Annotated in this window: 107 protein-coding genes and 2 tRNA genes (2 of these 109 running past the window's edge); 47 read left to right on the top strand and 62 right to left on the bottom strand. The window is 64.7% G+C overall.

Annotation, left to right across the window (positions count from 1 at the left end; all coding sequences use genetic code 11):
- From dnaK to IVA98_RS09915, 8 genes are all read left to right on the top strand, one after another.
- Window positions 1–1176: the 3' portion of a molecular chaperone DnaK gene (dnaK, locus tag IVA98_RS09880; RefSeq protein WP_247276571.1), read on the top strand. Its footprint begins 726 nt before the window's first position; only the last 1176 of its 1902 coding nucleotides appear in the window; its start codon lies off the left edge, out of view; it ends in the stop codon at window positions 1174–1176.
- 245 nt (window positions 1177–1421) lie between these two features.
- Complete coding sequence (dnaJ, locus tag IVA98_RS09885) at window positions 1422–2561, top strand: molecular chaperone DnaJ (RefSeq protein WP_247354806.1); 1140 nt, start codon at window positions 1422–1424, stop codon at window positions 2559–2561.
- Between the two features lie 87 nt (window positions 2562–2648).
- Window positions 2649–3248, top strand: coding sequence for a class I SAM-dependent methyltransferase (locus IVA98_RS09890; protein ID WP_247294981.1), 600 nt, complete (start codon window positions 2649–2651; stop codon window positions 3246–3248).
- A gap of 57 nt (window positions 3249–3305) precedes the next feature.
- A complete protein-coding gene (locus IVA98_RS09895) occupies window positions 3306–3884 on the top strand; it encodes an NADPH-dependent FMN reductase (RefSeq protein WP_247294984.1) in 579 nt (192 codons plus the stop codon).
- 6 nt (window positions 3885–3890) lie between these two features.
- Window positions 3891–4601 carry an orotidine-5'-phosphate decarboxylase gene (gene pyrF / locus IVA98_RS09900; RefSeq protein WP_247354808.1) on the top strand — a complete coding sequence of 237 codons (711 nt, stop codon included), beginning with the start codon at window positions 3891–3893 and terminating at the stop codon, window positions 4599–4601.
- A 21-nt stretch (window positions 4602–4622) separates the two neighbouring features.
- Window positions 4623–4934: a DUF1330 domain-containing protein gene (locus tag IVA98_RS09905; RefSeq protein WP_247294991.1), complete on the top strand. Its 312-nt coding sequence runs from the start codon at window positions 4623–4625 to the stop codon at window positions 4932–4934.
- Window positions 4935–5115: 181 nt separating this feature from the next.
- A complete protein-coding gene (gene dapB / locus IVA98_RS09910; protein WP_247294994.1) occupies window positions 5116–5931 on the top strand; it encodes a 4-hydroxy-tetrahydrodipicolinate reductase in 816 nt (271 codons plus the stop codon).
- Window positions 5932–5950: 19 nt separating this feature from the next.
- The gene (locus IVA98_RS09915) at window positions 5951–6574 is read left to right on the top strand and encodes a 2,3-bisphosphoglycerate-dependent phosphoglycerate mutase (protein ID WP_247354809.1); all 624 of its coding nucleotides are present in this window, start codon (window positions 5951–5953) and stop codon (window positions 6572–6574) included.
- 94 nt (window positions 6575–6668) lie between these two features.
- Here the strand turns inward: IVA98_RS09915 and IVA98_RS09920 are convergent, their stop codons facing one another.
- Window positions 6669–7565 (bottom strand): methylated-DNA--[protein]-cysteine S-methyltransferase, encoded by an 897-nt coding sequence (locus tag IVA98_RS09920; RefSeq protein WP_247332717.1) that lies wholly within the window; start codon window positions 7563–7565, stop codon window positions 6669–6671.
- A 54-nt stretch (window positions 7566–7619) separates the two neighbouring features.
- Window positions 7620–8153, bottom strand: a complete 534-nt coding sequence (locus tag IVA98_RS09925) for a DUF2244 domain-containing protein (protein ID WP_247295000.1) — start codon at window positions 8151–8153, stop codon at window positions 7620–7622.
- A 22-nt stretch (window positions 8154–8175) separates the two neighbouring features.
- Here IVA98_RS09925 and nth point away from each other — a divergent pair, with 22 nt between their 5' ends.
- Window positions 8176–8928 (top strand): endonuclease III, encoded by a 753-nt coding sequence (nth, locus tag IVA98_RS09930; RefSeq protein WP_247295003.1) that lies wholly within the window; start codon window positions 8176–8178, stop codon window positions 8926–8928.
- Between the two features lie 17 nt (window positions 8929–8945).
- On the opposite strand, the gene IVA98_RS09935 is transcribed toward nth, so the two are convergent.
- The 3 genes from IVA98_RS09935 to IVA98_RS09945 all read right to left on the bottom strand — a co-directional run bounded on the left by IVA98_RS09935 (window position 8946) and on the right by IVA98_RS09945 (window position 12906).
- Complete coding sequence (locus tag IVA98_RS09935) at window positions 8946–9686, bottom strand: sulfate transporter family protein (RefSeq protein ID WP_247332719.1); 741 nt, start codon at window positions 9684–9686, stop codon at window positions 8946–8948.
- Window positions 9687–9925: 239 nt separating this feature from the next.
- A complete protein-coding gene (gene nikR, locus IVA98_RS09940) occupies window positions 9926–10378 on the bottom strand; it encodes a nickel-responsive transcriptional regulator NikR (RefSeq protein WP_247295011.1) in 453 nt (150 codons plus the stop codon).
- Between the two features lie 71 nt (window positions 10379–10449).
- Window positions 10450–12906 (bottom strand): heavy metal translocating P-type ATPase, encoded by a 2457-nt coding sequence (locus tag IVA98_RS09945; RefSeq protein ID WP_247332720.1) that lies wholly within the window; start codon window positions 12904–12906, stop codon window positions 10450–10452.
- Between the two features lie 50 nt (window positions 12907–12956).
- On the opposite strand from IVA98_RS09945, the gene IVA98_RS09950 reads away from it, so the two are divergent.
- Window positions 12957–13232: a metal-sensitive transcriptional regulator gene (locus IVA98_RS09950; RefSeq protein ID WP_247295016.1), complete on the top strand. Its 276-nt coding sequence runs from the start codon at window positions 12957–12959 to the stop codon at window positions 13230–13232.
- A gap of 110 nt (window positions 13233–13342) precedes the next feature.
- On the opposite strand, the gene IVA98_RS09955 is transcribed toward IVA98_RS09950, so the two are convergent.
- Entirely contained in the window at window positions 13343–14320 is a 978-nt protein-coding gene (locus tag IVA98_RS09955) for a YiiX/YebB-like N1pC/P60 family cysteine hydrolase (RefSeq protein ID WP_247295018.1), read from the bottom strand.
- A gap of 193 nt (window positions 14321–14513) precedes the next feature.
- Between IVA98_RS09955 and IVA98_RS09960 the strand changes: the two genes are divergently transcribed.
- Entirely contained in the window at window positions 14514–15902 is a 1389-nt protein-coding gene (locus IVA98_RS09960; protein ID WP_247295020.1) for a flavin monoamine oxidase family protein, read from the top strand.
- Between the two features lie 60 nt (window positions 15903–15962).
- On the opposite strand, the gene IVA98_RS09965 is transcribed toward IVA98_RS09960, so the two are convergent.
- From IVA98_RS09965 to infC, 7 genes are all read right to left on the bottom strand, one after another.
- Entirely contained in the window at window positions 15963–16733 is a 771-nt protein-coding gene (locus IVA98_RS09965; protein WP_247295022.1) for a sulfite exporter TauE/SafE family protein, read from the bottom strand.
- On the bottom strand, window positions 16730–19138 hold the full coding sequence (pheT, locus tag IVA98_RS09970; protein ID WP_247295024.1) for a phenylalanine--tRNA ligase subunit beta: 2409 nt from the start codon (window positions 19136–19138) through the stop codon (window positions 16730–16732). The genes IVA98_RS09965 and pheT overlap by 4 nt, the downstream gene beginning before the upstream one ends.
- Before the next feature lie 82 nt (window positions 19139–19220).
- The gene (locus IVA98_RS09975; RefSeq protein ID WP_247295026.1) at window positions 19221–19604 is read right to left on the bottom strand and encodes an endonuclease domain-containing protein; all 384 of its coding nucleotides are present in this window, start codon (window positions 19602–19604) and stop codon (window positions 19221–19223) included.
- An 86-nt stretch (window positions 19605–19690) separates the two neighbouring features.
- A complete protein-coding gene (gene pheS, locus IVA98_RS09980; protein ID WP_247354810.1) occupies window positions 19691–20773 on the bottom strand; it encodes a phenylalanine--tRNA ligase subunit alpha in 1083 nt (360 codons plus the stop codon).
- A gap of 211 nt (window positions 20774–20984) precedes the next feature.
- Window positions 20985–21344 carry a 50S ribosomal protein L20 gene (gene rplT / locus IVA98_RS09985; RefSeq protein ID WP_247295030.1) on the bottom strand — a complete coding sequence of 120 codons (360 nt, stop codon included), beginning with the start codon at window positions 21342–21344 and terminating at the stop codon, window positions 20985–20987.
- A gap of 80 nt (window positions 21345–21424) precedes the next feature.
- Complete coding sequence (rpmI, locus tag IVA98_RS09990) at window positions 21425–21625, bottom strand: 50S ribosomal protein L35 (RefSeq protein ID WP_008539890.1); 201 nt, start codon at window positions 21623–21625, stop codon at window positions 21425–21427.
- Between the two features lie 429 nt (window positions 21626–22054).
- Complete coding sequence (gene infC / locus IVA98_RS09995; RefSeq protein ID WP_247276617.1) at window positions 22055–22594, bottom strand: translation initiation factor IF-3; 540 nt, start codon at window positions 22592–22594, stop codon at window positions 22055–22057.
- 250 nt (window positions 22595–22844) lie between these two features.
- On the opposite strand from infC, the gene IVA98_RS10000 reads away from it, so the two are divergent.
- On the top strand, window positions 22845–23645 hold the full coding sequence (locus IVA98_RS10000; RefSeq protein ID WP_247295033.1) for an alpha/beta hydrolase: 801 nt from the start codon (window positions 22845–22847) through the stop codon (window positions 23643–23645).
- A gap of 193 nt (window positions 23646–23838) precedes the next feature.
- Window positions 23839–24306 carry a nuclear transport factor 2 family protein gene (locus IVA98_RS10005; protein WP_247295036.1) on the top strand — a complete coding sequence of 156 codons (468 nt, stop codon included), beginning with the start codon at window positions 23839–23841 and terminating at the stop codon, window positions 24304–24306.
- 67 nt (window positions 24307–24373) lie between these two features.
- Here the strand turns inward: IVA98_RS10005 and IVA98_RS10010 are convergent, their stop codons facing one another.
- The 3 genes from IVA98_RS10010 to IVA98_RS10020 all read right to left on the bottom strand — a co-directional run bounded on the left by IVA98_RS10010 (window position 24374) and on the right by IVA98_RS10020 (window position 27147).
- Entirely contained in the window at window positions 24374–25171 is a 798-nt protein-coding gene (locus IVA98_RS10010) for an acyl-CoA thioesterase domain-containing protein (RefSeq protein ID WP_247354812.1), read from the bottom strand.
- Between the two features lie 141 nt (window positions 25172–25312).
- Window positions 25313–26506, bottom strand: a complete 1194-nt coding sequence (queG, locus tag IVA98_RS10015) for a tRNA epoxyqueuosine(34) reductase QueG (protein ID WP_247354814.1) — start codon at window positions 26504–26506, stop codon at window positions 25313–25315.
- A complete protein-coding gene (locus tag IVA98_RS10020) occupies window positions 26455–27147 on the bottom strand; it encodes a glutathione S-transferase family protein (RefSeq protein WP_247332722.1) in 693 nt (230 codons plus the stop codon). The genes queG and IVA98_RS10020 overlap by 52 nt, the downstream gene beginning before the upstream one ends.
- Window positions 27148–27315: 168 nt before the next feature.
- Here IVA98_RS10020 and IVA98_RS10025 point away from each other — a divergent pair, with 168 nt between their 5' ends.
- The 3 genes from IVA98_RS10025 to IVA98_RS10035 all read left to right on the top strand — a co-directional run bounded on the left by IVA98_RS10025 (window position 27316) and on the right by IVA98_RS10035 (window position 30358).
- Complete coding sequence (locus IVA98_RS10025) at window positions 27316–28122, top strand: undecaprenyl-diphosphate phosphatase (RefSeq protein ID WP_247295046.1); 807 nt, start codon at window positions 27316–27318, stop codon at window positions 28120–28122.
- Window positions 28123–28288: 166 nt separating this feature from the next.
- Window positions 28289–29614: an FAD-binding oxidoreductase gene (locus tag IVA98_RS10030; protein ID WP_247354815.1), complete on the top strand. Its 1326-nt coding sequence runs from the start codon at window positions 28289–28291 to the stop codon at window positions 29612–29614.
- Between the two features lie 3 nt (window positions 29615–29617).
- Complete coding sequence (locus IVA98_RS10035; protein WP_247295050.1) at window positions 29618–30358, top strand: SDR family oxidoreductase; 741 nt, start codon at window positions 29618–29620, stop codon at window positions 30356–30358.
- 157 nt (window positions 30359–30515) lie between these two features.
- Here IVA98_RS10035 and IVA98_RS10040 read toward each other — a convergent pair whose 3' ends face one another.
- Window positions 30516–31481, bottom strand: a complete 966-nt coding sequence (locus IVA98_RS10040; protein WP_247303950.1) for a complex I NDUFA9 subunit family protein — start codon at window positions 31479–31481, stop codon at window positions 30516–30518.
- A 150-nt stretch (window positions 31482–31631) separates the two neighbouring features.
- On the opposite strand from IVA98_RS10040, the gene IVA98_RS10045 reads away from it, so the two are divergent.
- Window positions 31632–31718 (top strand) — tRNA-Leu (locus IVA98_RS10045).
- A gap of 113 nt (window positions 31719–31831) precedes the next feature.
- Here IVA98_RS10045 and IVA98_RS10050 read toward each other — a convergent pair.
- Entirely contained in the window at window positions 31832–33103 is a 1272-nt protein-coding gene (locus IVA98_RS10050) for an MFS transporter (protein WP_247303948.1), read from the bottom strand.
- A 349-nt stretch (window positions 33104–33452) separates the two neighbouring features.
- Between IVA98_RS10050 and IVA98_RS10055 the strand changes: the two genes are divergently transcribed.
- From IVA98_RS10055 to ptsN, 8 genes are all read left to right on the top strand, one after another.
- Window positions 33453–34703, top strand: a complete 1251-nt coding sequence (locus tag IVA98_RS10055; RefSeq protein ID WP_247303946.1) for a UbiA family prenyltransferase — start codon at window positions 33453–33455, stop codon at window positions 34701–34703.
- Window positions 34704–34816: 113 nt separating this feature from the next.
- A complete protein-coding gene (locus tag IVA98_RS10060) occupies window positions 34817–35431 on the top strand; it encodes a ribonuclease D (RefSeq protein WP_247276537.1) in 615 nt (204 codons plus the stop codon).
- A gap of 163 nt (window positions 35432–35594) precedes the next feature.
- The gene (gene lptC, locus IVA98_RS10065) at window positions 35595–36332 is read left to right on the top strand and encodes an LPS export ABC transporter periplasmic protein LptC (RefSeq protein ID WP_247303943.1); all 738 of its coding nucleotides are present in this window, start codon (window positions 35595–35597) and stop codon (window positions 36330–36332) included.
- Between the two features lie 5 nt (window positions 36333–36337).
- A complete protein-coding gene (locus IVA98_RS10070) occupies window positions 36338–37051 on the top strand; it encodes an LptA/OstA family protein (RefSeq protein WP_247332727.1) in 714 nt (237 codons plus the stop codon).
- 247 nt (window positions 37052–37298) lie between these two features.
- Window positions 37299–38306, top strand: coding sequence for an LPS export ABC transporter ATP-binding protein (lptB, locus tag IVA98_RS10075; RefSeq protein WP_247303939.1), 1008 nt, complete (start codon window positions 37299–37301; stop codon window positions 38304–38306).
- Window positions 38307–38395: 89 nt separating this feature from the next.
- Complete coding sequence (gene rpoN / locus IVA98_RS10080; protein WP_247303936.1) at window positions 38396–40024, top strand: RNA polymerase factor sigma-54; 1629 nt, start codon at window positions 38396–38398, stop codon at window positions 40022–40024.
- An 83-nt stretch (window positions 40025–40107) separates the two neighbouring features.
- On the top strand, window positions 40108–40710 hold the full coding sequence (gene hpf / locus IVA98_RS10085; protein WP_247303934.1) for a ribosome hibernation-promoting factor, HPF/YfiA family: 603 nt from the start codon (window positions 40108–40110) through the stop codon (window positions 40708–40710).
- A 220-nt stretch (window positions 40711–40930) separates the two neighbouring features.
- Window positions 40931–41392 carry a PTS IIA-like nitrogen regulatory protein PtsN gene (ptsN, locus tag IVA98_RS10090; protein ID WP_027514736.1) on the top strand — a complete coding sequence of 154 codons (462 nt, stop codon included), beginning with the start codon at window positions 40931–40933 and terminating at the stop codon, window positions 41390–41392.
- A gap of 425 nt (window positions 41393–41817) precedes the next feature.
- Here the strand turns inward: ptsN and IVA98_RS10095 are convergent, their stop codons facing one another.
- From IVA98_RS10095 to IVA98_RS10140, 10 genes are all read right to left on the bottom strand, one after another.
- On the bottom strand, window positions 41818–42315 hold the full coding sequence (locus tag IVA98_RS10095; protein ID WP_247303932.1) for a type II toxin-antitoxin system VapC family toxin: 498 nt from the start codon (window positions 42313–42315) through the stop codon (window positions 41818–41820).
- The gene (locus IVA98_RS10100; protein WP_247303930.1) at window positions 42312–42608 is read right to left on the bottom strand and encodes a type II toxin-antitoxin system Phd/YefM family antitoxin; all 297 of its coding nucleotides are present in this window, start codon (window positions 42606–42608) and stop codon (window positions 42312–42314) included. Before IVA98_RS10100 ends, IVA98_RS10095 begins: the two co-directional genes overlap by 4 nt.
- A gap of 133 nt (window positions 42609–42741) precedes the next feature.
- Entirely contained in the window at window positions 42742–43014 is a 273-nt protein-coding gene (locus IVA98_RS10105; protein WP_007598581.1) for a BQ00720 family protein, read from the bottom strand.
- Between the two features lie 50 nt (window positions 43015–43064).
- Window positions 43065–43490: an Hsp20 family protein gene (locus IVA98_RS10110; protein ID WP_014438749.1), complete on the bottom strand. Its 426-nt coding sequence runs from the start codon at window positions 43488–43490 to the stop codon at window positions 43065–43067.
- Window positions 43491–43871: 381 nt separating this feature from the next.
- Entirely contained in the window at window positions 43872–44951 is a 1080-nt protein-coding gene (locus IVA98_RS10115) for a sn-glycerol-3-phosphate import ATP-binding protein UgpC (RefSeq protein WP_247303929.1), read from the bottom strand.
- A 119-nt stretch (window positions 44952–45070) separates the two neighbouring features.
- Window positions 45071–45919, bottom strand: a complete 849-nt coding sequence (gene ugpE, locus IVA98_RS10120; protein WP_247303927.1) for a sn-glycerol-3-phosphate ABC transporter permease UgpE — start codon at window positions 45917–45919, stop codon at window positions 45071–45073.
- A complete protein-coding gene (ugpA, locus tag IVA98_RS10125) occupies window positions 45919–46800 on the bottom strand; it encodes a sn-glycerol-3-phosphate ABC transporter permease UgpA (protein WP_247303926.1) in 882 nt (293 codons plus the stop codon). The genes ugpE and ugpA overlap by 1 nt, the downstream gene beginning before the upstream one ends.
- A gap of 50 nt (window positions 46801–46850) precedes the next feature.
- Complete coding sequence (gene ugpB / locus IVA98_RS10130) at window positions 46851–48167, bottom strand: sn-glycerol-3-phosphate ABC transporter substrate-binding protein UgpB (RefSeq protein WP_247303924.1); 1317 nt, start codon at window positions 48165–48167, stop codon at window positions 46851–46853.
- Between the two features lie 307 nt (window positions 48168–48474).
- Entirely contained in the window at window positions 48475–49695 is a 1221-nt protein-coding gene (locus IVA98_RS10135; protein WP_247332736.1) for a CaiB/BaiF CoA transferase family protein, read from the bottom strand.
- A gap of 177 nt (window positions 49696–49872) precedes the next feature.
- Window positions 49873–50298 (bottom strand): organic hydroperoxide resistance protein, encoded by a 426-nt coding sequence (locus IVA98_RS10140; protein WP_247303922.1) that lies wholly within the window; start codon window positions 50296–50298, stop codon window positions 49873–49875.
- Between the two features lie 152 nt (window positions 50299–50450).
- Between IVA98_RS10140 and IVA98_RS10145 the strand changes: the two genes are divergently transcribed.
- Window positions 50451–50912 carry a MarR family winged helix-turn-helix transcriptional regulator gene (locus tag IVA98_RS10145; RefSeq protein ID WP_247303921.1) on the top strand — a complete coding sequence of 154 codons (462 nt, stop codon included), beginning with the start codon at window positions 50451–50453 and terminating at the stop codon, window positions 50910–50912.
- Between the two features lie 16 nt (window positions 50913–50928).
- Here the strand turns inward: IVA98_RS10145 and IVA98_RS10150 are convergent, their stop codons facing one another.
- From IVA98_RS10150 to IVA98_RS10160, 3 genes are all read right to left on the bottom strand, one after another.
- Window positions 50929–51171, bottom strand: a complete 243-nt coding sequence (locus tag IVA98_RS10150; protein ID WP_247276524.1) for a GIY-YIG nuclease family protein — start codon at window positions 51169–51171, stop codon at window positions 50929–50931.
- A 135-nt stretch (window positions 51172–51306) separates the two neighbouring features.
- A tRNA-Ala gene (locus tag IVA98_RS10155) sits at window positions 51307–51382 on the bottom strand.
- A 93-nt stretch (window positions 51383–51475) separates the two neighbouring features.
- Window positions 51476–51883 carry a TIGR02300 family protein gene (locus tag IVA98_RS10160; protein WP_247303920.1) on the bottom strand — a complete coding sequence of 136 codons (408 nt, stop codon included), beginning with the start codon at window positions 51881–51883 and terminating at the stop codon, window positions 51476–51478.
- A 159-nt stretch (window positions 51884–52042) separates the two neighbouring features.
- Here IVA98_RS10160 and aroA point away from each other — a divergent pair, with 159 nt between their 5' ends.
- The 12 genes from aroA (at window position 52043) to IVA98_RS10220 (ending at window position 64162) form a co-directional block, all read left to right on the top strand.
- A complete protein-coding gene (gene aroA / locus IVA98_RS10165; protein WP_247334519.1) occupies window positions 52043–53380 on the top strand; it encodes a 3-phosphoshikimate 1-carboxyvinyltransferase in 1338 nt (445 codons plus the stop codon).
- A complete protein-coding gene (gene cmk, locus IVA98_RS10170; protein ID WP_247303918.1) occupies window positions 53377–54015 on the top strand; it encodes a (d)CMP kinase in 639 nt (212 codons plus the stop codon). Before aroA ends, cmk begins: the two co-directional genes overlap by 4 nt.
- A 266-nt stretch (window positions 54016–54281) precedes the next feature.
- A complete protein-coding gene (rpsA, locus tag IVA98_RS10175) occupies window positions 54282–55988 on the top strand; it encodes a 30S ribosomal protein S1 (protein ID WP_247276520.1) in 1707 nt (568 codons plus the stop codon).
- 257 nt (window positions 55989–56245) lie between these two features.
- Window positions 56246–57226 carry a signal peptide peptidase SppA gene (gene sppA / locus IVA98_RS10180; RefSeq protein ID WP_247303915.1) on the top strand — a complete coding sequence of 327 codons (981 nt, stop codon included), beginning with the start codon at window positions 56246–56248 and terminating at the stop codon, window positions 57224–57226.
- A gap of 173 nt (window positions 57227–57399) precedes the next feature.
- Window positions 57400–57705: an integration host factor subunit beta gene (locus IVA98_RS10185; RefSeq protein WP_008539997.1), complete on the top strand. Its 306-nt coding sequence runs from the start codon at window positions 57400–57402 to the stop codon at window positions 57703–57705.
- A 71-nt stretch (window positions 57706–57776) separates the two neighbouring features.
- The gene (locus tag IVA98_RS10190) at window positions 57777–58169 is read left to right on the top strand and encodes a lipopolysaccharide assembly protein LapA domain-containing protein (RefSeq protein WP_247354817.1); all 393 of its coding nucleotides are present in this window, start codon (window positions 57777–57779) and stop codon (window positions 58167–58169) included.
- Between the two features lie 65 nt (window positions 58170–58234).
- On the top strand, window positions 58235–58906 hold the full coding sequence (locus IVA98_RS10195) for a phosphoribosylanthranilate isomerase (protein ID WP_247303911.1): 672 nt from the start codon (window positions 58235–58237) through the stop codon (window positions 58904–58906).
- On the top strand, window positions 58903–60117 hold the full coding sequence (gene trpB, locus IVA98_RS10200; RefSeq protein ID WP_247334521.1) for a tryptophan synthase subunit beta: 1215 nt from the start codon (window positions 58903–58905) through the stop codon (window positions 60115–60117). Before IVA98_RS10195 ends, trpB begins: the two co-directional genes overlap by 4 nt.
- Complete coding sequence (gene trpA, locus IVA98_RS10205; protein ID WP_247334522.1) at window positions 60114–60950, top strand: tryptophan synthase subunit alpha; 837 nt, start codon at window positions 60114–60116, stop codon at window positions 60948–60950. The genes trpB and trpA overlap by 4 nt, the downstream gene beginning before the upstream one ends.
- Window positions 60951–61122: 172 nt before the next feature.
- Window positions 61123–62064: an acetyl-CoA carboxylase, carboxyltransferase subunit beta gene (gene accD, locus IVA98_RS10210; RefSeq protein WP_247303905.1), complete on the top strand. Its 942-nt coding sequence runs from the start codon at window positions 61123–61125 to the stop codon at window positions 62062–62064.
- Window positions 62061–63404 (top strand): bifunctional folylpolyglutamate synthase/dihydrofolate synthase, encoded by a 1344-nt coding sequence (locus IVA98_RS10215; protein ID WP_247303903.1) that lies wholly within the window; start codon window positions 62061–62063, stop codon window positions 63402–63404. Before accD ends, IVA98_RS10215 begins: the two co-directional genes overlap by 4 nt.
- 17 nt (window positions 63405–63421) lie before the next feature.
- Window positions 63422–64162, top strand: a complete 741-nt coding sequence (locus IVA98_RS10220; RefSeq protein WP_247303901.1) for a metallophosphoesterase family protein — start codon at window positions 63422–63424, stop codon at window positions 64160–64162.
- An 11-nt stretch (window positions 64163–64173) separates the two neighbouring features.
- Here IVA98_RS10220 and IVA98_RS10225 read toward each other — a convergent pair whose 3' ends face one another.
- The 12 genes from IVA98_RS10225 to ubiE form a co-directional block, all read right to left on the bottom strand.
- Window positions 64174–65181 carry an ATP-dependent DNA ligase gene (locus tag IVA98_RS10225; protein WP_247303900.1) on the bottom strand — a complete coding sequence of 336 codons (1008 nt, stop codon included), beginning with the start codon at window positions 65179–65181 and terminating at the stop codon, window positions 64174–64176.
- Window positions 65182–65326: 145 nt separating this feature from the next.
- The gene (trxA, locus tag IVA98_RS10230; RefSeq protein WP_074121876.1) at window positions 65327–65647 is read right to left on the bottom strand and encodes a thioredoxin; all 321 of its coding nucleotides are present in this window, start codon (window positions 65645–65647) and stop codon (window positions 65327–65329) included.
- Window positions 65648–65714: 67 nt separating this feature from the next.
- Window positions 65715–69224 carry a double-strand break repair helicase AddA gene (gene addA / locus IVA98_RS10235; protein WP_247354819.1) on the bottom strand — a complete coding sequence of 1170 codons (3510 nt, stop codon included), beginning with the start codon at window positions 69222–69224 and terminating at the stop codon, window positions 65715–65717.
- Window positions 69218–72364 (bottom strand): double-strand break repair protein AddB, encoded by a 3147-nt coding sequence (addB, locus tag IVA98_RS10240; protein ID WP_247303898.1) that lies wholly within the window; start codon window positions 72362–72364, stop codon window positions 69218–69220. Before addB ends, addA begins: the two co-directional genes overlap by 7 nt.
- Before the next feature lie 223 nt (window positions 72365–72587).
- Entirely contained in the window at window positions 72588–73310 is a 723-nt protein-coding gene (locus IVA98_RS10245; protein WP_247303897.1) for a nucleotidyltransferase family protein, read from the bottom strand.
- Between the two features lie 124 nt (window positions 73311–73434).
- Window positions 73435–73752 carry a PilZ domain-containing protein gene (locus IVA98_RS10250; protein ID WP_247303896.1) on the bottom strand — a complete coding sequence of 106 codons (318 nt, stop codon included), beginning with the start codon at window positions 73750–73752 and terminating at the stop codon, window positions 73435–73437.
- Between the two features lie 87 nt (window positions 73753–73839).
- Window positions 73840–75360 carry a tRNA (adenosine(37)-N6)-threonylcarbamoyltransferase complex ATPase subunit type 1 TsaE gene (gene tsaE / locus IVA98_RS10255; RefSeq protein WP_247303895.1) on the bottom strand — a complete coding sequence of 507 codons (1521 nt, stop codon included), beginning with the start codon at window positions 75358–75360 and terminating at the stop codon, window positions 73840–73842.
- Window positions 75357–77861 (bottom strand): sensor histidine kinase, encoded by a 2505-nt coding sequence (locus IVA98_RS10260; RefSeq protein WP_247303894.1) that lies wholly within the window; start codon window positions 77859–77861, stop codon window positions 75357–75359. Before IVA98_RS10260 ends, tsaE begins: the two co-directional genes overlap by 4 nt.
- Before the next feature lie 190 nt (window positions 77862–78051).
- Window positions 78052–78510 carry a dUTP diphosphatase gene (gene dut, locus IVA98_RS10265; RefSeq protein ID WP_247303893.1) on the bottom strand — a complete coding sequence of 153 codons (459 nt, stop codon included), beginning with the start codon at window positions 78508–78510 and terminating at the stop codon, window positions 78052–78054.
- Complete coding sequence (coaBC, locus tag IVA98_RS10270; protein WP_247303891.1) at window positions 78507–79961, bottom strand: bifunctional phosphopantothenoylcysteine decarboxylase/phosphopantothenate--cysteine ligase CoaBC; 1455 nt, start codon at window positions 79959–79961, stop codon at window positions 78507–78509. The genes dut and coaBC overlap by 4 nt, the downstream gene beginning before the upstream one ends.
- Window positions 79962–80017: 56 nt before the next feature.
- Window positions 80018–81592, bottom strand: a complete 1575-nt coding sequence (gene ubiB / locus IVA98_RS10275) for a 2-polyprenylphenol 6-hydroxylase (RefSeq protein ID WP_247334526.1) — start codon at window positions 81590–81592, stop codon at window positions 80018–80020.
- Window positions 81589–82350, bottom strand: a complete 762-nt coding sequence (ubiE, locus tag IVA98_RS10280; RefSeq protein WP_247354821.1) for a bifunctional demethylmenaquinone methyltransferase/2-methoxy-6-polyprenyl-1,4-benzoquinol methylase UbiE — start codon at window positions 82348–82350, stop codon at window positions 81589–81591. The genes ubiB and ubiE overlap by 4 nt, the downstream gene beginning before the upstream one ends.
- A gap of 80 nt (window positions 82351–82430) precedes the next feature.
- On the opposite strand from ubiE, the gene mutM reads away from it, so the two are divergent.
- Entirely contained in the window at window positions 82431–83312 is an 882-nt protein-coding gene (gene mutM, locus IVA98_RS10285) for a bifunctional DNA-formamidopyrimidine glycosylase/DNA-(apurinic or apyrimidinic site) lyase (RefSeq protein ID WP_247303885.1), read from the top strand.
- Between the two features lie 136 nt (window positions 83313–83448).
- Here mutM and IVA98_RS10290 read toward each other — a convergent pair whose 3' ends face one another.
- A complete protein-coding gene (locus tag IVA98_RS10290; protein WP_247303882.1) occupies window positions 83449–84807 on the bottom strand; it encodes a serine protease in 1359 nt (452 codons plus the stop codon).
- A gap of 249 nt (window positions 84808–85056) precedes the next feature.
- Between IVA98_RS10290 and IVA98_RS10295 the strand changes: the two genes are divergently transcribed.
- Complete coding sequence (locus tag IVA98_RS10295) at window positions 85057–85860, top strand: HesA/MoeB/ThiF family protein (RefSeq protein WP_247276499.1); 804 nt, start codon at window positions 85057–85059, stop codon at window positions 85858–85860.
- Window positions 85861–85866: 6 nt separating this feature from the next.
- Here the strand turns inward: IVA98_RS10295 and IVA98_RS10300 are convergent, their stop codons facing one another.
- Complete coding sequence (locus IVA98_RS10300; RefSeq protein ID WP_247303880.1) at window positions 85867–86874, bottom strand: aldo/keto reductase; 1008 nt, start codon at window positions 86872–86874, stop codon at window positions 85867–85869.
- A gap of 117 nt (window positions 86875–86991) precedes the next feature.
- On the opposite strand from IVA98_RS10300, the gene IVA98_RS10305 reads away from it, so the two are divergent.
- A complete protein-coding gene (locus tag IVA98_RS10305; RefSeq protein ID WP_247334527.1) occupies window positions 86992–87903 on the top strand; it encodes a LysR family transcriptional regulator in 912 nt (303 codons plus the stop codon).
- Here the strand turns inward: IVA98_RS10305 and IVA98_RS10310 are convergent.
- Window positions 87900–88901: a 2-hydroxyacid dehydrogenase gene (locus IVA98_RS10310; RefSeq protein ID WP_247303876.1), complete on the bottom strand. Its 1002-nt coding sequence runs from the start codon at window positions 88899–88901 to the stop codon at window positions 87900–87902. The genes IVA98_RS10305 and IVA98_RS10310 overlap by 4 nt on opposite strands.
- 340 nt (window positions 88902–89241) lie before the next feature.
- On the opposite strand from IVA98_RS10310, the gene IVA98_RS10315 reads away from it, so the two are divergent.
- Entirely contained in the window at window positions 89242–89772 is a 531-nt protein-coding gene (locus tag IVA98_RS10315) for an SH3 domain-containing protein (protein WP_247303873.1), read from the top strand.
- Window positions 89773–89862: 90 nt separating this feature from the next.
- On the opposite strand, the gene irrA is transcribed toward IVA98_RS10315, so the two are convergent.
- Window positions 89863–90354, bottom strand: coding sequence for an iron response transcriptional regulator IrrA (gene irrA, locus IVA98_RS10320; protein ID WP_247276494.1), 492 nt, complete (start codon window positions 90352–90354; stop codon window positions 89863–89865).
- Window positions 90355–90706: 352 nt separating this feature from the next.
- On the opposite strand from irrA, the gene fabA reads away from it, so the two are divergent.
- The 3 genes from fabA to fabI all read left to right on the top strand — a co-directional run bounded on the left by fabA (window position 90707) and on the right by fabI (window position 93430).
- Window positions 90707–91228, top strand: a complete 522-nt coding sequence (gene fabA / locus IVA98_RS10325) for a 3-hydroxyacyl-[acyl-carrier-protein] dehydratase FabA (protein ID WP_247303871.1) — start codon at window positions 90707–90709, stop codon at window positions 91226–91228.
- A gap of 39 nt (window positions 91229–91267) precedes the next feature.
- Complete coding sequence (gene fabB, locus IVA98_RS10330) at window positions 91268–92491, top strand: beta-ketoacyl-ACP synthase I (RefSeq protein WP_247303869.1); 1224 nt, start codon at window positions 91268–91270, stop codon at window positions 92489–92491.
- A gap of 138 nt (window positions 92492–92629) precedes the next feature.
- Entirely contained in the window at window positions 92630–93430 is an 801-nt protein-coding gene (gene fabI, locus IVA98_RS10335) for an enoyl-ACP reductase FabI (RefSeq protein WP_247303868.1), read from the top strand.
- A 2-nt stretch (window positions 93431–93432) separates the two neighbouring features.
- Here fabI and IVA98_RS10340 read toward each other — a convergent pair whose 3' ends face one another.
- From IVA98_RS10340 to IVA98_RS10350, 3 genes are read right to left on the bottom strand one after another with little or no spacing between them, the layout of a single operon-like run.
- Window positions 93433–94029, bottom strand: a complete 597-nt coding sequence (locus tag IVA98_RS10340; protein WP_247354822.1) for a glutathione S-transferase family protein — start codon at window positions 94027–94029, stop codon at window positions 93433–93435.
- The gene (locus IVA98_RS10345; protein ID WP_247303866.1) at window positions 94026–94490 is read right to left on the bottom strand and encodes a GNAT family N-acetyltransferase; all 465 of its coding nucleotides are present in this window, start codon (window positions 94488–94490) and stop codon (window positions 94026–94028) included. The genes IVA98_RS10340 and IVA98_RS10345 overlap by 4 nt, the downstream gene beginning before the upstream one ends.
- 8 nt (window positions 94491–94498) lie before the next feature.
- The gene (locus IVA98_RS10350; protein ID WP_247303865.1) at window positions 94499–95425 is read right to left on the bottom strand and encodes a hydrogen peroxide-inducible genes activator; all 927 of its coding nucleotides are present in this window, start codon (window positions 95423–95425) and stop codon (window positions 94499–94501) included.
- A 114-nt stretch (window positions 95426–95539) separates the two neighbouring features.
- On the opposite strand from IVA98_RS10350, the gene katG reads away from it, so the two are divergent.
- A complete protein-coding gene (katG, locus tag IVA98_RS10355) occupies window positions 95540–97708 on the top strand; it encodes a catalase/peroxidase HPI (protein ID WP_247303864.1) in 2169 nt (722 codons plus the stop codon).
- Between the two features lie 112 nt (window positions 97709–97820).
- Here the strand turns inward: katG and pnp are convergent, their stop codons facing one another.
- The 8 genes from pnp to rimP form a co-directional block, all read right to left on the bottom strand.
- Window positions 97821–99983 (bottom strand): polyribonucleotide nucleotidyltransferase, encoded by a 2163-nt coding sequence (pnp, locus tag IVA98_RS10360; protein WP_247303863.1) that lies wholly within the window; start codon window positions 99981–99983, stop codon window positions 97821–97823.
- Between the two features lie 377 nt (window positions 99984–100360).
- Window positions 100361–100630, bottom strand: a complete 270-nt coding sequence (rpsO, locus tag IVA98_RS10365; RefSeq protein ID WP_008540131.1) for a 30S ribosomal protein S15 — start codon at window positions 100628–100630, stop codon at window positions 100361–100363.
- A gap of 2 nt (window positions 100631–100632) precedes the next feature.
- Complete coding sequence (gene truB / locus IVA98_RS10370) at window positions 100633–101754, bottom strand: tRNA pseudouridine(55) synthase TruB (RefSeq protein ID WP_247354823.1); 1122 nt, start codon at window positions 101752–101754, stop codon at window positions 100633–100635.
- A complete protein-coding gene (rbfA, locus tag IVA98_RS10375; RefSeq protein ID WP_247334532.1) occupies window positions 101751–102185 on the bottom strand; it encodes a 30S ribosome-binding factor RbfA in 435 nt (144 codons plus the stop codon). Before rbfA ends, truB begins: the two co-directional genes overlap by 4 nt.
- A gap of 154 nt (window positions 102186–102339) precedes the next feature.
- A complete protein-coding gene (gene infB / locus IVA98_RS10380; RefSeq protein ID WP_247303858.1) occupies window positions 102340–105024 on the bottom strand; it encodes a translation initiation factor IF-2 in 2685 nt (894 codons plus the stop codon).
- A gap of 70 nt (window positions 105025–105094) precedes the next feature.
- Window positions 105095–105778 (bottom strand): RNA-binding protein, encoded by a 684-nt coding sequence (locus tag IVA98_RS10385; protein ID WP_247276482.1) that lies wholly within the window; start codon window positions 105776–105778, stop codon window positions 105095–105097.
- 77 nt (window positions 105779–105855) lie between these two features.
- A complete protein-coding gene (gene nusA, locus IVA98_RS10390) occupies window positions 105856–107466 on the bottom strand; it encodes a transcription termination factor NusA (protein ID WP_247303856.1) in 1611 nt (536 codons plus the stop codon).
- A 2-nt stretch (window positions 107467–107468) separates the two neighbouring features.
- Window positions 107469–108224 carry a ribosome maturation factor RimP gene (rimP, locus tag IVA98_RS10395; protein WP_247303854.1) on the bottom strand — a complete coding sequence of 252 codons (756 nt, stop codon included), beginning with the start codon at window positions 108222–108224 and terminating at the stop codon, window positions 107469–107471.
- Window positions 108225–108581: 357 nt separating this feature from the next.
- Between rimP and IVA98_RS10400 the strand changes: the two genes are divergently transcribed.
- Window positions 108582–109664: a DUF2336 domain-containing protein gene (locus IVA98_RS10400; RefSeq protein ID WP_247303849.1), complete on the top strand. Its 1083-nt coding sequence runs from the start codon at window positions 108582–108584 to the stop codon at window positions 109662–109664.
- Between the two features lie 93 nt (window positions 109665–109757).
- Here the strand turns inward: IVA98_RS10400 and trmB are convergent, their stop codons facing one another.
- From trmB to lnt, 4 genes are all read right to left on the bottom strand, one after another.
- Complete coding sequence (gene trmB / locus IVA98_RS10405) at window positions 109758–110468, bottom strand: tRNA (guanosine(46)-N7)-methyltransferase TrmB (RefSeq protein ID WP_247303846.1); 711 nt, start codon at window positions 110466–110468, stop codon at window positions 109758–109760.
- Window positions 110465–111622: a M20 family metallopeptidase gene (locus IVA98_RS10410; protein ID WP_247303844.1), complete on the bottom strand. Its 1158-nt coding sequence runs from the start codon at window positions 111620–111622 to the stop codon at window positions 110465–110467. Before IVA98_RS10410 ends, trmB begins: the two co-directional genes overlap by 4 nt.
- A gap of 89 nt (window positions 111623–111711) precedes the next feature.
- Complete coding sequence (locus IVA98_RS10415) at window positions 111712–112125, bottom strand: helix-turn-helix domain-containing protein (RefSeq protein WP_018319423.1); 414 nt, start codon at window positions 112123–112125, stop codon at window positions 111712–111714.
- 218 nt (window positions 112126–112343) lie between these two features.
- Window positions 112344–112488: the 3' portion of an apolipoprotein N-acyltransferase gene (gene lnt, locus IVA98_RS10420; RefSeq protein ID WP_247303842.1), read on the bottom strand. Its footprint extends 1469 nt past the window's final position; only the last 145 of its 1614 coding nucleotides appear in the window; its start codon lies beyond the right edge, outside the window; the stop codon is at window positions 112344–112346.

The following is a 112488-nucleotide window of genomic DNA, read 5'->3' on the forward strand; positions in this document are numbered from 1 at the left end:
CAGGGCATCAATCTGCGCAACGACAAGCTCGCTTTGCAGCGCCTGAAGGAAGCCGCTGAAAAGGCCAAGATCGAGCTGTCCTCGACGACGCAGACCGAGATCAACTTGCCCTTCATCACCGCGGACCAGACCGGGCCGAAGCATTTGACGATGAAGCTCACCCGCGCCAAGTTCGAGGCGTTGGTTGACGACCTCGTGCAGAAGACCATCGAGCCCTGCCGCAAAGCGCTGAAGGACGCCGGCATCACCGCCGGTGAGATCGGCGAAGTCGTGCTGGTCGGCGGCATGACCCGCATGCCGAAGGTCCAGGAGGTCGTGAAGCAGCTGTTCGGCAAGGAGCCGCACAAGGGCGTCAATCCGGACGAGGTCGTGGCGATCGGTGCTGCGATCCAGGCCGGCGTGCTCCAGGGCGACGTGAAGGACGTGCTGCTGCTCGACGTCACCCCGCTGTCGCTGGGCATCGAGACGCTGGGTGGCGTGTTCACCCGCATCATCGACCGCAACACCACGATCCCGACCAAGAAGAGCCAGGTGTTCTCGACCGCCGAGGACAACCAGAACGCGGTCACCATCCGCGTCTTCCAGGGCGAGCGTGAAATGGCGGCCGATAACAAGATGCTCGGCCAGTTCGACCTGATGGGCATTCCGCCGGCGCCGCGCGGCATGCCGCAGATCGAGGTGACCTTCGACATCGACGCCAACGGCATCGTCAACGTCTCGGCCAAGGACAAGGCCACCGGCAAGGAGCAGCAGATTCGCATCCAGGCCTCGGGCGGCCTGTCGGAAGCCGACATCGAGAAGATGGTCAAGGACGCCGAGGCCAATGCCGAGGCGGACAAGAAGCGCCGCGAGGCGGTGACCGCCAAGAACGAGGCGGATGGCCTCGTGCATTCGACCGAGAAGGCGCTGGCCGAGCACGGTTCGAAGGTCGCCGAGAGCGAGCGCCGCGCCATCGAGGATGCCGTCAGCGATCTCAAGGAAGCGCTGAAGGGCGACGATGCCGAGGCGATCAAGGCCAAGACCCAAACGCTGGCCCAGGTGTCGATGAAGCTCGGCGAGGCCATGTACAAGCAGCAGGCCGAGGCCGACGCCAAGAAGGATGCGGCCAAGGACGACGTCGTCGATGCGGAATTCACCGAGGTCGACGACGACAAGAACAACAAGAAGTCCGCCTGAACCCCGAGAGGGTAACGATGCGGACGGCTTGGACCCCACACGCGCTACCGACCTCCCCCCTCGCGGGGGAGGCCGCCGTGTCGGGACGGGCGGGCAAGGCGCCCGTTACGATCGATCAATTTCCAGCCGTTATGCTGAACGCCGCTGTGCCGTCTTCCGCCGCAACGCGGAGGGACGCTCATGTCGTCGCGCAGCGGCGTCGTTTCGCTCCGACTTGATACGCGATTGGATAGACCGAGCTCATCATGTCCACGTCCACCAAGCGCTGCTACTACGAGACCCTCGAGGTCGATCGCGACGCCGACGAATCCAAGCTGAAATCGTCGTTTCGCAAGCTGGCGATGAAATTCCATCCCGACCGCAATCCGGGGGATCAAACCAGCGAGGTCAAGTTCAAGGAAATCAACGAGGCCTACGAGATCCTCAAGGACAAGGACAAGCGCGCCGCGTACGATCGCTACGGCCATGCAGCGTTCGAGCAGGGCGGCGGTTTCGGCGGCGGCGGTGCCGGTTTCGGCGCGGGCTTCGCGTCCTCCTTCTCTGACATTTTCGAAGACCTGTTCGGCATGGCCGGACAGCGCGGCCGCGGCGGCCGCGAGCGTGGCGCCGACCTGCGCTACAACATGGAGATCACACTCGAGGAAGCCTTTAGCGGCAAGACCGCGCAGATCGAAATTCCGGTTTCGGTCACCTGCGAGGCCTGCTCGGGGATCGGCGCCAAGGCCGGGACCAAGCCGAAGACCTGCTCGACCTGCGGCGGCGCCGGCCGCGTGCGGCAGTCGCAGGGATTCTTCACGCTCGAGCGCACCTGTCCCGGCTGCCAGGGACGCGGCCAGATGATCGAGGAAGCCTGCCCGTCCTGCTCGGGACAGGGCCGGGTCACCCGCGAGCGCACGCTGTCAGTCAACATTCCGCAAGGCGTCGAGGACGGCACGAGGATCAGGCTCGCCGGCGAGGGCGAGGCCGGGGTCCGCGGCGGCCCGCCCGGCGACCTCTACATCTTCCTGTCGCTGGCCCAGCACCAGTTCTTCCAGCGCGACGGCGCCGATCTGCATTGCCGCGTGCCGATCTCGATGGTGACGGCCGCCCTTGGCGGCGAGTTCGAGGTGCCGACGATCGAGAAGAGCAAGGCCAAAGTGAAGGTGCCCGCCGGAACTCAATCGGGCCGCCGATTCCGCATCGCATCGAAGGGCATGCCGGTGCTGCGCTCGCGCCAGATGGGCGACATGTACGTCCAGGTCGTGGTCGAGACCCCGCAGAACCTCACCAGGAAGCAGCAGGAATTGCTGGCCGAGTTCGAAAAGCTGTCCTCCGGCAATACGCAGCCGGAATCAGAGGGCTTCTTCGCCAAGGTCAAGGATCTCTTCGGTAATCGGGCGAGTTGACGCGTCTTGACCGTGCCGCCTTCGGCCTATACGTCTTTATGACCATTTTCTGACACGCCGCGTCCTGCGGTCCCGTCCGGTCCTGACATGCCATTGCCATCGTCCGCGCGTGCGTTGAAGAAGCCTCGTCTCGATGATGAGGTACGCTTTCTCAGATCGTGGATCGAAAAGCCGCTGCACATGGGCGCGGTAATGCCGTCGGGCAAGCTGCTGGCCCGGACCATGGCCCATTACGTTGATATCGACTCCGACGCTCCGGTGGTCGAGCTCGGGCCCGGCACGGGTGCCATCACCTCAGCTCTGATCGAGCGCGGCATCGACCAGAAGCGTCTTGTCCTGGTCGAATACAATCCTGGCTTCTGTGCGCTGCTGCGCGACCGCTACCCGCAGGCCAAGGTGGTGCAGGGCGATGCCTATCGCTTGCGCGATACGCTCTGGAACATCTTGAGCGAGCCGGCCTCCGCGGTCGTCTCCGGCCTGCCGCTCGTCACAAAACCGATGCTGACGCGGCTGCGGCTCATCCGCGACTCCTTCGCGGCGCTGGCGCCCGGTGCGCCCTTCATTCAGTTCACCTATGCGGTGGTGCCGCCGATCCCGAAATCACTGCCCGGCGTGTCCACAGAGGCCTCGGAACGGATCTGGATGAACCTTCCGCCGGCCCGCGTCTGGGTGTATCGCAAGGATTAATTCCGCCGGCTCCTCGTTTTGCGCGGCGGGCTCGTTTCGCCGAACGCATTGGATTGGATGTCAGCTCCCAAGATCCTGATCATTCCCGGCTCGCTGCGCACCGGCTCGCATAACGCGAAGCTGGCGGCGGTCGCAGCGTATGAATTCGCCCAAGCCGGCGTCGAAATCACCCGCATCTCGCTCGCCGATTTTCCGCTGCCGATCTATGACGGCGACCTCCAGGCCAAATCCGGCGTGCCCAAGCACGCAATCAATCTCAAGCGCATGATCGGCGCGCATCACGGCGTGCTGATCGTCACGCCCGAATATAATGCTTCGGTGCCGCCGCTGCTGAAGAACGCGATCGACTGGGTCAGCCGCGTACACGATCTGCACGAGGCGCGCGGCGACGTGTTCCGCAATCGCGTCTTCGCGCTCGCCGGCGCCTCACAGAACCGGCTGGGCGCGGCCCGTGCGCTGCAGGCGTTGCGGCTGATCCTGACCTCCTGCCATGCCAATGTGATTGCCAACCAGCTCACGCTTGCCTTTGCCGACCAGGCCTATGACGATATGGACAGGCTGAAGAACGAGGGCGATATCGCCGCGTTGCAGGCCTTGGTGCGGCAGTTGATCGACATTTCCCAACGCATGATGTGAGGTGACATGACGCCCGCCGAGATCGCCCCGAAGGACCGCTTGATCGTTGCGCTCGATGTGCCGAGCGTCGATGTCGCGGAAGCGATGGTCAACAGGCTCGGCGACAGCGTCAATTTCTACAAGATCGGCTACCGGCTCGCCTATGCCGGCGGCTTGCCGCTGGTCGGCCGGCTCGCCGACAAGGGCAAGAAGGTCTTTCTCGATCTCAAGCTGCACGACATCGGCAACACCGTGACGCAAGCGGTCGAGAGCATCACCAAGCTCGGCGCAACCTTCCTCACCGTGCACGCCTATCCACAGACCATGAAGGGCGCCGTCGAAGGCCGCGCCAGTTCGAACCTGAAGATCCTCGCCGTCACCGTGCTGACGTCCTACAATGACGACGATCTGCACGCGGCCGGCTACCGGCTCGGCGTCTCCGAACTGGTCGAAGCGCGCGCGCAGCAGGCGCAGGTGCTCGGCGTCGATGGTCTCGTCTGCTCGCCGGAAGAGGTGGGTGCCTTGCGCAAGATTGTTGGCCATCAGATGAGCCTCGTCACGCCCGGCATCCGCCCGGCTGGTTCGGCAAGCGGCGATCAGAAGCGCATCATGGCGCCCGGCCGCGCCATCGTTGCCGGCGCCGATTACCTCGTCGTCGGGCGGCCGGTGGTGGAAGCCACCGAGCCCAAGGCAATCGCGGAAGCCATTCAAGCCGAGATCGCGCAGGCGCTCGGCTAATCAACAAGAGGGAGAACAACAATGGCAAAAGGCTACTGGATCGGACGCGTCGATGTGAGCAATGACGAGGGCTACAAGCCCTATGCCGTCGCCAACGGTCCGATCTTCAAGAAATGGGGTGGCCGCTTCGTCGTTCGCGGCGGCAAGTTCACCACCGTCGAAGGTGCCAGCCGCAACCGCAACGTCGTGATCGAATTCCCGGACTACGAGACCGCGCTCGCCTGCTACAACTCGCCGGAATACCAGGCCAACATCAAGGTGCGCCAGCCGCACTCCATCGCCGATCTCATCATCATCGAGGGCTATGACGGCCCGCAGCCGTCGGACGGCTGAAGCACGCAGTCATTCCGGGATGGTCCGAAGGACCAGACCTCAGGTGCGCAATTGCGCACCGGGAAATCTCAAGATCCCGGGTTCGATGCTGCGCATCGCCCCGGAATGACGATGGTGCTCATGCCTCTCGGTTGCCGGAACTGTCTGCCCCCGCTACAACGGCAGCGAAGAGGATCACACCATGTCCGACATGCGCTTGATTGTTGCTGGGGCCGGCGGCCGGATGGGGCGCGCGCTGACGCGGGCGATTGCCGAGAGCAAAGGCGCGGTGCTGGCCGGCGCGCTGGAGGCGCCGGGCTCGGAGTTGCTCGGCAAGGATGCCGGCGTGCTCGCAGGCCTGCCGGCCAACGGCATCAAGCTCTCCGCCGACCTTTGGGCGATGTCCAAGGATGCCGACGGAATCCTCGATTTTACCGTGCCGGCCGCGACCATCGCCAATGTCGCGATCGCCGCCGAGCGCGGCCTCGTCCACGTCATCGGCACGACCGGGCTGTCGGGCTCCGATAACGCCGTGATCAAGAGCGTGACCAACCGCGCTGTCGTGGTGCAATCCGGCAATATGAGTCTCGGCGTCAACCTGCTCGCGGCCGTGGTCAAGCGCGTCGCCAAAGCGCTCGACCAGAGTTTTGACATCGAGATCGTCGAGACCCATCATCGCATGAAGATCGACGCGCCCTCGGGTACGGCACTGATGCTGGGCCAGGCGGCCGCGAGTGGCCGCGGCATCCCGCTCGATGAGCACGCCGCGCGCGGCCGTGACGGCCTCACCGGCGCGCGCCGCCCGGGCGACATCGGGTTTGCCTCCCTGCGGGGCGGCACCGCGGCCGGCGATCACAGTGTCAGCTTCCTCGGCCCGTTCGAGCGCCTGACGCTGTCGCATCACGCCGAGGACCGCATGCTGTTCGCCCATGGCGCGCTCAAGGCGGCGCTGTGGGCGCATGGCAAGAAGCCGGGGCATTACTCCATGGCCGACGTGCTTGGCCTGTCTGACATCTGAACGAAACGGAAAGCAGTGAATGAGCGAACGTCTTCTCGTGCTCGTACGGCACGGCCAGAGCGAATGGAATCTGAAGAACCTGTTCACGGGCTGGAAGGACCCTGATCTCACCGAGCTCGGCGTGACCGAAGCGAAGGAAGCTGGCCGTAAGCTGAAGGCGCAGGGCCTGGTGTTCGAAGTCGCCTACACCTCGGTGCTGACGCGCGCGCAGCACACGCTCGACCTCATCCTCGGTGAGCTCGGGCAGGAAGGCCTGCCGACCTCGAAGAATCTCGCGTTGAACGAACGCGACTATGGCGATCTCTCCGGCCTCAACAAGGATGATGCCCGCAAGAAATGGGGCGAGGATCAGGTGCTGATCTGGCGCCGCTCCTACGACGTGCCGCCGCCCGGCGGCGAAAGCCTGAAGGACACCCTCGCGCGCGCGCTGCCGTACTATGTGCAGGAGATTCTGCCCAGCGTGCTCAATGGCAAGCGCACGCTGGTCGCCGCCCACGGCAACTCGCTGCGCGCGCTGATCATGGTGCTTGAAAAGCTTTCACCCGAAGGCATTTTGAAGCGCGAGCTCGCGACCGGCGTGCCGATCATCTATCGCCTCAATGCGGATTCAACCGTGGCCTCGAAACTGGATCTGGCGGGGTAGGCCGCGATCGCGCGAGGTGCGGTGAGACCGCGCCCTCACATTCGGTGTCGTCCCGACCTTTCGCGATTGCCGACCAAGGCGGGGATGACAATAGCTACTGCATCCCCAGCCGCCCCGCCTCCCAGCCCAGCATCGCCTGCTTACGGGTGATGCCCCAGTGATAGCCGGTGAGCGTGCCGCTCTTGCCGAGGGCGCGGTGGCAGGGCACCACGAACGAGACCGGGTTCTTGCCGACCGCGGCCCCGACGGCGCGTGAGGCCTTCGGGCTGTTGATGTTGCAGGCGATGTCGGAATAGGACACCGCGCGTCCCATCGGAATCTTCAGCAGCGTCTCCCACACCCGCACCTCGAAATCAGTGCCGATCAGGACCACGCGTAACGGCTGATCCGGCCGCCACAGCTTCGTGTCGAAGATGCGCTGCGCCAACGGCGCGGTGCCTTCGTGATCTTCCACATAAGTCGCTTTCGGCCAGCGTCGCGTCATGTCGGCGAGCGCGATCTTCTCCTCGCCATGGTCGGCGAAGGCCAGCCCCGACAAGCCGCGGTCGGTCGCGATCACGATCGCGGTGCCGAATGGCGAGGGATGGAAGCCGTAGCGCAGCGTCAATCCCGCGCCGCCGTTCTTCCATTCGCCCGGCGACATCGCTTCGTGGGTGACGAAGAGATCGTGCAGGCGGCCGGGGCCTGACAGGCCGGAGTCGAGCGCCGCATCGAGGACGCTCGCCGAATCCCGCAGGAGCCCCTTGGCATGGTCGAGGGTGAGCGCCTGCATGAAAGCCTTCGGCGTGATCGAGGCCCAGCGGCGGAACAGGTGGTGCAGCTCGTCGGGCGTGACGCCGGCCGCATCTGCCATCGCCTCGATGGTCGGCTGCGTCCGCCAGTTTTCGGAGATGAACGCGATCGCCCGGCGCACGGAATCATAGTCGCGCAGCGCGGCGTTCTGGGGGCCCGGCTTGGCCAGGCGGTGGTCATGTATGGCGAGTGTCATCATGACCGAAATGTAGGAGAGGGAAGGGTGCGAAACCACCCGATTTCCGATCTGGAATCAGCTGACCGGATTGTAGGTCGGGCCGCGTTTGGCGGCGTTCAGCGCCTCTACCAAGCCTTTGTAAAAACTTGCCTTTTCGTCCGGCCCGAGAAAGCGGGCGATCTGGATCTGGTGGCCGCGCGAGATCAGGTAGAGATGCTCGATGCCAAAGTCCTCGTCGATTTCCATGTCGAGCCGGACCCAGAGCGGATTGAACGTCCATTCGGCGACCTGGCCGCGATCGCTGACGCGACGCACGCGCAATTCGGAAGGGGTGACCATGATCTCCTCGCTGGCCCGCGCGGCGCGGAAATTGACCTTGAAGGCCCACCAGATCACGAGGACGTCGAGCCCGAAGAAGCCGAACACCGGCCAGGCGCCCATCATCAGAAAGGCGAGCCCAGTGACGAAGCTGACCACGCTCAGGAACAGCATCACGGCGAGGAAGCCGGTGCGATTCAGCGAGCGATGTGGCGTCAGCAGCGCGGAGAAGATCTGCACTTCGCGCGGATCTTCAGAAGGCTTGCGCTCAATTTCGTTGCCTGTGCTCATCGTCGCTCAGTATATCCCAATCATGGCGAAAATCACCCGCAAGCCGGTCCCACGCAAAACTCCCGGGCCGAAGAAAAGGCCGAAGCCGGCCGTTGCGAAGCCGAGGGCCCCCGCGAAGAAATCACTCAAAGCTACAAAACCCTGGACGCCCGCCGAAATTCACGAGGCCTTCAGCCGTTTCCGCAAAGCCAATCCGGAGCCGAAGGGCGAGCTCGAGCACGTCAATCCGTTCACGCTGCTGGTCGCCGTGGTGCTGTCGGCGCAGGCCACTGACGCCGGCGTAAACAAGGCGACGCGCGCGTTGTTCGAGGTGGCCGACACCCCGCAGAAGATGCTCGATCTCGGCGAGGAGCGCCTACGCGAGTACATCAAGACGATCGGCCTCTATCGCACCAAGGCGAAAAACGTCATTGCGCTATCGGCAAAGGTGCTCAGCGAATTCGGTGGCGAGGTGCCGCGGACCCGCGCGGGGATCGAGTCGCTGCCCGGCGCCGGACGCAAGACCGCGAATGTCGTGCTCAACATGGCCTTTGGCGAGCACACCATGGCGGTCGACACGCATGTCTTCCGCGTCGGCAACCGCACCGGGCTTGCGCCCGGCAAGACGCCGCTCGAGGTCGAGCTCGGCCTCGAAAAGGTGATCCCGGCCGAGTTCATGCTGCACGCCCATCATTGGCTGATCCTGCACGGCCGCTACACCTGTCTCGCGCGCAAGCCGCGCTGCGAGGTTTGCCTGATCAACGATCTCTGCCGCTGGCCGGAGAAGACGGTCTGAGTGCCGCGCCGGGCGCGTCACCGCATCTGCCGCGCCGGCTCGATCAGTTCGGGCCGCGGACCGGATAGCCGCTTGTGCATGTGGACCATAAAGGCCATGCCGAAGATCGGCGTCGCCAAGTTCACGATCGGAATCGAGACGAAGGCGGCGATGAAGAGGCCGGCGGTGAAGATGGTCGCGGCGTTGTCGCGCCGCATCGCCTTGGCTTGCTCCGGCGGGCGGAAGCGCATGGCCGCGAGCTCGAAATATTCTCGGCCGAGCAGCCAGGCGGCAGCGAGGAAGAAGATCAGGAAGCCGGCGCCGGCGAAGAGTACCAGCGGCAACGCGATCAGATAAACCACAATGGTCAGCAGCGCGGTCTTGATGCCCTCGAGGATTGCCTGGCCGAATGGCAGCGCAACGCCCGGCCGCTCGGCGGGATAATGCTCACGCTCGACGATGTCGGCGACGTCGTCGACGAACAGGCTCGCCACCAGCGAGGTGATCGCGGGCATCAGGAAGACGCCGCCGAACACGACGCCGAGGCCCGCTGCAATCGAAACGATCCAGGAAAGGACTTCAAGCGAGGAATGCCAGCCGGGCCCGAGCAGGCCCTCTAGCCAGACCTCGCCAGAGGTCGCAAACCAGCTGAGAAGCCGTTGCAGGCCGATCGCCAGCACGGTGATCAGCACCAGCGCAAGCCCGATCGATCGCCATAGGATCGAGCGCATCGGCGGCGAGATCATTTGCGACAACGCCTTCACGGCGGCATCCAGCATGGGGACCCTCTGAATAAACAACACGCGAGAGGTAGACACCCAATGTGGCTTCGGCAAGGGCGGCTTCATTCTTACCTTCTCCCCTTGTGGGAGGGTGGCGCGAAGCGCCGGATGAGGGGTTGTATCCTCGCATTCAAATGAGAGTTGGATGTGCGGAGACATACCCCTCACCCGTCTCACCGCTCCGCGGTGAGCCACCGCAAGGGGAGAGGGGTCGGCACCGCGTGTGCGGCTAGTTGCTACTCATGGCGATGGCCATGCCCGTGCTTGCGCGCCTTCACCTGCTTGGCTTCGCCGGTCGGGATCATCACGACGCGCCCGTAGCGCACGCCGCGTTCGGCGATGATGTGATCCGCAAAATGCTTGACCTCGGAGGCGGCGCCGCGCAGCGCCGTCATCTCCATGCAATTGTCGTCGTCGAGATGGACGTGCAGGGTCGCCAGCGCGAGGTCGTGATGGCCGTGGAATTCCTGCACCAGGCGTTTCGAGAGATCTCGGGCGGCGTGGTCGTAGACGTAGACGAGGCCCGCGACGCAGGAGCCGGTCTGCGTGGCGTCTTCGCTGCTCTGCTGCAGGCCGGCGCGGGCGAGATCGCGGATGATCTCGCTGCGGTTCTGGTAGCCGCGCGCTTCCGCCGCCGCGTCGATCTCCGCCAGCAGATCGTCCTCGATCGTGATCGTAATTCGCTGCATCAGGTATCTCTCCCCGCGTGCCAGCTTGGCCTGTTCGGGCTATGTATATATTGCCTGGCCGCGCAAGCGATTCACAGCCTGGTCGCACGCAGCCGCAGCGCATTTCCGACCACGCTCACCGAGGACAGCGCCATCGCCGCCGCAGCGATGATCGGCGAGAGCAGCAGGCCGAACGCCGGATAGAGGATGCCGGCTGCGATCGGGATGCCGGCGGCGTTGTAGACGAAGGCGAAGAACAGGTTCTGGCGGATGTTGCTCATCGTCGCCTGCGACAGTCTTCGCGCCCGCACGATGCCGACGAGATCGCCCTTGAGCAGCGTCACCCCGGCGCTCTCCATCGCCACATCGGTGCCAGTGCCCATGGCGATGCCGACCTCGGCGGCCGCCAGCGCCGGCGCGTCATTGACGCCGTCGCCGGCCATCGCGACGCTGCGGCCGGCCTTTTGCAGCCTGGTGACCACCGCGCTCTTCTGTTCCGGCAGCACCTCAGCCTCGACCTCGGCGATGCCGAGCCGGCGCGCCACCGCTTGCGCCGTCGTGCGGTTGTCGCCGGTCAGCATGATGACCTTGATGCCTTCGGCCGCGAGTGCCTTCAGCGCCTCCGGGGTCGACGCCTTGACCGGATCGGCGATCGCGAACAGGCCGGCGAGCCGGCCGTCCACGGCCATGTTGATCACGGTCGCACCGTCGCCGCGCAGCCGCTCGGCTTCGGCGTCGAGCAGCTGGGTGTCGATGCCGATCGACGACAGATATCCGGCATTGCCGAGCACGATGCTTTTGCCCTTGACCTTGCCGGTCGCGCCCTTGCCGGTCGGTGAGTCAAAATGCTCGACTTGACTAAGAGTGAGCTGCTTCTCGTTTGCCGCGCGCACGATCGCGTCGGCCAGGGGATGCTCGCTGGCACGCTCGACGCTGGCGGCGAGGCGAAGGACGTTATCCTCGGCAAAACCGGCAGCCGGCACGATCGCCACCACCTTGGGCTTGCCCTCGGTCAGCGTGCCGGTCTTGTCGACCACCAGCGTGTCGATCTTCTCCATCCGCTCCAGCGCCTCGGCGTTCTTGATCAGCACGCCTCCTTGTGCGCCGCGGCCGACACCGACCATGATCGACATCGGGGTCGCAAGCCCGAGCGCACAGGGGCAGGCGATGATCAGAACGCTGACGGCTGCGACGAGACCGAAGGCGAGACGCGGCTCCGGTCCAAACCAAGCCCAGGCAGCGAAGGCCGCCAGCGCGACAACGATCACGGCCGGCACGAACCAGCCGGCGACCTGGTCGGCCAAGCGCTGGATCGGCGCGCGCGAGCGCTGTGCGTCGGCGACCATCTGCACGATCTGCGACAGCAGCGTCTCTCGCCCCACCTTGTCGGCACGCATGATGAAGCTGCCGGACTGATTCAGCGTGCCGGCGATCACCTTGGCTCCGCTCTCCTTGGTGACCGGCATGGATTCGCCCGTGACGAGTGATTCGTCGAGCGAAGAGCGGCCTTCGAGAAGGATGCCGTCGACCGGCACCTTCTCGCCGGGGCGGACGCGCAGACGGTCGCCAGCATGCAGCGTATCGATCTCGACCTCGTGCTCGCTGCCATCGGGCTCGACGCGGCGTGCGGTCTTCGGCGCGAGCTGGAGCAGCGCCTTGATCGCGCCCGAGGTCGCGTCACGTGCGCGCAGCTCCAGCACCTGGCCGAGCAGCACCAGCACCGTGATCACGGCAGCCGCCTCGAAATAAACGGCGACCGCACCCTCATGGCCACGGAAGGTGTCAGGGAATATCTGCGGCGCGACGGTGCCGAGCACGCTGTAGACATAGGCCACTCCTGTGCCCATCGCGATCAGCGTGAACATGTTGAGGTTGCGCGTCCGCAGCGACTGCCAGCCGCGGACGAAGAATGGCCAGCCGGCCCACAGCACCACCGGCGTGGCGAAGAAGAGCTGGATCCAGTTCGACAATATCGGATCGATCCAACTGTGCGGGCCGGCGAGGTGGCCGCCCATCTCCAGCACCACGGCCGGCAGTGCCAGCGCCCCGCCGATCCAGAACCGCCGTGTCATGTCGGCGAGCTCGGGATTGGGACCGGCCTCCAGACTCGCGACTTCCGGCTCCAACGCCATGCCGCAGATCGGGCAGCTGCCGGGGCCGACTTGGCGGATCTCGGGGTGCATCGGGCAGGTGTAGATCGTGCCCGCGGGCATCTCAGGCTTGGGCGCCCCGTCCTTGGCGAGGTACTTGGCGGGGTCGGTAGCGAACTTTGTGCGGCAGCCGGCCGAGCAGAAATGGAACGTCTCGCCGTGATGTGTGAGGTGGTGCTGCGACGTCGTGGGGTCGACCGTCATGCCGCAGACGGGATCGAGGACCTTCGTCGCGCCACCGCCATGGTCATGCCCATGATGATGATCGGCGTGGCCGGCGTGATCGCCGCGGCCGCCGCAGCAGGAGGATGCCGGCTTTGCGGCCGGCGCGGCTTTGCTGGAACAGCCGCATCCGGCATGTGTTTCCTGCTTATGATGGTGCCTGTGGGGGTCGTTCATGGCGATGCTCCGCCCTTGCAATTGATACCCTACGGGGGTATATAAGCCCCATGCGTATGGACATCAAGGCATCAGTCGGAAAACGTCTCGGCCGGATCGAGGGCCAGGTTCGTGGCCTCGCGAAAATGGTGGAGGAAGATCGCTACTGCATCGACATCGTCACGCAAATCTCGGCGGTGCGCGCCGCGCTGCGCCGGGTCGAGGAGGAGATCCTGAAGGATCACGTCGCCCATTGCGTCGAGCACGCCATCGCCAGTGGCGACAAGGCCGATCAGCGCGAGAAGATCGCGGAGCTGATGGCGGTGATCGGACGGGCGGAACGGTAGGTCCGGCTCTCGTCATTGCAATGACGGTGGGTGGGAGCCGTGGTGTTTCCTTTAGCGTCGTCCTGGCAAAAGCCCATGGACTTTCGCCAGGGGACATAGGGTAGGCCAGTTTACGCCACCCTCTCCCTTGCCCGTCCCCGCCGCCGCGGGCGGTACATCGCCAATCTCTTCAGCAGCGGGAAATGCTCCGACATTCGTTCGGCCATCTCGGCAGGTTGCTTGCTCACTTCTTCAGCCGAAATTTCAGCCGGCGTCGCTTCGTCAGACGCCTCAGGAACGAGCGGCGGCGCACGGAGCGTTTCTGGAAACACACTGAATGTGCCCGCCACCTCCTCGAGCGGCTTTTGCTTGTCGGCCCAGTGCAAGGCTGTGTAGTCGAAGCCGTGCACGATGGTGGGTTTGACGACTTCGAAATAGGGCGAGATGTCGAAGTCGCGGGGCATGTAGAGCGAGGAATCGCGGATGTGCAGAATTTCGCGGCGAGCGGCGCGGCTGCCGGCCTTGGTGATCTTCGGCAGGATCGGGTAGCGCACGGCGTCGAATGCCTGCGCGATCAAGGCCGAGCAGATGATCTTGGTGGGATCGCCCGATCCCAGCGCGATCATGCGCCGCCGCCAGCGCTGCGGTATCGGCAACGGGAACAGGAAGCGCATGAGGTCGACGATGTTCTTGGTATCGTAGCCGAAGCCGATGCGGTTGATCGCATAGCGGCAGACGGTGGTACGGTCCTCATAGGACAGCCCGACCGGGCGGCAGACGCGGGTGTGATAGGGAAAATATTTCGACAAAGGCGCAGAGGTGACGCCCTCGCCGATATTGGCCTCGATCAGCACATGCGGCTCGCCGTCAGCCTCTTCCGCGCCCTCGATCGGACCGACATAGAGCGCAGCATGCGACCAGGTCGATTGCGTCAGATATTTGATGATACCAGAGATGCGGTTGTTGCCTTCGACCAGCAGCACGTCGCCAGGCTCGATGACGCCGCGCAGGTGCTCCGGGTCGCTCGGCGTGAACGGCTCGTAGCCCGGCACCTCCTTCGAGAGGTACGCGGCAATCAGCTTGCCGACCGAGTCCAGGACCGTCCCCATCTCAAACTCCCCCCAGGGCCTTTTCCGGCCGTCTTTTTCCCTTCTCTATCATGGTCCAAACGTGTTGCAATTCGGTTCATCACTCTGTGAGATCAAGCACGATTGATTCACCATGATGGTTGCTGCGCAACATCAGATACGGCAAGGTTCGCGGGCTGTTCCCATACGTCGCAAGTCCCCGGAAACCATGACAATGACTATCACGCGCCGCGGCTTCCTTTCGGCGTCGGCGGGCCTTGCCGCGATGCCTGTGCTGCGCGCGACCGCCGCGACCCCGCAGCGGGAGGCCGATGTCGTCGTGATCGGCGCGGGGGCTGCGGGGATTGCCGCAGCGCGGCGCATCATGGCCGCCAACCGCAGGGTTGTGGTGGTGGAAGCGGCGGCCCAGATCGGCGGCCGTTGCATCACGGATAGCACGATTTTCGGCACGCCGTTCGACCGCGGCGCGCGCTGGATGCACAATCCCGACACCAATCCGATGATCCGGCTGGCGCGCAGCGCCGGGCTCGACGTGCTGCCGGCGCCATCGGGCCAGAAAATGCGCATCGGCCGCCGCAATGCGCGCGCCGGCGAGACCGAGGAGTTCCTGGCCGCGCTGGTCCGCACCAAGCGTGCCATCGACGACGCCGCGCGCGGCAAGCTGGACACCTCTTGCGCCTCCGTGCTGCCGAAGGATCTCGGCGACTGGGCCGGCGCGACCGAGTTCATGCTGGGCGCGGGCTTCGCGGGCAAGGATCTGAAGGAGCTTTCGGCGATCGACAAGGCCCGCGCGCAGGACCGCAATGGCGCGATCGCCTGCCGCCAGGGTCTGGGGACGCTGATCGCAAAACTCGGCGAGCAGGCGCCGGTGGTGCTGTCGACGCCGGTGAGCCGGATAGTCTGGAGCAATCGGGATGTCGGAGTGGAGACCCCAAGCGGCAAGATCGCGGCCCGCGCCGCCATCATCACCGTCTCGACCAACGTGCTGACGTCTGGCGCGATCAAGTTCGCGCCTGACATTCCGAAACGCACGCTGGACGCGGCATCGAAGCTCACCCTCGGCAGCTACGATCGCATCGTGCTGCAACTGCCGGGCAACCCGCTCGGACTGTCGCGCGACGACACCCTGATCGAACAGAGCAATTCGACGCGGACGGCGCTGATGTTCGCCAATATCGGCGGCTCCGCGCTGTGCTCGATCGACGTCGGCGGCTCGTTCGGCCGCGATCTCTCCGGACAGGGCGAGCAGGCGATGACGGCTTTCGCGAAGGAGTGGATCACCAAACTGTTCGGCAGCGAAGCTGCGGCCGCCGTGCAGAAGACCACCGCGACGCGCTGGAATGCCTCGCCTTATGTCATGGGCGCGATGTCGGCGGCTGCGCCCGGCGGTCACCTCTCGCGGAAGGTTTTGACGGAGCCGATCGGCAACATGTTCCTTGCCGGCGAAGCCACGCATGAGACGCTGTGGGGCACCGTCGACGGAGCCTGGGAAAGCGGCGAACGCGCCGCGGACGCCGCGCTGCGCAAGATCGGCGCGCTGAGAGACGAGCCGGCGGATGTCCCGACGCAGTCGACCAAGAAGCGACGCGTGCCGCGGCAGTGAGGCAATCAACCCCCAACACTCCGCTGTCGTCCCTGCGAACGCAGGGACCACAGCATCGGTTTACCGCAATACCCCATCCAGCACCGGCAGCCCGGCAATCACCGCCAGCGCGATCAGCGCGTAGCAGATGCCGCGAAACACCTTCTCACTCGCGCGGCCGAACAGTGATGCACCGAACGCGACGCCGATCGCATAGACCGGGCCGACGATGAGCGAAAGCGCGAGCGACTCGCGCGAGATCAGGCCCGTGCTCGCGTAACTCACCATCGAGAAGAAATCCGATGCGCCGAAGAACAGCACGATGTTGGCGCGCGCGACGATCGGCGCAATCGGACGGCCGAGCCAATACCCGACGATCGGTGGACCGCCGGTCTGCGCCAGCCCGCTACAGAAGCCGGAAAGGCCGCCGATGCCGACCGAGAGCCAGGTGTGGTCCTTGCCGCGATAGCGCCAGCCCGACAGCAGCAGGAGCAGCAGCGCGGCGACGAAGCAGGAGATGATCCAGCGCGTGGTGACGGGCTCGAGCACGCTGAGAAAATAGGTCCCAAGGGGCACGCCGATCAACGCGCCCAGCACGATCACGGCCGTGGCCTTGCGGTCCGCCTTGCGCCAGGCGTCGGGCAGGAGCGGCGCGGCCGCGACGAAATCGATCACGAGCAGCAAGGCAGCCACGAGCCGCGGCGCAGCGATGCTGCTCGCCAGCGGCATGAAGATCAGCGCCGAACCGAAGCCGGAGAAGCCGCGGGCGGTGCCCGAAACGAACGCGACGGCGCAAAGCGCCATCGCAATGGTGAGGCTGACGTCCTTCGGCAGAAAGTCCGTCAGGCTCATCCGCGAAGAGTGCCGTCGGTCTTCTTCGCGACCTCGGCCACGACCTTCGCGGCCACAGCCTCGATCTCCTGGTCAGTCAGCGTCTTCTCGCGCGGCTGGATCGTGACCGCGATCGCGATCGACTTCTTGCCGTCATCGATGCCCTTGCCCTCGTAGACGTCGAAGACGTTGACCCCGGTGATCAGCTTCTTGTCGACGCCTTGCGCCGCGCGCACGATATCGCCGGCCTTGACTGTGCGATCGACGATAAAGGCGAAGTCGCGCGTAACAGGCTGGAACGCCGACAGCTCGATCGCAGGCTTGGCGCGGGTCGGCTTCTTCTTCGACTCCGGAATGCGGTCGAGGATCACCTCGAACACGATCAGCGGGCCATCGGCGCCGAGCGCCTCGAGCGCGCGCGGGTGCATCTCGCCGAAATAGCCGAGCACGTTCTGCGGACCGATCTGGATCGTGCCCGAACGCCCCGGATGCAGCCAGCCGGGGCCACCGGCGACGATCTGAAGCGCCTGCATCGGCGCGCCGGCAGCGGCGAGCACCGCCAGCGCATCGGCTTTGGCGTCGAACACATCAGCCTGCGCCGAGCCGGACCAGTGCCGGCCGAGACCTTCCGAGGACGCAAACCCGCGGCGTACGCCGCTCGCCGCCATGAACTGATCTTGCGGGCGGTCTCCCCTGAACAGCTGCCCGACCTCGAACAGCGCGACATCGCCAAAGCCGCGATCGGCATTGGCCTGCGCCGCCGCGATCAGCCCCGCGAGCAGCGTCGGGCGCATGTCGGAAAGGTCGGATGCGATCGGGTTCGCCACCTCGAGCTCGCGCTGCCCGCCGCCGAACAATTTTGCCGCAGGTTTTGCGATGAACGACCACGTCACGGCCTCGACCATGCCGCGGCTCGCCAGCGCGCGCCGCGCGCGCCGGGTGCGCAGCTGAAGCGGGGTCAGCACAGGTTTGCGTGCGTCTTCGCCGCGCTCGAACGCTGTCATCGGCACCTTGTCGACGCCGAAGATGCGCACGATCTCTTCGACGATGTCGGCCTTGCCGTGCACGTCGGTGCGCCAGGAGGGGACTGCGACCTTCACTACCGGGCCCGGGCCCGCCATCATGAAGCCGAGATGGGTCAGGATGCGCTTCATCTCCGGCTGCGGCACCTCGATGCCGGACAGACGCTTGACTTCGCTGACCGGGAAATCGATCACGCGGTCATCGCCGAAGGCCTTGCCGACCACGGCGGTCTCGGACGGCGTGCCGCCGCACAAGTCCATCACCAGCTTGGTCGCGAGCTCGAGCCCCGGCACCATGAAGGCCGGATCGACGCCACGCTCGAAGCGGTAGCGCGCATCCGAATTCACACCGAGCTTGCGGCCGGTCTGGGCGATGTTGATCTCGTTCCAGAGCGCCGATTCGATCAGAACGTCGGTGGTGTTCTCGTCGCAGCCCGAGGCCTCGCCGCCCATGATGCCGGCGAGCGATTCGACGCCGTGCTCATCCGCGATCACGCAGATATTGGGATCGAGATTGTAGGTGCGGCCGTCGAGCGCCAGCAGGCTCTCGCCCTCGCGGGCGCGCCGTACGACGAGATTGCCGCTCACTTTCTTGGCGTCGAACACATGTAGCGGCCGCGCGCGATCGAACGTCATGAAATTGGTGATATCGACCAGCGCGTTGATCGGGCGCAGCCCGATCGCGGTCAGCCGCGCCTGGAGCCATTCCGGCGAGGGGCCGTTCTTGACGCCGCGCACGAGGCGCAGCGCGAAGCCCGGGCACAGCGTGGCGTCTTCGACCGTCACTTTCACCGGGCAGGGGAATTCGCCCTTGATCGGCTTGATCGTGGGGTCCTTGAACTTGCCCATGTCGGCAGCGGCAAGATCGCGCGCGATTCCGTGCACGCCTGTGCAGTCCTGCCGGTTCGGGGTCAGGTTGATCTCGATCACGGGATCGCCAAGCGCGGCCCATTCGGCGTAAGCGGCGCCGATCGGCGCGTCCGCAGGCAATTCCATGATGCCGTCATGGTCGTTGGATATCTGCAGCTCGGCCGCCGAGCACAGCATGCCGCGGCTCTCGACGCCGCGGATGGTGCCGACCCCGAGCGTGATGTCCTTGCCGGGAATGTAGGTGCCGGGCGGCGAGAACACGCTGACGAGCCCGGCCCGCGCATTCGGCGCGCCGCACACGACCTGCACCGGCGCGCCACCGTCACCGGTGTCGACCATGCAGACCCGCAGGCGATCCGCATTCGGATGCTGCTCGGCCGAGATCACCTTCGCAATGGTGAAGGGCTTCAGCGCCTTTGCCTTGTCCTCGATGTTCTCGACCTCGAGCCCGATCATGGTGAGCTTGTCGGCGAGCTTTTCCAGGGGCTCGTCGGTGTCGAGATGATCCTTCAGCCAGGAGAGGGTGAATTTCATGGCTGTGTGCCTCGGCTCTTGTCGGTGTTTACGAATTGATCTTGGTCGGTGCCAGTGTTCCCTCCCCCCTTGTGGGGGAGGGTCAGGGAGGGGGTAAGCCGCGCGCTCTGACGGAAGCTGCCTGGCGGATTGCCTCGACAACTCCCTCAAGGTTTGACATCACCTGCTCATTCGTGAAACGCAGAACCTGAAATCCTTCCGCGGCGAAGAACGCGTCGCGGCGCTGATCTGCCTTCTGCCGTTCCTCGAAATTGTGAGATTCTCCATCGAGCTCGATAATTAGCTTCGATGAGAAGCACACGAAATCGGCGATGTAACGCCCGATCGGTGTCTGACGTCGGATGCCCACGCCATCCATGCGATTAGCTTTCAAATATCGCCATAGCAGTGTCTCAGCGTGCGTCATCGTGCGGCGAAGTTGCTTCGCTCGGCTGCGCTGACGGTCGCTCACCACTGTGTGCGGCATCTGCGGCTACCCCCCTCCCTGACCCTCCCCCACAAGGGGGGAGGGAACGGAAAGGGTCTTTGTGGAATTGCTCCCAGCGCTGATCATCACGAACTCAATCCCCCCGCCAACGTCGGTACCTCCAGCGGCTTGAAGCCGTAATGGGACAGCCAGCGGACGTCGCTGTCGAACAGCTGGCGCAGATCGGCGATGCCGTATTTCAGCATGGCGATGCGGTCGATGCCCATGCCCCAGGCAAAGCCCTGGTACTCGTCGGGATCGATGCCGCAGGCGCGCAGCACGTTCGGATGCACCATGCCGCAGCCGAGAATCTCCAGCCAGTCCTCGCCCTCGCCGAAGCGGATCTCGCCCTTGTCGCGACGGCACTGGATGTCGACTTCCAGCGATGGCTCGGTGAACGGGAAGAACGAGGGACGGAAGCGCATGTTGATGTGGTCGACCTCGAAGAACGCCTTGCAGAACTCGTGCAGGATCCATTTGAGGTGGCCGAGATGCGAGTGCTTGTCGATGACGAGGCCTTCGACCTGGTGGAATTGCGGCGTGTGGGTCGCGTCCGAATCGATGCGGTAAGTGCGACCCGGGCAGATCACGCGAATGGGCGGCTTCTGGCCCAGCATGGTGCGCACCTGCACCGGCGAGGTGTGGGTCCGCAGCAGCATGCGCGAGCCGTCTTCCTTCGGATGAAAGAAGAAGGTGTCGTGCATTTCGCGCGCGGGATGGCCTTCCGGAAAATTCAGCTTGGTGAAGTTGTAATCGTCGGTCTCGATATCAGGGCCTTCGGCGACCGAGAATCCCATATCGGCGAAGATCGTGGTCAGCTCGTCCCAGACCTGGCTCAGCGGGTGGATTCGGCCGGCTTCCGCCGGTGCCTCGCGCAGCGGCAGGGTGACGTCGACGGTCTCGGATGCGAGCCGCGCATCGAGCGCCGCCGACTTCAGCACGTCGCGCCGCGCCGCAAGCGCCCGGCTGACTTCGTCCTTGGCCTGGTTGATCGCCGCGCCTTGCGTCTTGCGCTCGTCCGGCGACATCTTGCCGAGCGTGGCGAGCAGCGCCGAGATCGAACCCTTTTTGCCGAGGGCTGCAACACGCACGGCTTCGAGCGCAGCCTCATCGGCAGCCGCGGCGATGTCGGCGATGATCTGGTTCTGGAGCTGGACAAGATCGGTCATGGCAATCCCTTTTGGCCAGGATGCTGAGCCGATGATCCTAGCCCGTCACACCCGGCGCGCTGCCGGGCATCCACGTCTGAGAAGTATGCGCAAGAGATGACGGCCGGGGCAGTAAGGCGGCAAGACGCGCCTCTGCCCGGGCCATCACAAGCTGAACGCTGTGCAGAGCACAGTGGAGGACCGCTACGCCGCCAGCGCGGCGTTGGCCCTGTTACGCCGCAAGGGCAGCCTTAGCCTTCTCGGCGATCGCCTGGAACGAGGCGGGCTCGTTGATCGCGAGATCCGACAGCACCTTGCGGTCCACGGTGATGCCAGATTTGGCGAGGCCGTCGATAAATCGGCTGTAGGTCAGGCCGAACGGACGGACTGCGGCGTTGAGGCGCTGGATCCAGAGCGCGCGGAATGTCCGCTTTTTGCGCTTGCGGTCACGGAAGGCATATTGCATGGCCTTCTCGACCGCCGGCTTGGCGGCGCGGATGGTGTTCTTGCGGCGGCCATAGAAGCCCTTGGCGGCCTTGTAGACTTTCTTGTGCTTGGCGTGGGCGGTCACACCGCGTTTGACGCGAGACATGACAAAAATCCTTCAGAGATGACTTCGGTTTCGGATCGCCGCGCGAACGCGGCGCGAGGTGGCAGTGATCGTGGACGCGGTCAAGCGTTCGGCAAGAAGTACTTCTTGACGTTGTCGCCGTCGGTCTTGAACAGCACGCGGGTGCCGCGGAGCTGACGGATCTGCTTCTTCGTCCGCTTGATCATGCCGTGACGCTTGCCGCGCTGGGCGTGCATCACTTTGCCGGTGGCAGTCACCTTGAAGCGCTTTTTAGCGCCCGATTTGGTCTTCAGCTTGGGCATTTGGCTCTCCTATGGCCGCAACAGAAATCCGCCCGTGAAGGCGGCTGGCCGTCTAAAATGCTCGTTAGAGCGTTGATTGTGCTCAGGTTTTGCGAACGAGCGCGAAACCCGCACGAAACACCGCCACGGCAGCCCTTAATCAGCCGGGCGATGAAGGCTGGGCTTATGACAGAGCGGGAGCCAAATGGCAACGATGAACCGCCGGAACTCTAGCCGCCGACTATTTGGGGTTGCTACCCCAATGTCCACGCCTCATGTCCGGAGCAGGACCCAATGGCCCATTCCCGCGATCGATTTCCTCTTTCTCGAGCTTTGCGCGCCCGCGCCGCCTGGCGCTGCTCGCAACTGGCAGGCGAGGAGAAGCTGACAAACAAAACGGCCCGCCGGAGATCCGGACGGGCCGTTGAAGTCTCAGTCCCAAAGAGCCGGTCAGCGCGGCGCCAGAACCATCACGACCTGGCGACCCTCGAACCTTGCGTCCTGCTCGACCTTGGCGAGCTCGGCGACGTCGGTTTTGATCTTGTCCAGAAGCTTGGTGCCGATCTCCTGGTGCGCCATTTCGCGACCACGATAGCGCAGCGTGATCTTGACCTTGTCGCCCTCTTCGAAGAACCGCTGCATCGCGCGCATCTTCACGTCGTAATCGTGATCGTCGATCATCGGACGGAGCTTGATCTCCTTGATCTCGACGGTCTTCTGCCGCTTGCGGGCTTCGGCGGCTTTCTTCTGAGCGGAATACTTGTACTTCCCGTAGTCCATGATCTTGCAGACGGGAGGGCTGGTATTCGGCGAAATCTCGACCAGATCCATGCCGGCTTCCTGAGCCATCTTGATGGCCAGGACCGTCTCGACCGTGCCTTTGTTGTCACCGGTTTGATCGATCAGCTGGATCTGCGCATTGCGGATATCATCATTGATGCGCGGCCCGTCTTTGCTGGCAGCGGGCGGAGCTTTATTAGGACGGCGAATGGGTGGTTCTCCAAAGTTGTGAAGGAAGCGGCTATCTTGAAGGAAGATGCGTTTGCCGGCAAGCAAGTCGCTCGTGCGAGAGGCGAAAAACCCTCAAATGCGAGGCATTTTGGCCACGCCCGTTGGCACGCAGACGACATAGACACCTTGGTTCTGTTCCGCAAGCGTCCCAAACGGCCAATGCCGAGGTCGGATTGTGCTGGCGGACGTGTCCAAACAGCTCAAACCGCACAGCCAGAGTAAACGTTCCATGACCGATGCAATTTCCGATATCGTGCTCGACTTCATCACTGTGGGCGACGGACCGTTGGCGCGCAGGATTGCGGTGCGCCGCCGCGCCGGAAAAGGCCCCGGGCTGGTCTGGCTCGGCGGATTCAAATCGGACATGCAGGGCAGCAAGGCCGTGGCGCTAGATGCCTGGGCCGGGGAGCACGGCCGCGCAATGGTCCGGTTCGACTATTCCGGTCACGGCGAATCCGGCGGCGATTTCGCCGATGGAACCATCGGACGCTGGCTGGAGGAGAGCCTAGCAGTGTTCGAGCGCTTCTGCGCCGGCCCGCAAATCCTGATCGGCTCGTCCATGGGCGGCTGGATGGCACTGCTGCTCGCGCGCGAGATCAAGAAGCGCCAAGAGACGCAACAGGCCGTGGCCTCGCTGTCCGGTCTCGTCCTGATCGCGCCGGCGCCCGACTTCACCGAGGAGCTGATGTGGAAGAACTTCTCGCCGGCGGTGAAGAAAGAGATCGAGACCAAGGGCCTCTGGCTGCGGCCGTCGGACTATGGCGACGGCTCGCCCTATCCGATTACGCGAAATCTGATCGAGGAGGGGCGCAATCACCTGGTGCTCGGCAGCGCCATCGATCTCGGCTGCTCGATCCGCATCCTGCAGGGCGCGAAAGATCCCGACGTGCCATGGCAGCACGCCTTCGCGCTGACACATCGCCTGCCGGCTGACGACGTCGTGCTGACCATGATCCAGGACGGCGATCACCGCCTCTCCCGCCCGCAGGACATCGCGCGCATTCTTGCGGCGGTCGCGGAGATCGGGTGAAGATGTTCTTTCTTCCTTCTCCCCTTGTGGGAGAAGGTGGCGCGAAGCGCCGGATGAGGGGTTGTTGCCGCGAGTCCGAATGCGAATTGGACTCGCGGAAGCAACCCCTCACCCGTATCAATCGCGCAAAGCGCGATTGATACACCCTCTCCCACAGGGGGCGAGGGGAAGAAAAACATCGGGAGCAACGCCAATGTCCATCACCGCCATGCTGCGCGCCTTCTGCGACGCTGTTGAACAGCGCAACGGCAAGGCGTTCGTCGAACTGTTCACCGAGGACGGCATCTACCACGACGTCTTCTACGGTGTCTTCACCGGTCGCGAGAAGATCGCCGAGCTGATCGACGACTGGTTCTATCGCACGGCGGCCGATTTCCGCTGGGACATGCACGATCCCGTCACCGACGGCACCACGCTCTATGCGCGCTACACCTTCAGCTATCGTTCGACCCTGCCGGAAGCGAATGGCGCGCGGGCGATGTTCGAGGGCGTGGCGATAATGACGCTGCGTGAGGGCAAGATTGCCAGCTATCACGAAGTTGCCAACACTGCGCCGGCGTTCGTCGACCTGAAGTTTGCGCCGGAGCGGATTGCAAAGATCGTGGCCAAGCAGGGCGCCGAGCTGAAGGCGCGCCCGGAAATGCAGCGGCATTTGGCGTAACTGTCTCCATTCGTCATTCCGGGGCGCGCCCCTTGGCGCGAACCCGGAACGACGAGTAGAGAGAGCGCTACCGCTTCGACGGATTCGCCATCGGCTTGCGCTGCGCCAGTGCGGCGACCGTGGCGGTGCCGATCGGTCCCTGTTCGTCATAGAGCCAGCATTCGCCGATCGCGACGCCATCGGTAGCGTGATGGTTCACCACCTCGAATCCGATCCAGTTTGTGATCGGCAGGCGATGCAGATAGATCGTGACGTCGCTGTTGATGTAGCCGAGCCCCCTGTCGCCGGCATTGGCAAACGGGCTGGCGAAATCGGCACCAACAGCGACATGGACGAACGGCGTCATCGCCACGCCCGCGACGAGCTCGCGCACCTCGCTCATCCAGAGCCGGCGCGGGCCGAGCGAGCCCATATGGCCGACGATCGGGCGCGTCGTCCATTTGCCGTTCATGCCGAGCCTGGGATCGGTGGGCTTGGGAATGTCGGACGGTTTCGGCACGTCCCAGTTCGGCGGTGACCAGACATTGCCTTCGGGATTTTGTGTCTTGCGCAGCAGCTGGCAAGACGCCCGCGCCATGCTGACGCCGCCAGAAACAAACTCCGCCTCGACCACGCGGATGCGCAGGCCGTCGCGCACCAGGCGCGTCGTCACTTGAATGGGCTTGTCGATGGTCGGTAGCCGAAACATATCGACGGTGAGCCGCGCCGGCACGAATTCGGGGCCGGAATGACGCTCCTCGATGACGAAGCCGAGCAGGCCGATGATGACCCGTCCGTGCAGCGATTTCGGATCCCAGGGACCGTTGGAGACTTCCGTCGGATGGAATGTGTCGCCGTCGCGGGTAAAGAAAGGCATGCTTGTCATGGCGCGCGAGATTGAAGAAACGCGCGGGGAAATCAAGATCCCGATCCTCATGGTGAGGAGGCGCGAAGCGCCGTCTCGAACCATGCAGGCCCCGCTGCGGCAGCTCGGCCTTGATCCTTCGAGATGCCGCTGCGCGGCTCCTCAGGATGAGGAGCTAACCGTGCTTTCTGCGCGCCACTCCTCACGAACACTCTCGTCGGGCTCGCGATCGAGAACCTGCAGCCTCATCTCGGCAAACGCCTCCCGCTCCACCAACTGCCCCAGCGCCCACACCGCCGCCCCACGCACCAGCGGGCTCGGATCGTCGAGCAATCGCCGCGCCTCCGCAGACAGCGCCGGCTTCCCGGAATTGCCAATCGCAATCAGCACATTCCGCAAGAACCGGTCGCGCCCGATGCGCTTGACCGGCGACTTCGTGAACAGCGTGCGGAATGAAGCATCGTCGAGCCGTGCGAGTTCGGCGAGCGACGGCGCGCGCAGCTCGTCACGCGCCGCGAGCTTGGCCTCGCGACCCTCCTGCGCGAACTTGTTCCAGGGGCAGGCGGCAAGACAATCATCGCAGCCATAGATTCGATTGGCCATGGCTTTGCGAAATTCGCGCGGGATCGGACCCTTGTTCTCGATGGTGAGGTACGAGATGCAGCGCCGCGCATCGAGCTTGTAGGGTGCAGGGAACGACGCGGTCGGACAGATGTCGAGACAGGCCCGGCACGAGCCGCAATGGTCGATCTCTGCGTCGTCGCGCGGCAGCTCGAGCGTGGTGTAGATCGCGCCGAGGAACAGCCAGGAGCCGAACTCGCGCGAGACGAGATTGGTGTGCTTGCCCTGCCAGCCCAGATGCGCGGCTTGCGCCAAGGGCTTCTCCATCACGGCCGCGGTGTCGACGAACACCTTTACGTCCGACGGCGCGGTCGCAACCAGCCAGCGCGCCAGCGCCTTCAGCCGCTTCTTGATCAGATCGTGATAATCGTCGCCTTGCGCATAGACCGAGATCGCCGCATGCGTGCGCTGCTTGAGGATCGCAAGCGGATCCTGGTCGGGGCCGTAATTGACGCCGAGCATGATCACCGAGCGCACATCCTGCCACAGCCCGCGCGGATCGACGCGGCGCTCAGGGCTCGCGGCCAGCCAATCCATGTCGCCATGGCCGCCGGAGGCGATGAATTCAAGGAAGTATTTTCCGGCGCTCTCGATCGTGCCGGGTGCAGTGATGCCGATGCAGTCGAAGCCGAGCGCGCGTGCTTTGTGCGCCAGCTGTGTCTTCAGTGCAGTCGGATCGGAATTCAGAAATCCAGGTCCACGTAAGTCCGCGACGCCGGCACCCCGGCCAGCCATTCGCTGAGGAGCGGACGGAACGACGGGCGGGATTTCACCCGCGCGTACCACGCCTTTGCTGCGTCGTCCTCGCTCCATGGCACGTCGCCCAGATAGTCGATCGCCGAGAGATGCGCCGCGGCGGCGAGATCCGCGTAGGTGAGCCGGTCGCCCGCGAGGAAGTTACGCGTCTGCGCCAGCCAGCCGATATAGGCCAGATGATAGCGCACGTTTGCCTTGGCCGCGCGCATCACGTCGGCCGAAGGCGGGCCGCCGCCGTCCTCCTCGCTCATGAACCGCTTGTAGATGCGCTCGGTGACGAGAGGGTGCGAGACCTCCTCGAAGAATTTTTCGTTGAACCAGGCCATCAGCCGGCGCACCTCGACACGCTCGGTGATGCTTTCCGGCATCAGGCGCTTGGCGCCCATCGCGGCGCCATAGGCCTCGTCGACATATTCGGCGATGATCGCCGCGCCCGGTATGGGCGGCTGCTCGTCGTCCACCAGAACCGGTGTCGTGCCGGCCGCATTGAGCAGCAGAAACGCCTCGCGCCGCTCCCAGCTGCGCTCTTCGACCAGCTTCAGGTCGAGCCCGTATTCGCCCACGATCAAGCGAATGAAGCGCGAGTGCGGACAGAACGGATGATGAAACAGCGTAAACATGAAGCCTTTGACTATTTGATGGTGCTTAAGAATCCATCAATATTTGTGCGGCGCCACACTAGTCCTTCAAAACCGCGAAGCAAGGGCGTGACGTCGCATTTTGCGATTGCGGCATGGGGGCGAATAGGCGAGAAGAGCCCCGCTTTTCCAGCGGAAATGGACCGTAATATGTCAGACGCAATACGGGCAGTGATCCTCGGCATCATCGAGGGGGTGACCGAGTTCCTTCCCGTGTCCTCGACCGGCCACCTCTTGCTCGCGGAGCGCTTCTTCCATCTTGGTGAAGGTGCCTTCTGGGATTCGTTTACGGTTCTGATCCAGCTGGGTGCGATCCTCGCGATCGTCGGGCTCTATTTCAGGAAGCTGTGGGACGTCGCGATTGGCCTGTTTACGGGCGATGCCTATGCGCGCCGCTTCGTGATCGGCGTGCTGGTCGCGTTCCTGCCGGCCGTGATCGTCGGCCTCCTCGCCGGCAAGTACATCAAGAGCGTGCTGTTCAATCCGTGGGTCGTCTGCTTCACGCTGATCGTCGGCGGCGCCATCCTGCTCTGGGTCGACAAGCTCGAGCTCAAGCCGCGCGAGCATGAAGCCACCAAGTTTCCGCTGCTGATGTATCTCTATATCGGCATCGCGCAGTGCGTGGCGATGATCCCGGGCGTGTCGCGCTCCGGCGCCAGCATTGTGGCCGCCATGCTGCTCGGTGCGGACAAGCGCGCGGCGGCGGAGTTCTCGTTCTTCCTCGCCATCCCCACCATGATCGGCGCGTTCGCCTACGACTTCTACAAGAACCGCGCCGAGATGACGATGGATCATATGAACATCGTCGCGATCGGCTTCGTGGTGTCGTTCATCACCGCGATCATCGTGGTCAAGACGTTTTTGAGCTACGTCACCCGACACGGTTTCGTGCTGTTCGCCTGGTGGCGCGTCATCATCGGCACGCTCGGCCTGATCGCGCTGGCGCTGGGGCACTAAGTTCGAGGTACCCCTAGCCCGGATCGAGCGTTCCGCTTCACCTCTCCCGTAGGGAGAGGTGGGCACTGAGACGCTTGGTTGGGCCGGCGTTCTCAACGCAATATAAGCTTTTGGCCGGTAGTCAGTCTCCAGCCCAGGGCCGCGCGCCCGGCACAGGAGCTGAACCATGACCCTCGTCAGCGGCTGGGGGCGTTTTCCGGTCGTCGATAGCGACGTGCTGCGGCCGTGCTCGTTCGCGGCCGTCGGCGAGGCTGTCTCGGCCGGCACCGTCGCGCGCGGCAATGGCCGCGCCTATGGCGATGCCGCGATCGGCGCCGCCAGGACCGTCGCGATGACGGGGTTCGACAGGGTCAGGTGGTTCGATCCCGCGAGCGGGCGCATCCGCCTCGAGGCCGGCGTGCTGCTGTCGGACCTGATCGAGACATTCGGCCCACGCGGCTTCCTGCCCTTCGTCGTGCCCGGCACGCGCTTCGTGTCGATCGGCGGCGCAATCGCGGCCGACGTGCACGGCAAGAACCACCATTGCGAGGGCGGCTTCGGCCGCTACGTCGACAGCATTTTGCTGCGCACCGGGCAGGGCGAGGTGATCGAAGCCTCGCGCGAGCAGAATTCCGATGCGTTTTTCGCGACCGTCGGCGGCATGGGCCTGACCGGAATCATCCTCGAGGCGACGATGCGGTTGCGGCCGGTCGAAACCGGATGGATCCGCGAGCGGGTGATCTCAGCGTCCGACCTCGATGCCGCGATGCGCGCACTCGACGCGGGCGATGCCGCGACCTATTCGGTGGCCTGGATCGATTGCGCGGCGCGAGGACGCGATCTCGGCCGCGCGCTGATCTTTCTCGGCGAACACGCCGGCAGAGACGAACTCGCCGCTGGCGCCGCTGCGTTTCCGGTCGGCAAAGATCCCAGCCTCGGCGTGCCCGTCGATCTGCCCTCGATCACGCTGAACCGCCACAGCATCCGCGCCTTCAACGAGCTGTACTATCGCATAGGCGCGCGGCGCGCCGGCGGCAGCCAAGTGGTCTCGCTCTATCCGTATTTCTTTCCGCTCGACAGCCTCAAAGACTGGAATCGCATCTATGGCAAGCGCGGCTTCGTCCAGCATCAATGCGTGATTCCGGAGCAGGGCGCGCGCGAGGTGCTCGACGACATCCTCCAGCGCGTCGCGCGTCGCGGCGATGCCTCCTTCCTCGCCGTGCTCAAGAAGCTCGGCCAGGGCGACGGCATCCTGTCGTTTCCGCTGCCCGGCTACACGCTGGCGCTGGATTTCCCGCTGAAGGGCGACATCCTGAATTTCCTCGACGAGATCGATCGGCTGGTCGTCGCTGCCGGCGGGCGGCTGTACCTCGCCAAGGATGCGCGCCAGTCGCGCGCGACGTTCGCGGCCGGCTATCCCGCCTTGCAGCGGTTCAACGCGATCCGCAGATCGCTCGATCCCACAGGCAACATCCGCTCGAAGCTTTCACAACGCCTGTTTGATGAGGTTTAGTCCGTGACGTCACGCAAGTCCGCAATTGTGCTGGGTGGCTCCTCCGATGTCGGCCGCGCCGCGGCGCGCGCCTTCGCCAAGGCGGGATACGACGTCGCGCTCGCCGGCCGCGACGTCGCCGCGCTGGAGCGGGATGCCGCCGATCTGCGCGCGCGTTACAATATCGAGGTCGGTCTTCACAAATTCGATGTGCTCGACACCGCGTCATTCGAAAGCTTTGTCGCCGGCCTGCCGGCGTTGCCTGATGTCGTGGTCTCGATCGTCGGCCTTTTGGGCGTGCAGGAGAACGCGCAATCCGATCTCGCCCACGCCACCACGATCATGCGCTCCAACTACGAAGGCCCGTCGCTGATCCTCGGCCTATTCGCCGAAAAATTTCTGGGCCGCGGCACTGGCACGATCGTCGGAGTATCCTCCGTTGCCGGCGATCGCGGCCGCGCCTCGAACTATGTCTACGGCTCGGCCAAAGCGGGCTTCTCCGCCTTCCTGTCCGGCCTGCGTGCCCGCGCCAGCCGCGGCGGCGTGCATGTCGTCACCGTCAAGCCCGGCTTCGTCCGCACCAAGATGACGGAAGGCATGAAGCTGATCGGCCCGCTCACGGTGGAGGCGCCGGTGGTCGGCGATGCGATCCTTCAGGCGGTCGAGAGGAAAATCGACGTCGTTTATGTCAGCGGCAAATGGCGCCTCGTGATGCTGATCATCAAGACGCTGCCGGAAGCGGTGTTCAAGAAGCTGAAGTTTTGACGTGTAGCCGCACCGGCGGTGCGCTCCCTCCCCCGCTTGCGGGGGAGGGTCGGGGAGAGGGTGCTTCCACAGAGAGACTCTCCCCAAGAGGAGAAAGCCCTGACCCGGATTGGTTCGCAATCCGACCTCACCCGCAAGCGGGAGAGGCAACCAAACCTCACGCGCTCTTGCGCTGGAACTGGCCGGCCGCGCGGAAGCGCCAGAGATATTGCGGGGCGATCGCCTCCAGCGAATCCGGCGTGATGCCGAGCCCTTCCAGCGTCAGGCCAGCGGCCTTCGCTGCATCCGACACGACATTGTCGCGTTCGAGCATCGTGACCTGGTCCGGCGTCAGCTTCAGCGCACCCGGCGCGAATTGCAGGAAGGCAGCCTTGAAGCGGGCGAGCCCAAACGGCAGCGGAATCAGCATTCGCTCGCGGTCCGTGATCTCGAGGATGGTCTCGATGATCTCGCGCATGCTCAGCACCTCCGGCCCGCCGAGCTCATAGGTCGCGCCGGCCTTGGCCTTGCCATCGACGGCATCGGCGATCGCGGTGGCGACGTCGCCGACATAGACCGGTTGCATCCTGGTCTCGCCGCCGATCAGCGGCAGCACCGGCAACATTCGCCCCAGCGCGGCAAAGCGGTTGGTGAACTGGTCCTCGGGCCCGAACATCACGGAGGGGCGGAAGATCGTCGCCGACGGCGCGGCGGCCAAGACCGCGACTTCGCCGGCCGCCTTGGCCTTGGCATAGCGCGACGGCGATTCCGCGTCGGCGCCGATCGCGGAGACATGCACCAGGCTGGCGCCGGCGGCGGCCGCCGCCTTGGCGACGGTCTCGGCGCCCTTGGCCTGGACGGCGTCAAAGGTCTGCTCGCCGCTCTCGGTGAGGACGCCCACGAGGTTGATCACGACATGCGAATCGCGCAGCGCCGCCTCGACCGAGGCCGGGTAGCGCAAATTGGCCTGCACGGTGTGGACCTGCCCGACCTTGCCGGAGGGCTGGAGATATCCGGCGAGTTCCGGCCGCCGCACCGCGACCCGGATCCGGTAATCGCGCTTGCACAGGGCGCGGACGACATTCCGGCCCAAAAACCCCGATCCGCCGAAAACCGTGACGAGCGTGTCCAGATTCGATGCCATGGGGTCGGTTCCTGCAGGTGGGTAAGGGGTTGTCAGGCTTGTATCGGGCCGGTTTGCGATGCGCAATCGGCATCCCGCAACAGGCTTCACGCATGAATTGACAACGGCGTCACCGAACCGTAGTAACCGCCTCCGTGCCCCAAACGGCATGCCCAGGTGGTGGAATTGGTAGACGCGCTGGCTTCAGGTGCCAGTGGCTTAACGGCCGTGAAGGTTCGAGTCCTTTCCTGGGCACCATTTGCAAGATTTGACGCAAAATGGGGCTGCTTCCGATCAGTCGCGATGGTAGCCGACGATCCAAGCACCGACTTGGCCTCGTCCCTTGCTGGGACAGATCAGCCCGTCCGCCCTCACACCACCCGCTTTCCCGCCCGCTCCGCCACCGCCTTCTGCACAAAGTACATCGCGCCCAGCGCGACGATCGTGGTCGCGACCACGACGTAGCCGAGCCGGTCGAAATGGATCAGCGAGCCGTCCGCCGCTTGGGCGATGATGGCGGCGGCGAGCACTGAGCCGAGCCCGCCGGAGAGTTGCTGAAGCGAGGCGCTGACCGCGCTGAACGAGCCGCGCTGGCTCGGATCGGGAATCGCCGACATCAGCGCCTGTGACGGGATCATGCGCGAGAAAATGCCGACGAACATCAGGACGTTGACGAGGATCGCGGTCGCCAGCGAGACGTGGCCGAGATGGGTGTAGGTCAGCACCATGATCACCGACACCACGCTGCCGAACACGAAGGTCGGGTATTTGCCGAACGCGTCGCTCGCCCTGCCGACCAGAGGCCCCGTGACGATGCTGAACAGGCCGGAGACGAGATAGATCGTCGGCAGATGCGCAATGTCGATGCCGAGATTGTGCACGGTGAAGGCGCTGGAGAACGGCATCAGCATGTACCCGCCCGTCGCCAGCAGCGTCGTGACGGCGAAGGCCAGCGTATAGCGCTTCTGTCCGACGGTGGCGATCAAATGCCGGAACGGGTTTCTGTCCTGCTTCAATTTCAGATGCGCATCGACCGGCTCCATGGCGAAGGCGATGACCGCGATCGCTGCGATCGACACCACGACGATCGCAGCGAAGCAGACATGCCAGCTCCAGTGATTGGCCAGAAACAGCCCGGCGGGAATGCCGAGCACCTGGCTTGCGGCAAACGCCGTCTGGATGAAGCCCATCACGCGGCCGCGCAGCTGCAGCGGAAACAGGTCGGTGATGATGGCGAGCACGACCGAGCCGATCACGCCGCCGAACAAACCGGTGACGATCCTGCCGAGCAGCAGCACATGGTAGTTCGGCGCGGCGGCGCAGAGCATGGTCCCGAGCGTGAAGCCGACATAGAAGAACAGCAGCAGGCGCTTGCGATCGAATCGATCGGCAAAGCCGGCGGCCAGGATGCCCGAGATCCCCGCGCTGAACGCGTAGGCCGACACCGCGACGCCGAACTGCCCGGCCGTGATGTCGAGCGCAGGCATCAGGATGGCGCCGAGCGGCGACATGATGACGAAGTCGAGGATGATCGTGAATTGCGTGAACGCGAGCAGCGCGATGAGGAGCGCCTGATAGCGCGAAAAGCCGCGTTGGCGTTCCTGGGGGTCGTTGACGGCCGCGGCGAGCGTCTGTTCGGTCATGGCACCTGATTCAGCGTAAGCGCGGCGGGGCGCGCGAAACTGGCAGATAGGGTGGACGGCGACGATGTCCACGGGTGCAGGCAAAAGCTCTGCCGTAAGGGGAGGCGCGGAGCAGGTTGTGGGATCCGGGCAACAGGGCGCCCGCGCGAACCGCCCGCTCCTGTCTGGGGGAATTAAGCCGCCCTTAGCGAATGCTCCTCTAGGCTCGCGAGCATCCATTTCCCCTGCTCCCCGGCCTTTGGGCCGGTCATTTTGCGGCAAGTAAGAGCGTTTCCGGATGGAGCAGCCTGCCTGGCAAGATTCTGGCGCCCCAACACCGTCCGCAATTGCGGCGGCTGGGCCGACGCTTGTGATCGATCTGGAAGGCGCGCTGCTGCGTTCCGAACTGCTGATGGAAGCGCTGTTCAGTGCGCCCGGCCGCATGATGGCCCGCTTCGGCGCCGGCGGACGCCCGGGTATGGCCGCGCTCACGGACATCCTGGCGCAGGCCGAGATCGACTATGCCCATCTGCCCTATGATTCCGATGTGCTGAATCAGGCGCTGGCGGCGCGGGCGCAGGGCGCGAAGATCTATCTTGTCGCCGGACGCTTCGCCGATCATGCGGCGGGCATTGCCGCACATCTTGGCTTTGACGGCGTCGTGCCGCCGGCCGATCTGGCTGCGGGCCATACGCTGCCGTTCGATCGCGGCGCGATCGAGCGGATCGAGAGCCGCGGCCACAGCCACGTCAGCTGGAAAACCTGGGCCAAGGCCCTGCGCGTCTATCAATACGCCAAGAACACGCTGGTGTTCGTGCCGGCGCTCACCGCGCATCAGATGAACCTTGCAACGCTCGGCTATGCATTGCTGGCGTTCATGGCGTTCTCCGCCTGCGCGTCGGGCGCCTATCTGATGAACGATCTCCTGGATCTTTCGGCCGACCGGCAGCATCCGACCAAGCGCCATCGCCCGCTCGCGGCCGGCGATTTGCCGATCTCCGCGGCGCTAGCAGCGATTCCTGCGCTGTGGCTGTTCGCGCTCGTCGCCAGCCTCTGCATCTCGCCTCTCTTCCTGGGCGTGCTCGGCGCCTATCTCGTCACCACGATCGCTTATTCGCTCGCGCTCAAGCGCAAGATGCTGGTCGACGTCGTGACGCTGTCTGGCCTCTACAGCTTGCGCATCATTGCCGGCGCCGTCGGTGTCGGGGTGGTGCTGTCGGAATGGCTTTTGATCTTCTCGCTGTTCGTGTTCACCTCGCTGGCGCTCATCAAGCGTTTCAGCGAGCTCAGCATGCGCGAGAGCGCGGGCCTCGCCGATCCTTCCAACCGCGATTACAGGATCACTGATCTGCATGTCATCGCCGCGATGGCGGCGGCGAGCGCGATGAACGCGGCAACCGTGTTCTCGCTTTACGTCTCCTCCTCCGCGGTGACGCCGCTCTACAGCCGTCCCTGGATGCTGTGGCTGCTCAACCCGCTGCTGCTGTACTGGTTCGGCCGCGCCCTGATGATGGCGCACCGCCGCGAGATGCCTGACGATCCGATCATCTACGCTTTCCGCGACGGCCCCAGCCGCATCGCGGTGGCGGCGATGATCTGCATCATGCTGGCGGCGATCTGACCGGACCCGTAAGGTCACGGCCGGCGCTTGCGCGGCCCGCCGTGAGTGGATACATCGCGGGTAATCCCGATTAGCCTATTCTGCCGACAGACCATTCGAGGTTTTGAAACGCCATGACCGTACGCCTGCATCGCGGCGATCTGCCCGACCTGTCCCGCTACACCGCAGCGGTGGCGATCGACACCGAGACCATGGGCCTCAACCCGCACCGCGACCGGCTCTGCGTGGTGCAGCTCTCGCCCGGCGACGGCAGCGCCGACGTGGTGCAGATCCCCAAGGGGCACACCGACGCGCCGAATTTGAAGGCGCTGCTGGCCGATCCCGCCATCACGAAGATCTTCCATTTCGCGCGGTTCGATATCGCGGTGCTGTATCAGACCTTCGGCGTCATGACCGGGCCGATCTACTGCACCAAGATCGCCTCCCGCCTGACCCGCACCTATACCGACCGCCACGGTCTGAAGGACCTGGTGCGCGAGGTGCTCAACATCGACCTCTCCAAGCAGCAGCAGTCCAGCGACTGGGGGTCCGACAGCCTGAGCGAGCCGCAACTCGCCTATGCCGCCTCCGATGTGCTGCATCTGCACGGCCTGCGCGAGCGGCTCGATGCCATGCTGGTGCGGGAAGGCCGCTCCGCGCTGGCGCAAGCTTGTTTCGACTTCCTGCCGACCCGCGCCCTGCTCGACCTCCAGGGCTGGGCGGAAGAGGACATTTTCGCGCATTCCTGATGCCGCTCGTGGCCGCTAGGGTCAGGGCTGCCGCCCCGTTTCGGACACTTTCGTAACGGCCTGTCGCCGGCTGCATATTTTGGCGGCGCCGGGTACAATGGGGCGTCGTTCCACCGGACAAGGCGAGCGCCACTTCAGGAGCCCAGGTGAATCAGGAGTCCAGGTGAATTCGGCCCAGAATCCCACCTACGACGCCGCGCTTGCGGCGAAGTTTGCCAGCGCGGCGCGCCACAGCCGCTTGGTGCGGATTCTGCGCGTCGCGGTGCCGGGCGCGGTGCTGCTGTCCATGGCCGCCATCGTCGGCGTGTCGGTCTTCAATCCGTTCCGCATGCTGATGCCGAAGCTGCCGCTCGACTCCGGAAACCTGGTGGTGTCGGGCACCAAGATCACCATGGAAACGCCGCACCTCGCCGGCTTCACGCCGGACCAGCGGCCCTACGAGCTCTGGGCCAAGACCGCGACGCAGGACATCACCGACCCTGATCATGTCGACCTTTCGGATCTGCGCGCGAAGGTGCTGATGGAGGATCAATCCACCCTGTTCCTCGACGCCCGCACCGGCCGTTTCGACAACAAGCAGCAGCAGCTCGAACTGCACAAGGACATCTTGCTGCGCACCTCGACCGGCTACGAGGCGCGGCTGAACTCGGCCTTCGTCGACATGAACAAGGGCACGGTCACCTCCGACGAGCGCGTCGACGTCAAGCTGACCAACGGCACGCTGACTGCGGACCGGCTGCGGATCACCGAGGGCGGCGATCTCATCCGCTTCGAAGGCAATGTGGTGATGCACCTGGATAAGCTGGACGATCCCGCCGCCGCACAGCCTGCGCCCCCGGCCGAGCCTGCGCCACCTGCAAAGACGCGTATGCCTCAGAACAAGTCTGCCAATTCAAAGTGATTTCAATGATCAGTTTTTTTTCGCGCAGCGACAAGAAGCGGAGCGCCGTCCTCGGCACAGCCGTGCTTGTCGCCGCCGTCATAGCGGTGGTCGCTGGCGGGGCCGCCATTGCACAGAGCACGATGCAAGGCGTGCCCAACGCGATGCAGGGCTTTTCGCAAAACCGCGACCAGCCAATCCAGATCGAGGCCGCCTCGCTCGAGATGCGCGACAAGAAGAAGGAGGCGACCTTCGCCGGCAATGTGAAGGTCGTGCAGGGCGACACCACCATGACCTCGAAGACGCTGGTGGTGTTTTACGAATCGGGCGGCGGCGACAAGCCGGCCGCGCCGCAGCCGGCGGCGAAGGGCGCGAAGGCGGCACCGATGCAGTCGGCAACGCCCGGCCCAGGCGGCAGCTCCGCGATCAAGCGGCTGGAGGCGCGCGGCAATGTCGTGGTCACTCAGAAGGACCAGGTGGTAACGGGCGAGACCGCCGTGTTCGACACCAAGACCAACCTCATCACCATGCTCGGAGGCGTGGTCTTGACGCAATGCAAGAACGTGCTGCGCGGCGACCGCCTGATGGTCGACATGACCACGGGCGTGTCGCGCGTGGAATCCGAGAGCGGCCGGGTCCAGGCCCTGCTGCCGCAGGGCGGCGGCAATGATTGCGGCCAGGGCGCCAAACCCGGCAACGCGCCGCCTCTGCAGTTGCCAGGCGCAAGTAAACAAAAGTAAATTCAATCACTTGTCTCGGATGCTCCCGAGACGAGGTTGAAGCTTGCCCAGCAAGACTGTATCTAGCGCGAAGGGCTTTCGAAGCGGGGTTCGCCGCTTTTCGGGCGTGTTTCACTGGGCATGAGACATCCCTCACTCAGGCTGCAGCGGCGGATCGCAAAGGCCGGTGCGGCAGATCGCGGGATCACGCGCGGATCATCGTGCAGGATTGTCGTGCAGGATCGTCGTGAAAGGCTAGAAGGCGGGGATGGTCGATCTCTTCAGCATGTTCCGTCGGCGACCCGCCAAACGCGGCCGGCCAGGATTTGCGCGTCAGGACATCACCGCGCTCGGTGACAATGTCGGCGGTCTCGTCACCAGCCCGGTGCGGGATGCGCCGCCGACCGCCCGGAGCCAGCCGATGCGTGCGCCCGACCAGTTCCAAGGAGACCATCAAGCCGACTATCAAGCCGAGCCGCCGCGTCCACAGGCGGTTCACCCGGTCACGGCTGGCAGCAGATCCACTGGTACAGGCGGGCAGCTGCTGCGGCGGCCTGGCTTCCTGGCTGTGCACAGTGTGGAAAAGGCCTTCGGCAGCCGTCAGGTGGTGCGCGGCGTCAGCATCTACGTGCGCCGCGGCGAAGCGGTCGGCCTGCTCGGCCCGAACGGCGCCGGCAAGACCACCGTGTTCTACATGATCACCGGCCTGATCAAGGCCGATCGCGGCGCGATCGAGCTCGACGGGCACGATGTCACCAAGCTGCCGATGTATCAGCGCGCGCGGCTCGGCATCGGCTATCTGCCGCAGGAGGCCTCGATCTTCCGCGGCCTCACCGTCGAGCAGAACATCCGCGCGGTGCTCGAAGTGGTCGAGCCCTCGCGCAAGAAACGCGAACACCAGCTCGATTCGCTGCTCGACGAGTTCAACATCACGCGCCTCAGGAAATCTCCGTCGATCGCGCTATCAGGCGGTGAGCGCCGGCGCGTCGAGATCGCGCGCGCGTTGGCGACGCGGCCAAACTACATGCTGCTCGACGAGCCCTTCGCCGGCATCGATCCGATCGCGGTCGGCGATATCCAGGACCTCGTCCGCCATCTCACCAATCGCGGCATCGGGGTCTTGATCACCGACCACAATGTGCGCGAAACGCTCGGCCTCACCGATCGTGCCTACATCGTCTATGCCGGTGAAATCCTGACCGAGGGTACCCCGGATGAGATCGTCGCCGATCCGGACGTGCGCCGGCTTTACCTTGGCGAGGAATTCCGCCTCTAGTTTGTTTTTGCGCGGCGTCAAGGCGTGTACATCGGGCCCGGACTAGGATAAGCAAAAATCGGACCAATTTTGGGAACGGTTCTTGCTTCATGGCGCTTACGCAGAGATTAGAGTTCCGGCAATCGCAGTCGCTGGTCATGACGCCGCAGCTGATGCAGGCGATCAAGCTGCTGCAATTGTCCAATCTCGATCTCACGACCTTCGTGGAGGAGGAACTCGAGCGTAACCCCCTGCTGGAGCGGGCCAATGACGAGGCCGGCGGCGCTGAAGCGCCCGCGGAGGTCAGCCAGTTCGGCGATGGCGACGAAGGCGGCCAAGGTGAAGGAGTTGGTGACGACGGCTTTGGCGGCAGCGCGGAGGCGTTCGAGCCTGGGCAGGAAGAATGGATGAGCAAGGATCTCGGCACCCGCGCCGAGATCGAGCAGACCCTGGACACCGGCCTCGACAACGTCTTCTCCGAGGAGCCGGCCGAGGCGGCCGCGCGCAATGCCCAAGATGCCGCGCCGACCACTTACACCGAGTGGGGCGGTGGTGCCTCCGGCGATGAACCCTACAATCTCGAAGCGTTCGTCGCGGCAGAGAGGACCCTGTCGGACCATCTTGCCGAGCAGCTCTCGGTTGCCTTCACCGCGCCGGCGCAGCGCATGATCGGCCAGTACCTGATCGACCTCGTCGACGAGGCCGGCTATCTGCCGGGCGATCTCGGCCAGGCCGCCGAGCGTCTCGGCGCATCGCAACAGGACGTCGAGGAAGTCCTTGCCGTGCTGCAAAAATTCGATCCACCCGGCGTCTGCGCGCGCAATTTGAGCGAATGCCTGGCGATCCAGCTCCGCGAGCTCGACCGCTACGATCCGGCGATGCAGGCCCTGGTCGAGCATCTCGATCTTCTCGCCAAGCGCGACATCGCGTCCTTGCGCAAAGTCTGCGGCGTCGACGACGAGGACATCGCCGACATGATCGGCGAGATCCGCCGCCTCAATCCCAAGCCCGGCATGAAGTTCGGCTCGGCGCGCCTGCAGACCATGGTGCCCGATGTCTATGTCCGCCCCGGTCCCGACGGTGGCTGGCATGTCGAGCTCAACAGCGACACCCTTCCGCGCGTGCTTGTCAACCAGACCTACTATTCCGAGCTGTCGAAGAAGATCGGCAAGGACGGCGACAAATCCTACTTCACCGATGCGCTCCAGAACGCGACCTGGCTCGTGCGCGCACTCGACCAGCGCGCCCGCACCATCCTGAAAGTTGCAACCGAGATCGTGCGCCAGCAGGACGGCTTCTTCACCCATGGCGTGGCACATTTGCGGCCGCTCAATCTGAAGGCCGTCGCGGACGCCATCCAGATGCATGAATCCACGGTGTCGCGCGTTACCGCCAACAAATACATGGCGACCAATCGCGGCACGTTCGAGCTGAAATATTTCTTTACGGCCTCGATCGCCTCGGCTGACGGCGGCGAGGCGCATTCCGCCGAAGCGGTGCGGCACCACATCAAGCAGCTGATCGATTCGGAAGCGCCTACGGCAATCCTGTCGGATGACACCATCGTGGAACGCTTGCGCGCTTCGGGCATTGATATTGCCCGCCGCACGGTCGCGAAGTACCGCGAAGCCATGCGCATTCCCTCTTCGGTGCAACGCCGCCGCGACAAGCAGAGCGCTCTTGGTAACGTCCTCGCCACCGCAATGTCCGATCGCCCCCGCAACACCGAGCCGGCCTGATTGCGCTGGCGCGAAATCGCGCTACTCTCGATGTCCCATCGAGACCGATCCAAGCTAGGCACTTGAACCAAGCGAGGCATCACATGACTCTTCGAATTTCGGGAAAGAGCATCAGCGTCGGCGAGGCCCTGCGCGGCCGCGTTGCCGAGCGCACGGATGAGGTGCTGCGCAAATATTTCGACGGCAATTATTCCGGTCACATCACGCTGAGCAAGGACGGCTTCGGCTTCCGCACCGATTGCGCGCTGCATCTCGATTCGGGAATCACGCTGGAGGCCGATTCGAACGCGCCGGATGCCTATGCCAGCGCCGACCAGGCGCTGGTGATGATCGAGAAGCGGCTGCGCCGCTACAAGAATCGCCTCAAGGACCGTTCCGCCCGCAAGGCCCATGCCGCCTCCGAGGCGATGGCGGCGCTCGATGCCACGAGCTATGTGCTCGAGGCGCCCGAGGGCGAGGACGAGGTCGCCGGCTACAGCCCCGTCATCATCGCCGAGCAAACCACCTCGCTGAAGCGCCTCTCGGTCAGCGAGGCCGTCATGGAACTCGACCTGAGCGGGGCGCCCTGCCTGGTCTTCCAGCACGGCTCCTCGGGCCGGGTGAACATCATTTACCGCCGGGCGGATGGCAATGTCGGCTGGATCGACCCGCCGGGGGCCAAGGGGGACGGTAAGTCCGATGTTTAGGGCCGAGACCCGGGCTCCGTACCATCCCGGGCCTTTAACAATGTCCGTGGCAAAGCCGCACGCGGGAGTTGGCACCGGGATTGCGTTGGAGTAGAAGCGCCCCACATCAGGACCGGGGCTAAGTCCGCCTCCTGCTTCATGTTATTGACGTCGGCGCAGCTTGGTCTATCAAGCTGGCCAAATCGGAACCTGACGGCTTAATTCACCTCGGAAAGCTTCCATGCCGATTACCGATCTGGTCGCACCCGAGGCGATTCTCCCGGCATTGAAAGTCAACAGCAAGAAGCAGGCCTTGCAGGAACTCGCGGCCAAGGCCGCCGAGCTGACCGGGCAGAACGAACGCTCCGTGTTCGAGGTGCTGCTTCAGCGCGAAAAGCTCGGCACCACCGCAGTCGGCTACGGCGTCGCCATTCCCCACGGCAAGCTGCCCAAGCTCGAAAAGATCTTTGGTCTGTTCGCGCGCCTCGATCGCCCGATCGATTTCGAATCGATGGACGGCCAGCCGGTCGATCTCGTCTTCCTGCTACTCGCCCCCGAAGGCGCCGGCGCCGACCATCTCAAGGCACTCGCCCGCATCGCTCGCCTCTTGCGCGACCAGGACATCGCCAAAAAACTCCGCGCCTCGCGCGACGCCCAGGCGATCTATTCGGTGCTGGCCCTGCCGCCGGCGACGGCGGCGTAACAGACCGAGTGTTCAAGTTGTCCCGCACCTGCCGACGTAAGTGCGAGTCTAGCTGGGCGAATACGCCCGCGATCTGCCCCGTGGTGATCTTGAGCGGATCGCCCCTCTCTGTGAGATCGTCGCCGGAGCTGGTAAGCACCCGGGCCCCGCGCTCGATCAGCGCGATGATGCCGACCTCTTGGACGATCAGCTGGCCCAAACCTTGACGCTTCCTCGACCACAACGGTCCGCACGCCATTTGACTCAATCCGGTCCAGCAAGGCGGAAAACCCCCCGGCCGACTCTCGATCGGGTCCGCCCTGCTGACGCCCTGGCCGCTGCTCTTGTTTCGATTTCTTGAGCGTGATCGGCTGCCTCTGCTGCAGCCAGCTGGCCTGGTCTTGCTCGAAACGCAAAACGGGCACCTCTTCGCGTGAAGCCATATTTCAGAGAAGGGCGACGATCTTTTCGAGGGTGATGGGCGATGCCACTGATGCGTTCTTGTCTCGGTGGTGAAACGTGCTCGTCCACGGATCGAACGTAGGCACTCCTGCTTCGACAAACTCGCTTACATCGCGCGTCACGACAGCCAGATCTTGCAAGGCTGCAATTGTCGCGATGAACAAGTCCGGTTGACCGAAAGTGCGTCCGCGTTTCCGTCCATCGGCGACCATCGTCTTCCATCGAATGATCACTTCTTCGGTGATACCAAGAACTCGTCCACTGAAGAACGGTCGAAGAGAGTTATCGAGCCACGAGCGAAGATCGGCCCGTCGGGCCGGATCACCCAGCTGCTCGATGCCGTAGACGATCTCGGCAAAGGTGACGTCCGTGACGAACAGCGTTTCGCCTCGTTGAGCATTGATGAAGCCTACAACGGCGGGGTTGGCATTGGGCTTGCGCAGCTCAGAAACGACATTGGTGTCGAGCAGCCAACCTCTCAAAGTTCGATGTCCCGAACCCTGGACTTCACGGTAAGCCGGTCAAATTCGATGTCCGCCAAGGGAGAGTCCGCGAGCATCTTCACGAGATCGCGGCCGCTCGGGGGATTCTGAAGACGGTCAAAATCGTCGGCCCCGACGATTACCGCTGCGTCCTTGCCATGCAGGGTAACCCGCTGCGGTCCCGTGCGTTGAGCTTCCCTCACGACCTCGCTGAAATGCGCTTTCGCGTCCTGAAGGCTCCATCGCCCAGATCGGGAGCCCCTCTTGGAGGCGTTGCGCTTGACTGGGGGCATGTGGCTCTCGCATCTAGTCAGAACGACCAGAATCTAAAAGGTTTGAATTCATCCGTCAAAGCGAAATGGGCATGCTCTCGTGCGAGAGCATGCCCATTCGAATCTCTGCTGCTGTGCTTGGTCAGCTCACCGCTCAGTGCACGCTCACCGCTTGCAGCTCGTTGCTCCAGGCATTGGCGATCGCGGCTTCGCGGCTGTCGGTCAGCATGATCGGCGTGCCGTCGGCGGCGTGAAGCGCGAACAGCTTGAGGCCCGGCGCGATTTTCGGCGCTTCGGGAAACAGGCCCGGCACGTCCTCGGAGCGGATCTGCTTCACATAGGCGATATGGCCTTCGCCGAGGGTTGCCAGCGTCTCCGGCGAGACATTCTTGGCTTCGTATTCGAACGCAACGTGACCTTCACTCATGGTCTCGACTCCTCTGGAACACTAAGCGGTCGAGTCCGCTACTCGTTCCATTATTCGTGCTCATTGATAGCGATTGTCTTAACGATCCGCTCCGGCTCAGGCCGGGCCAGATCGACCGACAACAGCCCGTTCTTCAGATCCGCACCCAGCACCAGCATCCCCTCCGCCAGCACGAAGGTGCGCTGGAAGTGGCGCGCGGCGATCCCGCGGTGGATGTATTGCCGGGTCTTGTCGTCCTGCTGCCGCCCGCGGATCACGAGCTGGTTTTCCTCAATGGTTACATCGAGTTGGTCGCGGGTGAAGCCGGCGACCGCCAGCGTGATGCGCAAACGCTCGGGCTGGCCGTCCGACCGGTCGCACCTCTCGATATTGTAGGGAGGATAACCGTCGGCGCCTTTGACGACGCGATCGAGCACGCGCTCGATCTCGTCGAAGCCCAGCAGGAAGGGACTGGAGAGCGTTGGAACACGAGACATAGTTTACAAAGTCCTCGCAGAAGCGACTTTGGTGTGTCGGAGCCCGCAAGCGGCACCCCTTGGTCAGCAATATGGGCATATCCCCGTGTGGGTTCAAGCAGGTAGCACGAGCCCTGCACAGGTGGCATTCCCGCATGTGGTGCGGTTTGCTTCGCGTAGAGCGTTTGCGCATTGTCATGGCTGGGGCATGGCCGTCCGTAAGACGGCGCCGCTTCCGCTCGCCGATATTCCCACGACCGTTCTCTCGACACCAGGAGCAATGCCCGGGACAAGTTCGGGGACGGCAAAATGCAGGGCGATTTATGTCAATGAAAACAAGCCCCTTCTACTGTGCATGGGGTTGTTTTCGCACTTTTTGTTAGCTGTCCCTTCGGAACCCGGTCAGGCTTCCAACCGCTTCCGCCCATCGCCGCTGAACAAATGCAGCTTTTGGCGAACCGCTGCGACGCGGATCTGCTGACCGATGGCTGGCGCCTCGGTTCCGGGAAGGCGGACGATGACCTCGCCGGGCGGCAGCTCGCCGGGCGTGGCGGCGACGCGCTGGTCTTCCTGAGCCCGCGAGCCGTAGACGAAGGTTTCGGCGCCGACGCGTTCGATCGCTTCAACGGTGAGGGGCAGCGCGACGCCGCCGGCGGGCGCCTGCTCGGTGATGACGAAGTCTTCCGGGCGGATGCCGAGGATGCCGGCCTCGCTGCCGCCGAGCTGCGACTTGATCTCGTCGGGACGGGTGGACATCAGGTTCATCGGCGGCGCGCCGATGAAAGAGGCGACGAAGGTCGTAGCCGGCTGCTGGTAGATCGCGAGGGGATTGCCGACCTGCTCGACCTGGCCGCCATTCATCACGACCAAAATGTCGGCGAGCGTCATCGCCTCGAGCTGATCATGGGTGACGTAGATCGACGTCGTGTTGAGCCGGCGCTGCAATCTGCGGATCTCGACGCGCATCGCGATGCGCAGCTTGGCATCGAGGTTGGAGAGCGGCTCGTCGAACAGAAACACCTTCGGCTGGCGCACGATGGCGCGGCCCATGGCGACGCGCTGGCGCTGGCCGCCGGAAAGCTGGCGCGGCTTGCGCTCCAGCATGGCGGAGAGCTCGAGCACGCGCGCCGCTTCCCCGACGCGGGTCTTGATCTCGGCTTCCGCCATTCCGCGGTTGCGCAGACCATAGGCCATGTTGTTGTAGACGCTCATATGCGGATAGAGCGCGTAGTTCTGAAACACCATCGCGATGTCGCGATCGGCGGGCTCGACCTGGTTGACGATGCGGCCGCCGATGTCGATCTCGCCGCCGGTGACGGTCTCCAGCCCCGCGACCATGCGCAGCAAGGTCGACTTGCCGCAGCCGGAGGGGCCGACCAGCACGCAGAACTGGCCGTCGCCGACATCGACGTCGATGCCCTTGATGGCTTCGAAGCCGCCGGGATAGGTCTTGCGAACGTTGCGCAGGGTGACGTTAGCCATTGCTCGCTCCGCTCGCGCGAATGGCGAATCGTGAGTGGCGAGTAGTGGGGCTGTGTGGAATGCCGCAGCCATTCAATCGTCGGCGGACCATTCGCCATTCACTATTCGCCATTCGCCCCTCACTTTTCCGTCTCGACTAGGCCGCGCACGAACAGCTTCTGCATGGCGACGACGACGAACACCGGCGGCAGCATGGCCAGCACGGCAGTTGCCATCACGATCGGCCATTCGGTCAGCGCGTCGGTGGTGGTGATCATCTTGCGGATGCCGATCTGGATCGTCTGCATGTCGTCGCGGGTGGTGATCAGCAGCGGCCAGAGGTATTGGTTCCAGCCGAGGATGAACAGGATCACGAACAGCGCCGCCATGTTGGTGCGCGACAGCGGCAGCAGCGTATCCCAGAAGAAGCGCAAGGGGCCGGCGCCGTCGATCCGCGAAGCTTCCAAAAGCTCGTCCGGCACGGTCATGAAGAACTGGCGGAACAGCAGCGTTGCGGTGGCCGACGCGATCAGTGGCAGCGACAGGCCGGCATAGCTGTCGAGCATGTGCAGATCGGCGACGATCTTGTAGGTCGGATAGATGCGCACCTCGACCGGCAGCATCAGGGTGATGAAGATCAGCCAGAAGATCGGCATCCGGAACGGAAAGCGGAAATACACGATCGCATAGGCCGAGATGATCGAGATCGCGATCTTGCCGACCGCGATCAAGAGCGCCATCACCAGCGAGTTCAGCATCATGTTGCCGACCGGTTCGCGAGTCGAGCCGCTCGTGCCGATGAAGATCGTCTGGTAGTAAGTTTTGAAGAACTGACCGCCGGGCAGCAGCGACATCTGTCCGTTCGCGATCAGCGCGTTGTCCTGGGTCGAGGCGACGATCGCGATGTAGACGGGGAAGGCGACGATCGCGATCCCGATCCAGAGGATGATATGAGCGACGTAGCGCCGAAAGCCTTCTTCCTCGACCATCAGTAGGTCACCTTGCGTTCGACGAAGCGGAACTGGATTCCCGTCAGCACGATCACCATGATCATCAGGATCACCGATTGCGCCGCGGAGCTGCCGAGATTGCCGCCGAGCAGGCCGTCGGAATAAACCTTGTAGACCAGCGTCTCCGTCGACTTGCCGGGACCGCCGCGGGTCATGGTGTCGATGATGCCGAACGTGTCGAAGAAGGCGTAGACGATGTTGACGACCAAAAGGAAGAAGATGGTCGGCGACAGCAGCGGGAAGGTCACGGTCCAGAACCTGCGCATCGGGCGCGCGCCGTCGATCGCGGCGGCCTCCAGCACGCTTCGCGGGATGCTCTGCAGGCCCGCGAGGAAGAACAGGAAATTATAGGAGATCTGCTTCCAGGCGGCGGCGAGGATGATCAGCGTTGCTGCCTGGTCGCCGTCGAGCAGCGGATTCCAGTCGATGCCGAGGACGCGCAAATAGCGCGAGAGCACGCCCAGCGAGGGATGCAGCATGAAAATCCAGAGCACGCCGACGACCGGCGGCGCCACCGCATAGGGCCAGATCAGCAGCGTGCGGTAGAGCATCGAGCCGCGCAGCGGCTTGTCCGCCATCACGGCAAGGAGCAGCGCAAACGAGAGCGACGAGACCGCGATGGCGAACGAGAAGAAGAAGGTCCGCACGATCGCTTCGAAATAGGCGCGGTCCTGCAGAAGCTCGAGATAGTTGTCGAACCAGACGAAGCTCGTCGAAAGACCGAAGGCGTCCTGGAGCAGGAAGGACTGGATCACTGCCTGCAACGCCGGCCAGTAGAAGAAAATCAGGACGATCGCGAGCTGCGGCGCAACCAGCGCGTAGGGCAATAGCTTCGATTGGAAAATGGCTTGTTTTTGCATGATGCGCGCAGGAGCGGCAGGCCGGGTAACCGGCCTGCCGCCGATCGCCTTCACTTCACGGCGGTCTTTTCGAACTGCCGCAGCATCGTGTTGCCGCGTTCGACGGCGGCATCGAGCGCCTGCTTGGCGGTCTTCTTGCCGGCGAGCGCCTGCTCGATCTCTTCCGACCAGACGTCACGGAGCTGCACCATGTTGCCAAGGCGCAGGCCGCGGGAATTCTCGGTCGGCTCCTTGTTGGTCAGCTCGAGCAGCGGGGTCTCGAGATAGGGCTGATCCTTGTAGAAGCCTTCCGCCTTGGCCTTCTCATAGGCCGCTTTGGTGATCGGCAGATAGCCGGAGGCCTTGTGGATATAGACCTGGCGGTCGGTGTCGGAGAGGAAGCCCAGGAACTTCGCGACGCCCTTGTACTCGTCGGCCGACTTGCCGCCCATCACCCAGAGCGAGGCGCCGCCGATGATCGAATTTTGCGGTGCGCCCTTCACGTCGGGATAATAGGGCATCGGCACGGCGGTGAAGGCGAACTTGGCCTGCGCCTTGACGTTGCCGAAGAACGCCGAGGAGGTCAGATAGAGCGGGCATTCACCCGACGTGAAGCGGCCTTCGCCGGTGTTGGTGCGGCCGGCATAATCGTAAGTCTTGTCCTTCTGGAGCTCGACCAGCTTCTCGAGGTGCTTGACCTGAAGCGGGCCGTTGAATTCAAGCACGGTGTCGAAGCCGTCGAGGCCATTGGCCTTGGTCGATAGCGGCACGTTGTGCCAGGCGGAGAGCTGTTCGAGATTGACCCAGGTGACCCAGGAATTGGAGAAGCCGCAGGTGGGGTGGCCGTTGTCGTGCAGCTTCTTGGCGGCGTCGAACACTTCAGGCCAGGTCTTCGGGATTGCGACGTTCGCCTTCTTCAGCTCGTCGAGGTTGACCCACATCACCGTCGACGACGAGTTGAACGGGAAGGACAGCATCTCGCCCTTCGAGGTCGAGTAATAGCCGGTGATCGCGGGCAGGTAGGCCTTGGGATCGAACTTCTCGCCGGTCTCGGCCATCAGCTTGTAGACCGGCTTCACCGCGCCGGTCGCCGCCATCATGGTGGCGGTGCCGACCTCGAACACCTGCATGATGTGCGGCGCATTGCCGGCGCGGAAGGCCGCGATGCCTGCGTTCATCGTGTCGGGGTAGTTGCCCTTGTAGGTCGGGATCACCTTGTAGTCGCTCTGCGACGCGTTGAAGTCGGTGGCGAGCTTGACGATGACGTCGTTGTTGGCGCCGGTCATCGCGTGCCACCACTGGATCTCGGTCACGGCCAGGGCCGGCGAGGCCATCATGCCAACCGTGGCCGCGACAGCCGCAGCCGCACCAAAATGTCGAAGAGCCATCAAGAAAACCTCCCTTGCCCGTCAATAAAGAAGCGCTTGCGCTAGCAGTGCCATATGACGTTCACATGACTGTGTAAGCGGCCGAAACGAAAGCGGCAAGCGCTGGAAAAGGGAAGCCGGAAAATAGGCGAAGGCGTGCGGGAGACCGCGCCGTGCGTTCGCGCTGCACACGCGTGCTCGCGCCGCAGTGCGGCATTGGATGACGTGAGTTGTCTATCAGGCGGCGGTCTCGAACACCTCTCCCGCTTGCAAGCGGGGAGGGTGCGCACCGCCGTTGCGGCAACGCTGAGGTCTATTTCACGAGGCCTCAGCGCTTGCGCTCGGGGCCGCAGACCACGCCCTTTTCGACCATCGCGTCGATCTCCGCCCTGGAGTAGCCGAACTCGCCCAGCACCTCCGCCGCGTGCTGGCTGAATTTCGGCGGCAGGCGGCGCAGGCTCGGCTTGCTGCGGTCGAGCCGGATCGGCGAGGCGACGCCCTTGTACCAATCCTTCTCGATGATATCGCCGCGCGCGATCGTGTGGGGATTCGTGAGTGCCTGGTCGATTTTCTGCACCGGGCCAGCGGGCAGGCCCGCCGCGAGCAGGCGGTTGCACAGCGGTTCGGCCTCGTGCTGGCTGAACACCGCGGCGAGCTCGGCGCGCAGCGCCTCGCGATTGGCGATGCGGTCCTTGTTGCGGGCAAAGCGCGGATCGGTGCCGAGCTCGGGCTTGCCGATCTCCTTGGCGAGCTTGCGGAAAGTGCCGTCATTGCCGACGCCGATGAAGATGTTGTCGGTTTTCGTCGGGAAGATCGCGTAAGGCACGAGGTTGGGATGCTCGTTGCCGGTGAGCGCAGGTGGCTTGCCATGCATGAAATAATTGGCGGTGTGCGGATGCATGATGGCAAGGCCGGTCTCGTACAGCGTCGTCTCCAGGAACTGGCCCTTGCCGGAGCGCTGGCGCTCCGATAGCGCCATCAGGATGCCGATCGCCGCGTACAGGCCAGTGGTGATGTCGACCAGCGGCACGCCGATCCGCATCGGGCCGCTCTCCGGAGAGCCGGTCGCCGCGATCATGCCGGTCATGGCCTGGATGATGGCGTCATAGCCGGGATTGCCGCCGCGCGGACCGTCGGCGCCGAAGCCGCAGATCCGGCAGTGCACGAGGCGCGGGAATTTTGCGCGCAGCACCTCGTTGCCGATGCCCCATTTCTCCAATGTGCCCGGCTTGAAGTTCTCGATCAGGACGTCGGCCGTCTCCAGCATCTTCAGCAGCACGGCGCGGCCCCCTTCGGAGGCGAGGTCGAGGCCGATCGAGCGCTTGTTGCGGTTGATGCCGACGAAATAGGCCGCATCCTCCTCATGGAAGGGAGGGCCCCATTCGCGCACCTCGTCGCCCGCCGGCGGCTCGACCTTGATCACGTCGGCGCCGTGGTCGGCGAGGATCTGGGTGCAGTAGGGACCGCCGAGCACGCGCGTGAGATCGATGACGCGCAATCCACTCATGGCACCCAGACCGGCTTCAGAACCCGCGGCTTCAGAATTCATGCCTTCGCTTCCCCTGTGTCGATGCTTGATCACAGGCCTAGCGAGGTTCGTGCATCCCAGCAATGGCTCCGCCCGTGGGGCCGTATGCGCCGCCGCAGCGCAATCCCGCGGAACGGCAAACCAATGGAAAGCAGCCAGCCCGAGGGGGATCTCGGGCCAGCCAATCCGCAATTGCGGTCAGACGACCGTCAGGCGAACGTCGACATTGCCGCGCGTGGCGTTGGAGTACGGGCACACCTGGTGCGCCTTCTCGACCAGCGCCTCAGCCTCGGCGCGAGCCAGGCCCGGCAGCGAGACGGCGAGATCAATGTCGAGACCAAAACCGCCCTCGGAGCGCGGGCCGATGCCGACGATCGAGGTGACGGACGCGTCATTGGGAACCTTGGGGCCGCCCTGCGACGCCACGAACTTCATCGCGCCGATGAAGCAGGCGGCATAGCCCGCCGCAAACAGCTGCTCGGGGTTGTTGCCGGCGCCGCCTCCGCCGCCGAGCTCCTTCGGCGTGGTCAGCTTGACGTCGAACGCGCCGTCGAGCGTTGCAGCATGGCCGTCGCGGCCGCCGGTCGCCTTGGCACTGGTCTTGTAGAGGACGTTCACGGACATTTTCATCTCCCTCGGGTTCGGGTGGACGCGATCTGTATCGCAGACAATTAGATTGCGCGCAACTCAAATTGCAATGCCTCACATTTAATTGTTTGCAATTGAATTTACGGCCGCCCGGCCCCACAATACGGGCAAATCCCGCGAGAGTCCCCATGGCCCGGAAACCATCGGCAGCGGACGCGCCGCTGCGGCTCGACAATCAGATCTGCTTCGCGGTCTATTCGGCCGCGCATGCTTTCAATCGTGTCTACAAGCCGCTGCTCGACCGGCTCGGCCTGACCTATCCGCAATATCTGGTGATGCTGGTGCTATGGGAGCGCGACGACGTACCGGTCAGGGATATCGGCGAGAAGCTGTTCCTGGATTCCGGCACGCTGACGCCGCTGCTCAAGCGGCTCGAGGCCGCCCATCTCGTGAGGCGCACCCGCTCGAGCGAGGACGAGCGTCAGGTGCTGATCGCCCTGACGCCGCAGGGCCACGCGCTGAAGGACAAGGCACGCAGCGTGCCGCAATCCATTCTGGCGGCGTCGGATTGCTCGGCGTCGGAACTGGTCGCAATGAAGGACGAGATCGTCGCATTGCGCGACCGGCTCAATGCGGTGATCGGGGAGTAGGGAAGTTCGTCAGAGCCTAGGAAAGCCGCTTCTTCGTGAAGGCGCGGCCGGAATGAGACTTCAGGTACTTTTCAAACGCCAGAGCTTTGTACTTGTCGGGGAAGGCGCAGTACCAGATCAGTTTCCAAGGCTTATACTTAGCGGTGTGGCTAGATTTGCCGGCATTGTGTTCCGGAATTCGCCGCTTCAAATCTTCCGTGGCGCCGATGTATTCCTGATCAGGAAAGTCAACGCTTTGGAGAATGTAGACGTACCACATTGACGGCTATCGCCTGGGTAGTCGTTAAGTGGGCGTCGCACCAGTCCGTCTTCGCCCTTCGGGCTACGCCGGACACCACGCTTCACCCTTCGGGCTCTGCGTGGCTGCGCCACGCAGAGCCCGAAGGGCGAAGCGTGGTGGAGCCAGGCGGGATCGAACCGCCGACCTCTTGCATGCCATGCAAGCGCTCTCCCAGCTGAGCTATGGCCCCTTAACTTAGACCGGATGAACCTGGTGGATCACCCCAACCGGCGAGCCCTGGTGACTCGCGCGGTGCACCCTTTTTCACAGATCAGGGCTGATCTCAAGTCTCTTCATCACCTCCGACATCACCAATGATGTCGGTCACGTCCTCATCGCCCTCTTCGTCGTCGGCAATGAAGGTCGAATCGTCGTCATCGTCGTCCTCGATGGTCTCGTCGACCTCGATGTCGTCCTCGGACTCCGGCACGACGGCCTTGACCTTGCCGGTGTTCTCCTCGGCGTCAGCCTCCTCGAGCGAGACCAACTCCTCGGCCTCTGCCGGCTCCGGCGTCGTGTCCGGGGCCATGCTGCGGGCCTCGGCGCCGCGCGACGCACGTGCGGGCGCAACCGGGGCGATCGGCACCACTTCGCCGGTATAGGGCGAGATCACCGGATTCTTGTTGAGGTCATAGAACTTCTTGCCCGTGGTCGGGCAAATACGTTTAGTTCCGAGTTCGGACTTGGCCACGGCAGGAATCCTGGGAATGTCTGAAAAGCGGTGCTTCACTTGGCTAGTTGGCGGCCCGCTGTCAATAGCGCATTACGGGAGAACGACATCCCCGTGACGGGGCACGGACCATGTGGTACCTGCCCCCAGCCCCTTAGGGGCGCATCCAAGGACACAATCTTGACCCATTCCGACCAACCGCGGCCGCTGCAGTCTCGCGCCAGCGGCCCCCTGACCGGGAAAGTACGGGTACCCGGTGACAAGTCGATCTCCCACCGCGCCCTGATCCTGGGGGCGCTCGCGGTCGGCGAGACCCGGGTTTCGGGCCTGCTCGAGGGCGAAGACGTCCTCAACACCGCCAAATCCATGCAGGCGCTGGGCGCCAGGGTTGAGCGCACCGGCGATTTCGCCTGGACGGTGAACGGCGTCGGCGTCGGTGGCTTCGCCCAGCCCAAGGCGGCGCTGGATTTCGGCAATTCCGGCACCGGCTGCCGCCTGGTCATGGGCGCCGTCGCGGGATGCCCGATCTCGGCGGTGTTCGACGGCGACGCCTCGCTGCGCAGCCGCCCGATGCGCCGGATCCTCGATCCACTCGAACAGATCGGCGCCAGGGTCGTGTCGGGCAGCGAGGGCGGCCGTCTGCCGCTGACCCTGCAGGGCGCGCGCGATCCGCTGCCGATCACCTACAAGACCCCGGTCGCCTCGGCCCAGATCAAATCGGCCGTGCTGCTCGCGGGCCTGGCTGCGCCGGGCACGACCACGGTGATCGAGACCGAGGCGAGCCGCGACCATACCGAGCTGATGCTGCAGCATTTTGGTGCCGCCATCACCTCCACGAAGGAAGGGCAGCACAGCCGCCGCATCACGCTTCAAGGCCAGCCAGAGCTGCACGGTGCCAACGTCATCGTGCCGGCCGACCCGTCCTCGGCGGCCTTCCCCGTCGTTGCCGCGCTGATCGCCGAGGGCTCCGACGTCGTCCTGTCGGACGTAATGACCAATCCGCTGCGCACCGGCCTGTTCACCACGCTGCGCGAAATGGGCGCCTCGATCGAGGAGAGCGACGTGCGACGCGACGCCGGCGAGCCGATGGCCCAGCTGCGCGTGCGCGCGTCGAAGCTGCGCGGTGTCGAGGTGCCGCCGGAGCGCGCGCCCTCGATGATCGACGAATACCTCGTATTGGCCGTCGCGGCCGCTTTCGCCGAGGGCACGACCATCATGCGCGGCCTGCAAGAGCTGCGCGTCAAGGAATCCGACCGGCTCGAGGCCACGGCCGACATGCTTCGCGTCAACGGCGTCAAGGTCGAGGTCTCCGGTGATGATCTGATCGTTGAAGGCCGCGGTCACGTGCCCGGCGGGGGCGTTGTTGCCACCCACATGGACCATCGCATCGCGATGTCCGCGCTGGTGATGGGTTGCGCGTCCGACCAGCCGGTCGGCGTCGACGACACCGCCTTCATCGCCACCAGCTTTCCGGATTTCATTCCGATGATGCGTTCGCTAGGGGCCGAGTTTTCATGATCATCGCCATCGACGGGCCCGCAGCCTCGGGCAAGGGGACGCTCGGCAAGCGCCTCGCCCACCATTACGGTTATCGTCATCTCGATACCGGCGTCATCTATCGCGCAGTGGCTTACGAGCTGATGCAGTCCGGTCACGATCTCCGCGACGAGGCAGCCGCGGTCGCGGCGGCGCTGGAACTCGACCCCGAAAAGTTCGGCAATCCCGTCCTCAAGACCCAGACGGTCGGCGAGGGGGCCTCCATCGTCTCGGCCATTCCGAGAGTCCGCGAGGTCCTGGTCAATTTCCAGCGGCAATTCGCCGCCGATCCGCCCGGCGCCGTGCTCGATGGCCGGGACATTGGAACCGTGATCTGCCCCCATGCCGACGTGAAGATTTTCGTCGTCGCCGACCCCAGGGTCCGCGCTCACCGCCGGACCATGGAGGCGCGGGCGCGGGGGGAAGAGGCGGACGAGGCGGCCGTGCTCGCCGACATCATCCAGCGCGACGAGCGCGACAAGAACCGGCCGATTGCGCCTTTAAAGCCGGCGCCGGATGCTTACTTGCTTGATAACTCCCAACTGGATATAGAAGGCGGCGTCCGGGCCGCCATCGACATTATCGAGGCCGTCCGAGCGGGCCGGTCGCGGGGTTAAGCCGCAGCCGTCATTGGAGGAAGCGCCCGCTCCCGCTCTTTGAGGTCGATAACCTTCGGTCCCTATTTGGGGCCGACGCGATCCAGGCTCCGGACAAGAATTTCCACGTATCGAACGCGCGGGCCTCAGCCGGCCCGCTTCCGCTGCTCCAGCACCGAGCCGGAGCCGCGAGCGGTCGCTCGAAGGTCTTGCGGACCTTCCGACACTGCGTGTGCGATGCGCCCATGAACCCAACGGCCGGCAAGACTTCCGCAACTGGAGAACAAATGGCTTCGACTTCTGCTGATACCTATAGCCCCTCGCGCGACGATTTCGCCGCGATGCTCGACGAGTCCTTCGCAGGCGGCAACCTGCAGGAAAGCTCCGTCGTCAAGGGCAAGGTGGTTGCAATTGAAAAGGACATGGCCGTCATCGACGTCGGCCTGAAGACCGAGGGCCGCGTTGCCCTGCGCGAATTTTCCGGCCCCGGCCGTGACAGCGAGATCAAGGTCGGCGACGAGGTGGAAGTGTTCCTCGATCGCATCGAGAACGCCCTCGGCGAAGCCGTGCTGTCGCGCGACAAGGCGCGCCGCGAAGAGAGCTGGGGCAAGCTCGAGAAGGCGTTCCAGAACAACGAGAAGGTCAACGGGGTCATCTTCAACCAGGTCAAGGGCGGCTTCACCGTCGACCTCGACGGTGCCGTGGCCTTCCTGCCGCGCTCGCAGGTCGACATCCGTCCGATCCGCGACGTCGCGCCGCTGATGAACAATTCGCAGCCGTTCCAGATCCTCAAAATGGACCGCCGTCGCGGCAACATCGTCGTGTCCCGCCGCACCGTGCTGGAAGAGACCCGCGCCGAGCAGCGTCAGGAGCTGGTGCAGAATCTCGAAGAGGGTCAGGTCATCGACGGCGTGGTCAAGAACATCACCGACTATGGTGCGTTCGTTGATCTCGGCGGCATCGACGGCCTCCTGCACGTCACCGACATCGCCTGGCGCCGCGTCAACCATCCGACCGAGGTGCTCTCGATTGGCCAGACCGTGAAGGTCAAGATCATCAAGATCAACCACGAGACGCACCGCATCTCGCTGGGCATGAAACAGCTCTTGGATGATCCGTGGCAGGGCATCGAAGCCAAGTACCCGCTGGGTGCCCGCTTCACCGGCCGCGTCACCAACATCACCGACTACGGCGCGTTCGTCGAGCTCGAGCCGGGCATCGAAGGCCTGATCCACGTCTCCGAGATGTCGTGGACCAAGAAGAACATGCACCCCGGCAAGATCGTTTCGACCTCGCAGGAAGTCGACGTGCAGGTGCTGGAAGTCGATTCCGTCAAGCGCCGCATCTCGCTCGGCCTCAAGCAGACCATGCGCAATCCCTGGGAGGTCTTCGTCGAAGCTCACCCGACCGGTTCGGTGGTCGAAGGCGAGGTCAAGAACAAGACCGAGTTCGGTCTGTTCCTGGGTCTCGAAGGCGACGTCGACGGCATGGTCCACCTCTCCGACCTCGACTGGAAGCTTCCGGGCGAGCAGGTGATCGACAACTACAAGAAGGGCGACATGGTCAAGGCCGTGGTGCTCGACGTGGACGTCGAGAAGGAGCGCATCTCGCTCGGCATCAAGCAGCTCGAAGGCGACCCCTTCGCGGAGCCCGGCGATGTCAAGAAGGGCGCGGTCGTGACCTGCGAAGTGCTCGAAGTGAAGGAGAGCGGCATCGAGGTGAAGATCGCCGGTACCGACTTCTCGACCTTCATCAAGCGCTCGGAGCTCGCCCGTGACCGCAACGACCAGCGCGCCGAACGCTTTGCCGTCGGCGAGAAGGTCGATGCCCGCGTGATCCAGTTCGACAAGAAGGCCCGCAAGGTCCAGGTGTCGATTAAGGCGCTCGAAGTCGCCGAAGAAAAGGAAGCCATCGCGCAGTACGGCTCCTCCGATTCGGGTGCGACGCTCGGCGACATCTTGGGCACCGCGCTCAAGAACCGCGACAACAAGTAAGCGAAACGCACGTTTCGCTGCATCGAAGCCCCGGCGCGAGCCGGGGCTTTTTGTTGCGTGCTCGCGGCCCGGATGGAGCGCAGCGTCACCCGGAAAGTCCTTCCTCGGCCGACGATCCCGGATTGCGCTTCGCTCCATCCGGGCTCGGACGGGCCTTGTTTTCTTCAAATTGCGCCGCAATTGATGTATCGAGAATAAGCCGATGGTTACGCTGTGACGGCACAACGCGCTCCGTCTTTCATTTTGGAGATATTCCGATGTCGCTCGATTCGGACATCATCGTCGATCGCCGCAGGATCCGCCGCAAGCTAACGTTCTGGCGCGTGATGGCCGCGTTGATCGCGGTCGCGGCGATTGCGAGCTTTGCACTGATCGCGACACCAGGTGCGCGCGGCACGTTCGCGTCTGCCGGTTCGATCGCGCGCGTCCACATCGAGGGCCTGATCCGCAGCGATTCCGATCGCACCCAGGCGCTGGAGCGGCTGGAGAATTCGCAGGCCGCTGCCGTCATCGTTCACGTCAACTCCCCGGGCGGCACCACCGCCGGCTCCGAGCAGCTCTACGATTCGCTCACCCGGTTGAAGGCGAAGAAGCCGCTCGTCGTCGTGGTCGAGGGCCTCGCCGCCTCCGGCGGCTACATCACCGCGATCGCCAGCGACCACATCATCGCCCAGCAGAGCTCGCTAGTCGGCTCGATCGGCGTGCTGTTTCAATACCCCAATGTCTCCGAGTTGCTGAAGACCATCGGCGTCAAGGTCGAGGAGGTGAAGTCGTCGCCGCTGAAGGCCGCGCCCAACGGTTTCGAGCCCACCAGCCCCGAGGCGCGGGCCGCGCTCGATGCGCTGGTGAAGGATTCCTACGCCTGGTTCAGAGGCCTGGTGAAGGAACGGCGTGGCATGGATGACACGCTGCTCGAGAAAGTGGCCGATGGCCGCGTCTTCACCGGCCGTCAGGCGATCGATCTCAAGCTGATCGACCAGATCGGCGACGAGAAGACGGCGGTGACCTGGCTGGTCGAGCAGAAGGGCGTCAAGAAGGGGCTCAGCGTGCGCGATTACAAGCTCGAGCCGCGCTTCGGCGATCTGCCATTCCTCAAGACGGCCGCCGCTGTGACGCTGGAAGCGCTGGGTTTGAGCTCGATTGCGCATCAAATCGGGCAAACCGGCGTCGCGCAGGCGGTCGATCGGTTCGGAATGGATGGAATGCTGGCCCTGTGGCAGCCGGCCGCGTCAAACTGACTGGAACCGAGGCGAGCGTGCGGGGGTTTTCCCGCGTGACGGGTGCCGGCACAGCCTGCTTTTTCGGCATTTGTCACGTATTTTCACGACGCTCAATCTTGATTTAGCGTCTTGACAGATCAAGGTATTTTCACGGAAATGGTCATCCGCACGCTCCCGGGTCCTATCTCTCGATGATCAAATCCGAACTTGTTCAGCGTATCGCCGAGCACAACCCGCATCTGTACCAGCGGGATGTCGAGAACATTGTGAATGCGATTCTCGAAGAGATCGTAGCGGCCCTCGCACGCGGTGATCGCGTCGAGCTGCGCGGCTTCGGTGCCTTCTCGGTCAAGCATCGCCCTGCACGCGCCGGGCGTAATCCGCGCACCGGCGCTCATGTGCCTGTCGACCAGAAGAGCGTTCCGTTCTTCAAGACCGGCAAGGAAATGCGCGAGCGGCTGAACCGCGACCATCCGGATCCCGGCGCGGCAGATTGAGCCCGGCGTCAGGATTTTCTGCGGTCGCGCATGATGCGGCCGCAAGCTTGATTCAAGGCGAGCGAAGCGAGATGCGAAAGTTCCTGACCGCGCTGATCGTGATTCCGCTGGGCCTGCTCCTGCTGGTTTTCGCCATCGCCAACCGGCATTTCGTCACCGTCTCCTTCGATCCCTTCATGTCGGCCGACCCGTCGCTGTCGGTCACCTTGCCGCTGTTCCTGCTTTTGATCCTGGTCGCTGCCCTTGGCGTGCTGACGGGTGGATGCGCGGCCTGGCTCGGCCAGTGGCACTGGCGGCGCGCGGCGCGCCGGAATGAGGCGGATGCACGAGCTGCCAAGGGCGAACTGGCCGATCTGCGGGCCCAAATGGCCGCGGCAAGGGCCGAGTCCCAGCGCCTCCCCGTCCCCTCGGGGGTCGGCCTTTACGGGCCCATCGGGCGAGACAAGCAGCGCGCGAGGTTGTAGAAGCGGCCGCAACCGAAGCCCTGTTTTCCGGCCGCGGGCCCGCGGCCTCCATCCGCTTTGAGACCATGTCCCTGCTCGTCAAAATCTGCGGCCTGTCCACGCCCGAGACGCTTGAGGTGGCGCTCGAGGCGGGTGCCGACATGGTGGGGTTCGTGTTCTTTCCGCCGTCGCCGCGGCACCTGTCGCTGGAAGCGGGACGCGATCTCGGCCGCCAGGTGAAGCGCCGTGCGCTCAAGGTCGCGCTGATCGTCGATGCCGACGATGCCATGCTCGACAACATCATGGACGCGCTGTCGCCGGACATTCTGCAGCTCCATGGCAAGGAGAGCGTGGCGCGGCTGCGCGACATCAAGCAGCGGTTCGGCCGTCCGGTGATGAAGGCGTTGCCGGTCGCCACATCTGCCGATCTCGCGGTGCTGCCCGGCTACGCCGCAGTCGCCGACCGCATCCTGTTCGATGCGCGCGCACCGAAAGATGCAACCCGCCCCGGTGGTCTCGGCGCCCCCTTCGACTGGCACCTGCTCCAAAATCTCGATGTGAGCCTGCCCTATATGGTCTCGGGCGGGCTTCACGCCGATAACGTTGCGGAAGCCATCCGCGTCACCGGAGCCGGCGGCGTCGACGTCTCCTCCGGTATCGAGAGCGCTCCGGGCGTGAAAGATCCGGAGATGATCAAGGCCTTCATCCGCGCCGCGCGCGCCAGCCAAGATACGAGCCAAGAGTTGAGTGTCCGATGAACGTCGCCAAACCCAATTCCTACCGTAGTGGCCCCGACGAGCGCGGCCATTTCGGCATTTTCGGCGGCCGCTTCGTCGCCGAAACCTTGATGCCGCTGATCTTCGATCTGGAGAAGGCCTATACCGAAGCCAAGGCCGATCCGGCGTTCCAGGCCGAGATGAACGGCTACCTCAAGAACTATGTCGGCCGGCCCTCGCCACTTTATTTCGCTGAGCGCCTGACCGAGCATCTCGGCGGCGCCAGGATTTATCTCAAGCGCGAGGAGCTCAACCACACCGGCTCGCACAAGGTGAACAATGTGCTCGGCCAGATCATGCTGGCGCGGCGCATGGGCAAGAAGCGCATCATCGCCGAGACCGGCGCCGGCCAGCACGGTGTTGCCACCGCGACGCTATGCGCTCGCTTCGGCCTCGAATGCGTGGTCTATATGGGCGCTGTCGACGTCGAGCGGCAGCAGCCCAACGTCATCCGCATGGAGATGCTGGGCGCCAAGGTGATGCCGGTGCAGTCAGGCACGCGCACGCTGAAGGACGCCATGAACGAGGCGCTGCGCGACTGGGTCACCAACGTGCACAACACGTTCTATTGCATCGGCACGGTGGCGGGCCCGCATCCCTATCCGACGCTGGTGCGCGACTTCCAGTCGATCATCGGCAACGAGACCAAGACGCAGATGCAGGAGATCGAGGGCCGCTTGCCGGACTCGCTGGTGGCCTGCATCGGTGGCGGCTCGAATGCGATGGGCCTGTTCCATCCGTTCCTCGATGATCCCTCCGTCGAGATCTTCGGCGTCGAAGCCGCCGGCCACGGGCTCACGCAGCTGCACGCCGCCTCGATCGCGGGCGGCCGTCCCGGCGTGCTCCACGGCAACCGCACCTATCTTCTCATGGATGCGGACGGTCAGATCCAGGACGCGCATTCGATCTCGGCCGGTCTCGACTATCCCGGCATCGGCCCCGAACATTCCTGGCTGCACGAGGTCGGGCGCGTCAAATATCTCTCCGCGACGGACGACGAAGCACTCGCTGCGTTCCAATTGCTGTCGCGGCTGGAAGGCATCATTCCCGCGCTCGAGCCGGCGCACGCCATCGCCAAGGTGATGGAGCTCGCGCCGAAGCGGCCTCGGGATCACCTGATGGTCGTCAATCTCTCCGGCCGCGGCGACAAGGACGTCCCGCAAGTCGGCGACATCCTGAGGGGCAAGAAGTGACCACGCGTATCGACACCCGTTTTGCCGAGCTGAAGAAGCAGGGCCGCCCGGCGTTCGTGACCTTCCTGATGGCCGGCGACCCTGATGCGGCGACGTCGCTCGAGATCATCAAGGCGCTGCCGAGGTCGGGTGCCGACGTGATCGAGATCGGCATGCCCTTCACCGATCCGATGGCGGATGGTCCGTCGATCCAGGCCGCGGGTCTGCGCGCGCTCAAGGCCGGCATGACGCTGAAGAAGACGCTCGAGCTCGTGCGCGGCTTCCGCAAGGACGACAACGCGACGCCGATCGTGCTGATGGGCTATTACAATCCGATCTACATCTACGGCGTCGACAAGTTCCTGGCTGACGCGAAGAGCGCAGGTGTCGATGGCCTCATCATCGTCGATCTGCCGCCGGAGGAAGACGACGAGCTGTGCCTGCCGGCGATGAAGGCCGGCCTCAACTTCATCCGCCTGGCGACGCCAACCACCGACGACAAGCGCCTGCCGGCCGTGCTCGCCAACACCTCGGGCTTCGTCTACTACGTCTCGATCACCGGTATCACCGGAGCGGCGGCTGCGGACTCCTCGGCGGTGAGCGAAGCCGTTGCCCGCATCAAGCGACATACCAAGTTGCCGGTCTGCGTCGGCTTCGGCATCCGCACGCCGGAGACAGCCAAGGCGATCGCCTCGCATGCCAATGGCGCCGTAGTTGGCACAGCGCTGGTCGATGCGCTCAAGAACAGCCTCGACGCCGAGGGGCGAGCGACCGATAAAACCGTTGACGCCGTCGCCGAGCTGACGGCGGCCCTGGCCCGGGGCGTCAAGGGGGCGCAGCAAGCGGCGGAATAGGCCATAGTTCCGCTTTAGCTCTTAAGTTTGAGCATGATCTTGTCGGAAAACCGCTTCACACTTTTCCGGATCATGCTCTAAGGCAGGCGATACGGCGGCTTGCCGGGCAGCGGCCCGGCCGCCATATATTCTTCAGGCGACCCGCGAGGCGGTTCGCGCATCGGAGCAAAGCATGAACTGGCTTACCAATGTGGTCCGGCCGAAGATCCGCAACATGCTGCGGCGGGAGACGCCGGAGAATCTGTGGATCAAGTGTCCGGATTCCGGACAGCTCGTGTTCTACAAGGACGTCGAGGCCAACCAGTTCGTCATCCCCGGCTCGAACTACCACGTGCGCATGGGCGCGGTGGCGCGGTTGAAGTCGATCTTCGACAACGAGACCTGGTTCGACGTCGCGCTGCCCGAGGTCACGCCCGATCCGCTCAAGTTTCGCGACGAGAAAAAATACGTCGACCGCATCAAGGATGCGCGCGCGCGCACCAACCTCAACGACGCGATCAAGGTCGGCTACGGCAAGCTCGAAGGCTCCGCCGTCGTCGTCGCCGTGCAGGACTTCGATTTCATGGGCGGCTCGCTCGGCATGGCCGCGGGCGAAGCCATCGTGCGCGGAATGGAGCTCGCGGTTGAGAAGAAGTCGCCATTCATCGTGTTTGCCGCATCGGGCGGCGCGCGCATGCAGGAAGGCATTTTGTCGTTGATGCAGATGCCGCGCACCACGGTGGCGGTGCAGATGCTGCGTGAGGCAAAACTGCCCTATATCGTCGTGCTGACCAATCCGACCACCGGCGGTGTCACCGCGTCCTACGCCATGCTCGGCGACGTGCACATCGCCGAGCCCGGCGCGTTGATCGGTTTCGCCGGCGCGCGCGTGATCGAGCAGACCATCCGCGAAAAGCTCCCCGAGGGGTTCCAGCGCGCCGAGTATCTGAAGGAGCACGGCATGGTCGACATGGTCGTACATCGCCACGAATTGCGTCCGACCCTGGCACGGCTCTGCCGCCTGCTGACCAAGGCGCCGGCGCAGGAAGGCGCGTCGAAATCGGTGCAGCCGGTCGCGAGCCCCGCGCAGATCGTATCGGCCGCCGAGACGGCGCCGGCTGCGCCCCACGCGTGAACGCGTCCTCTGACAGCACAAAGCCGCCGCTCGGCGAACTGATCGGGCGGCTGTCGGCCCTGCATCAGAAACGCATCGATCTCGGGCTCGAGCGGATGCATCGTCTGCTCGCGCGGCTCGGCCATCCCGAACGCAAGCTGGCGCCGGTGATCCACATCGCCGGCACCAACGGCAAGGGCTCCACCCTCGCCTATCTGCGCGCGACGCTGGAGGCCGCGGGCTTGCGCGTCCACGCCTATACCTCACCCTATCTCGTCCGCATCAACGAATGCTTCCGGCTCGGTCGCGTCGGCGGCGGCGTGCTCGTCAGCGACGATGAACTGCGCACTGCTCTGGAAGAGATCGAGCGCGTCAATGCCGGCGAGGCTGCGACATTGTTCGAGCTGAAGACCGCCGCGGCTTTCCTCTTGTTCGCACAGAATCCGGCCGATGTCGTGCTGCTCGAAGTCGGCCTCGGCGGCCGGCTCGATTCGACCAATGTGGTCGATGCGCCGGCGGCCTGCGTGATCACGCCTGTCAGCATGGACCACATGGACTTCCTTGGGTCGACCCTGACATCGATCGCCGGCGAGAAGGCCGCGATCATCAAGCGTGGCGTGCCCGTGATTTGTGCCGAGCAGGCTGCCGAGGCGATGACCGTGATCGAAGCACAGGCCAGGCGCATGCGCGCGCCGCTGTTTGCGGCGAACGAAAGTTGGCACGTCAATGTCGAGCGCGGACGTCTGGTCTATTCCGACGATCGCGGCCTGATGGATCTTGCGGCGCCGCGCCTGTTCGGACGCCATCAGTTCGACAATGCCGGCCTTGCAATCGCGACGCTGCGCGCCCTCCCGGGGTTCAAGATCAACCAGACGGCGTTCGAGGCCGGTATCGTCGGGGCGGAATGGCCGGCACGAATGCAGCGCATCACCTCGGGGGAGCTGCTCTCTTGGGGACCGCACGGCTCGGACATCTGGCTCGATGGTGGGCACAATGCGGAAGGCGGCCGCGTGGCCGCCGCCGCGCTCGGTGATCTCGAAGAGCGGGTGTCGCGGCCGCTGGTCGTCATCGCCGGCATGATGGCCAACAAGGACGCGCGGGGTTTTCTTGCCAATTTCGCCGGGCTTACCCGTCACATCATCGCGGTGCCGATCCCTGATGCCGAGAACGCGATGCCGGTCGACCGCCTGGCGGACGCCGCGCGCAGCCTCGGCATGCGCGTCGAGCCCGCGCCTGGCATCGAAGCTGCGCTGCGCGCATTGGCGAAGCTCGCCTACGAGGTGCCGCCACGCATTCTGATCACCGGCTCGTTGTATCTGGCCGGCCACGTGCTCGCAATCAACGGCACGCCTCCTGCATAGCGACTACGGTGACCACGATGCGTTTTGCTGCGATTGCCGACGTCCACGGAAACTACCTCGCGCTCGAAGCGGTGCTCGCCGATATCCGCACCCTCGGCGTTGCCGACGTCGTCAATCTCGGCGACATGCTGAGCGGGCCGCTCGATGCGCGCAGGACGATCGAGATCCTGATGAGGCTCGACGCCGTGCACGTGCTTGGCAATCACGACCGCTATCTGCTCGACCGCGCTCCGGAAAAGATGGGCTCGTGGGATCGTCCCGCCCATGCGCAGATCGACGCCGCGCAGCTCGACTGGCTGCGCGCGCAGCCGATGACACGGGTCTTCCGAGAACAGGTGTTCCTTTGCCACGCGACGCCCGGCAGCGACGAGGTGTACTGGCTCGATACCGTGCGTCCCGACGGCACGGTGGCGCTGTCGCCGCTCGATCGCATCGAACCATTCGCGCAAGGCATCACGCAGTCGTTGATCCTCTGCGCCCACACCCACCTTGCACGGGCCGTGCGCCTGCGCGACGGGCGGCTGATCGTCAATCCCGGCAGCGTCGGCAGTCCCGGCTTTCGGGACAAGCATCCATTCCCGCATGTCGTCGAAGCCGGCACGCCGCACGCGCGTTATGCCGTTCTCGAACTCGCTGACGGCGCTTGGCAGGTGACGTTGCGCCACGTCACTTATGATCACGAGGCCATGGCCGCGCTGGCGCGACGCAACAATCAGCCCGAACTGGCGAATGCGCTGGCGACGGGGTGGATCAAATAGCTGTGGCTACTTCACTTCAATAACTTCATCGGATCGGCCACTTTCTGCGCCAACTGCTCGAATGTGCATTGCCGCGGTGCCTTGTCGGGACGCCAGCGCAGGATCGAGGTGCCGTGGCGGAAGCGTTCTCCGCTGAAATGGTCGTAGCAGACCTCGATCACCAGCTTCGGCTTGAGCGGACACCATTTGGCCGAGCGCTCGGTGGACCAGCGGCTCGGTCCGCCCGGCGCGTTGCCGGTAAAACCGGGCTCGCCAATCAATGCCTCCAGGCAATCGGTCAGCGCCGGCTTCTCCTGCGCCTTGATCGCCGAGGTGAAGCCGACATGGTGCAGCAAGCCCTTGTCGTCATAGAGCCCGAGCAGCAGCGAGCCGACCACGTTGCGGCCGCCGATCTTGTTGCTGGCATAGCGGAAGCCGCCGACAACGCAATCGGCGCTGCGAAACTTCTTGATCTTCTGCATGCCCTCGCGCGTTCCCGCCTGGTAAGGCAGGTCGACGCGCTTGGCGATGACGCCATCCGAGCCGCCGCCCGACTGCGCCAGCCATTTTTGGGCGGTGGTGTAGTTCGTCGTCGCCGGCGAGAGACGGAAAAGGCTGTTCCTCAAATGATCTTTCGCAAATGCTTCCAGGACCGGGCGCCGCTCGCTCAGCGATTTTGCGGCAAGCTGCTTCTCCTTGGCTGTTTCGAGCAGGTCGAAGACGAGGTAGAGCGCCGGCGTATCCTGCGAGAGTTTCTTCACGCGGCTTGCCGCGGGATGGATTCGTTGCAGCAATGCGTCGAAGGAAAAGCCCTTGCCGTGCGGCACGACGATCTCGCCGTCGAGCGTGAAACGATCCGCTTTCAGGCTCAGCGCGGCGGCGACGATCTCAGGAAAATAGCGCGCGAGATCCTCGCCGGACTTCGAGCGGAGATCGACGTCGCTGCCACTGCGCGCCAGCAAGCAGCGGAAGCCATCCCACTTCGGCTCGTACTGCCACTCCTTGCCGCGCGGGATCGCCTCGACCGACCTCGCCTCCATTGCTACGAGTAAGGTCGATTTTCGGGCGCGTTTTGCGGGAGGGGCTGGCAAGGGAAGGGACTCGTCCTACGCTGAACATGTCCCGTCAACGCAAAACGGCCGGCTTTCGCCGGCCGCTTTCGAAAATAATCCTGCGCGAGGCGGATCAGACCGCGGAGGTGATCCACTGCTGAAGCTTCGCCTTCGGCGCCGCGCCCACCTGGCGGGAAGCCATCTCACCGCCCTTGAAGATCATCAGGGTCGGGATCGACATGACGCCGTACTTGGACGCGGTCTTCGGACTCTCGTCGACATTGAGCTTCACGATCTTGACCTTGTCGCCCATCGCGCCGGCGATCTCGTCGAGGGCGGGCGCGATCATGCGGCAGGGGCCGCACCATTCGGCCCAGAAATCGACGACCACGGGGCCGTTCGCCTTGAGCACTTCGGTTTCGAAATCGGCGTCGGAAACCTTGCTAACGGCCATTGGAGTACCTCACTCTGTTGAAAGAATCGGCGCGACCTGGAATCGCGCTTGGGATCATGGGGTCAACCTATGAACGGCCCCTTGCCGGGTCAAGGACGCTCACACCGAGATGAAGGGATGCCAGCGCCGCGTCCAGCGCGGGGGCCGAAATCTCCATATATTCAAGGGCCTCGGTCCAGAGCAGGACGGCGCGGACCGGCTTTTGGGGATAAAGCCGCGATAGCACTGCCCGGTACAGCGCGAGCTGCCGGACATAGGCGGCGGGTGCCTCGGCCGCGCTTCCGGGCGCCGCCCGGTTGGTCTTGAAATCGACGATCAGGACCTCCTCGGGGCGAACGACCAGCCGGTCGATCTGCCCCGACACCAGCACCGGGACGCCGCCCGGCCGCTCCAATTTGCCGATGATGGCGACCTCGGCCCTGCTGCCGGCGGCAAAGACCGGGGCGAAGCGCGGCTCAGTGATCAAGGCGAGCACCTTGTCGGCCAGCGCGGCGCGGTCGGCCTCCGGCCAGTCCGGGGCATTGCGGGCCATGAAGTCCCGTGCGGCCTCGCGCCGGCGCTCGGCGGCGATATCAGGCAGGGATTGCAGCAGCCGGTGCACCAGCGTGCCGCGTTGCAGCGCCAGCGCGCGCGACTGCACCGATTCGCCTGATCGTACGCTGCGGCCCTGTTCGGCCGACTGGCCGGAGGGGCGCAGGGCATCATCGTCGACGGTCTCGCGCGGAGCCGGCGTCCGCAGCCAGCCCGGCAGCGTGATCGTCTGGCGGACCGATGCCGCCGGTGCGCCCAGTGCCACGACATCCTCCGGCCGCGAGAACCGCGTCACCTTGCCGAGCGGCGTCTCGATGACCTGCTTGTCCAGGCCCGAGCCGGCGAGACCGGTATCGACCAGATCGTACCAGCTCAGCTTGCGGACGGTCTTCATATTGCCGGGCATGCAGCCGCCGACGATCAGGCGGTCGGCCGCGCGCGTCATCGCGACATAGAGCAGGCGGCGATATTCGTCCTCGGTCTCCTCCAGCATCGCCTTGCGCGCCTCGGCGACCGGCTTCGGGTCGTCCGCCTTGCGACCGGCCCAGACCACCACCTCGCCGCCATTGCCGCGCGGCACATGGATCAGCCGCAGCCGCTGCGAGTCCGCGGGCGAGGACGTAGTGTCCACCATGAACACGACCGAAGCCTCCAGGCCCTTGGCGCCGTGCACCGTCATCACCCGCACCTCGTCGCGCGAGATTTCCATGTCGCGCTTCACCTCGGTGTCGGCCGAACGCAGCCAGGCCATGAAGCCTTGCAGCGAGGCCGGCGCCTTGCGCTCGTAGTTCAGTGCCAGCTCCAGAAATTCGTCGAGCGCATCGTTGGCCTCAAAGCCGAGCCGGCGCAGGATGCGCGCACGGCCGCCATCGCCGCCGAGCAGCCAGGCGTAGAACGCGAACGGCGTCTCCTCGCGCGCGCGTGCCTCGCAGGCTTCCAGGCGCCGCAATGCCGTGGCGAACTTCTCGCTTGTGGCTGCATGCTCGCGAAGCGCACGGCGCAGCGATCCTTTGCGATCCCAGGCGAGGGTAAAGAGGTCGTCGTCATCGAGCCCGAACAGCGGGCTCTTCAGCGCCACCGCGAGCGCGAGATCGTCCTGCGGCAGCAGCAGCGCATCGGCGAGATTCATCAGATCGATGATGGCGATGTGCTCGGTGAGCTTGAGCCGATCGGCGCCGGCGACCGGCACGTTGGCATGCTTCAGCGCCTGGATCACGGCATCGAATGCGTTGCCGCGTCGCCGCACCAGGATCAGCATGTCGCCATAGCGCAGCGGCCGGCGTTCGCCTTCGTGCCCCGTCAGCGTGCCGCTCTCGACCAGCCGCTTGATTTCGGCCTGGATGCGATGCGCGAGCTTTACTTCGGGGCTGGTGACGGCGACGCCGTCGAAGGGGGCGCGCCAGCCTTCGATGTCCTGCCGATCGTCGGCCTCCGCGAGATCCCACAGCTCGATCACGCTCGGCCCTGCATCGGCGAGGGCGTTGTGCAGGGGGTGGCCGATCTCGACCGAATGGATGCTCTTGTAGATCTGGGGATCGCGGAAGACGTGATCGACCGAGTGCAGGATCGTGGCGCCCGAGCGGAACGAATAGGTGAAGGCGACCGGGTCGAATTTCAGCCCGGCCGCGGTGAACTTGCGGTGCAGCTCGCGCCGTCGGGCATCGAATTCGTGGGGAGCCGCGCCCTGGAACGAGAAGATCGATTGCTTCTCGTCGCCGACGGCGAAGATGGTGCGGTTCAGCCCCTCCCGCGCGCCTTCGCCTGCGGTGAACTCGGAGATGATGTGCGCGACGATGTCCCATTGCCGCGGGCTGGTATCCTGGGCCTCGTCGATCAAGACGTGATCGACGCCGCGATCGAGCTTGTAATGCACCCAGCCCGCGGAGACGCGGTCCAGCATCGCCAGCGTCTTGTCGATGAGGTCGTCGTAGTCGAGCAGGCCGCGCTCCTGCTTCTCGCGGCGGTAGTTTTGGGCAGCAGCGGTCGCGATATGTAGCAGGGCCGCGGTGCGGTCGCGCATGGTCACCGCGCGGCGCTTCTCGATCAACCCGCCGAGCCGCTGCGCCTCGGCCTCGAACAGCCGGGCCACGGACGGGTTGTGATCGCAAAACTTCTTGGTCAGCACCACCTTGCGCGGCAGCTTGTCGTCGGTAAGGAAGACGCAGAGATAGGCATCGACCTGCGCGCTGCCGGAAAAGACTTTTGCTTCGCGGAGCCGGCCGGCCTGGTCCTTGTCCGACTTGCTGCCGTCCTCCAGCGCAAGCGCGATATCGTCCCAGCGCGACCGCGGCAGGAAAGGGCCGTCGAGAATCTCCATCTCGACATCCTCGATCTGGTCGCCCGCATCGACGCCCAGCACAGCCGCCATCTGTTCGACCGCCGCTCCGGCATCGCCAGCTTGGTCGGTCCAGGCCATGAAATGATCGCGGCTGAGGCACGCCTCGCGTACGACCTCCTTGAAGGTGACGTCGGCGGCGCTCGCCATTGCCGTCAACAGTGCGCGGCCGGTGACGCTCTCGGGATCGCGCGCGGCCTCCAGCAGCACCTTCAGATTGGCGCGTTCCATCATGTCGGTCTGGTCGCGCTCGTCGATCACGGCGAAGCGTGCCGGCACGTTGGCTTCGAACGGGAACTGCTGGAGCAGGCGTGTGCACAGCGCGTGAATCGTTTGCACCTTCAGCCCGCCCGGCGTTTCCAGCGCGCAGGCGAACAGCTTTCGCGCCTCGCGCCGCAGCTTTGCACTGGGATGCGGGATGCCGACCGCGCGAATGACTGCGTCGAGCGCAGCGTCGTCCAGCGTCACCCAATGGCCGAGCGTGGTGAACACGCGCTCGGCCATGTTGGCGGCCGCGGCCTTGGTGAAGGTGATGCAGAGGATCTTTTCCGGCGGCACGCCCGCGAGCAGCAGACGGATGACCCGCTGCACCAGCACATGCGTCTTGCCCGAGCCCGCGTTGGCCGACACGAAAGCCGATGCGGTCGGATCGGATGCACGCGCCTGCCGCGCGCGCACCTCGTCGGGGATGGGGCGCGGTGCCTTCACCATTCCTCGATCCCCAATCCGCCGGCCGCCGACCATTCCTTGATCCGGGCGAGATCGTCATAGGTGCCGTAGCGGTTCGCCCACATCGGCAGGTTCAGCGAGGTGTAGGCCTGGTTCTCGTCCTCGAAGGCGCGGATCAGCGCCTCCAATTTGGCGCGCGCCTCGGCCGCCGCAGTGTCTGGTGGTTGCGGCTCGTCGCCTGGCTTGAACTTGAGCTCGAGAACCCGCTCCTCGCCCGGCGGATTGTTGCCGCTGAGGCGGACATAGACGAGCTGGCTCACGGACGCGCCGGCCTCGATGTCGGGGAAGCCTCCCTCGCGCAGGATCGCAGCTTCCAGCGTGAGCTGGGGCGACAGGCCCATGCGGACCTGCTTGCCGGTGGGCGGCTGCCCGGTCTTGTAATCGAGGATGGCATAGCGGCCGCCCTGGCGCCGTTCGATGCGGTCCGCGCGCGCGGAGAGGCGGAAGCTGCGCGCGTTGTCGAGCGTGATCGAGATCTCGCCGTGGGTCTCTGCCGTGATGGCCTCGATCGCATCGCGCCGCGCCGTCTCCCATTCGCCGAACCAGCGCGCGATGCGCTGGAAACGCGGCCACCACAGCGCCCGCGCCTCGGGCCGCTCCATCAGCGGGGCAAAATGTTTTTCGCCAATCGCGCGCAGCACGCGCGCGGGATCGTCCGGCAGGCGTGCCGCATAGGTTTCCGTGAACTCGCCGAGCGCGCCATGGATTGCCGAGCCGCGGTCGGCAGCCGAGAGCGGCATGTCGACGGGATCGAGCGCATCTAATCGCAAGATGCGCTTGGCGTAGATCGTGTAGGGATCGCGCAGCCAGTCTTCGATTTCGGTGACCGACATCTTGAGCGGCCGCGTCGCGCGCGGCGGTCGCGGCTCCGGCTGCTTGATCGGCCTGACCTCGTCGGGCTGGTCCATTGCGCCGGCGAACTGCACGTATTTCTCGCCGGCGCGAACTGCCGCCTTCCAGTGATGGTCGCCCGCCACCGCCTCTAACCGGTGCAGGAAGCGCGACGCCACCGCCGGCGCGCCGCCGGCCTTGGCGGAATGGGTGAGGATCACCTCGTCGGCGCCCAGCAACTGTGCGAAGTCATGCGCGGAGAGGCCGATGCGGCGCTCCGGCAGATCGAGACCGAGCTCGTGCCGCATCGGCCGGCTGAGCCAGGGATCGATGCGTGGTGCCGGTGGCCAGACGCCCTCGATTAAGCCGCCGACGATGATGCGGTCAGCCTGCATCAGGCGCGATTCCAGGGGGCCGTAGATTTGCAGCCGCGCGCCCGGCCTATCCCGCCGCCGCACCGCGCGGTCGCCGAACGCGGTCTGGAAGACATCGGGATAGTCAGGCAACGGCACCATCAACCCGCTGGTCGTTCCGCCGCGCAGCAGATCGTCGAACGCGCTGGCGAGGGCGAGGCCCTCGCGATCCTCGAAGCCGAGCGGAATGCCCTGCTCATCGCGCGACAGCTCGATCAGGATTTCGCGATGCCGGTGCGCGAGCTCGGTGAAGTCATAAGGTTTTGATGAGGCCAGGCTCTCGATCGGCGCCAATGCGTGTCGCAAGGCATCGATCAGCGCCTGGATGCGATCGAGATCCTCCGCCTTGAGCCGCGCGCGGGGCTCCGCGCGATGGAGCGCGGAGACTTCGCTGCGCCACAGCTTTGCCAGTTCGTCGCGAAAACGGTTGAATTCGCGCAACAGGCCGGCCGTGCCGGCGGGTGGGCGTGTGCCGCGCAAGACCGCGAGCTCGAGTCCTTCGATCGCCGCCTTCCATGCGCCAGGCAGCCGGCCGAGCCGGCACAGCGGATGCTTCAGCATCGCCAGGAGCGTCGGCGGCTCCAGGCCCTTGGTCGCGGCCTCTGCCGCGAGGCGGGCAAAGACACCGGCCGATGTTTCCATCAACACGTCGCCGCCGGAATCGTCGAAGGCGAGGTCCCATCGGGTCAGCGCAGCCATTACCCGCCGCGCCAGCGCGCGATCGGGCGTCACCAGCGCCGCCGATTTGTCGAGATGCCGCGCCTCGCGCATCGCGATGGCGATCGCGAGGGCTTCCATTTCGGGGTTGGGGGCTTCTACGACCGCCAGGTTCTTCATGCCGCCGGCGATCTTTGCGGCGACATCCGGCTGCTTCAGCCGGTCATGCCAAACTTCCGTCTTGACCGAGGGCCGCATCGATTCCGATGCGAGCAGATCACGCCCGCCTTCTGCCGGCGGGTGGAGAATGTCGACGTCGCTGCGCTTGATGCCAAAACGCTGCAACAGCGCATGCATGGCATATTGCGGATGGTTCGACGCCGGATGCTCCGCGAACTTGCCGAGCGCATCGCGCACGCCGCCGATGGTGCGCCAGGCGTCCTCGTCGAGATCGGTGTCGAGGCCCGGCAGAACCACCGCGCCATGCGGCAGCAATGCGACCGCATGGAGGAATTTAGCGGTGGCCGGCATCGAGCCGGTTGAACCGGCCGCGATCACCGGCCCGTTCGGATGCGCGGTCAGCCGCCTGGCTTCCGCCGCGATGAGGAGATCGCGCCGTGCCGCCGGCTCGATCCGTTTGATCTCGGCGAGGTGGCCGGGCCAGGCAACGCGCGCGATGCGCAAAAATTCGAGCGAGTGCTGCCAATAGCGGTCGAGATTATCAGGCACGAGCCCATCGAGCGCGCTCCAGTCGACACCGCGCGTCACCATATCGTCGATCAGCCGTGCAAGATCGGACGCCAATGCAAGCGTCGAGGCGGGGCCGCCGACCACCAGCGGGGACAGCACCGGGCGCTTGGCCCAGGCCGCCACCAGTTGCGCCAGTGTCAGCCGCCGTTCGAGCTCGCCGAGCCGGGGCGGAATGTCGAGCGGCGTCGTGCCGGAGAACTGTTCGCCCTGGTCGGCGAAGGCGAGCTCGTCCTCGTCGATGTCGCCGAGTGCGACGATGCGCGGCAGCACCACAGCATCCGCCTTCATCTCGTCGAGGAAGATCTCGCGGACCACGCGCATCGCGCGTCGGGTCGGCAGGTACAGAGTCGCATCCGCAAGCCGCGCCGGTTCTTTGCGCGCTTCGAAGCCTTCGACCAGCCGGCCGTCGAGCAGGCTCGCGACGACAGTGCGCAGGAACGGAACTGAGATGGGAATGCTGAAAACGCGCATGGGCTGCCTGATTCGATCAGGCGCCAATATAGGCAGACAAGGTCAAATGGTCATGGGTCCGGTGAGGATCTTCCCCGCTGTTCGCTGCACCAAGACAGTGTCATCATCCGCGACAGCGGATGATCCAGTATTCCAGAGACGCCGGTTGCAAGAACCTCGCCGCCGCGGCGCACGGGATGCCCCGCCTTCGCGGGGGCATGGAAGTGGTGCAAGTGGCTAAGTCTTACGCCACGCTCTCCAGAAACGCCTCTTCAGCTGCATGCACCGCATCAGGCGTGCCGACATGCATCCAGACGCCGTCGAGCCGCAGGCCGAACAGCCGCTCCTGCTCGTTGGCGCGATCGAACATTTTTGTCAGCGAGAACTCGCCCCTGGGCGCATCGGCAAAGATCGCGGGCGACATGATCGCGGCGCCGGCATAGACGAACGGAACGACCTCCTTTTCCTTGCGCTTGCGCAAGGCCCCGTCGGGCAGCATGCCGTAATCGCCGCGGCCGCTATAGCCGATGCTGGTTGCGGTCGGCGCCATCAGCAGCAGAATGTCCATGCGCGCGGGGTCGAAGTTTTCCGCAAGCCGCGTCAGGTTCGAGCGCACGCCGTCGATCCACAGCGTGTCGGAATTGACGTGGAAGAACGGCGCATCGCCGAGCAGCGGCAGCGCCTTGACGACGCCGCCGCCGGTGCCGAGCACCTGGTTGCGTTCGTCGGAGATGGTCACGCGCGGATGCTGGCGCGATGCGGTGTGATTTATGATCTGGTCCGGCAGATAGTGCACGTTGACCACCGCCTCGGTCACGCCGGCATGGCCGAGCTTGTCGAGCACGTGGTCGAGCAGCGGCTGGCCAGCCACCGGCACCATCGGCTTCGGCATCTTGTCCGTCAACGGGCGCATGCGCAGGCCGAACCCTGCGGCAAGCACCATGGCTTTGGTCGGTTTGACGGACATTCTTCGCTTTCTCAAATCCCTCGATTTCGCTTTCGCGGCAATCCTAGCATGAGCCTCGGCCAGCCGCACCGCATCCCAACCGCCTTAATCGCCCGTCGTGACGGTTGTACGACGGGTGTTGCCGTCACGCCCCGATGGCTGTGGAGCGCACCTTTCTCTTCTTGTCGCCGAGCTTGAGGAAATTGACGCCGATCTGGTCGCCATTGACCCAGGCCAGCTCGCAGCGCCGGTACGCAAGTCCGGTGGACGACAGCAGGAGAAAAAATTCCTTCAGGTGCAGGCCTTCGACCGAGCCGTCGATGGTCAGCTTGGCGCCGGTGTCGGAAACGTCCTCCATGGTGCAATCACGCCGCCAGGTGCCGTCGATGCCCATCATCTGGGCCGGAACCCCGCGCTCGAAAACGACCCGGTTATTGCCGCGCTGATCCGCTTTCGCCGTCATCACCCTTGCTCCAGCCCCGTAACGATCCGGCTGCCTCGCGGCCAGAATAGCGACATCTTGGCTAACGGCTGGTAAATCGGACGCGGATCAGGGTTGCGGCGGCGGGACGTTGGCGAGATACCAGTCGCGCAAAGAGCCGAGCGCGGGATGCGCCAGCGAGCGCTGGAGATAGGTCCAGATCCGCGGCTGGTGACGCAGATAATGCGGCTTGCCATCGCGGCGATTCAGCCGGGCGAAGGTGCCGAGCAGGCGGGTGTTCCGCTGCGCCGACATGATGGCGTAGAGCTCGGCGAAGCCGGCGGCGTCGAAGCTTGCGTCATTGGCGCGGCGTGCCTTGATATAGCGCGACAGCAGCGTCAGCTCGAGGCTTTCGGGCACGTCGATGCGGGCGTCCTGGAGCAACGACACCACATCGTAGGATTTCGGTCCAAGCACGGTGTCCTGGAAATCGATCACGCCGACGCGTTCGATGCCGCTGCGATTCCCAAGCCAGATCAGATTGGGCGAGTGGTAGTCGCGGATGATCCACGTCCGCGGCGCCGCCAAGGGCTTCTTCAGCAGCTCGCGCCACATCGCGAGAAACTCGGCGCGCGCCTCTTGGCTGAGCGGAGCATTGCGATCGGGCAGATACCATTCCGGCATCAGGCCGATCTCGATCAGCAGCGCCTCGGCGTCGAAGATCGGTATCTCGTAGCTCTGACCGGCGAGCGGCAAGGTTTCCGGCAGCGTCCTGCTGTGCAGCATGGCCAGCACATCGATCGCAGCCTCATAGCGTTCGGGAATCGGGCGCGGCGGATCGCCTTCGATCACGCCTTCGCTGCCGAAATCTTCGGTGATCAGAAAGCCGTGGTCGAGATCGGAATGGTGGATCGCAGGCGCAGAGATTCCCTGTGCACGCAGGCCTTCGTCGATGGCGACAAAGGGCTTTACATTTTCGGCGAGATGCACTGCGGCGCTGTAGGATTTTCCGCCATAAAGGGCCGCGCCGTCGGGGCGCTGCGGAAAGTTCATGAGAATGACGCTCTCGCCGTCGCGCCGCAGCCGCGCATAAGAGCGGGTCGAGGCATCGCCGGCCATGCGCCGACGCGTCGCATCGAGATAGCCGGAGACGTCGAGGAATTCGCGCAGCGCCTTCAGTCGCACGACTTGCGCGGCGCCCTTGCCGTAACCGGTGATGTCGGCCGCGCGCGCATTCGAGCCCAGCGCCGGCCGGTGCGTCAGCGCGATGTCGATGCGGTCTTCGGGCATCGCCGACGGCGCACGCTCTGGCCATTCGATCAGAACGAGGGTTGCGTCGGGCAGCGGCGACAGCCCGATCTCCTCGAGCTCGCTCTCGTCCTCGACGCGGTAGAGGTCAGCATGCATCACGGGGAAGGGCGGCAGCTCGTAGCCCTGCACCAGCGTGAAGGTCGGGCTCGGAACCTCCAGCGTCTCGTCACCGGCGAGATAGCGGATCAGGGCGCGCGCGGCTGCGGTCTTGCCGGCACCGAGATCGCCAGTGAGCGTGACGGCGTCGCCGGGGCCGACCAGCAGCGCGAGGTCGGCCATCAATTGCGCGGTAGCCGTCTCGTTGTGGAGCGCGACCGAGAATGTGGTTGCTTCGGTCATTCGGCGGCGTCGCGATGCGCCGCCTGGTCGGTCGGGAAGTCGCAGATCACGACCGTGCCCCGGCCGACGATCGAGTCCACCCGAACTTTGCCGCCATGCAGCTCGACGAAGGAGCGCACCAGCGAAAGGCCGAGCCCGGCGCCGCGGTGACGCGAGCCCTGCGAGCGGCTTTCGAACCAGTTGAACACCTTGTCCTTCATGTCGGCAGGTATTCCAGGCCCTGAATCTGTCACGGTGAAGACCACGCTGCGCTCGGTGCGGCGTGCGCTGATGCCGACGGTGGAATCCTGTGGAGAAAACCCGACTGCGTTGGCAAGGAGGTTATAGAGCACCTGCACCACGCGCTTCTCGTCGCCGATGAAGCTGCCGATGTCGGGCGCGATCTCGACCTTGAGGCGGATGCGGTCAGTGGCGAGGCGGTCCTGGATACCCTCGGCCGCGAGCTCGATGGCCTTGCTGACGTCGACCGGGCCGAGTTCCAGCTTCATCGCGCCGGCGTCGATGGTGGCGAGATCGAGGATGTTGTTGGTCAGCGCCAGCAACGCATTGGTCGATTTGGTGACGTAGTCGAGATATTCGGCCTGCTTCGGCGTCAGCGGTCCGGTCGAGGGATCGCTGAGGAAGTGCGCGAAGCCGATGATGGTGGTGAGCGGCGAGCGCAGCTCGTAGGAGACGTGGTGGACGAAATCCACCTTCATCTGGTCGGCGGCCTCCAACGCCTCGTTGCGCTCGCGCAGCGCGCGTTCGACATTTTCGGTGTCGGTGATGTCCTGGAACGTCAGCATGGTCGCGCCGTCATGCAGCGGGCGGATCATGCCATCGAGCACGCTGCCGTCCTTGCGTTCCAGCTTCAGCGGCACGTCGGCGCGGTTCTCGATCGAGGTGATGGCTTCGCGGATCTGGCGCCAGACCACGGGATTGTCGTAGAGCTGATGACACCAGGCTTCGACCGTCTGGATGTGCGGCTCGTCGCGCATGGCATCGCTGGACAGCTTCCACATCCGGACAAAGGCCGGATTGAACAGCTGCGCCTTGCCGTTGCTGCCGAACACCGCGACGCCTTCCGCGAGGCTGTCCAGCGTCTCGCGCTGAACCCGGATCATGCCGTCGAAGCGGCGGGCGAGCTCGAGGCTCTCGGTGACGTCGTCGAACAGATAGGTGACGCCGCCTTCGGGGTTCGGCGTGGTGACGACCGAAAGCGCGCGGCCGTCGGGAAGGTACCAGGTGTCCTTGGCGGTCTCGACCGCGCGATAGGCTTCGTGCAGCTTGGCCTTCCAGGCGCGGAAGTCCGGCTGCTCCGGCAATTTGCGCGCGGCGCGGAGCTGGTCGAGCACACTGGAATCATCAGGGTTGGCGTCGAGGAAGGTGCGGTCGAGGTCCCACAGCCGCCGATAGGAATCGTTGTAGAAGGCGAGGCGCCGCTGGCCATCGAACACGGCAACGCCCGAGGAGAGCTGGTCCAGCGTGCGGCGATGCGCTTCCGCCATGCGTACGAGGGCCGAGCTCAGCGCGTCTGCCTCGCTGGCATCGATGGCGACGCCGACACTGCCGCTGCCGACATTGACCGCGCGCACGTCATACATGCGCCGCTCACCACCGATCACGATCGGCAGCCGCGAGGTGAAGTTGGCGGCGTCCTTCAGCCCCCGGTCCATCGCGGTGCGGTTGGCGCTGTCGAGCAGCTCGAGCTTGCGCTCCTGGGCATCGATGATGCTGTTCGCCTCAGTCGCTCGGACATAGGCGGGGTTGGCGTAGGTCAGTGCGCCATTCTCCCCCTTGGCCCAGATCGGCCAGGGTGCTGCGGCGGCGAAGCCACGCAGCATCTCGGTCTCGTCGGAGAGCGCCTTGTAACGCAGATTGGTCTCGGCCAGATCGCGCCGGAGCCCGGAGAGTTCGCGAATCCGGACAATGGCCTGGCCGCCGATGGCGCGGCCGATGGCCTCGAGCGTGTGGCCATGCGCAGTCGTCAGCGTCAGTTGGAACCCATCGCCGCGCTCGCGCAGCGCATCGACCGCATGATCCATCTGGAGCGCGGGTTCCGGCGGCAGCCAGGTTCCGAATGCGAGCACGCGTTGCGGCGAGGAATCGCGCGGCAGCACCATGGAGATGTCACCGGAAATCTGCGCGCGATTGTCGCCGGCCGCCCAGGAGATCAGGATCTGCGGCTCGGCGAACAGCAGGGCGCCGAAGCGATCGGCCTGAAGTTGCAGTTCCCCGATTCGCGCGCGCAGCCGCGCCTCGTTCTTCGCCGTGCGCACGCGCGTGCGCATCAACAGGATCGCGGCCATCACCGAGAAGCCGAGCAGGGCCAGCGCAGTGGCGAGCACCGCGAGTTCCTGCCGGTTGAAATCCAGCATGATGGAGAGAGTGTCGACGAGGTCGGCGGCCTCAGCCGGCGCAGCCGGCAGCAGCGCCGCCAAAGCGCCTCCCAACAAGCCGTTGCGCACCAACGATGTGCACGACAGCAGCGTCCGACGCATCGACACGATCACGCCTGACATAGTTGCCCCAAGATCGCACGGATTTGCGCGCGACGACCCCCGTCGCGCGCGAATCAAAAGACAATACCCTCACCGTGACTCCGCCGGTAAGAGTCCAGATCGTGAACGCAAAGGCGGCCCCCCAAAAATGCCGGGCACGTTGTTCCAACGCACGTAGTTCCTCGGGTGATTCGGCCGGAGCTATCGTGCCTTAGCGGCCGGTCGAGCCGAACCCGCCGGCGCCGCGATCGGTCGCCGACAAGGTGGCGACGGGAACCAGCGCGGCCTGCACCACGGGCGCGATCACCATCTGGGCGATGCGCTCGCCGCGCTTGATCACGAAGGGGGCCTGGCCATGATTGATCAGGATCACCTTGATCTCGCCGCGATAGTCCGCGTCGATCGTGCCGGGCGAGTTCAGCACGGTGACGCCGTGCTTGGCCGCAAGCCCCGAGCGCGGCCGCACCTGCGCCTCGTGCCCGGGCGGCAAGGCGATCGCGAGGCCCGTCGGTACCGGCGCATATTGACCGGGCGCGAGCGTCAAGGGCTCGCTGTCCGGAACCGCAGCCATCAGGTCAAGGCCGGCGGCCTCGGCGGTCTGATAGGCCGGCGGCGGCAGGCCGTCGGCATGCGCGAGGCGTTGCAGTTCGACCGTGACTTTCGTGCTCAAGATGCCGGCTCCCGGGATTTGTCGGTCACGGTCTTTGCGACATGCGCGACCAGTTCGATGGCGACCTGTTCCTTGGTCATCACCGGCCAGGAATCAACTGCAAACTCGCCGTCCTTTGCGCCATTCTTGCGGCTGATCAGGTGCACGGTGTTGCGATCGCCGCCCATCACGCCGGTGGCCGGCGAGACGTCGTTGGCGACGATCCAGTCGCAGCCCTTGCGGGCAAGTTTTGATTTGGCGTTCTCAATGAGATGCTCGGTCTCGGCGGCAAAGCCGATCACCAGCGGCGGGCGCTTGTCGGCCAGCTTGGAGATGGTAGCGAGGATGTCGGGGTTTTCGACGAGCTGAAGCGGTGGCATGCCGGCCGAGGTCTTCTTCAGCTTCTGTTCGCCCTGGTTGGCGACGCGCCAGTCGGCGACCGCGGCGGCGAAGATCGCGACGTCGACGGGAAGCGCCGCCTGCACCTGCTCCAGCATCTGCTGTGCCGATTCCACATGCTTCACCGTCACGCCTTGGGGGTCGTCGAGGTCGACCGGACCGCTCACCAAAATCACCTCGGCGCCCGCGGCCTGCGCGGCGGCGGCAATGGCAAAGCCCTGCTTGCCGGAGGAGCGGTTGGCGATGTAGCGCACCGGATCGATCGGCTCATGCGTGGGACCTGCGGTGATGAGCACGCGCTTGCCGGCGAGCGGGCGCGGCACCGGCGGCCGCAGCAGCCGCTCGGCGGCATTGGCGATCTCGATGGCTTCCGACATACGGCCGATGCCGGCCTCGCCGGCTTCCGCCATCTCGCCGGAATTGGGTCCGGTCAACACCGCACCGTCGCGCTGAAGCTGCGCGACGTTGCGGCGTGTCGCCGCGTTGCTCCACATCAGCGGATTCATCGCCGGCGCCAGCAGCACCTTGCGATTGGTGGCGAGGAGGACGGCGCTGGCGAGATCATCGGCGTGACCATTTGCCATCTTGGCCAGGAGGTCGGCGGTCGCCGGCGCCACCACGATCAGGTCGCAGTCGCGCGCCAGCCGTATATGGCCGGCGTCGAACTCGCTCTGCGGGTCGAACAGGTCGGTGTAGACGCGCTCATGCGACAGCGCGCTCACCGCCAGCGGCGTGACGAATTGCTGCGCCGCCTTGGTCAGCACGCAGCGAACCTCGACGCGGCGTTCCTTCAGCCGGCGGATCAGGTCGAGCGATTTATAGGCCGCGATGCCGCCGCCGATGATCAGGGTGACGCTGGCCTCGGGAACGGCGCCGGTACGTTGCGGTGTCGGAGCTGAGGATGATGCCGCAGGTGGGACCGCAAACGGCGTCAGCGGCTCCTCGCGGCCCTCGATCAACTCCCGCAGGATGACCCGGACCTCTTCCTCGACCGACCTGCGGTTCTTGGCCGAGCGCAGCCGCAGATAGGTTTTGACGGCGTCGTCGAGCTTGCGGATGGTCAGGCTTGCCATGACGCCCTCCAACACGGAATGATCGCGATGCTATCATTCGTGTGATTGCAGTGCAATCATAGATTCCGGACGGCGATCAGGATGCCGATGAAGGTCGCGGCGATGATCCAGAGCGCCACGGTGCGCCAGCGGTTCTTGCGGCCCTCGCTGCGCCCCATCGCCGCGATGCTCTCCGGCGACAGCCTTATGCCGTCCCGCGTCATGGTCTCGAGCTGCTCCAGCACCTTCACCGACCGCTCGGCAATCTCCGGCAGCCGCATCAGCACCCGCGCAATGTCCCCGGTCCCCGCCAGCGCGCCCTGGACCCGGCCGATCGGACCGAGGTTGCGCTCGATCCATTCGCGCACCACGGGATCGGCAACCTTCCAGATATCCAGCTTGGGATCGAAAGCGCGCGCCACGCCCTCGACCACGACCATGGTCTTCTGAAGCAGGATCAGCTCGGGCCGCGTCGTCATGTCGAACAGGCCGGTGACCTCGAGCAGCAGCGTCAGCAGCCGCGCCATCGAGATTTCCTCGGCGGTGCGGTTGTGGATCGGCTCACCGATGGCGCGGATCGCTTGCGCGAAGTTCTCGACCGAATGATGCGCGGGCACATAGCCGGCTTCGAAATGCACCTCGGCGACGCGGCGGTAGTCGCGGGTGATGAAGCCGAGCAGGATCTCGGCGAGGAAGCGCCGCTCCTTCATGCCGAGCCGGCCCATGATGCCGAAATCGACTGCGACGAGACGGCCGGCATCGTCCAGGAACAGATTGCCCGGATGCATGTCGGCGTGGAAGAAGCCGTCGCGTAGCGCGTGCCGCAAAAAGCTTTGGATCACCTTGCGGCCGAGATCGGGCAGGTCGACCTGCGCCTCCGCAAGGCGCTTGTGGTCGTTCAGCGCGATGCCGTCGATCCACTCCAGCGTCAGCACGTTGTGTGTGGTGCGGTCCCAGTCGACGGTCGGCACGCGGAAGTCAGGATCGTCGCGCGTGTTCTCCGCCATCTCCGACAGCGCGGCGGCTTCGAGCCGGAGGTCCATCTCCATCGCGACCGAACGCGACATGGTGTTGATGACTTCGACGAGGCGCAGGCGCCGCGCCTCGGCCGAATAGGCTTCGGCCTTGTGCGCGACGAAGAAAAAGTCGGAGAGGTCGCGGCGGAAACGTGCGGCGACATTGGGCCGGAGCACCTTGATCGCCACCGGCCTACGGATGCCGCCCCGCAAGACCTCGCCGCGATGCACCTGTGCGATCGAGGCGGCGGCGACCGGCGGGCCGAAGCTTGCAAACACATCTTTCAGCGGCCGTTCCAGCGATATCGTGATCGTGGCTTCCGCTTCGGCTTGCGAAAACGGCGGCAGGCGGTCCTGGAGGCTTTCGAGGTCGCGCGCGATGATGACGCCGACGACGTCGGGGCGCGTTGCCAGGAACTGCCCGAGCTTGAGATAGGCCGGGCCCATGCGGGTGAGGGCGCGCGATATCCTTGGGCCGTGCTTGACGCCGCGCCGCTCGATGAGGCGCGCAAGCTTCAGCGCGAGTTGCCCGGGCGGCGGCACCAGGCTCGGATCGACCGAACCGAACACGCCCTCGCGCGCGAACACGAACGCGGCGCGGATCAGGCGCGAAATGTGGGTGATGGCAGAGATCACAAACGCCAGCCTGAATGCAGTGCGACGATACCGCCGGTGAGTGTCTGCCAGCTGACGCGAGAAAAGCCGGCGTCGCGGATCATGTCGGCGAAGGCGCCGGGCTTTGGAAACTTGCGGATCGATTCGACGAGGTACTGGTAGGACTCGGCGTCGCCCGTGACCATGCGGCCAAGCGGCGGGATCACCTTGAACGAGAACAAGTCGTAGAGGCGATCGAGCCCGGGCATGTCGACGGTCGAGAACTCCAGGCACAGGAAGCGGCTGCCCGGCTTCAGCACCCGATAGGCCTCGCGCAGCGCCAGATCGATCCGCGGCACGTTGCGAATGCCGAAAGCGATCGTGTATGCGTCGAAGCTGCGATCGACAAAGGCGAGTGCTTCGGCGTTGCCCTCAACAAAATCGACCTGAGTCTCGAGATGCCGCTTGGAAGCGCGCTCGCGGCCGACGGCCAGCATGTCGGTGTTGATGTCGCAGACGGTGGCGTGGAAGCCAGCGCCTGCCGCCTTGGCGGCGCGGAACGAGATGTCGCCGGTGCCGCCGGCGACGTCGAGCAGTGCGAACGGCCGCTCGCTCCTCGGCGGGTCGAGCGCGTTGATCATGATGTCCTTCCAGACCCGGTGCAGGCCACCGGACATCAGATCGTTCATCAGATCATAGCGCGCGGCCACGCTGTGAAACACGTCGTTCACCAGCGTCTGCTTGTCTCCCAAGGGCACGTCCCTGAAGCCAAAATGCGTGGTTTCGCCCGGCCGATCCATTACTCTACTCCACTGGCGGACCATAGCGCGCCCGTCGCAATGGCGCTATCACACCGCTCTCATAAGGTGAATGCCCGAACATGCCTGAATTGCCCGAAGTCGAGACTGTCCGCCGCGGCCTTCAGCCCGTCATGGAGGGAGCGAAAATCCTCAAGGCGGAGGCCCGGCGGGCGGATTTGCGCTTTCCGTTCCAGCCGGACTTCGTCGCGCGGCTCAAGGGGCAGGTCGTCACCGGCCTCGGCCGCCGCGCAAAATATCTCATGGCCGATCTCGCCTCCGGCGACGTGCTCTTGATGCATCTGGGCATGTCGGGTTCGTTTCGTGTCATCAGACCGGACAACGACGCGCAGCCTGGCGAGTTTCACTATCCGCGGGCCAAGGATTCCGCGCACGACCACGTGCTGTTTCGGATGTCCTCCGGCGCTGACATCGTCTTCAACGACCCGCGCCGCTTCGGTTACATGAAAGTGATCGCGCGCGATGCGCTTGATGAAGAGCCGCTGCTGCGCGGACTCGGTCCCGAGCCGCTCGGCAACGAGTTCGATGCCGCGATGCTGGCACGGTCCTGTGCCGGCAAGACTACGAGCTTGAAGGCGGCGCTGCTCGACCAGCGTGTGGTGGCGGGGCTCGGCAACATCTATGTCTGCGAAGCGCTGCACCGCTCGCATCTTTCGCCGCGCCAGATCGCCGCGACTCTATCGACCAAGAAGGGTGAGCCGACGGACCATGCCAAGCGCCTGGTCGGCGCGATCCACACCGTGCTGAACGATGCGATCAAGGCCGGGGGATCGAGCTTGCGCGACCATCGCCAGACCTCGGGCGAGCTCGGCTATTTCCAGCACTCCTTCAAGGTCTACGACCGCGAAGGCGAGAAATGCACGACGCCTCGCTGCGGCGGCACGATCAAGCGGTTTACGCAGAATGGCCGGTCGACCTTCTGGTGCCCGAAATGCCAGAAATAACTGGCCGTGCTGATCGAGACACGGTGCGCGCCCTCTCGCGCTAGAGGGTCGGGAGCTCGCGGCTACATCGGTCTCACCACTGCCATCAACGCCTGCAGCGCGTCCGGGACACGAGAGTGGAGATGCTTGCAGCACCCTACTTCCGCACGCAGATCACGCGGACGACCGCGGCTTTGGCATCCGTCGATGTGCCATTCGCCGCGACACCGTTCGCCTTGAGGAAATCGCGCACCGTCTCCGCGGCGATCAGCACCGCCTGTGACGCCGGCACCGATGTGGCGGGACCTGCGACCGTCACCGGCTTCAGCAGCGCGATGCCCGCAAACCTGCCGTCGGCGCCGATGGCCGGGCTGCCGGAGAAGCCGAGCGCCGGCGGAGGCGACAGCGCGGAACTGCCGTTTGTCACCCGCGCCAGCGCAGCCTTGAGGCTCGACACGCCGGCCGCGCCGCCCTGGCTCTGTGGATCGGCGATGCCGATGACATCGACACTCGCCTTCGCTGCGCCGCCGGCGAGGCTGAGCGGCTTCAGGCCGCGTGCGCCGTAGACGTGCAGGAGCGCCAGATCGTGCTCCTTGTCCTCGGCGAGACGGTCGGCACTGCCATAGCCGCCGATCGTGATGGTGAGACAGCCATCGGTGACGAGGCGGTCGGCGACGATCGCGCCATCGTCGCTGACGACAATTCCGGTGCCGTAATCGACGGTCTTGCGCGGCGGCGGCGCGGCTTGTGGCCCCGACGGAAACGCATTGAAGGCGCTCGACATCGCGATCACGACCGGCTCGACAATGGTCTCGGCTGCCTGGTCGTAGAGGATCGTCATGGTGCGAACCTCGTCGCCTTTGAAGGTGCCGCGGACGTAGAACTTCTTCAGACCCTGCAATCCCGACAGCACGAAGAAGTCGGGCTTGACCACGGTGTAATCGACCTTGCGCCCAGACGGCTCCTTCTCCAGATCGGCGAGCTTCGCCGATGTCGGCTTCACCTCCTTGCGGCGGCTGAGCAGCACCTGAACCGTGCCGGTCGGGGAAGTCCATTTCGCGCCGCTGGCGTCGCTCGCCTGCTGCGGCACCAGCTTGCCGGGGATGCCGAGCCGGGCGCCGGTGGTCGGCTCGGTCACGATCTTCCAGCCGACGCTCTCCTGTTTCTTTCGTGCCGCCTCGGCTAGCGCGGCGCGCTCCTGCGGATTGAGCACGCCGGTCGGCTTGCCGCCCTTGGCCTTCTGGTACTCCTTGATAGCATTGACCATGCGCTCACTGGCGTCGCCGGTGATGGCGCCATTATACTGGCCGACCCAGGCGAGGTCTGACTGAAGCGCCAGCCGCTCAGCTCTTGCCATGGCATCCATTGTGGCCGACGGAGTCTGCATCGCGGGAGGCTGGGTCGGCACGGTCTGGACCGTCTTCGGCTTGGTACCGGCGACCTGTGGCGCCGTCATCTGGGCGTTCGCGCCTGTGGCGGCCGCAAACATCAGTGTTGCCGCAAGCATCGATCTCATGACAAATCCAGCCAGCCCATTGAACGCCATGTCATTGAAGCACATCTCGTTGGTCGCGACCAATCTCGCGGTGGTTCAGACGGTGCCGCTCATCCTGAAGGAGCCGCGCAAGCGGCGTCTCGAAGAATGGCCGCAGGCGAGATCCGGGCCCTCATGGTTCGCCGGGCGATGCGAAGCATCGTCCGGAGAGCGCGTTCCGCGCTCCGCACCACGAGGGTCGATAGCGAGGGTGTAGAGAGGCGGACGACGATGCTGAGCCCGGACGAACTCGAACGCTATGCCCGTCATATCGTGCTGCGCGACGTCGGCGGTCCCGGACAGGCTGCGCTGAAGCGGGCCTCGGTGCTGGTGATCGGCGCCGGCGGGCTCGGCGCGCCCGCCTTGATGTATCTGGCCGCCGCCGGCGTGGGCACGCTGGGCGTGGTCGATGACGACGTGGTGTCGCTGTCCAACCTCCAGCGACAGGTGATCCATACGACGCCCGACATCGGCCGGCACAAGGTCGAAAGCGCGGCCGAGCGGATCGCGGCACTCAATCCGCATGTCCGATTCGTCGGCCACGCCACCTGGCTCAACGCCGACAATGCACTCGGCCTGATCGGCGATTACGACCTCGTGCTCGACGGCTCCGATAATTTCTCAACGCGCTATCTGGTCTCAGACGCCTGCTTCTTTGCAAAGCGGCCGCTGATCACGGCGGCGCTCGGCACCTTCGACGGCTCGCTCACCACCATCCGTGCACATGAGATGAACGAGCAGGGCGAATTTAATCCGACCTATCGCTGCCTGTTTCCCGAGGCGCCGCCGCCTGGCACGGTGCCGGCCTGTGCGGAGGCCGGCGTCATGGGAGCGCTGGCGGGCGTGCTCGGCTCGATGATGGCGCTGGAGGCGATCCGCGAGATCGTCGGCTTTGGCGACGGCCTCATCGGCCGCCTCCTGATGATCGATGCGCGCGCGATGCGCTTCGAGACGCTGCGCTATGGGCGCGATCCCGCCAATCCGCTCAACGGCGATGGGCCCGTCATCACTGATCTCAGCGCCCATCGCACCTGATCGCCGCTACCGCGTGGCCGGCTTCTCGCTGTCGAGATGCGCCATCTGTTCGGCCGCATAGCGCGTGCCGGCGGCGACATCCGGCGGAAATGCCTTTGCCAGCGCTGCGAGATGAGCCTGTGTCAGCGTCACCTTGGTTGCGCCGAGTGCTTCGGCCAGACGGGTGCGGGTTCTCGCGCCGACCAGCGGTACGATCTCCTGGCCCTGCGCCGCCACCCAGGCGATCGCAACCTGTGCCGGCGTTGCGCGGATCTCGTTCGCCACCGCGCGAAGCTGCTCCACCAGCGCGAGGTTGGCGTCGAGGTTCGCGCCCTGGAAACGCGGTGTCATCAGCCGGTAGTCCTTGCCGGCCTTGCCGCTGTCCTTCGTCCAATGGCCGCTGATCAGTCCGCGCGCCAGCACACCATAGGCCGTGATGCCAATGCCGAGCTCGCGGCAGGTCTTGAGGATATCGCGTTCGATGCCGCGCTCGATCAGCGAGTATTCGATCTGGAGATCGGCGATCGGGTGCACGGCATGCGCGCGGCGGATGGTGTCGGAGCCGACCTCGGACAGGCCGATATGCCTGATGTAGCCGGCCTTCACCAGTTCGGCGAGGCCGCCGATGGTCTCCTCGATCGGTACGTTCGGATCGAGCCGCGCCGGGCGGTAGATGTCGATATACTCGGTGCCGAGACGTTGCAGCGTATAGGCCAGGAAATTCTTGATCGCTATGGGGCGGCAATCCATGCCGGCGAATTCGCCGGCCGGGCCGCGCAGCGCGCCGAATTTGACGCTGATCTGGACCTTGTCGCGTGACGTATCCTTCAGCGCCTCGCGGACCAACATCTCGTTGTGGCCCATGGCGTAGAAGTCGCCGGTATCCAGCAGTGTGATGCCGGCATCGAGCGCCGCATGGACCGTGGCGATGGCCTCGCCGCGATCGGCGGGGCCGTAGAGGTCTGACATGCCCATACAGCCGAGCCCAAAGGCGGAAACGGTGGGGCCGGTTGAACCGAGTTTGCGCTGTTCCATGATGGCTCTCCTCGAAAGATGCGGCAGGCTGCGCCGCGTGACGAGGCCAGATATGCCCTTGGGCCATTGCGCCGATAAGCTGGACAATCCAGAATAGCTTGTTCATTCTAGCGAATAATGGCCGAGCCTGACCTGCGCGATCTCGATGTCTTCGTGGCGATCGCCCGCACCCGCAATTTCCGGCGTGCGGCGCAAGATATTCGCGTGTCGGTATCGAGCCTTAGCCAGCGGCTTCGGGACCTGGAGGAGCGCCTCGGCGTCCGCCTGATGAACCGCACCACCCGCAGCGTCGCGCTGACCGAGGCGGGCGAACTGCTGCTATCGCGCGTCGCACCCGCCTTGCGCGACGTCAGCGAGGCCTTGGATCTGGTGCGGGGCCTGCGCGAGGTCCCCTCGGGCCGCCTGCGTATCAATGCGCCGCCGCCGGCGGTCGACCTCGTGCTGGCGCCGATGGCGGGGCCGTTCCTCGCAGCATATCCGCAAATCGATCTCGACATCGTTTCCGAGAGCGGTTTCGTCGACATCGTCAGTGCCGGCTACGATGCCGGCGTGCGCTATGGCGAACATCTCGCGCAGGACATGGTGGCGATTCCGCTAAGCGGCTCGCAGCGCTATATCGTCGTCGCATCGCCCGACTACGTCGCGCGCCGCGGCAGGCCGAAACATCCGAGGGACCTGCTCGACCATGATTGCATCCGCGCACGCTACTCGAGCGGCGTCATGCACGATTGGGAATTCGAGAAGGCCGGCCAAATCGTGAAGGTGGATCCGCCGGCCAAGCTGATTTCGACCAATATGAATCTTGCCATGCGCGCTGTACTCGACGGCGCCGGCATCTGGGCAACGCTCGATGGCTACGTCCATGACGCCGTGAAGTCCGGCGCGCTGGTCAGCCTCATGGAGGACTGGTGCGAGCCGTTTCCCGGACCGCTCCTCTACTATCCGAGCCGCCGCCAGGTGCCGCCGGCGCTGCGGGCCTTCATCGATTTCGTCGCAGGTTGGCGGAAGCGCAAGACGGATGGATCCTAGAGCATGCTCGGCAGCACGCGATCCGGCGGCTTGTGGGCATCGAGGAAGGTGCGGATGTTGATGATGACCTTCTCGCCCATCTCGACGCGGCCTTCGATGGTGGCGGAGCCCATATGCGGCATCAGCGTCACCTTGCCCGCCTTGGCGAGCCGCACCAGTTTTGGGTTGACCGCGGGCTCATGCTCGTAGACGTCGAGGCCGGCGCCGCCGATCTCGCCGCCTTCGATCAGCTTGATCAGCGTGTCCTCGTCGGTCACTTCGCCGCGAGCGGTGTTGACGATGTAGGCGTCTTTCCGGATCAGCTTCAGTCGCCGCGCCGAGAGCAAATGATAGGTCGCCGGCGTGTGCGGACAGTTCACCGAGATGATGTCCATCCGCGCCAGCATCTGGTCGAGGCTCTCCCAATAGGTCGCGCCCAGCTCCTCGGCGATCTTCGGCGCGACCGGGCGGCGGTTGTGATAGTGGATCTGCAGGCCGAAGGCGCGGGCGCGGCGCGCCACCGCCTGGCCGATGCGGCCCATGCCGATGATGCCGAGCCGTTTTCCCCCGATGCGATGGCCGAGCATCCAGGTCGGCGACCAGCCTGCCCAGGGCTTTCCTTCCGTCAGGATCGAAGCGCCTTCGATCATCCGCCTGGGTACGGCGAGGATCAGCGCCATGGTCATGTCGGCGGTGTCTTCGGTCAGAACTTTTGGCGTGTTGGTGACGGTGATGCCGCGGGCATGCGCGGCTTCGACGTCGATATTGTCCACGCCATTGCCGAAATTGGCGATCAGGCGGAGCTTGCAGTCTGGCTGATTGATGACATCGGCACTGATGTGGTCGGTCACGGTCGGAACCAGCACGTCGGCGGTGCGCGCGGCTTGCGCGATCTGCTCGGCCGACATCGGCGTGTCGTCGAGATTGATCCGCGCGTCGAACAGCTCGCGCATGCGCGTCTCGACCGAGTCCGGCAGCTTGCGCGTTACAACGACGAGGGGCTTTTTCTTCACCGACATGTCCTGCCCTCATGAGGCCTCGCAGCCCGCCTCTGTCACCAAAAGCCGGCCGTTGAGGCCTCATTAACCCGGTTGTTCGACACTGCCCTTGCCGTGTCGTCCCCGGCGTTTCCTTCAAGCTCTCCCGATATTTCCGGCCGGAAAATCGGGGCAAACTGGTTGTTCAAAGCGTCCGTCCTCTCTAGCAGAAGGCCGGGCCAAGACAAGAACCACGGGTCAGGGCTTGCGGACCTGGCTCTGGGGAACATCCGCGTGGGGCGGGACAGGGGCTGACGCGGCAGGGTTTTGGATTTTGGGGTGAGGATCCGCCTCGGGCGGGTCTTCGACAGGAGACGGGTTGATGGCGTTGGGGCGTTTTTGTTCGGTGATGGCGCTCGTTTGCACCTGGTTGATTGCCTCGGTCAGCCCCTCGCATTCGGCGAAGGACAACACCCCCCAGACCGCCAGCGGGCTGCCGGTGCCGCGCTATGTCAGTCTCAAGTCGGATCACGTCAACGTTCGCGCCGGTCCGACCAAGGACAATGACGTGGCCTGGGTCTATACCCGTGCCGGCCTGCCGGTGGAAATCACTGCTGAATTCGAGAACTGGCGCCGGGTGCGTGATTCCGAAGGCGCCGAGGGCTGGGTCTATCACTCGTTGCTGTCGGGCCGCCGTACCGCGGTCGTCACCATGAAGCACAAGGACGACCTCGCGCCGATCTACGACCGTCCCGATCCCGACAGCGCGGTCGCAGCCAAGCTCCAGGCCGGCGTCGTCACGCAAGTGAAGAAGTGCAGCGCAGGCTGGTGTCACGTCACCGGCAACGGCTTCGACGGCTGGATCCAGCAGGAGCGCCTCTGGGGCGTGTACTCGGACGAGCAGGTGAATTGACGCCGCAGGTGTCATCCCGGAACGACGGGGCAAACGAAAAATGGCCGGGACAAGCCCGGCCATGACGATCTCAGATTATCTCAGCAAATCTCAGCGCTTCTTGCGCAGGCGCACGACCATGTCGATGCGCGAGATCTCGTAACCCTCGGGCACCTCGGGCATCTTGGACAGTGCCAGATGCGGATCCTCGATATCCACCAGCTCATGGCTGTTCTCGAGGTAATAGTGGTGGTGGGTGGTGACGTTGGTGTCGAAATAGGTCTTGGTGCCGTCGACGCTGACCTGACGGAGCAGGCCGGCATCGGTGAGCTGGTTCAGCGTGTTGTAGACGGTCGCCAGCGACACCGGAACCTTGGCCAGCGTCGCTTCCTCGTAGAGCATTTCAGCCGTGAGGTGGCGCGCACCCTTGCCGAACAGGAGCCAGCCGAGCGCCATGCGCTGGCGCGTCGGACGGAGCCCGGCGGACTGGAGCATTTCGTTGACGTCGTGCCACGGGCAACCGGTCAGGGCCGGCTGGCGGCCGGACAAGAGGGCTGCGGAATGCACGTCGTCGTCGTGAGGGGGCGCGGTATTCTCGCTCATTATCCAGATTTCGGGCACGCGTGAACTATATGTCTCTGCAATATAAGGACAGAAAGATGCAGGTGCAAGTTTCTCGCAAGTAGAGAGGTTCTAATCAAACTTGGAACCGCGCGAAGCGCCGGTCATTTTACCTTCATAGACGCGCTTTGCCACTCGAAATGGCCTGTGTTAGAGAGCGCGCGGTTCCGCCTAGCCGATTTGGCGCAGCCAAGCATGGTGGCCCGGTCCGCAGTCCATCCGGGCTTGCGGGAGGTACCCCTGACGATGGCAATTGGCGTTGCTCTCCGACCGAGACGGGGCCCATTTTCGCCAAAAAACGCCGCTCAATCGGGATTAGAACAGAGGCTCGTGCATGCTGAACAGGCGCAACGGTTACGAATACGAAGATCTGCTGGCGTGTGCCCGCGGCGAAATGTTCGGCCCGGGCAATGCTCAGTTGCCGCTGCCGCCGATGCTGATGTTCGACCGCATCACGGAAATTGCCGACAATGGCGGGGAGTTCGGCAAGGGCTTGGTGCGCGCCGAGCTCGACGTGAAGCCCGACCTCTGGTTCTTCGGCTGCCACTTTAAAAACGACCCGGTGATGCCCGGCTGCCTCGGACTTGATGCGCTGTGGCAGATGGTCGGCTTTTATCTCGGCTGGAGCGGCGGCGAAGGTCGCGGCCGCGCGCTCGGCCTCAGCGAGCTGAAGTTCGGCGGCCAGGTGCTGACCGACGCGCGCAAGGTTGTGTACAACGTCGATATCAAACGCGTGATGCGCGCAAAGCTCGTGCTCGGTATCGCCGACGGGTGGCTTTCGGTCGATGACCAGATTATTTATCGCGCCAAGGATCTGAAGGTCGGCCTGTTCAAGCAGGGCACGAGCCTGGGCTGAGCGCATCACCAAGAAGGCAACGATTGAGGCGAGGCTGTCATGAGGCGGGTTGTGGTCACCGGGATGGGCATCGTCTCGTCGATCGGAAACAACACCCAGGAAGTGCTTGCGAGCCTTCACGAGGCGAAGTCGGGCATTTCGCGGGCTGAGAAATATGCCGAGCTCGGCTTCCGTTCGCAGGTACAAGGCGAGCCCACACTCGATCCATCGACGGTGGTCGACCGCCGCGCCATGCGTTTCCTCGGTCAGGGCGCGGCGTGGAATCACGTCGCGATGGAGCAGGCGATCCAGGATTCCGGTCTGTCGCCCGACGAAGTCTCCAACATCCGCACCGGCATCATCATGGGCTCCGGCGGCCCCTCGGCGCGAACCATCGTCGAGTCCGCCGACATCACCCGCACCAAGGGGCCGAAGCGCGTCGGCCCGTTTGCGGTGCCTAAGGCGATGTCCTCCACGGCCTCCGCGACGCTGGCGACCTGGTTCAAGATCAAGGGCGTGAACTACTCGATCTCCTCGGCCTGCGCGACCTCGAACCATTGCGTCGGCAATGCCTACGAGACGATCCAGATCGGCAAGCAGGACGTCATCTTCGCAGGCGGCTGCGAGGAGCTGGACTGGTCGCTATCGGTGCTGTTCGATGCCATGGGTGCGATGTCCTCGAAGTACAATGACACGCCCGCCACGGCCTCGCGTCCCTACGACGTCAATCGCGATGGATTCGTCATCGCCGGCGGCGCCGGCGTGCTGGTGCTGGAAGAGCTCGAGCATGCCAAGGCGCGCGGTGCGCGCATCTATGGCGAGATCGTCGGTTATGGCGCGACCTCGGACGGTTACGACATGGTTGCACCATCAGGCGAAGGCGCCGAGCGCTGCATGCGCATGGCGATGTCGACGGTGAAGACCAAAGTCGACTACATCAATCCGCACGCGACCTCGACGCCTGCCGGCGATCCGCCGGAGATCGAGGCGATCCGAAGGGTGTTCGGCGTCGGCGAGAAGTGCCCGCCGATCTCCGCGACCAAGGCGCTGACCGGCCACTCCCTGGGCGCCACCGGCGTGCAGGAGGCGATCTATTCGCTGCTGATGATGAACAATGGCTTCATTTGCGAGAGCGCGCACATCCAGGAGCTCGATCCCGTGTTCGCGGATATGCCGATCGTGCGCAAGCGCATCGACAACGTCAAGATCGGCACCGTGCTGTCGAACTCCTTCGGCTTCGGCGGCACCAACGCCACTCTGGTGTTTAGCCGGCTGGATGTGTGATTTAGCGATGCTGTCATGCCCGCGAAGGCGGGCATCCAGTACGCCGTGGCTTTCTCGATCTATCACATACGCCTCGGGAATTACTGGATCGCCTGCCTGCGCGGGCGATGACCCCGGAATAGTGGGAGCAAAGAAGCAATGGAAGGTTTGATGAAAGGCAAGCGCGGTCTGATCATGGGCATCGCCAATGATCATTCGATCGCCTGGGGCATGGCGAGGACGCTGCATGCCCAGGGCGCCGAGCTGGCCTTCACCTTCCAGGGCGAGGCCTTGGGCAAGCGCGTCAAGCCCTTGGCGGAGCAGCTCGGTGTCGATCTGGTGCTGCCTTGCGATGTCGAGGACATCACCAGCGTCGATGCCACATTCGCAGCGCTCCGCGACAAGTGGGGCCAGCTCGACTTCGTGATCCACGCGATCGGCTTCGCCGACAAGAACGAGCTGAAGGGCCGCTACGCCGACACCAGCCGCGAGAATTTCTCGCGCACCATGGTGATCTCCTGCTTCTCGTTCACTGAAGTCGCCAAGCGCGCCGCCGAGCTGATGACAGAGGGCGGCAGCATGATCACGCTGACCTTCGGCGCCTCGATGCGGGCGATGCCGAATTACAACGTGATGGGTGTGGCCAAGGCGGCGCTGGAAGCCTCGGTGCGCTATCTCGCCGCGGATTTCGGGCCGCGCGGCATCCGCGTCAACGCAATCTCCGCAGGCCCCATCCGTACGCTCGCCGGCTCCGGCATCGGTGAGGCGCGGGCGATGTTCGCGTTCCAGCAGAAACATGCGCCGCTGCGCCGCGGCGTCACGCTCGACGAGCTCGGCGGCTCGGCGCTGTATCTGCTGTCGGATCTGTCGGGCGGCGTGACCGGCGAGATTCACTACGTCGATTCCGGATACAACATCATCCTGATGCCGAAGCCGGACGACTTGAAGTCGCCGGACTAAATTTAGCCGGCCGCGATCTTCTCCGCGCGCTGGAACGCCGGCCGGGCCATGCAGCGCGCGAGATAGGCGTCGAAGACCGGACGCGACGGCACCATCTTGAACAGACGCACTGCGAAGTTCAGGCCCGAGCCGATGGTGATGTCAGCAGCGGAAAAATCCTCGCCCAAGATCCACGGTCCCTTCTGAAGCGCCGCTTCCAGCACGTCGAAGACCTGCGTCGCGCTGCCCCAGGCGGCGGTCGAGGTCGGGATCTCGATCTTGGTGAAGATCTGGATGATGGCGGGCTCGATGCAGCTCGGCGAGAAGAACAGCCATTGCAGATAGCGCGCGCGGCGCGGATCGGTCACAGCGGGAGCGAGCTTGGTCTCGGGATAGCGATCGCCGATATAGGCGCAGATCGCAGCGGCCTCGCCGAGCGCGGCGTCGCCGTCGGTCAAGGCCGGCACTTTGCCCATCGGGTTGATCTTCAAATAATCCGGCGCCTTCTGCGCGCCGATCGAGATGTCGGTCAGCACGCGCTCGTAAGGCAGACCGCTCTCCTCCATCAACCAGAGCGTCGTGAACGAGCGCGAGCGGGGTGACCAATAAAGCTTGATCATGGCGCGTCTCCCTTGTTCTTCCATCGATAATATTTCATCACGAACCCGTTCGAGGGTTCGATCTCTTCCTTCTCGAACACGAAACCTTCGCGCTCGTACCAGCGCCAAGCCTTTTCGTTCTCGCGCACGCAGCGCAGGTACATCTCGTCAGGCAGTTGCGTGCGTGTGAAGGCGAGCAATCGCCGGCCGAGCGATTGGCCCTGATAAGCGGGCGCGACGAAAAGCATGTCGAGATAGCGCTTCGGCAGATGCAGCGCCAGCATCGCGGCGATCGTGCCGTTGTCGTCGGCGACGAACAGGCTCCAGCCGTCCTCGATCTCGCGTCGGATCCGGGCGCGGAGATTCGCCAGCAGGAAATCGCTGACCTCGGCGAGGCCGGTCGAGACCCAGCTCAGCATCCAGACGCGGGCGATCTCGTCATGTTCGTCTGCGCGCGCGGTGCGGATGATCGGTTGCGACATCCGGCAACTCAGGCTGTGAGGCTGCGCGCCGCCTGACGTGGGCGCGCCTTGCCGGCCGACAGGCACACCACTTCGGAGATTTGCAGCAGCTGTCGCGCCAGCGGGCTGGTCTTGCGCCAGACCATGCCGATAGTGCGGGATGGCTCGGGATCGCGGAAGCGCGCCAGCGAGACCGAGGCCGATCGCGTCTCCACCGGCACCGCCATCTCCGGAATCAGGGTGACGCCGATGCCGGCGCTGACCATCTGGACCAGCGTCGAGAGCGAATTCGCATCCAGCATCTCGCGCGGCGGCGCCGATTGCATATTGCAGAAGGACAGCGCCTGTTCGCGGAAGCAGTGCCCCTCTTCGAGCAGCAATAGCCGCATCTCGCGCATCATCTCGCGCGACGGCACCGGGGTGCCCTCGTCCGCGCCCGGCCGCACCAGCAGGAATTTCTCGTCGAACAGCGCGACCTCGGTGAGCGAGGGCTCGGACACCGGCAGCGCGACGATGGCGGTGTCGAGCCGGCCTTCGACCAGCTCCTGGATCAGCCGCGGCGTCATGGTTTCGCGCACGCGGATGTCGAGCTCGGGATGCATGCGCGTGAGATTCTTGGTGATCTTGGGCAGGAGGTACGGCGCGATGGTCGGGATCATGCCAATGCGCAGGCGGCCGGCGAAGCGATCCTGTGAAGCCCGGGCGAAATCGCCGAGCTCATCGACCGAGCGCAAAATTTCGCGGACGCGTTGCGCGAGCTCCTCGCCAAACCGGGTCAGCGCCACCTGCCGCGCGCTACGCTCCAGCAGCAGGCCACCGAGGGTCCCCTCCAACTCCTTGATCTGCATCGACAAGGCTGGCTGTGAGATCGAGCAGGCCTCGGCGGCGCGGCCGAAATGGCCGTGGCGCGCCAGCGCATCGAAATAGCGAAGCTGACGCAGCGTCAGGTTTATCATCAGAAAATCCTATCGCAGCGATCATTAAAGTCAACTTCCCCTGATAGGAGGCGATGCTTAGAGTGGTTCTACCTGGTCAAGGGCGCGAGTTCGCCGCCGCCAGAGGAGGTATTCATGGACGACACTTCGAAGTGCCCGTTTTCGGGCGGAAAACCCGCGCGCTCAAACCGCGACTGGTGGCCGACGCAGCTCAATATCGAGGTGCTGCACAAGAATTCCGACCTGTCCGATCCGATGGGTAAAGAATTCGACTATGCCAAGGAGTTCAAGTCGCTCGACCTGAACGCGGTCATCAAGGACCTGACCGCTCTGATGACGGACTCGCAGGAATGGTGGCCGGCCGACTTCGGTCATTACGGCGGCTTGATGATCCGCATGGCCTGGCACAGCGCGGGCACTTACCGCATCACCGACGGCCGCGGTGGCGCCGGCGCCGGTCAGCAGCGCTTCGCGCCGCTCAACAGCTGGCCCGACAACGCCAACCTCGACAAGGCGCGCCGGCTGCTGTGGCCGATCAAGCAGAAATACGGCCGCAAGCTTTCGTGGGCCGACCTGATGGTGCTCGCGGGCAACGTCGCGCTGGAATCGATGGGCTTCAAGACGTTTGGTTTCGCGGGTGGCCGCGCCGACGTTTGGGAGCCCGAAGAGCTCTATTGGGGCCCCGAAGGGACCTGGCTGGGCGATGAGCGCTACAGCGGTGAGCGTCAGCTCGCCGAGCCGCTGGGCGCGGTGCAGATGGGCCTCATCTACGTCAATCCGGAAGGTCCGAACGGCAAGCCGGATCCGATCGCCGCGGCCAAGGATATCCGTGAGACCTTCTTCCGCATGGCGATGAACGACGAGGAAACCGTCGCGCTGATCGCCGGCGGCCATACGTTCGGCAAGACCCACGGCGCGGGCGATCCGTCGCTGGTCGGTCCGGAGCCGGAAGCGGGCGCGCTCGAAGATCAGGGCCTCGGCTGGAAGAGCAAGCACGGTACGGGCCTTGCGGGCGATTCCATCACCAGCGGTCTCGAGGTGACATGGACGACCACGCCGACAAAGTGGAGCAACAACTTCTTCGAGAACCTGTTCAAGTACGAATGGGAGCTGACGAAGAGCCCCGGCGGCGCGCACCAGTGGACGGCCAAGAATGCCGAGGCGATCATTCCTGATGCCTTCGACAAGTCGAAGAAGCATCGGCCGACGATGCTGACCACGGACCTCTCGCTCCGCTTCGATCCGGCCTATGAGAAGATCTCGCGACGCTTTCTCGAGCATCCCGATCAATTCGCGGACGCCTTCGCCCGCGCCTGGTTCAAGCTCACGCACCGCGACATGGGTCCGATCCAGCGCTATCTCGGCCCGCTGGTGCCGAAGGAGACGCTGATCTGGCAGGATCCAATTCCGGCCGTGAATCACGAGCTGGTCGGCGAACAGGACATCGCCTCGCTGAAGACGAAGATCCTCGCCTCGGGTCTGTCCGTGTCGGAGCTGGTTTCGACCGCCTGGGCGTCGGCCTCGACGTTCCGCGGCTCGGACAAGCGCGGCGGCGCCAACGGCGCGCGCATCCGTCTCGCCCCGCAGAAGGACTGGGAGGTGAACCAGCCCGCTCAGCTCTCCAAGGTGCTCGGCAAGCTCGAAGCGATTCAGAAGGACTTCAACGCCTCGTCCGGCGCGAAGAAGGTCTCGCTCGCAGACCTGATCGTGCTCGGTGGCACCGCCGCGGTCGAGAAGGCCGCAAAGGATGCCGGCGTCGAGGTCAAGGTCGGCTTCACGCCGGGCCGCATGGATGCCTCGCAGGAGCAGACGGATGCAGCCTCTTTTGCACCGCTGGAGCCGCGCGCCGATGGCTTCCGCAACTATATCGGCAAGCGGCATCAGTTCATGATGCCCGAGGAGGCGCTCGTCGATCGTGCGCAGCTGCTTCGGCTCACCGGCCCGGAGATGACGGTGCTCGTCGGCGGCCTGCGCGTGCTCGGCGCCAATGCGAACGGTTCGAAGCACGGCGTCTTCACCGCCAAGGTGGGAACGCTAAGCAACGACTTCTTCGTCAACCTGCTCGACATGAGCACGCAGTGGACGCCGGCCGGCGCTGACGGCACCTATGAGGCCCGCGACCGCAAGACCAACGCGGTCAAGTGGACCGGCACGCGCGTCGATCTCATCTTCGGCGCGCACTCGCAGCTCCGCGCCTTCGCCGAGGTCTACGCCACGTCAGATTCCAAGGAGAAGTTCGTCAAGGACTTCGCCAAGGCCTGGACCAAGGTGATGAATCTCGACCGGTTCGATCTCACGGCTTGAGGCTCTGCACCTCTCCCGCTTGCGGGAGAGGGAGCGCAGCGCTCCCGGGGCGAGTACAAACAAAAGGGCGGCCTCTCGGCCGCCCTTCATGTTTTTGTCCGTGTGGCGAGACTTACTCGCCCGCCGCTTCGCGCGGGGCCTTCTCGCCCTCGGCGGCCTTCTCCTTGGCCTCGAGGTCCTCGCCGGTGGTCTGGTCGACCACCTTCATCGACAGGCGGGTCTTGCCGCGGTCGTCGAAGCCGAGCAGCTTGACCTTAACCTTGTCGCCTTCCTTGACGACATCGGAGGTCTTCTGCACGCGGTTGGACGCGAGCTGGCTGATGTGGACGAGGCCGTCCTTGGAGCCGAAGAAGTTCACGAAGGCGCCGAATTCCATCACCTTGACGACGGTGCCGTCATAGATCTGGCCGACTTCCGGCTCGGACGCGATCGACTTGATCCACTTGATCGCGGCCTTCATCGCCTCGCCGTCGCTGGAGGCGACCTTCACGGTGCCGTCGTCCTCGATGTTGACCTTGGCGCCGGTCTTCTCGACGATCTCGCGGATCACCTTGCCGCCGGTGCCGATCACTTCGCGGATCTTGTCGGTCGGGATCTTGAACGTCTCGATCCGCGGCGCGTATTCGCCGAGCTCGGCGCGGGCGTTGGTGAGCGCCTTGGCCATTTCGCCGAGGATGTGGATACGCCCATCCTTGGCCTGCCCGAGGGCGACGCGCATGATCTCCTCGGTGATGCCCTCGATCTTGATGTCCATCTGGAGCGAGGTGATGCCCAGCTCGGTGCCGGCCACCTTGAAGTCCATGTCGCCGAGATGGTCCTCGTCACCGAGGATGTCCGAGAGAACCGCGAAGCGCTTGTCTTCGAGGATCAAGCCCATCGCGATGCCCGCGGTCGGCCGCTTCAACGGCACGCCGGCGTCCATCAGCGCCAGCGAGGCGCCGCAGACCGACGCCATCGACGAGGAGCCGTTGGATTCGGTGATCTCCGACACCACGCGGATGGTGTAGGGGAACTCGTGATGCGGCGGCAGCACCGGGTGGATCGCGCGCCAGGCGAGCTTGCCGTGGCCGATCTCGCGGCGCTTGGTGCCGCCGAGGCGGCCGGTCTCGCCGACCGAGTAGGGCGGGAAGTTGTAGTGCAGCAGGAACGTTTCCTTGTACGTCCCCGACAGCGCGTCGATGTACTGCTCGTCCTCACCGGTGCCGAGCGTGGTCACGACCATCGCCTGGGTCTCGCCGCGGGTGAACAGCGCCGAGCCGTGGGCGCGGGGCAGCACGCCGACTTCGGCGACGATGTTGCGCACGGTCTTGGAGTCGCGGCCGTCGATGCGCTTGCCGGTGTCGAGGATGTTCCAGCGGACGATTTTGGCCTCGAGTTCCTTGAACACGCCGGCGATGCGGAGCTTGTCGTATTTCGGCTCCTGCCCTTCCGGGAAGTAGTGGGCCATCACCTTTTCCTTGGCGAGGCCGACGGCGGCATAGCGCTCCTGCTTCACGGGGATTGCGTAAGCGGCGCGCAGCTCCTGCTCGATCAAGCCGAGCATTTCCTTTTCGATCGCCGAATTGTCGATCACGGTGACTTCGCGCGGCTCCTTCGCGGCCTTCTCGGCGAGCTCGATGATCGCGTTGATCACCGGCTGGAAGTGGCGATGACCGAACATCACCGCGCCGAGCATGATGTCTTCGTTGAGCTCCTTGGCTTCTGATTCCACCATCAGCACGGCGTCGGCAGTGCCGGCCACCACGAGGTCGAGCTGGGTGTCGACCATCTCGTCCAGCGTCGGGTTGAGGACGAATTCGTCATTGGCAAAGCCGACGCGGGCTGCGCCGATCGGGCCTTTGAAGGGCGCGCCGGACAGCGTCAGCGCGGCGGAGGCCGCGACCATCGCCACGATATCGGGATCGTTTTCCATGTCGTGCGAGAGCACGGTGACGATCACCTGGGTCTCGTTGCGCCAGCCGTCGACGAACAGCGGGCGGATCGGGCGGTCGATCAGGCGGGAGACCAGCGTCTCCTTCTCGGTCGGACGGCCCTCGCGCTTGAAATAGCCGCCGGGAATGCGGCCGGCAGCGTAGGTCTTCTCCTGGTAATCGACGGTGAGCGGCAGGAAGTCGACGCCTTCGCGCGGCGCCTTCGCCGCGACGACGGTGGCAAGCACCACGGTCTCGCCATAGGTGGCGACGACGGCGCCGTCGGCCTGGCGGGCGATCTTGCCGGTTTCAAGCTTGAGAGGGCGTCCGCCCCAGTCGATCTCGACTGAATGCTTATTGAACATAGGAGGTCTTCTTTCATGGGTTCTCGAAAGAAGGGACGCTTCGAAAAACAAAAACCATGCGCAAGATTGCGGGACGCTGATCGGCGTGATGACCAGCGGCCTGCGATCCTGCCATGGTTTTTGGATTTCGGATGGCGTCCATCCTTTCGGGTCATACGGGCGCCTTGCCCGTTGTGCCCAGCCGCCGGATTGCTGCTGGACTGTCAGTCGGCACGAACGCGAACACCGAACCGTGGTCTTCGTCATCATGCCCCGGATGCCAACCGTCGACGGCTCGCATCCGACGCGCACGCAGCCTCAATCAAAAACCTTTAAAGAAGCGCTTTCGTTCGAAACCACGCGCGAAAACGCGCGCCAGTGGCGCGCGCAGGAACTCTTTAGCGACGAATGTTGTGCTTCTCGAGCAGCGCCTTGTACCGCGCCTCGTCCTTCTTCTTGAGGTAGTCGAGGAGCGAGCGGCGGGTGGAGACCAGCTTCAAGAGGCCGCGACGCGAATGGTTGTCCTTCACGTGGGTCTTGAAATGGTTGGTGAGATTGTTGATGCGTTCCGACAGGATCGCGACCTGAACCTCGGGCGAGCCGGTGTCACCGGCTTTGGTGGCATTCGTCTTGATGACTTCCGCTTTGCGTTCTGCGGCAATCGACATCGTCAACTTCTCTCGTTGCGACCGGGGCTGGCAGTCAGGCCGGTCAGGTTGAACACACGCTTGGGGATGATTTCGCCATTGCCAACTTCGGCAAGCGCCAAAAGACGGCCTGCCACCGTGACATAGACTGTGCCGCTACAAGTGGGCGCATCCCGTCCGCGCAACAAAACGGCCTGGCCCCGGTGGAGCCTTGCCGCATCAGCCCGAGTGACGGCCAGTGCCGGGATGTCGTCCAGCGCGGTCTCAACGGGCAAAAGCGCGTCGGCGAGGCTGCCCTCGCCGGACGCGGCTCTATGGCACAAAGCCTCCAACTGATCCAGCGGAATCATGTCGTTTTCGCCAAATGGGCCGACCAGGGTCCGCCGCAGCGCGCAGATATGGCCAAAAGTGCCGAGAATCCGGCCCATATCGCGGGCCAGCGCCCGCACATAGGTGCCCTTGCCGCACTCCGCCTCGAACACGGCCCGGTCGTTATCCGGTTGATCCACAAGGGCTAAATGATGAATCTCGACGGGGCGGGGCGCCAGCTCCACGACCTCGCCGTCGCGCGCGAGGTCATAGGCGCGCTCGCCCTGGACCTTGATCGCGGAATAGCGCGGCGGGATCTGCTCGATCACCCCGGTGAACCGGGGCAACAGGGCCAGGATGGCGTCCCGGGTCGGGCGCTGGTCGGAGGTCGCGGTCACCCGCCCTTCGATGTCGTCGGTATCGCGCTCCTCGCCCCAGCACACGGTGAACTGGTAGCGCTTGCGGCCGTCCATCACGAAGGGGACGGTCTTGGTGGCTTCGCCGAGTGCGATCGGCAGGCCGCCCGAGGCGAGCGGATCGAGCGTGCCGGCGTGTCCCGCGCGCTTGGCGTTGAACAGGCGCTTGAGCACCGCGACAGCTTGCGTCGAGGTCATCCCGATCGGCTTGTCGAGCACCACCCAGCCGTGGACGTCGCGCCGGTCGCGGCGCGGCTGGTTGCCCTTCTGCTGCTGCTTGGCGCGGGGATCGTTGTTGACGCGGCGCGGCTCCTGGTACGGCTGAGACTTGCTGCCCAGATCCGCAAAATTATTTGTCTGCACGTCGCGTTGATCGGCCTGTTCGCCGCTGATCGTGTCGTGAGCCGGGTCCATCGTCATCGTTCTTCTTCCCGATCCGAATCCGGATCCTGTTCCAGGTCCTTCTGCACCGCAGGTGTTCGCAAAAGCTTCTCGATCCGTTCCGCTTCATCGAATCGCTCATCGACGCGGAAGCGAATGTCAGGTGCAAATTTCAGGTTAACGCGCCGCGCCACTTCGCCACGCAGGAACTTCTTGTTGCGCTCGAGTGCGCTGATGACGATCTCGGTGTCGCGGCCACCGAGCGGCATCACGTAGATCGTCGCGAGCTTCAGGTCGGGCGACATCCGCACCTCCGGCACGGTGATGATGTGACCTTCGAGATCCGCATCATGCACGTTGCCTTGCGCCAGAATCTCGGCCATCGCATGGCGAACCTGCTCGCCGACGCGCAACTGGCGTTGCGAGCCTCCGCCGGGCGCGGAACTCTTCTTCTGATGATGGCGTGGCATTCTCGAAAATCACCTCGTCATGCCCGTGTTTGGGACACGGGCATTGTCGTTTGTCCTGTTGAAACGAAGAGGGGTGGATGGCCGGAAAATCCGGCCATCGCACTCCCGCAATCTCAGTTCAAAAAGGATCCGAACGCTTCGGTAAGATTTGGACTTACAGGGAGCGCTGGATCGTCTCCACGCGATAACACTCGATCACGTCACCGGCTCGCATGTCGTGATAGTTCTCGAAGGCCATGCCGCATTCCTGGCCCGACTGGACTTCCTTCACTTCGTCCTTGAAGCGCTTCAGCGTCGAGAGCTTGCCTTCGTGCACGACCACGTTGTCGCGGATCAGGCGCACATTGGCGCCGCGTTCCACGGTGCCGTCGGTGACGCGGCAGCCGGCGACCTTGCCGACCTTGGAGATGTTGAAGATCTCCAGGATCGCGGCATTGCCCAGCATGGTTTCGCGCAAGGTCGGCGCGAGCAGGCCGCTCATCGCCTTTTTCACGTCGTCCACGAGGTCGTAGATGATGTTGTAGTAGCGGATCTCGATGCCGTTGCGCTTGGCCGCCGCGGCCGCTTCCTTGTTGGCGCGAACCGAGAAGCCGATGATCGCGGCGTTGAAGCCTTCCGCGAGCGTCACGTCGGATTCCGAAATGCCGCCGACGCCGGCATGCAGGATGCGGGCTGCGACTTCGTCGGTGCCGAGCTTCTCCAGTGAGCCGAGGATCGCTTCCAGCGAGCCCTGCACGTCGGCCTTGATGATCAGCGGGAATTCCTTGCGGCCCGCGGTCTTCAATTGGGACATCATCTGCTCGAGCGAACCGCGCATGCCGGAGATCGAGGCAGCCGCGTTCTCGCGCTTCTGATGCGCGCGATAGCTGGTGATCTGGCGGGCGCGGGCTTCGTTCTCGACCACCGCGAGACGATCGCCGGCTTCCGGCGGACCGTTGAAGCCGAGCACCTCGACCGGCACCGAAGGACCGGCCTCCTGCACCGTCTCGCCCTGATCGGAGATCAGCGCGCGGACGCGGCCCATCTCGGCGCCGGCGACGATGATATCACCGACACGGAGCGTGCCGCGCTGGACCAGCACGGTCGCGACCGGACCACGGCCGCGATCGAGCTTGGCCTCGATCACAGTGCCTTCGGCCGGACGCTCCGAATTGGTCTTGAGGTCGAGGATTTCGGCCTGCAGCGCGATCATCTCGAGCAGCTTGTCGAGATTGGTCTTGTTCTTGGCGGATACCTCGACGTCGACGACTTCGCCGCCGAAGGATTCGACCTGAACCTCGTGCTGGAGCAGCTCGGTGCGGACGCGCTCGGGCTTGGCATCGGGCTTGTCGATCTTGTTGATGGCAACGATGATCGGCACGCCTGCCGCCTTGGCGTGGTTGATGGCTTCGACCGTTTGCGGCATCACGCCGTCATCGGCCGCGACCACCAGCACGACGATGTCGGTGACCTTGGCGCCGCGGGCGCGCATCGCAGTGAACGCAGCGTGGCCGGGCGTGTCGATGAAAGTGATCTTCTTGCCGCTCTCCGGCGACAGCACCTGATAGGCGCCGATATGCTGGGTGATGCCGCCGGCTTCGCCGGAAACCACGTTGGCATGGCGCAGCGCATCGAGCAGCGAGGTCTTGCCGTGGTCGACGTGACCCATCACGGTCACGACAGGCGAACGCGGTTCGGTATCGGTGGAATCGTCGACTTGGTCGAACAGGCCCTCTTCCACGTCCGAGGCGGCAACGCGCTTGACCGTGTGGCCGAGCTCTTCCGCGATCAGCTGCGCGGTGTCGGCGTCGATCACGTCGGTGATCTTGTGCATCGCGCCCTGCTTCATCAGCATGCGGATGACGTCGACCGCGCGCTCGGACATACGGTTGGCGAGCTCCTGGATGGTGATCGCTTCCGGAATCGTCACCTCGCGGATGAGCTTTTCCTTGGGCTCGTTCGAGGCGTGGCCCTTGAGGCGCTGGGTGCGGCGGCGGAACGAGGCGATCGAACGCTCGCGCACCTCATCGGCATTGAGCGCGGTGACGACGGTGAGGCGGCCGCGCTCCTTCTGCGGGCCGGGCTTGTGGGTGGTTTTGGGGGCGGCCGCAGGACGCGCGACACCGCCGGGACCGCGACGGATCTGGCGCGGACCATCGTCCTCGTCGGGTCCGGCCGCAACCGCGGGAGCGCGCCCCGCCGGGCCAGCCGGCCGCTGAGTGGTCGTTGTCGGGCGCGCAGTGGTGGTCGCCGCAGGTCGCGCCGTACCTGGCGCGGAGCGGGGAGCGCTAGTCGCCGGAGCTGCCGTTGCGGGACGTGCGGCAGAAGGCTGCTCGCCTTCGCCAAAACGCTTCTTGGCCTCGGTCTCGGCCTTCCGCTTGGCTTCGTCCTCGTGGCGATGACGCTCATCCTCGGCCTTGCGACGGGCTTCGGCGGCTTCGCGCTCGGCGCGTTCGGCAGCCTCGCGGGCAGCGCGGCGCTGCGCCTCTTCCTCGGCCTGGCGGCGTTCCTCGACCTCGCGCAGCTTGGCATCGGCCAGCGCGCTGGCGCGGGCCGAACGCTCGTCTTCGGTCAGGGTACGCAGCACCACCCCGGAACCGGCGTTGCGCGGTGGGGCGGGCGGCGGGGCGGAGCGCGAGGGCGCGGGCACGGCCGGTGCCGGTTTCGCGGTCACCTCGGGCGCGTGCGGCTCGGGGCCGTCGCCAATGCGGCGCTTGCCGCGCTTCTCGACCACGACCTGCTTGCTCCGGCCGTGGCTGAAGCTCTGGCGCACGGTGCCCGTTTCGACGCGCGGCTTGAGCGATAGCGTCTTGCTCGGAACGCTCAGCTTCTTGTCGCCAGGGGTCTTGGTATCAACCATTCAGCAGTCCTAATCCTGATCTGTTGTCGTTGTGCGTTGCCGCACCGTCATATCGGTTCGTCGTTGTCTCTCAGAAATCCTGGCCGTGTTTTTCGGCCGTCTTGTCATCGTCCGCCATCCGGTATCGGACCAGCATCTGGCTACGTGACAGGAATGACCTGCTCGCCGGGCCCGCGAGCAGCGCAGCATGTATCACATTTGACCGGGTCAGTGCCAAATCCAATTCTATCGATTTCAGCGCGGTGACGACGGGAATCTGCGGCTTGGCGCCGCGATTTCCGGCATTTTGACGCGCCAGCATGTCCAATTTGCGGATTCCGTCCGCGGCCCCGTCGCTGGCGTGGATCAGGACCTCGACCGTACCTTCCCGAAGGGCGCTCTCGACCTTGCCGAAGCCGGCCACGACCTGGCCCGCCTTGGCAGCGATCCCAAGGGCTTCCGTCACGCTCCGAACCAGGAGCGCTTCGATGTCGGCGGGAAGCGTCTGAGGGGCCCGCAGCTCGCGCTTGAAGGCCTTGTTAAATTGGTGACGCCGCACGGCTTCCGCAACCACCTGGCGTGAGGCGGTGATCCACATGCCGCGTCCGGGCAGCTTACGCTTGAGATCGGGAACTATGTCGCCTTGCGGCGAGACGACGAAGCGGATCAGCTCGTCGATCGGCCGGACCTTGCGGCTGACCGCGCACATGCGCATGGTCGCGGACCTTTCGGTCCGCGGCCCATGGTCGAGTTCGCTGTCAGTGCTGGCGAGCATCCGGGTGACATCCTCCTTCGCCTTCTAAGTCGCGTGTTCTTTACGCAAAACCGGCCTCCACTTTTGCTGAACACGCCTTAAGCCGGCTGATCTTCAGTCGCCTCAGCCTCCTCAGCGGGCTTGGCAAGATCGGCCTCGGTGATCCAGCCGGCCTTGACGCGGGCCTGCATGATCATCGCTTCGGCATCGTCGCGGGAGATGTCGATGCCGTCGAGCGCACCAACGTGCTTGGTTGGCTCGCTGCCTTCCTTGCGCTCGGTCCAGCCGACCAGATCGTCGGTGGCGCAGCCGGCGAGATCGTCGACCGTCTTGATGTCGTTCTCGCCGAACTTCACCAGCATTTTCGAGGTCACGCCGGGCACGTCCTTGAGGGCGTCCTCGACGCCGAGTTCCTTTCGCTTGGCCTCGAGCTCGGCTTCCTGCTGCTCGAGATGTTCGCGGGCGCGGTTCTGCAGCTCCTGCGCGGTCTCCTCGTCGAAGCCCTCGATGCTGGCGAGTTCCTTGACGTCCACCATCGCGAGTTCCTCGACCGAGGTGAAGCCTTCGGACGCCAGCAACTGGCCGACCACTTCGTCGACGTTGAGCGATTCCATGAAGACGCGGGTGGAATTTTCAAAGTCGGCCTGGCGACGCTCCGATTCCTCCTGCTCGGTCAGGATGTCGATGTCCCAGCCGGTGAGCTGCGAAGCCAGACGCACGTTCTGGCCGCGGCGGCCGATCGCCAGCGAGAGCTGGTTGTTGGTGTCGGGCACGACGACCTCGATGCGCTCGCGGTCTTCGTCGATGACGACCTTGGAGACTTCGGCCGGTGCCAGCGCGTTGACCACGAAGGTCGCGATGTCGGGCGACCAGGGAATGATGTCGATCTTCTCGCCCTGCAACTCGTTCACCACCGCCTGCACGCGCGAGCCGCGCATGCCGACGCAGGCGCCGACCGGATCGACCGAGGAATCTCGGGAAATCACGCCGATTTTCGCGCGCGAGCCGGGATCGCGGGCGACCGCCTTGATCTCGACGATGCCATCATAGATCTCCGGCACCTCCTGCGCGAACAGCTTCGCCATGAATTGCGGATGAGTGCGGGAGAGGAAGATCTGCGGGCCTCTCGTCTCGCGGCGGACGTCGAAGATATAGGCGCGGACACGGTCGCCGTTGCGGAAGACTTCGCGCGGCAGCATCTCGTCGCGACGGATGATGGCTTCACCACGGCCGAGATCGACGATCACGCTGCCATATTCGACGCGCTTGACGACGCCGTTGACGATGTCGCCGATGCGGTCCTTGAATTCCTGATATTGCCGGTCGCGCTCGGCCTCGCGCACCTTCTGCACGATCACCTGCTTGGCCGACTGGGCGGCGATGCGGCCATATTCCAGCGGCGGCAGCGTGTCGGCGATAGTGTCGCCGACCTGGGCACCGGGATTGGCGCGCTGTGCATCCACCAGCGAGATCTGGTTCGAAGGGTTTTCGACCTTCTCGACCACAAGCATGTGGCGCGACAGCCGCAGCTCGCCCTTCTTCGGGTCGATCTCGGCGTGAACGTCAGTCTCGCTGCCGTAACGGGCCCGCGCCGCCTTGGCGATGGCATCCTCCATCGCGGCGATGACGATGCCGCGGTCGATCGATTTCTCGCGCGCAACGGCGTCCGCGATCTGGAGCAATTCAAGTCGATTGGCGCTGACTGCCATGGCTAGTCTCCTTCGTCAGGCTCGATCTCGCCCCGTCGCGCACGTTCGGCGGCCAGGCGATGCTTCTTTGTATTGGTCGGTGCCGGCTTTTTTTTCGGCTTGGTGTTCTTGGTGATCTTCTCGCTGATCTGGGCGTGCGGCGCCGGAGGCGGCTCGAGGCCGAGATTGCGACGCATCTCGCGCGCCTCGGCCTTGCCGCGGCGCATGGATTCCGCAATCAGCTCATCGGTCAGCACCAGCCGCGCCTCGCCAATATCCTCCATGGTCAGGAGAACGTCGGCGTCATCGCCGGCCTTGACGTCATCGCGATGCAGATGCACGCGATCGCCTTCGACAGCACCGAGCGTGCCGCGGAACCGCTTCCGCCCCTCATGGGCGACCGCCATCTCGACCTTCACCAGATGTCCAGCATAGCGCTCGAAATCGGAGCGGCGCACCAGCGGCCGGTCGATTCCCGGTGAGGAGATTTCCAGCCGGTAGGCGCGATCGATGGGGTCGGCGACGTCGAGCACAGGCGACAGCGCCCGCGAGATCGCCTCGCAATCCTCAATCTGCATCGAGCCGTCCGGCCGCTCGGCCATGATCTGCACCGTGCAGCCGGCCTCTCCGGAAATACGGATACGCACCAGCCGATAGCCCATGCCCTGGAGCACGGGAGCTGCGACCGCGGCCACCCGGGCCGCGACGCCCGGCTCGACCACGAGCCGCGGCTCGGCCAGCAATTCGGCATCCGTGGAACCAGGGTTCGGTTCGGTCATAGCAGGGGTCAGGCGCTCGATGGTTAAGGCTGGGTTAATGTCAAAGCCCGCTTCGGAACTCTCCCGACAACGCATCGGGCCGCATCCTCCGCCAAGCCGCGTTCAGGTAATAAAAAAGAGCGGGTCCTTTCGGGCCCACTCTCACTACGCGGATCGTATGAGAAGATGAATTGCCGCTGATATAGCCCTTTCGCCCCTCCCGGACAAGGCCCATTGCAGGGCAGAGGACGCTTTTTGCGTCCTTTGGGCGGCTCGCCCCGCAACGCTTCCTTCATCAAGCAGGCCTAGATTCCCCGATTGTGGGGCGGCTTGAGCTATGGCGCGCCCACGGCGTGCCAGATCCCCGAGTTGCGTTTCATGATCGTTGCTACCTCGCTGATTCCTGGATTGGACGATATCGTCAAACGCGGCGATCCCCGACGTCGCGGCGAGATCGCGCGGGCCATCTCCGCATTATTTTTCCGGGATGCCGAAAAACTCCGTCCCGAGCTGATCGATCTGTTCGACAATCTCCTGATCGATCTCGTCCCGCATGCCGAACTCGCTTCGCGCGCCGATCTCGCCGAGCGCTTCTCGCGCCTCGGCAACGCGCCGCCGCATCTGGTGAACCAGCTCGCGCGCGAAAACGAGATCACGGTGGCCGGCCCCGTGCTGCGCCGCTCGCCCGTGCTCGATGAGGCAGCCCTGGTCGAGATCGCGCGGCTGAAGGGCCAGGGCCATCTGCTGGCGATAACGGAGCGCCCCACCTTGCCGGCGGTCGTCACCGACGTGCTGGTGGAGCGGGGTGATCGCGACGTGGTGCGTCGCGCAGCCGGCAATGCAGGTGCTGTCTTCTCGCCCGGCAGCTATTCCGAGCTGATCAAGCGTGCCGCGCAGGACGGCGTGCTGACGCTCAAGATCGGTCAGCGCAACGATCTCTCCGGCGAGCACCTGAAGGAGCTTCTCAACGGCACGCTCGACGTCATCCGCCGCCGCCTCTCCAGCGTGGTCAATCCCGCGCGCCAGGTCGAGATCAAGCGCGCGATGGAGGCCATCGAGGAGGCGGCGCGGCCGCCGGGGCCGCGCCGTGACTTCTCGGCGGCACAGCGAACGGTGACGGCCCTGCATCGCGAGGGCCATCTCGGTGAGAGCGCGCTGCTCGGTTTCGCCAAGGCGCTCAAATATGAGGAATCGATCGCCTCGCTCTCGGCGATGACCGGCGTCCGCCTCGCGATTCTCGACCGCCTGATCGCGGGCGATCGCTACGATCCGATTCTGATCCTGGGGCGCGTGCTCAATCTCGGCTGGCCCACGGTACGCGCGCTCATCCTGCTGTGGTACGGGCCGCATCGCACCCCGGCCGATGCCGACATCGAGGCCGCGCGCATGAACTTCACGCGCCTGATGCCGACGACCGCCGAGCGCGTCGTGAATTTCTGGCGCAACCGGCGGACGATTTGAAGTTCTCTCTCTTGTCATTCCGGGGCGGGCGAGGCCCGAACCCGGAAGCTCGAGCTTCCGGGTTCGATGCTGCGCATCGCCCCGGAATGACGACTAGACCCGCTTGAACCGCAGATAGGCCGCCTTGCGTCCTTCGCGCGCGGCCTTCCGGCCGTAGCGCGTCATTGTGTAGCCCACCCATGGCTGCCGAAAATCGTCGGCGCGTTCGGCAAGCCAAACGAAATCCGAAGAGCGGGCAAGATGCGACAGCGTCCAGGCGCAGTAATCGTCGACGTCGCAGACGAAACGGAATTCGCCGCCAGGCTTCAGCACGCGCGCCATTGCGGCAATGGTCCTGTCCTGGACGAAGCGCCGCTTCCAGTGCCGCCGTTTCGGCCAGGGATCGGGATGGATCAGGTCGATCCGCGACAGCGAGGCTTGCGGAAGCCAGGCCAAGAGCTCGGCGGCATCGCCGGCGAACAGGCGGATGTTGCTGATGTTGGCGGCGTCGATCTGCGCGAGGATTTTGGCCATGCCGTTGACATAGGGCTCGCAGCCGATGAAGCCGGTGGCGGGAAAGCTTTGCGCCTCGGCCGCCAGATGCTCGCCGCCGCCGAAACCGATCTCGAGCCGCACCTCGCTTGCCGCGGGGTCGAAGATCTCGCCGGCATTCGCCGGTGCCTCGCTCGCGATGTCGAGCGCAAGATGCGGCAGCAGCTGATCGATCAGCCCGGCCTGGTGCTGCCTGAGCTTGTGACCCTTGCGGCGTCCGAAGAAGGCGCGCTCGCTGTCATCGCGCGCGGAATCTGATTTGCGCTCGCTCATCGCAGCGTCTGGTACAGGCGATGGAGCAGCCGCGCGCGCGGCGCGAGCGAGGAGACGTAGAGCTGCTCATAATGCGTGTGTGCGCCCTTGCCGTCGACGCCGAGCCCGTCGAGCGTCGCGGTGTGCGCGGCGGTAAAGTTACCGTCCGAGCCGCCGCCGGTGTGGGTGTCGATCAGCTCGAAGCCGATCTCGGCGGCAAGCGTCTTCGCATGCTCGTAGAGCGCCGCGCCGGCATTGCTCTTCTCGTAAGGCGGGCGATTAAGCTCGCCGGCGACCGCAACGGTGACGCCGTCGGTCTTCGACGTGAGCGCGAGGATCTTGCCGACGAACTCGTCCGCATCCTTGAGGCTCAACACACGCAGATCGACTTCGGCATAGGCCTCTTCCGGCGTCACGTTGGGGCGCGTGCCGCCGCGCACCACGCCGACATTGACGGTGACGCCACGCTTGACGTCGTTCATCCCTTCCAGCGCCAGGATCACGTTGGCGAGCTCGCGGACGGCGCTGCGGCCGTCCTCCGGTCGGGAGCCCGCATGCGCGGGCACGCCTTTGATGAAGACGCGGAAGCGTCCGACGCCCTTGCGTCCGGTGACGATCCTGCCGCCGTCGCGCGCCGGCTCCGTCACCAGCACGTATTTGGCCTTGCGACCTTCCTGCTCGATCAGCGCACGTGAGGTCGGGCTGCCGATCTCCTCGTCGGAGGTGAACATGTGGGTGATGCCGAGCGGCGAACGGTCGCCGGCGGCGCAGAGCGCGCGAAAGGCATGGTAGGCGATGTAGGCGCCGCCTTTCATGTCGTAGATGCCGGGGCCGAACGCGCTGTCGCCTTCGATCTTGAACGGCAGGCGCTCGATGAAGCCCATGGGATGAACGGTATCGAGGTGGCTCAGCACCAGGATGCCTGGTCGGTCCTGGCCCCAGGTCGAGCGCGCCACAAGATGATCGCCGCAGCCATTGACCCCAGCGACGCGCTCGAGCGTGGCGGGCAGCTCGCGGTATTGCTCCGCGACCACGGAGATCAGCTTGTTGACCTGCTCGGGCGCTTCCGTCGGCGTCTCGATCTCAACCCAGCGGCGGATGCCATCGAGAATGGTTTGGGAATCGAACCAATTGGAGCTGGCCATGAACGCATCTATGCCCTTGAACTGCATCATCGGAGTGGACGCGCATCGAGGGCGCGGTCGCAAATGACGACATAGGCCAGATTTGGCGCAGTCTCAAATCGCCAATTGCGATGGGCGCGTCAGCGCTTGTCGGGGCCTTCGCGCGCGGCGATCTGCTCGACGAGATCGACGATGGAGCGGCGCATCTTGGAATCGGTGATTCGGGTGAACGCCTTGGTCAAGGCGAGTCCCTCTGATGTCGCAAGGAAATCTGAGACGTAAGAGGGCGAGGCGCCTTCGCTGAAGCCATCCGGGCCCGGCACACCGCTCGGCCCGCCCTCGAACAGGAACGACACAGGTACCTGGAGAATCTCGGCGATCTGCTGAATGCGGCTCGCGCCGACCCGGTTGGTGCCCTTCTCGTATTTCTGGATCTGCTGAAAGGTCAGGCCCAAAGCTTCACCGAGCTTTTCCTGGCTCATGCCCAACATGATGCGGCGCATACGCACGCGACTGCCGACATATTTGTCAACAGGGTTGGGCGCTTTCGACATTTCCTCAGCCCTCCAAACATCACCCTCGGCGCAATCATCAGGCCTGCCTCGGGTGCCAGCACCGTCAAATCGAACCCTCTTATTGGGAAACATTGCGGAGAAATTTAGCAATGTACCGCTGTCTTTCGCAGCCGGTGCAGAATGAGGAGCCCGCCTGCAGTCTGTCAACCGTGGGACTACGGTTGTCAAGGATTCCAGCCACGTCCGCTGCGAGGCGATCAGGGGTGCCGTTTGGCGACACGCCGGCGGACCGCCACAATCACCGCGAGCGCGACGAGCATGGCTGCGGGCACGTCGCCGACGCGCGCATAGACAGTCGATGGGATCGCGGCGGGCAGGTTTGCATCCAAAATGCCCTCGATT

Origin of the sequence: Bradyrhizobium sp. 160 (assembly GCF_023073735.1) — a bacterium.
Taxonomy (GTDB): domain Bacteria; phylum Pseudomonadota; class Alphaproteobacteria; order Rhizobiales; family Xanthobacteraceae; genus Bradyrhizobium.

Bases quoted from the DNA above. Each gene is read 5' to 3' on its own strand.
- dnaJ (WP_247354806.1), top strand. From the start codon at position 1,422: ATGTCCACGTCCACCAAGCGCTGCTACTACGAGACCCTCGAGGTCGAT.
- IVA98_RS09890 (WP_247294981.1), top strand. From the start codon at position 2,649: ATGCCATTGCCATCGTCCGCGCGTGCGTTGAAGAAGCCTCGTCTCGAT.
- IVA98_RS09895 (WP_247294984.1), top strand. From the start codon at position 3,306: ATGTCAGCTCCCAAGATCCTGATCATTCCCGGCTCGCTGCGCACCGGC.
- pyrF (WP_247354808.1), top strand. From the start codon at position 3,891: ATGACGCCCGCCGAGATCGCCCCGAAGGACCGCTTGATCGTTGCGCTC.
- IVA98_RS09905 (WP_247294991.1), top strand. From the start codon at position 4,623: ATGGCAAAAGGCTACTGGATCGGACGCGTCGATGTGAGCAATGACGAG.
- dapB (WP_247294994.1), top strand. From the start codon at position 5,116: ATGTCCGACATGCGCTTGATTGTTGCTGGGGCCGGCGGCCGGATGGGG.
- IVA98_RS09915 (WP_247354809.1), top strand. From the start codon at position 5,951: ATGAGCGAACGTCTTCTCGTGCTCGTACGGCACGGCCAGAGCGAATGG.
- IVA98_RS09920 (WP_247332717.1), bottom strand. From the start codon at position 7,565: ATGATGACACTCGCCATACATGACCACCGCCTGGCCAAGCCGGGCCCC.
- IVA98_RS09925 (WP_247295000.1), bottom strand. From the start codon at position 8,153: ATGAGCACAGGCAACGAAATTGAGCGCAAGCCTTCTGAAGATCCGCGC.
- nth (WP_247295003.1), top strand. From the start codon at position 8,176: ATGGCGAAAATCACCCGCAAGCCGGTCCCACGCAAAACTCCCGGGCCG.
- IVA98_RS09935 (WP_247332719.1), bottom strand. From the start codon at position 9,686: ATGCTGGATGCCGCCGTGAAGGCGTTGTCGCAAATGATCTCGCCGCCG.
- nikR (WP_247295011.1), bottom strand. From the start codon at position 10,378: ATGCAGCGAATTACGATCACGATCGAGGACGATCTGCTGGCGGAGATC.
- IVA98_RS09945 (WP_247332720.1), bottom strand. From the start codon at position 12,906: ATGAACGACCCCCACAGGCACCATCATAAGCAGGAAACACATGCCGGA.
- IVA98_RS09950 (WP_247295016.1), top strand. From the start codon at position 12,957: ATGCGTATGGACATCAAGGCATCAGTCGGAAAACGTCTCGGCCGGATC.
- IVA98_RS09955 (WP_247295018.1), bottom strand. From the start codon at position 14,320: ATGGGGACGGTCCTGGACTCGGTCGGCAAGCTGATTGCCGCGTACCTC.
- IVA98_RS09960 (WP_247295020.1), top strand. From the start codon at position 14,514: ATGACTATCACGCGCCGCGGCTTCCTTTCGGCGTCGGCGGGCCTTGCC.
- IVA98_RS09965 (WP_247295022.1), bottom strand. From the start codon at position 16,733: ATGAGCCTGACGGACTTTCTGCCGAAGGACGTCAGCCTCACCATTGCG.
- pheT (WP_247295024.1), bottom strand. From the start codon at position 19,138: ATGAAATTCACCCTCTCCTGGCTGAAGGATCATCTCGACACCGACGAG.
- IVA98_RS09975 (WP_247295026.1), bottom strand. From the start codon at position 19,604: ATGCCGCACACAGTGGTGAGCGACCGTCAGCGCAGCCGAGCGAAGCAA.
- pheS (WP_247354810.1), bottom strand. From the start codon at position 20,773: ATGACCGATCTTGTCCAGCTCCAGAACCAGATCATCGCCGACATCGCC.
- rplT (WP_247295030.1), bottom strand. From the start codon at position 21,344: ATGTCTCGCGTCAAACGCGGTGTGACCGCCCACGCCAAGCACAAGAAA.
- rpmI (WP_008539890.1), bottom strand. From the start codon at position 21,625: ATGCCCAAGCTGAAGACCAAATCGGGCGCTAAAAAGCGCTTCAAGGTG.
- IVA98_RS10000 (WP_247295033.1), top strand. From the start codon at position 22,845: ATGACCGATGCAATTTCCGATATCGTGCTCGACTTCATCACTGTGGGC.
- IVA98_RS10005 (WP_247295036.1), top strand. From the start codon at position 23,839: ATGTCCATCACCGCCATGCTGCGCGCCTTCTGCGACGCTGTTGAACAG.
- IVA98_RS10010 (WP_247354812.1), bottom strand. From the start codon at position 25,171: ATGACAAGCATGCCTTTCTTTACCCGCGACGGCGACACATTCCATCCG.
- queG (WP_247354814.1), bottom strand. From the start codon at position 26,506: ATGGCTGGCCGGGGTGCCGGCGTCGCGGACTTACGTGGACCTGGATTT.
- IVA98_RS10020 (WP_247332722.1), bottom strand. From the start codon at position 27,147: ATGTTTACGCTGTTTCATCATCCGTTCTGTCCGCACTCGCGCTTCATT.
- IVA98_RS10025 (WP_247295046.1), top strand. From the start codon at position 27,316: ATGTCAGACGCAATACGGGCAGTGATCCTCGGCATCATCGAGGGGGTG.
- IVA98_RS10030 (WP_247354815.1), top strand. From the start codon at position 28,289: ATGACCCTCGTCAGCGGCTGGGGGCGTTTTCCGGTCGTCGATAGCGAC.
- IVA98_RS10040 (WP_247303950.1), bottom strand. From the start codon at position 31,481: ATGGCATCGAATCTGGACACGCTCGTCACGGTTTTCGGCGGATCGGGG.
- IVA98_RS10050 (WP_247303948.1), bottom strand. From the start codon at position 33,103: ATGACCGAACAGACGCTCGCCGCGGCCGTCAACGACCCCCAGGAACGC.
- IVA98_RS10060 (WP_247276537.1), top strand. From the start codon at position 34,817: ATGACCGTACGCCTGCATCGCGGCGATCTGCCCGACCTGTCCCGCTAC.
- IVA98_RS10070 (WP_247332727.1), top strand. From the start codon at position 36,338: ATGATCAGTTTTTTTTCGCGCAGCGACAAGAAGCGGAGCGCCGTCCTC.
- lptB (WP_247303939.1), top strand. From the start codon at position 37,299: ATGGTCGATCTCTTCAGCATGTTCCGTCGGCGACCCGCCAAACGCGGC.
- rpoN (WP_247303936.1), top strand. From the start codon at position 38,396: ATGGCGCTTACGCAGAGATTAGAGTTCCGGCAATCGCAGTCGCTGGTC.
- hpf (WP_247303934.1), top strand. From the start codon at position 40,108: ATGACTCTTCGAATTTCGGGAAAGAGCATCAGCGTCGGCGAGGCCCTG.
- ptsN (WP_027514736.1), top strand. From the start codon at position 40,931: ATGCCGATTACCGATCTGGTCGCACCCGAGGCGATTCTCCCGGCATTG.
- IVA98_RS10100 (WP_247303930.1), bottom strand. From the start codon at position 42,608: ATGCCCCCAGTCAAGCGCAACGCCTCCAAGAGGGGCTCCCGATCTGGG.
- IVA98_RS10105 (WP_007598581.1), bottom strand. From the start codon at position 43,014: ATGAGTGAAGGTCACGTTGCGTTCGAATACGAAGCCAAGAATGTCTCG.
- IVA98_RS10110 (WP_014438749.1), bottom strand. From the start codon at position 43,490: ATGTCTCGTGTTCCAACGCTCTCCAGTCCCTTCCTGCTGGGCTTCGAC.
- IVA98_RS10115 (WP_247303929.1), bottom strand. From the start codon at position 44,951: ATGGCTAACGTCACCCTGCGCAACGTTCGCAAGACCTATCCCGGCGGC.
- ugpE (WP_247303927.1), bottom strand. From the start codon at position 45,919: ATGGTCGAGGAAGAAGGCTTTCGGCGCTACGTCGCTCATATCATCCTC.
- ugpA (WP_247303926.1), bottom strand. From the start codon at position 46,800: ATGCAAAAACAAGCCATTTTCCAATCGAAGCTATTGCCCTACGCGCTG.
- ugpB (WP_247303924.1), bottom strand. From the start codon at position 48,167: ATGGCTCTTCGACATTTTGGTGCGGCTGCGGCTGTCGCGGCCACGGTT.
- IVA98_RS10135 (WP_247332736.1), bottom strand. From the start codon at position 49,695: ATGAATTCTGAAGCCGCGGGTTCTGAAGCCGGTCTGGGTGCCATGAGT.
- IVA98_RS10140 (WP_247303922.1), bottom strand. From the start codon at position 50,298: ATGTCCGTGAACGTCCTCTACAAGACCAGTGCCAAGGCGACCGGCGGC.
- IVA98_RS10145 (WP_247303921.1), top strand. From the start codon at position 50,451: ATGGCCCGGAAACCATCGGCAGCGGACGCGCCGCTGCGGCTCGACAAT.
- IVA98_RS10150 (WP_247276524.1), bottom strand. From the start codon at position 51,171: ATGTGGTACGTCTACATTCTCCAAAGCGTTGACTTTCCTGATCAGGAA.
- cmk (WP_247303918.1), top strand. From the start codon at position 53,377: ATGATCATCGCCATCGACGGGCCCGCAGCCTCGGGCAAGGGGACGCTC.
- rpsA (WP_247276520.1), top strand. From the start codon at position 54,282: ATGGCTTCGACTTCTGCTGATACCTATAGCCCCTCGCGCGACGATTTC.
- sppA (WP_247303915.1), top strand. From the start codon at position 56,246: ATGTCGCTCGATTCGGACATCATCGTCGATCGCCGCAGGATCCGCCGC.
- IVA98_RS10185 (WP_008539997.1), top strand. From the start codon at position 57,400: ATGATCAAATCCGAACTTGTTCAGCGTATCGCCGAGCACAACCCGCAT.
- IVA98_RS10190 (WP_247354817.1), top strand. From the start codon at position 57,777: ATGCGAAAGTTCCTGACCGCGCTGATCGTGATTCCGCTGGGCCTGCTC.
- IVA98_RS10195 (WP_247303911.1), top strand. From the start codon at position 58,235: ATGTCCCTGCTCGTCAAAATCTGCGGCCTGTCCACGCCCGAGACGCTT.
- trpB (WP_247334521.1), top strand. From the start codon at position 58,903: ATGAACGTCGCCAAACCCAATTCCTACCGTAGTGGCCCCGACGAGCGC.
- accD (WP_247303905.1), top strand. From the start codon at position 61,123: ATGAACTGGCTTACCAATGTGGTCCGGCCGAAGATCCGCAACATGCTG.
- IVA98_RS10220 (WP_247303901.1), top strand. From the start codon at position 63,422: ATGCGTTTTGCTGCGATTGCCGACGTCCACGGAAACTACCTCGCGCTC.
- IVA98_RS10225 (WP_247303900.1), bottom strand. From the start codon at position 65,181: ATGGAGGCGAGGTCGGTCGAGGCGATCCCGCGCGGCAAGGAGTGGCAG.
- trxA (WP_074121876.1), bottom strand. From the start codon at position 65,647: ATGGCCGTTAGCAAGGTTTCCGACGCCGATTTCGAAACCGAAGTGCTC.
- addA (WP_247354819.1), bottom strand. From the start codon at position 69,224: ATGGTGAAGGCACCGCGCCCCATCCCCGACGAGGTGCGCGCGCGGCAG.
- addB (WP_247303898.1), bottom strand. From the start codon at position 72,364: ATGCGCGTTTTCAGCATTCCCATCTCAGTTCCGTTCCTGCGCACTGTC.
- IVA98_RS10245 (WP_247303897.1), bottom strand. From the start codon at position 73,310: ATGTCCGTCAAACCGACCAAAGCCATGGTGCTTGCCGCAGGGTTCGGC.
- IVA98_RS10250 (WP_247303896.1), bottom strand. From the start codon at position 73,752: ATGACGGCGAAAGCGGATCAGCGCGGCAATAACCGGGTCGTTTTCGAG.
- tsaE (WP_247303895.1), bottom strand. From the start codon at position 75,360: ATGACCGAAGCAACCACATTCTCGGTCGCGCTCCACAACGAGACGGCT.
- IVA98_RS10260 (WP_247303894.1), bottom strand. From the start codon at position 77,861: ATGTCAGGCGTGATCGTGTCGATGCGTCGGACGCTGCTGTCGTGCACA.
- coaBC (WP_247303891.1), bottom strand. From the start codon at position 79,961: ATGGCAAGCCTGACCATCCGCAAGCTCGACGACGCCGTCAAAACCTAT.
- ubiE (WP_247354821.1), bottom strand. From the start codon at position 82,350: ATGGATCGGCCGGGCGAAACCACGCATTTTGGCTTCAGGGACGTGCCC.
- mutM (WP_247303885.1), top strand. From the start codon at position 82,431: ATGCCTGAATTGCCCGAAGTCGAGACTGTCCGCCGCGGCCTTCAGCCC.
- IVA98_RS10290 (WP_247303882.1), bottom strand. From the start codon at position 84,807: ATGAGATCGATGCTTGCGGCAACACTGATGTTTGCGGCCGCCACAGGC.
- IVA98_RS10295 (WP_247276499.1), top strand. From the start codon at position 85,057: ATGCTGAGCCCGGACGAACTCGAACGCTATGCCCGTCATATCGTGCTG.
- IVA98_RS10300 (WP_247303880.1), bottom strand. From the start codon at position 86,874: ATGGAACAGCGCAAACTCGGTTCAACCGGCCCCACCGTTTCCGCCTTT.
- IVA98_RS10305 (WP_247334527.1), top strand. From the start codon at position 86,992: ATGGCCGAGCCTGACCTGCGCGATCTCGATGTCTTCGTGGCGATCGCC.
- IVA98_RS10310 (WP_247303876.1), bottom strand. From the start codon at position 88,901: ATGTCGGTGAAGAAAAAGCCCCTCGTCGTTGTAACGCGCAAGCTGCCG.
- IVA98_RS10315 (WP_247303873.1), top strand. From the start codon at position 89,242: ATGGCGTTGGGGCGTTTTTGTTCGGTGATGGCGCTCGTTTGCACCTGG.
- irrA (WP_247276494.1), bottom strand. From the start codon at position 90,354: ATGAGCGAGAATACCGCGCCCCCTCACGACGACGACGTGCATTCCGCA.
- fabA (WP_247303871.1), top strand. From the start codon at position 90,707: ATGCTGAACAGGCGCAACGGTTACGAATACGAAGATCTGCTGGCGTGT.
- fabB (WP_247303869.1), top strand. From the start codon at position 91,268: ATGAGGCGGGTTGTGGTCACCGGGATGGGCATCGTCTCGTCGATCGGA.
- fabI (WP_247303868.1), top strand. From the start codon at position 92,630: ATGGAAGGTTTGATGAAAGGCAAGCGCGGTCTGATCATGGGCATCGCC.
- IVA98_RS10340 (WP_247354822.1), bottom strand. From the start codon at position 94,029: ATGATCAAGCTTTATTGGTCACCCCGCTCGCGCTCGTTCACGACGCTC.
- IVA98_RS10345 (WP_247303866.1), bottom strand. From the start codon at position 94,490: ATGTCGCAACCGATCATCCGCACCGCGCGCGCAGACGAACATGACGAG.
- IVA98_RS10350 (WP_247303865.1), bottom strand. From the start codon at position 95,425: ATGATAAACCTGACGCTGCGTCAGCTTCGCTATTTCGATGCGCTGGCG.
- katG (WP_247303864.1), top strand. From the start codon at position 95,540: ATGGACGACACTTCGAAGTGCCCGTTTTCGGGCGGAAAACCCGCGCGC.
- pnp (WP_247303863.1), bottom strand. From the start codon at position 99,983: ATGTTCAATAAGCATTCAGTCGAGATCGACTGGGGCGGACGCCCTCTC.
- rpsO (WP_008540131.1), bottom strand. From the start codon at position 100,630: ATGTCGATTGCCGCAGAACGCAAAGCGGAAGTCATCAAGACGAATGCC.
- truB (WP_247354823.1), bottom strand. From the start codon at position 101,754: ATGACGATGGACCCGGCTCACGACACGATCAGCGGCGAACAGGCCGAT.
- rbfA (WP_247334532.1), bottom strand. From the start codon at position 102,185: ATGCCACGCCATCATCAGAAGAAGAGTTCCGCGCCCGGCGGAGGCTCG.
- infB (WP_247303858.1), bottom strand. From the start codon at position 105,024: ATGGTTGATACCAAGACCCCTGGCGACAAGAAGCTGAGCGTTCCGAGC.
- IVA98_RS10385 (WP_247276482.1), bottom strand. From the start codon at position 105,778: ATGCTCGCCAGCACTGACAGCGAACTCGACCATGGGCCGCGGACCGAA.
- nusA (WP_247303856.1), bottom strand. From the start codon at position 107,466: ATGGCAGTCAGCGCCAATCGACTTGAATTGCTCCAGATCGCGGACGCC.
- rimP (WP_247303854.1), bottom strand. From the start codon at position 108,224: ATGACCGAACCGAACCCTGGTTCCACGGATGCCGAATTGCTGGCCGAG.
- IVA98_RS10400 (WP_247303849.1), top strand. From the start codon at position 108,582: ATGATCGTTGCTACCTCGCTGATTCCTGGATTGGACGATATCGTCAAA.
- trmB (WP_247303846.1), bottom strand. From the start codon at position 110,468: ATGAGCGAGCGCAAATCAGATTCCGCGCGCGATGACAGCGAGCGCGCC.
- IVA98_RS10410 (WP_247303844.1), bottom strand. From the start codon at position 111,622: ATGATGCAGTTCAAGGGCATAGATGCGTTCATGGCCAGCTCCAATTGG.
- IVA98_RS10415 (WP_018319423.1), bottom strand. From the start codon at position 112,125: ATGTCGAAAGCGCCCAACCCTGTTGACAAATATGTCGGCAGTCGCGTG.